The organism is Rhodococcus sp. S3, from assembly GCF_058211795.1.
On the sequence record NZ_CM177074.1, the window covers coordinates 57,672 to 170,363 of the forward strand.

At 68.6% G+C, this 112,692-nt stretch carries 109 protein-coding genes (2 of these 109 running past the window's edge); 47 read left to right on the forward strand and 62 right to left on the reverse strand.

What is annotated here, in order from left to right; translation table 11 throughout:
* The 6 genes from AC0LPE_RS00275 to AC0LPE_RS00300 form a co-directional block, all read right to left on the reverse strand.
* Positions 1–574, reverse strand: the start of a protein-coding gene (locus tag AC0LPE_RS00275) for a glycosyltransferase 87 family protein (protein WP_490605392.1). It extends 686 nt beyond the left edge of the window; the window shows 574 of its 1,260 coding nt (coding positions 1–574); it begins with the start codon at positions 572–574; its stop codon lies off the left edge, out of view.
* Positions 575–641: 67 nt separating this feature from the next.
* On the reverse strand, positions 642–1,358 hold the full coding sequence (locus AC0LPE_RS00280) for an SOS response-associated peptidase (protein WP_016691117.1): 717 nt from the start codon (positions 1,356–1,358) through the stop codon (positions 642–644).
* A gap of 72 nt (positions 1,359–1,430) precedes the next feature.
* Entirely contained in the window at positions 1,431–2,153 is a 723-nt protein-coding gene (locus AC0LPE_RS00285; protein ID WP_085468680.1) for an ABC transporter ATP-binding protein, read from the reverse strand.
* Positions 2,129–3,016, reverse strand: coding sequence for an ABC transporter permease (locus AC0LPE_RS00290; protein WP_085468681.1), 888 nt, complete (start codon positions 3,014–3,016; stop codon positions 2,129–2,131). Before AC0LPE_RS00290 ends, AC0LPE_RS00285 begins: the two co-directional genes overlap by 25 nt.
* A 29-nt stretch (positions 3,017–3,045) precedes the next feature.
* Positions 3,046–4,395, reverse strand: a complete 1,350-nt coding sequence (locus AC0LPE_RS00295; RefSeq protein WP_490605393.1) for an LLM class flavin-dependent oxidoreductase — start codon at positions 4,393–4,395, stop codon at positions 3,046–3,048.
* A 21-nt stretch (positions 4,396–4,416) separates the two neighbouring features.
* The gene (locus AC0LPE_RS00300; RefSeq protein WP_490605394.1) at positions 4,417–5,472 is read right to left on the reverse strand and encodes an ABC transporter substrate-binding protein; all 1,056 of its coding nucleotides are present in this window, start codon (positions 5,470–5,472) and stop codon (positions 4,417–4,419) included.
* Positions 5,473–5,693: 221 nt separating this feature from the next.
* Between AC0LPE_RS00300 and AC0LPE_RS00305 the strand changes: the two genes are divergently transcribed.
* From AC0LPE_RS00305 to AC0LPE_RS00325, 5 genes are all read left to right on the forward strand, one after another.
* Positions 5,694–7,115, forward strand: coding sequence for a wax ester/triacylglycerol synthase domain-containing protein (locus AC0LPE_RS00305; protein ID WP_490605395.1), 1,422 nt, complete (start codon positions 5,694–5,696; stop codon positions 7,113–7,115).
* A gap of 110 nt (positions 7,116–7,225) precedes the next feature.
* Entirely contained in the window at positions 7,226–7,972 is a 747-nt protein-coding gene (locus AC0LPE_RS00310) for a Clp protease N-terminal domain-containing protein (protein ID WP_490605396.1), read from the forward strand.
* 86 nt (positions 7,973–8,058) lie between these two features.
* The gene (locus AC0LPE_RS00315; RefSeq protein ID WP_490605397.1) at positions 8,059–8,715 is read left to right on the forward strand and encodes a superoxide dismutase family protein; all 657 of its coding nucleotides are present in this window, start codon (positions 8,059–8,061) and stop codon (positions 8,713–8,715) included.
* A 136-nt stretch (positions 8,716–8,851) separates the two neighbouring features.
* Positions 8,852–10,333 (forward strand): carboxylesterase/lipase family protein, encoded by a 1,482-nt coding sequence (locus AC0LPE_RS00320; RefSeq protein WP_490605398.1) that lies wholly within the window; start codon positions 8,852–8,854, stop codon positions 10,331–10,333.
* A gap of 97 nt (positions 10,334–10,430) precedes the next feature.
* Positions 10,431–12,548: a catalase gene (locus AC0LPE_RS00325; RefSeq protein WP_490605399.1), complete on the forward strand. Its 2,118-nt coding sequence runs from the start codon at positions 10,431–10,433 to the stop codon at positions 12,546–12,548.
* A 123-nt stretch (positions 12,549–12,671) separates the two neighbouring features.
* Here AC0LPE_RS00325 and AC0LPE_RS00330 read toward each other — a convergent pair whose 3' ends face one another.
* From AC0LPE_RS00330 to AC0LPE_RS00350, 5 genes are all read right to left on the reverse strand, one after another.
* Positions 12,672–13,061: a YbaB/EbfC family nucleoid-associated protein gene (locus tag AC0LPE_RS00330; RefSeq protein ID WP_490605400.1), complete on the reverse strand. Its 390-nt coding sequence runs from the start codon at positions 13,059–13,061 to the stop codon at positions 12,672–12,674.
* Positions 12,985–13,674, reverse strand: a complete 690-nt coding sequence (locus AC0LPE_RS00335) for a hypothetical protein (protein ID WP_231781327.1) — start codon at positions 13,672–13,674, stop codon at positions 12,985–12,987. Before AC0LPE_RS00335 ends, AC0LPE_RS00330 begins: the two co-directional genes overlap by 77 nt.
* A 131-nt stretch (positions 13,675–13,805) precedes the next feature.
* The gene (locus AC0LPE_RS00340; protein WP_490605401.1) at positions 13,806–16,169 is read right to left on the reverse strand and encodes a WXG100 family type VII secretion target; all 2,364 of its coding nucleotides are present in this window, start codon (positions 16,167–16,169) and stop codon (positions 13,806–13,808) included.
* Positions 16,170–16,487: a hypothetical protein gene (locus AC0LPE_RS00345; RefSeq protein WP_490605402.1), complete on the reverse strand. Its 318-nt coding sequence runs from the start codon at positions 16,485–16,487 to the stop codon at positions 16,170–16,172.
* 94 nt (positions 16,488–16,581) lie between these two features.
* Positions 16,582–17,610 (reverse strand): FAD-dependent monooxygenase, encoded by a 1,029-nt coding sequence (locus AC0LPE_RS00350; RefSeq protein ID WP_490605403.1) that lies wholly within the window; start codon positions 17,608–17,610, stop codon positions 16,582–16,584.
* Positions 17,611–17,669: 59 nt separating this feature from the next.
* Between AC0LPE_RS00350 and AC0LPE_RS00355 the strand changes: the two genes are divergently transcribed.
* The 3 genes from AC0LPE_RS00355 (at position 17,670) to AC0LPE_RS00365 (ending at position 24,580) form a co-directional block, all read left to right on the forward strand.
* Positions 17,670–18,239, forward strand: coding sequence for a TetR/AcrR family transcriptional regulator (locus AC0LPE_RS00355; protein ID WP_443209143.1), 570 nt, complete (start codon positions 17,670–17,672; stop codon positions 18,237–18,239).
* 301 nt (positions 18,240–18,540) lie between these two features.
* Positions 18,541–23,136 (forward strand): glutamate synthase large subunit, encoded by a 4,596-nt coding sequence (gltB, locus tag AC0LPE_RS00360; RefSeq protein ID WP_490605404.1) that lies wholly within the window; start codon positions 18,541–18,543, stop codon positions 23,134–23,136.
* The gene (locus AC0LPE_RS00365; RefSeq protein WP_490605405.1) at positions 23,129–24,580 is read left to right on the forward strand and encodes a glutamate synthase subunit beta; all 1,452 of its coding nucleotides are present in this window, start codon (positions 23,129–23,131) and stop codon (positions 24,578–24,580) included. The genes gltB and AC0LPE_RS00365 overlap by 8 nt, the downstream gene beginning before the upstream one ends.
* Before the next feature lie 129 nt (positions 24,581–24,709).
* Here AC0LPE_RS00365 and AC0LPE_RS00370 read toward each other — a convergent pair whose 3' ends face one another.
* Positions 24,710–25,192: a DoxX family protein gene (locus AC0LPE_RS00370; RefSeq protein ID WP_490606397.1), complete on the reverse strand. Its 483-nt coding sequence runs from the start codon at positions 25,190–25,192 to the stop codon at positions 24,710–24,712.
* Positions 25,193–25,330: 138 nt separating this feature from the next.
* Here AC0LPE_RS00370 and AC0LPE_RS00375 point away from each other — a divergent pair, with 138 nt between their 5' ends.
* Positions 25,331–26,101 carry a YncE family protein gene (locus AC0LPE_RS00375; RefSeq protein ID WP_253249958.1) on the forward strand — a complete coding sequence of 257 codons (771 nt, stop codon included), beginning with the start codon at positions 25,331–25,333 and terminating at the stop codon, positions 26,099–26,101.
* 137 nt (positions 26,102–26,238) lie between these two features.
* Positions 26,239–27,144, forward strand: coding sequence for a cutinase family protein (locus AC0LPE_RS00380; protein ID WP_490605406.1), 906 nt, complete (start codon positions 26,239–26,241; stop codon positions 27,142–27,144).
* A gap of 3 nt (positions 27,145–27,147) precedes the next feature.
* Here AC0LPE_RS00380 and AC0LPE_RS00385 read toward each other — a convergent pair whose 3' ends face one another.
* Entirely contained in the window at positions 27,148–28,059 is a 912-nt protein-coding gene (locus AC0LPE_RS00385) for an SDR family NAD(P)-dependent oxidoreductase (protein WP_490605407.1), read from the reverse strand.
* A 36-nt stretch (positions 28,060–28,095) separates the two neighbouring features.
* The gene (locus tag AC0LPE_RS00390) at positions 28,096–28,737 is read right to left on the reverse strand and encodes an MSMEG_1061 family FMN-dependent PPOX-type flavoprotein (protein ID WP_088896868.1); all 642 of its coding nucleotides are present in this window, start codon (positions 28,735–28,737) and stop codon (positions 28,096–28,098) included.
* Between the two features lie 168 nt (positions 28,738–28,905).
* Here AC0LPE_RS00390 and AC0LPE_RS00395 point away from each other — a divergent pair, with 168 nt between their 5' ends.
* Positions 28,906–29,388: a nuclear transport factor 2 family protein gene (locus AC0LPE_RS00395; RefSeq protein ID WP_088896867.1), complete on the forward strand. Its 483-nt coding sequence runs from the start codon at positions 28,906–28,908 to the stop codon at positions 29,386–29,388.
* 54 nt (positions 29,389–29,442) lie between these two features.
* On the opposite strand, the gene AC0LPE_RS00400 is transcribed toward AC0LPE_RS00395, so the two are convergent.
* The 3 genes from AC0LPE_RS00400 to AC0LPE_RS00410 all read right to left on the reverse strand — a co-directional run bounded on the left by AC0LPE_RS00400 (position 29,443) and on the right by AC0LPE_RS00410 (position 35,638).
* Positions 29,443–30,042, reverse strand: coding sequence for a histidine phosphatase family protein (locus AC0LPE_RS00400; protein WP_160876572.1), 600 nt, complete (start codon positions 30,040–30,042; stop codon positions 29,443–29,445).
* Between the two features lie 44 nt (positions 30,043–30,086).
* Positions 30,087–33,419, reverse strand: coding sequence for a bifunctional lysylphosphatidylglycerol synthetase/lysine--tRNA ligase LysX (gene lysX / locus AC0LPE_RS00405; protein ID WP_490605408.1), 3,333 nt, complete (start codon positions 33,417–33,419; stop codon positions 30,087–30,089).
* A gap of 104 nt (positions 33,420–33,523) precedes the next feature.
* Positions 33,524–35,638 (reverse strand): MMPL family transporter, encoded by a 2,115-nt coding sequence (locus AC0LPE_RS00410; RefSeq protein ID WP_490605409.1) that lies wholly within the window; start codon positions 35,636–35,638, stop codon positions 33,524–33,526.
* Between the two features lie 46 nt (positions 35,639–35,684).
* Between AC0LPE_RS00410 and AC0LPE_RS00415 the strand changes: the two genes are divergently transcribed.
* Together AC0LPE_RS00415 and AC0LPE_RS00420 are read left to right on the forward strand one after the other, a co-directional pair.
* On the forward strand, positions 35,685–36,185 hold the full coding sequence (locus AC0LPE_RS00415; protein WP_490605410.1) for a MarR family winged helix-turn-helix transcriptional regulator: 501 nt from the start codon (positions 35,685–35,687) through the stop codon (positions 36,183–36,185).
* 60 nt (positions 36,186–36,245) lie between these two features.
* Positions 36,246–37,022, forward strand: coding sequence for a putative protein N(5)-glutamine methyltransferase (locus AC0LPE_RS00420; RefSeq protein ID WP_490605411.1), 777 nt, complete (start codon positions 36,246–36,248; stop codon positions 37,020–37,022).
* Between the two features lie 22 nt (positions 37,023–37,044).
* Here the strand turns inward: AC0LPE_RS00420 and AC0LPE_RS00425 are convergent, their stop codons facing one another.
* The 4 genes from AC0LPE_RS00425 to AC0LPE_RS00440 all read right to left on the reverse strand — a co-directional run bounded on the left by AC0LPE_RS00425 (position 37,045) and on the right by AC0LPE_RS00440 (position 39,754).
* Complete coding sequence (locus AC0LPE_RS00425; RefSeq protein ID WP_443208865.1) at positions 37,045–37,863, reverse strand: anti-sigma factor; 819 nt, start codon at positions 37,861–37,863, stop codon at positions 37,045–37,047.
* The gene (locus AC0LPE_RS00430; RefSeq protein WP_272266340.1) at positions 37,856–38,428 is read right to left on the reverse strand and encodes a sigma-70 family RNA polymerase sigma factor; all 573 of its coding nucleotides are present in this window, start codon (positions 38,426–38,428) and stop codon (positions 37,856–37,858) included. Before AC0LPE_RS00430 ends, AC0LPE_RS00425 begins: the two co-directional genes overlap by 8 nt.
* A 77-nt stretch (positions 38,429–38,505) precedes the next feature.
* On the reverse strand, positions 38,506–39,129 hold the full coding sequence (locus AC0LPE_RS00435) for a DUF1365 family protein (protein WP_272266342.1): 624 nt from the start codon (positions 39,127–39,129) through the stop codon (positions 38,506–38,508).
* Positions 39,119–39,754, reverse strand: a complete 636-nt coding sequence (locus tag AC0LPE_RS00440; RefSeq protein ID WP_490605412.1) for an alpha/beta hydrolase family protein — start codon at positions 39,752–39,754, stop codon at positions 39,119–39,121. The genes AC0LPE_RS00435 and AC0LPE_RS00440 overlap by 11 nt, the downstream gene beginning before the upstream one ends.
* 172 nt (positions 39,755–39,926) lie before the next feature.
* On the opposite strand from AC0LPE_RS00440, the gene AC0LPE_RS00445 reads away from it, so the two are divergent.
* Entirely contained in the window at positions 39,927–40,598 is a 672-nt protein-coding gene (locus tag AC0LPE_RS00445) for a fasciclin domain-containing protein (protein ID WP_272266346.1), read from the forward strand.
* A 31-nt stretch (positions 40,599–40,629) separates the two neighbouring features.
* Positions 40,630–41,220: a lipocalin family protein gene (locus tag AC0LPE_RS00450; protein ID WP_160876584.1), complete on the forward strand. Its 591-nt coding sequence runs from the start codon at positions 40,630–40,632 to the stop codon at positions 41,218–41,220.
* A gap of 146 nt (positions 41,221–41,366) precedes the next feature.
* Here AC0LPE_RS00450 and AC0LPE_RS00455 read toward each other — a convergent pair whose 3' ends face one another.
* The 3 genes from AC0LPE_RS00455 to AC0LPE_RS00465 all read right to left on the reverse strand — a co-directional run bounded on the left by AC0LPE_RS00455 (position 41,367) and on the right by AC0LPE_RS00465 (position 45,829).
* Complete coding sequence (locus AC0LPE_RS00455) at positions 41,367–42,830, reverse strand: DUF2867 domain-containing protein (protein ID WP_160876586.1); 1,464 nt, start codon at positions 42,828–42,830, stop codon at positions 41,367–41,369.
* On the reverse strand, positions 42,827–44,191 hold the full coding sequence (locus AC0LPE_RS00460; protein WP_106200862.1) for a TIGR01777 family oxidoreductase: 1,365 nt from the start codon (positions 44,189–44,191) through the stop codon (positions 42,827–42,829). Before AC0LPE_RS00460 ends, AC0LPE_RS00455 begins: the two co-directional genes overlap by 4 nt.
* 282 nt (positions 44,192–44,473) lie before the next feature.
* A complete protein-coding gene (locus AC0LPE_RS00465) occupies positions 44,474–45,829 on the reverse strand; it encodes a cryptochrome/photolyase family protein (RefSeq protein WP_490605413.1) in 1,356 nt (451 codons plus the stop codon).
* A 28-nt stretch (positions 45,830–45,857) separates the two neighbouring features.
* On the opposite strand from AC0LPE_RS00465, the gene AC0LPE_RS00470 reads away from it, so the two are divergent.
* On the forward strand, positions 45,858–46,079 hold the full coding sequence (locus tag AC0LPE_RS00470) for an RNA-binding S4 domain-containing protein (protein WP_064064212.1): 222 nt from the start codon (positions 45,858–45,860) through the stop codon (positions 46,077–46,079).
* A gap of 24 nt (positions 46,080–46,103) precedes the next feature.
* On the opposite strand, the gene rraA is transcribed toward AC0LPE_RS00470, so the two are convergent.
* From rraA to AC0LPE_RS00485, 3 genes are read right to left on the reverse strand one after another with little or no spacing between them, the layout of a single operon-like run.
* Complete coding sequence (gene rraA, locus AC0LPE_RS00475) at positions 46,104–46,592, reverse strand: ribonuclease E activity regulator RraA (protein WP_016934073.1); 489 nt, start codon at positions 46,590–46,592, stop codon at positions 46,104–46,106.
* Positions 46,593–46,639: 47 nt separating this feature from the next.
* Complete coding sequence (locus AC0LPE_RS00480; RefSeq protein WP_026003270.1) at positions 46,640–47,023, reverse strand: DUF5313 family protein; 384 nt, start codon at positions 47,021–47,023, stop codon at positions 46,640–46,642.
* A gap of 18 nt (positions 47,024–47,041) precedes the next feature.
* Positions 47,042–48,886, reverse strand: a complete 1,845-nt coding sequence (locus tag AC0LPE_RS00485) for an AMP-dependent synthetase/ligase (protein ID WP_490605414.1) — start codon at positions 48,884–48,886, stop codon at positions 47,042–47,044.
* 66 nt (positions 48,887–48,952) lie between these two features.
* Between AC0LPE_RS00485 and AC0LPE_RS00490 the strand changes: the two genes are divergently transcribed.
* Together AC0LPE_RS00490 and AC0LPE_RS00495 are read left to right on the forward strand one after the other, a co-directional pair.
* A complete protein-coding gene (locus AC0LPE_RS00490) occupies positions 48,953–49,336 on the forward strand; it encodes an ArsR/SmtB family transcription factor (RefSeq protein WP_016695037.1) in 384 nt (127 codons plus the stop codon).
* Positions 49,333–49,959, forward strand: a complete 627-nt coding sequence (locus AC0LPE_RS00495; protein ID WP_016695040.1) for an SRPBCC family protein — start codon at positions 49,333–49,335, stop codon at positions 49,957–49,959. The genes AC0LPE_RS00490 and AC0LPE_RS00495 overlap by 4 nt, the downstream gene beginning before the upstream one ends.
* A 34-nt stretch (positions 49,960–49,993) precedes the next feature.
* Here AC0LPE_RS00495 and AC0LPE_RS00500 read toward each other — a convergent pair whose 3' ends face one another.
* The 3 genes from AC0LPE_RS00500 to AC0LPE_RS00510 form a co-directional block, all read right to left on the reverse strand.
* Positions 49,994–50,416, reverse strand: a complete 423-nt coding sequence (locus tag AC0LPE_RS00500; protein ID WP_490605415.1) for an MBL fold metallo-hydrolase — start codon at positions 50,414–50,416, stop codon at positions 49,994–49,996.
* On the reverse strand, positions 50,299–51,138 hold the full coding sequence (locus AC0LPE_RS00505) for an MBL fold metallo-hydrolase (protein WP_490605416.1): 840 nt from the start codon (positions 51,136–51,138) through the stop codon (positions 50,299–50,301). The genes AC0LPE_RS00500 and AC0LPE_RS00505 overlap by 118 nt, the downstream gene beginning before the upstream one ends.
* Before the next feature lie 199 nt (positions 51,139–51,337).
* The gene (locus tag AC0LPE_RS00510) at positions 51,338–52,735 is read right to left on the reverse strand and encodes an adenylate/guanylate cyclase domain-containing protein (RefSeq protein WP_490605417.1); all 1,398 of its coding nucleotides are present in this window, start codon (positions 52,733–52,735) and stop codon (positions 51,338–51,340) included.
* A 133-nt stretch (positions 52,736–52,868) separates the two neighbouring features.
* Here AC0LPE_RS00510 and AC0LPE_RS00515 point away from each other — a divergent pair, with 133 nt between their 5' ends.
* A complete protein-coding gene (locus AC0LPE_RS00515) occupies positions 52,869–53,600 on the forward strand; it encodes a GAF and ANTAR domain-containing protein (protein WP_490605418.1) in 732 nt (243 codons plus the stop codon).
* Between the two features lie 66 nt (positions 53,601–53,666).
* Complete coding sequence (locus tag AC0LPE_RS00520; protein WP_490605419.1) at positions 53,667–55,220, forward strand: succinic semialdehyde dehydrogenase; 1,554 nt, start codon at positions 53,667–53,669, stop codon at positions 55,218–55,220.
* Here the strand turns inward: AC0LPE_RS00520 and AC0LPE_RS00525 are convergent.
* Both AC0LPE_RS00525 and AC0LPE_RS00530 read right to left on the reverse strand, forming a co-directional pair.
* Positions 55,189–56,754, reverse strand: coding sequence for an MDR family MFS transporter (locus AC0LPE_RS00525; RefSeq protein WP_490605420.1), 1,566 nt, complete (start codon positions 56,752–56,754; stop codon positions 55,189–55,191). The two genes, AC0LPE_RS00520 and AC0LPE_RS00525, sit on opposite strands and share 32 nt — an antisense overlap.
* Entirely contained in the window at positions 56,751–57,401 is a 651-nt protein-coding gene (locus AC0LPE_RS00530; protein ID WP_490605421.1) for a TetR/AcrR family transcriptional regulator, read from the reverse strand. The genes AC0LPE_RS00525 and AC0LPE_RS00530 overlap by 4 nt, the downstream gene beginning before the upstream one ends.
* Positions 57,402–57,508: 107 nt before the next feature.
* Between AC0LPE_RS00530 and AC0LPE_RS00535 the strand changes: the two genes are divergently transcribed.
* Together AC0LPE_RS00535 and AC0LPE_RS00540 are read left to right on the forward strand one after the other, a co-directional pair.
* Positions 57,509–58,828: an alpha/beta hydrolase gene (locus AC0LPE_RS00535; protein WP_490605422.1), complete on the forward strand. Its 1,320-nt coding sequence runs from the start codon at positions 57,509–57,511 to the stop codon at positions 58,826–58,828.
* Between the two features lie 20 nt (positions 58,829–58,848).
* Positions 58,849–61,335 carry a bifunctional lysylphosphatidylglycerol flippase/synthetase MprF gene (locus AC0LPE_RS00540; protein ID WP_490606398.1) on the forward strand — a complete coding sequence of 829 codons (2,487 nt, stop codon included), beginning with the start codon at positions 58,849–58,851 and terminating at the stop codon, positions 61,333–61,335.
* Positions 61,336–61,342: 7 nt separating this feature from the next.
* Here the strand turns inward: AC0LPE_RS00540 and AC0LPE_RS00545 are convergent, their stop codons facing one another.
* Positions 61,343–62,764 (reverse strand): DHA2 family efflux MFS transporter permease subunit, encoded by a 1,422-nt coding sequence (locus tag AC0LPE_RS00545; RefSeq protein WP_490605423.1) that lies wholly within the window; start codon positions 62,762–62,764, stop codon positions 61,343–61,345.
* A complete protein-coding gene (locus AC0LPE_RS00550; protein WP_016695392.1) occupies positions 62,761–63,534 on the reverse strand; it encodes a DUF427 domain-containing protein in 774 nt (257 codons plus the stop codon). Before AC0LPE_RS00550 ends, AC0LPE_RS00545 begins: the two co-directional genes overlap by 4 nt.
* A gap of 177 nt (positions 63,535–63,711) precedes the next feature.
* On the opposite strand from AC0LPE_RS00550, the gene AC0LPE_RS00555 reads away from it, so the two are divergent.
* From AC0LPE_RS00555 to AC0LPE_RS00585, 7 genes are all read left to right on the forward strand, one after another.
* Positions 63,712–63,843 carry a hypothetical protein gene (locus tag AC0LPE_RS00555; RefSeq protein WP_257785283.1) on the forward strand — a complete coding sequence of 44 codons (132 nt, stop codon included), beginning with the start codon at positions 63,712–63,714 and terminating at the stop codon, positions 63,841–63,843.
* Positions 63,840–65,459: a phytoene desaturase family protein gene (gene crtI / locus AC0LPE_RS00560; RefSeq protein WP_490605424.1), complete on the forward strand. Its 1,620-nt coding sequence runs from the start codon at positions 63,840–63,842 to the stop codon at positions 65,457–65,459. The genes AC0LPE_RS00555 and crtI overlap by 4 nt, the downstream gene beginning before the upstream one ends.
* Positions 65,452–66,420: a phytoene/squalene synthase family protein gene (locus AC0LPE_RS00565; RefSeq protein WP_490605425.1), complete on the forward strand. Its 969-nt coding sequence runs from the start codon at positions 65,452–65,454 to the stop codon at positions 66,418–66,420. Before crtI ends, AC0LPE_RS00565 begins: the two co-directional genes overlap by 8 nt.
* Before the next feature lie 52 nt (positions 66,421–66,472).
* A complete protein-coding gene (gene idi / locus AC0LPE_RS00570) occupies positions 66,473–67,057 on the forward strand; it encodes an isopentenyl-diphosphate Delta-isomerase (protein ID WP_016695396.1) in 585 nt (194 codons plus the stop codon).
* 66 nt (positions 67,058–67,123) lie between these two features.
* Positions 67,124–67,876, forward strand: coding sequence for an ABC transporter permease (locus tag AC0LPE_RS00575; protein WP_145690291.1), 753 nt, complete (start codon positions 67,124–67,126; stop codon positions 67,874–67,876).
* Positions 67,877–67,947: 71 nt separating this feature from the next.
* Positions 67,948–71,130, forward strand: a complete 3,183-nt coding sequence (locus AC0LPE_RS00580) for an acetyl-CoA carboxylase family protein (protein WP_490605426.1) — start codon at positions 67,948–67,950, stop codon at positions 71,128–71,130.
* A 19-nt stretch (positions 71,131–71,149) separates the two neighbouring features.
* Positions 71,150–71,788: a UdgX family uracil-DNA binding protein gene (locus AC0LPE_RS00585; protein WP_016695399.1), complete on the forward strand. Its 639-nt coding sequence runs from the start codon at positions 71,150–71,152 to the stop codon at positions 71,786–71,788.
* Between the two features lie 104 nt (positions 71,789–71,892).
* Here the strand turns inward: AC0LPE_RS00585 and AC0LPE_RS00590 are convergent, their stop codons facing one another.
* Genes AC0LPE_RS00590 through AC0LPE_RS00610 form a run of 5 tightly spaced genes read right to left on the reverse strand, consistent with a single transcriptional unit; the run spans position 71,893 to position 75,286 of the window.
* Positions 71,893–72,831 carry a copper resistance D family protein gene (locus AC0LPE_RS00590; RefSeq protein WP_088896856.1) on the reverse strand — a complete coding sequence of 313 codons (939 nt, stop codon included), beginning with the start codon at positions 72,829–72,831 and terminating at the stop codon, positions 71,893–71,895.
* A gap of 5 nt (positions 72,832–72,836) precedes the next feature.
* A complete protein-coding gene (locus AC0LPE_RS00595; protein WP_016695401.1) occupies positions 72,837–73,370 on the reverse strand; it encodes a copper resistance CopC family protein in 534 nt (177 codons plus the stop codon).
* Positions 73,367–74,041 (reverse strand): YcnI family copper-binding membrane protein, encoded by a 675-nt coding sequence (locus tag AC0LPE_RS00600; RefSeq protein ID WP_490605427.1) that lies wholly within the window; start codon positions 74,039–74,041, stop codon positions 73,367–73,369. Before AC0LPE_RS00600 ends, AC0LPE_RS00595 begins: the two co-directional genes overlap by 4 nt.
* A 34-nt stretch (positions 74,042–74,075) precedes the next feature.
* On the reverse strand, positions 74,076–74,567 hold the full coding sequence (locus AC0LPE_RS00605) for a hypothetical protein (protein ID WP_024102630.1): 492 nt from the start codon (positions 74,565–74,567) through the stop codon (positions 74,076–74,078).
* 35 nt (positions 74,568–74,602) lie between these two features.
* Positions 74,603–75,286, reverse strand: coding sequence for a DUF6474 family protein (locus AC0LPE_RS00610; RefSeq protein ID WP_490605428.1), 684 nt, complete (start codon positions 75,284–75,286; stop codon positions 74,603–74,605).
* A gap of 149 nt (positions 75,287–75,435) precedes the next feature.
* Here AC0LPE_RS00610 and AC0LPE_RS00615 point away from each other — a divergent pair, with 149 nt between their 5' ends.
* The gene (locus tag AC0LPE_RS00615; protein WP_145690777.1) at positions 75,436–77,013 is read left to right on the forward strand and encodes a TM0106 family RecB-like putative nuclease; all 1,578 of its coding nucleotides are present in this window, start codon (positions 75,436–75,438) and stop codon (positions 77,011–77,013) included.
* 61 nt (positions 77,014–77,074) lie between these two features.
* Here AC0LPE_RS00615 and AC0LPE_RS00620 read toward each other — a convergent pair whose 3' ends face one another.
* From AC0LPE_RS00620 to AC0LPE_RS00655, 8 genes are all read right to left on the reverse strand, one after another.
* Entirely contained in the window at positions 77,075–77,926 is an 852-nt protein-coding gene (locus AC0LPE_RS00620) for a methylamine utilization protein (protein WP_490605429.1), read from the reverse strand.
* A gap of 60 nt (positions 77,927–77,986) precedes the next feature.
* Positions 77,987–78,310 (reverse strand): cupredoxin domain-containing protein, encoded by a 324-nt coding sequence (locus tag AC0LPE_RS00625; protein ID WP_088896849.1) that lies wholly within the window; start codon positions 78,308–78,310, stop codon positions 77,987–77,989.
* Positions 78,307–78,648 carry a cupredoxin domain-containing protein gene (locus AC0LPE_RS00630; protein ID WP_145690282.1) on the reverse strand — a complete coding sequence of 114 codons (342 nt, stop codon included), beginning with the start codon at positions 78,646–78,648 and terminating at the stop codon, positions 78,307–78,309. The genes AC0LPE_RS00625 and AC0LPE_RS00630 overlap by 4 nt, the downstream gene beginning before the upstream one ends.
* Positions 78,649–78,658: 10 nt before the next feature.
* Positions 78,659–80,251: a multicopper oxidase family protein gene (locus AC0LPE_RS00635; protein ID WP_059382061.1), complete on the reverse strand. Its 1,593-nt coding sequence runs from the start codon at positions 80,249–80,251 to the stop codon at positions 78,659–78,661.
* Positions 80,248–81,555, reverse strand: a complete 1,308-nt coding sequence (locus AC0LPE_RS00640) for a hypothetical protein (RefSeq protein ID WP_145690281.1) — start codon at positions 81,553–81,555, stop codon at positions 80,248–80,250. Before AC0LPE_RS00640 ends, AC0LPE_RS00635 begins: the two co-directional genes overlap by 4 nt.
* On the reverse strand, positions 81,552–82,220 hold the full coding sequence (locus tag AC0LPE_RS00645) for a methylamine dehydrogenase light chain (RefSeq protein ID WP_059382063.1): 669 nt from the start codon (positions 82,218–82,220) through the stop codon (positions 81,552–81,554). Before AC0LPE_RS00645 ends, AC0LPE_RS00640 begins: the two co-directional genes overlap by 4 nt.
* Positions 82,221–82,322: 102 nt before the next feature.
* Complete coding sequence (locus AC0LPE_RS00650; RefSeq protein ID WP_016694597.1) at positions 82,323–82,937, reverse strand: redoxin domain-containing protein; 615 nt, start codon at positions 82,935–82,937, stop codon at positions 82,323–82,325.
* Between the two features lie 21 nt (positions 82,938–82,958).
* Positions 82,959–83,540: a MauE/DoxX family redox-associated membrane protein gene (locus AC0LPE_RS00655; RefSeq protein WP_229566746.1), complete on the reverse strand. Its 582-nt coding sequence runs from the start codon at positions 83,538–83,540 to the stop codon at positions 82,959–82,961.
* Between the two features lie 354 nt (positions 83,541–83,894).
* On the opposite strand from AC0LPE_RS00655, the gene AC0LPE_RS00660 reads away from it, so the two are divergent.
* Complete coding sequence (locus tag AC0LPE_RS00660) at positions 83,895–85,409, forward strand: APC family permease (protein ID WP_490605430.1); 1,515 nt, start codon at positions 83,895–83,897, stop codon at positions 85,407–85,409.
* Positions 85,406–86,164: an IclR family transcriptional regulator gene (locus AC0LPE_RS00665; RefSeq protein ID WP_160876618.1), complete on the forward strand. Its 759-nt coding sequence runs from the start codon at positions 85,406–85,408 to the stop codon at positions 86,162–86,164. The genes AC0LPE_RS00660 and AC0LPE_RS00665 overlap by 4 nt, the downstream gene beginning before the upstream one ends.
* Here the strand turns inward: AC0LPE_RS00665 and AC0LPE_RS00670 are convergent.
* The 7 genes from AC0LPE_RS00670 to AC0LPE_RS00700 all read right to left on the reverse strand — a co-directional run bounded on the left by AC0LPE_RS00670 (position 86,148) and on the right by AC0LPE_RS00700 (position 92,005).
* The gene (locus tag AC0LPE_RS00670) at positions 86,148–86,957 is read right to left on the reverse strand and encodes an alpha/beta hydrolase (protein WP_423659565.1); all 810 of its coding nucleotides are present in this window, start codon (positions 86,955–86,957) and stop codon (positions 86,148–86,150) included. The genes AC0LPE_RS00665 and AC0LPE_RS00670 overlap by 17 nt on opposite strands.
* Positions 86,958–87,043: 86 nt before the next feature.
* Positions 87,044–87,811, reverse strand: coding sequence for an SDR family NAD(P)-dependent oxidoreductase (locus AC0LPE_RS00675; protein WP_006553390.1), 768 nt, complete (start codon positions 87,809–87,811; stop codon positions 87,044–87,046).
* Between the two features lie 130 nt (positions 87,812–87,941).
* Positions 87,942–89,189 carry an MFS transporter gene (locus AC0LPE_RS00680; RefSeq protein WP_016694591.1) on the reverse strand — a complete coding sequence of 416 codons (1,248 nt, stop codon included), beginning with the start codon at positions 89,187–89,189 and terminating at the stop codon, positions 87,942–87,944.
* Positions 89,186–89,689 carry a MarR family winged helix-turn-helix transcriptional regulator gene (locus AC0LPE_RS00685; RefSeq protein WP_202400174.1) on the reverse strand — a complete coding sequence of 168 codons (504 nt, stop codon included), beginning with the start codon at positions 89,687–89,689 and terminating at the stop codon, positions 89,186–89,188. The genes AC0LPE_RS00680 and AC0LPE_RS00685 overlap by 4 nt, the downstream gene beginning before the upstream one ends.
* A 78-nt stretch (positions 89,690–89,767) precedes the next feature.
* A complete protein-coding gene (locus tag AC0LPE_RS00690; RefSeq protein ID WP_160876622.1) occupies positions 89,768–90,466 on the reverse strand; it encodes a TMEM165/GDT1 family protein in 699 nt (232 codons plus the stop codon).
* A gap of 264 nt (positions 90,467–90,730) precedes the next feature.
* Positions 90,731–91,150, reverse strand: coding sequence for a peptidase (locus AC0LPE_RS00695; RefSeq protein ID WP_490605431.1), 420 nt, complete (start codon positions 91,148–91,150; stop codon positions 90,731–90,733).
* A gap of 231 nt (positions 91,151–91,381) precedes the next feature.
* Entirely contained in the window at positions 91,382–92,005 is a 624-nt protein-coding gene (locus AC0LPE_RS00700) for a superoxide dismutase (RefSeq protein WP_006553395.1), read from the reverse strand.
* Positions 92,006–92,302: 297 nt separating this feature from the next.
* Between AC0LPE_RS00700 and AC0LPE_RS00705 the strand changes: the two genes are divergently transcribed.
* The 3 genes from AC0LPE_RS00705 (at position 92,303) to AC0LPE_RS00715 (ending at position 94,823) form a co-directional block, all read left to right on the forward strand.
* Positions 92,303–93,397 (forward strand): acyltransferase family protein, encoded by a 1,095-nt coding sequence (locus AC0LPE_RS00705; RefSeq protein ID WP_490606399.1) that lies wholly within the window; start codon positions 92,303–92,305, stop codon positions 93,395–93,397.
* 9 nt (positions 93,398–93,406) lie between these two features.
* A complete protein-coding gene (gene msrA, locus AC0LPE_RS00710; RefSeq protein WP_006553397.1) occupies positions 93,407–94,075 on the forward strand; it encodes a peptide-methionine (S)-S-oxide reductase MsrA in 669 nt (222 codons plus the stop codon).
* Positions 94,076–94,232: 157 nt separating this feature from the next.
* Positions 94,233–94,823, forward strand: coding sequence for an Rv1733c family protein (locus AC0LPE_RS00715; RefSeq protein WP_229566753.1), 591 nt, complete (start codon positions 94,233–94,235; stop codon positions 94,821–94,823).
* Between the two features lie 15 nt (positions 94,824–94,838).
* Here the strand turns inward: AC0LPE_RS00715 and AC0LPE_RS00720 are convergent, their stop codons facing one another.
* Entirely contained in the window at positions 94,839–95,774 is a 936-nt protein-coding gene (locus AC0LPE_RS00720) for a TIGR03560 family F420-dependent LLM class oxidoreductase (protein ID WP_160876624.1), read from the reverse strand.
* A gap of 258 nt (positions 95,775–96,032) precedes the next feature.
* Between AC0LPE_RS00720 and AC0LPE_RS00725 the strand changes: the two genes are divergently transcribed.
* The 4 genes from AC0LPE_RS00725 (at position 96,033) to AC0LPE_RS00740 (ending at position 99,167) form a co-directional block, all read left to right on the forward strand.
* Entirely contained in the window at positions 96,033–96,359 is a 327-nt protein-coding gene (locus AC0LPE_RS00725) for a rhodanese-like domain-containing protein (RefSeq protein WP_490606400.1), read from the forward strand.
* Positions 96,359–97,417 (forward strand): DUF4328 domain-containing protein, encoded by a 1,059-nt coding sequence (locus tag AC0LPE_RS00730; RefSeq protein ID WP_088896840.1) that lies wholly within the window; start codon positions 96,359–96,361, stop codon positions 97,415–97,417. Before AC0LPE_RS00725 ends, AC0LPE_RS00730 begins: the two co-directional genes overlap by 1 nt.
* Positions 97,414–98,187 carry a glycerophosphodiester phosphodiesterase gene (locus AC0LPE_RS00735; RefSeq protein ID WP_088896839.1) on the forward strand — a complete coding sequence of 258 codons (774 nt, stop codon included), beginning with the start codon at positions 97,414–97,416 and terminating at the stop codon, positions 98,185–98,187. Before AC0LPE_RS00730 ends, AC0LPE_RS00735 begins: the two co-directional genes overlap by 4 nt.
* A 62-nt stretch (positions 98,188–98,249) precedes the next feature.
* Positions 98,250–99,167, forward strand: a complete 918-nt coding sequence (locus tag AC0LPE_RS00740) for a DUF5926 family protein (protein ID WP_088896838.1) — start codon at positions 98,250–98,252, stop codon at positions 99,165–99,167.
* A gap of 84 nt (positions 99,168–99,251) precedes the next feature.
* Here AC0LPE_RS00740 and AC0LPE_RS00745 read toward each other — a convergent pair whose 3' ends face one another.
* The 3 genes from AC0LPE_RS00745 to AC0LPE_RS00755 all read right to left on the reverse strand — a co-directional run bounded on the left by AC0LPE_RS00745 (position 99,252) and on the right by AC0LPE_RS00755 (position 102,158).
* Positions 99,252–99,797, reverse strand: coding sequence for a ferritin (locus tag AC0LPE_RS00745; RefSeq protein ID WP_229568520.1), 546 nt, complete (start codon positions 99,795–99,797; stop codon positions 99,252–99,254).
* Positions 99,798–99,937: 140 nt separating this feature from the next.
* Positions 99,938–101,149, reverse strand: a complete 1,212-nt coding sequence (locus AC0LPE_RS00750; protein ID WP_253249953.1) for an LCP family glycopolymer transferase — start codon at positions 101,147–101,149, stop codon at positions 99,938–99,940.
* Positions 101,150–101,351: 202 nt separating this feature from the next.
* Positions 101,352–102,158 carry a CPBP family intramembrane glutamic endopeptidase gene (locus AC0LPE_RS00755; protein WP_088896836.1) on the reverse strand — a complete coding sequence of 269 codons (807 nt, stop codon included), beginning with the start codon at positions 102,156–102,158 and terminating at the stop codon, positions 101,352–101,354.
* A gap of 195 nt (positions 102,159–102,353) precedes the next feature.
* Between AC0LPE_RS00755 and AC0LPE_RS00760 the strand changes: the two genes are divergently transcribed.
* Positions 102,354–103,655 (forward strand): MFS transporter, encoded by a 1,302-nt coding sequence (locus AC0LPE_RS00760; RefSeq protein WP_026061061.1) that lies wholly within the window; start codon positions 102,354–102,356, stop codon positions 103,653–103,655.
* Between the two features lie 32 nt (positions 103,656–103,687).
* Here the strand turns inward: AC0LPE_RS00760 and AC0LPE_RS00765 are convergent, their stop codons facing one another.
* Positions 103,688–104,455: a DUF2470 domain-containing protein gene (locus AC0LPE_RS00765; RefSeq protein WP_016691823.1), complete on the reverse strand. Its 768-nt coding sequence runs from the start codon at positions 104,453–104,455 to the stop codon at positions 103,688–103,690.
* A gap of 108 nt (positions 104,456–104,563) precedes the next feature.
* On the opposite strand from AC0LPE_RS00765, the gene AC0LPE_RS00770 reads away from it, so the two are divergent.
* From AC0LPE_RS00770 to AC0LPE_RS00785, 4 genes are all read left to right on the forward strand, one after another.
* On the forward strand, positions 104,564–105,226 hold the full coding sequence (locus AC0LPE_RS00770; RefSeq protein WP_160876664.1) for a hypothetical protein: 663 nt from the start codon (positions 104,564–104,566) through the stop codon (positions 105,224–105,226).
* 74 nt (positions 105,227–105,300) lie between these two features.
* The gene (gene pheA / locus AC0LPE_RS00775) at positions 105,301–106,227 is read left to right on the forward strand and encodes a prephenate dehydratase (protein ID WP_016691825.1); all 927 of its coding nucleotides are present in this window, start codon (positions 105,301–105,303) and stop codon (positions 106,225–106,227) included.
* A 2-nt stretch (positions 106,228–106,229) separates the two neighbouring features.
* A complete protein-coding gene (locus AC0LPE_RS00780; RefSeq protein ID WP_490605432.1) occupies positions 106,230–106,892 on the forward strand; it encodes a histidine phosphatase family protein in 663 nt (220 codons plus the stop codon).
* Between the two features lie 114 nt (positions 106,893–107,006).
* Positions 107,007–107,642, forward strand: a complete 636-nt coding sequence (locus AC0LPE_RS00785) for a TetR/AcrR family transcriptional regulator (protein ID WP_006553412.1) — start codon at positions 107,007–107,009, stop codon at positions 107,640–107,642.
* Between the two features lie 26 nt (positions 107,643–107,668).
* On the opposite strand, the gene AC0LPE_RS00790 is transcribed toward AC0LPE_RS00785, so the two are convergent.
* Positions 107,669–108,244, reverse strand: a complete 576-nt coding sequence (locus tag AC0LPE_RS00790; protein WP_016691827.1) for a dihydrofolate reductase family protein — start codon at positions 108,242–108,244, stop codon at positions 107,669–107,671.
* Between the two features lie 70 nt (positions 108,245–108,314).
* On the opposite strand from AC0LPE_RS00790, the gene AC0LPE_RS00795 reads away from it, so the two are divergent.
* Positions 108,315–108,890 (forward strand): TetR/AcrR family transcriptional regulator, encoded by a 576-nt coding sequence (locus AC0LPE_RS00795; protein WP_490605433.1) that lies wholly within the window; start codon positions 108,315–108,317, stop codon positions 108,888–108,890.
* A 61-nt stretch (positions 108,891–108,951) separates the two neighbouring features.
* On the opposite strand, the gene AC0LPE_RS00800 is transcribed toward AC0LPE_RS00795, so the two are convergent.
* Complete coding sequence (locus AC0LPE_RS00800) at positions 108,952–109,731, reverse strand: enoyl-CoA hydratase (RefSeq protein WP_490605434.1); 780 nt, start codon at positions 109,729–109,731, stop codon at positions 108,952–108,954.
* Between the two features lie 10 nt (positions 109,732–109,741).
* The gene (locus AC0LPE_RS00805) at positions 109,742–110,719 is read right to left on the reverse strand and encodes an NADPH:quinone oxidoreductase family protein (RefSeq protein ID WP_490605435.1); all 978 of its coding nucleotides are present in this window, start codon (positions 110,717–110,719) and stop codon (positions 109,742–109,744) included.
* A 172-nt stretch (positions 110,720–110,891) separates the two neighbouring features.
* Here AC0LPE_RS00805 and AC0LPE_RS00810 point away from each other — a divergent pair, with 172 nt between their 5' ends.
* Both AC0LPE_RS00810 and AC0LPE_RS00815 read left to right on the forward strand, forming a co-directional pair.
* Complete coding sequence (locus AC0LPE_RS00810) at positions 110,892–112,085, forward strand: thiolase family protein (protein WP_490605436.1); 1,194 nt, start codon at positions 110,892–110,894, stop codon at positions 112,083–112,085.
* A 55-nt stretch (positions 112,086–112,140) separates the two neighbouring features.
* A protein-coding gene (locus tag AC0LPE_RS00815; protein WP_016691832.1) for a 3-hydroxyacyl-CoA dehydrogenase crosses the window boundary here: on the forward strand, positions 112,141–112,692 show its 5' portion. The gene runs 210 nt beyond the window's last position; the window shows 552 of its 762 coding nt (coding positions 1–552); it begins with the start codon at positions 112,141–112,143; its stop codon lies beyond the right edge, outside the window.

Genomic DNA, 112,692 nt, shown 5'->3' on the forward strand with positions numbered 1-112,692 from the left:
GCTTCACGGCGGCGGCCAGTCCGATCAGCATTCCGCGCGGCCACTTCGGGGTCTTCACCAGGACGTCGAGGGCGACGAGCGCCATCAGGACGAGGTTGATCTGCCCGAACGAGATGGTCTCACGCACGGGTTCGAGCAACAGCGCTCCGGCGACCGCGACCGCCGTGACGATCCACGCCGTCCGCGCCTCGAAGTCCGGACGGAGCCGGTCCAGCACGACCCGCAGGGTGACGACGAGCGCGGCGACCGAAACGAGGGTGAAGACGATCTTGCCGAACGTCACGGGGATCAGCGCCAGGGGAGCGAAGAGCATCGCCGACAGCGGCGGGTAGGTGAACGGCAACGCGAAGTCGTCGGTCACCGGAGGCATCTGCCCGTAGATGTCGGCCCCGTCGAGCAGGACCCGGGCGCCCATCCGGTAGACGAGGAAGTCGATGAGTTCGCTCCGGACGAGGATCGCGACGAGCACACCCACGGAGACGAGCGACGCGATCACCGCGACGGCGGTACCGCGATGTCCGGTGAGGAACGGAGGCGTCGTCGAACCGATCGGAGTCTGCCGTGATTGTCGCACCCAGCAACTTTAGTCAATTCCGATAATCGTTCCGGTCCGACGTGGGGAACGCCATACGGTCGGAATGTCACGAATCGACAGGTCGCAGCAGGTCGGGATTGTTGTTCCGAGGCGAATTGACCGCGGTGCTCACCTCGTACGGTTCGAGGGTCGGTTCGGGAATCGAATTCAGCAGGGCGTCGACGTCGTCGCGGTCGTTCAGCTCGGGATCGAGCCACGGATCGACAAAGGTGTCGGGCAGGATCACCGGCGACCGTTCGTGGATGTGCCCGGCGGCGTCGGTCGCGGGACGGGTGAGCACGGTGCACGTCCACAACCAGCGGTCGGGATGGTCCTCCGGCAACTCCGGGTCCGGCCACAGCTCGTAGAGCCCGGCCATGGAGATCGGTCCGTCCGCGTGCAGGAAGAACGGGATCTTCTTCCCGTCCTCGCCCTTCATCCACTCGTAGTACCCGTCGGCCGGCAGCACGCACCGACGCTTCGCCGCGGCCGCCTTGAAGGCGGGTTTCTGGGTGATGGTCTCGGAGCGGGCGTTGATCATCCGTGACCCGATCTTCGGGTCCTTCGCCCAGAACGGCACGAGTCCCCATTTGATCTGCGAGGACACGATCCGGATCGGTTCGGCGTCCGGTTCCTCGCGCGGCGCTCGCTCGAGCACGACGTTCACGCGCTGGGTGGGCGCGATGTTGTACGACGGGGGCAGTTCCTCACCCACGGCCTCGACGGCGTCGTAGGCCGCAAGCAGATCCCCGCGGGTACTGGTGCTGGCATAGCGTCCACACACGATGCATCTCCCGTCGGCGACTCCGGAGCGACGATTCGATTCTCTCTCATCGGTCGCTCCGGAGCGGATTGCTCAGACGGAGACCTCGACTCCCAGTGCCTCGAGCAGGGTGCGGCGGTACTCCGCGATCTCGACGACATGATCGGCCCGCGGGTGGGGCAGGTCGATGGTCAGTTCGACGGCGAACGAGCCGTGGTCGAGCACGAGCACGCGGTCGGCGAGAGCGATGGCCTCGTCCACGTCATGGGTGACGAGCAGCACGGCGGGCCGGTGCTTGGCGCACAGTTCCTGCAGCAGTCCGTGCATCCTGATCTTCGTCAGTGCGTCGAGGGCACCGAACGGCTCGTCGGCGAGCAGCAGTTCGGGTTCGCGCACGAGCGACCGCGCCAGCGACACCCGTTGCTGCTCACCACCGGACAGCTCGGTGGGCCATGCCTTCTCGCGTCCGGCGAGCCCGACCTCCGCCAGGGCGGTGCGGCCGCGCTCGGCGGCGTCGTCACCGTCGAGACCGAGGATCACGTTGTCGAGCACCCGAGCCCAGGGCAGCAGCCGTGAGTCCTGGAAGACCACCGCCCGCTTCTGCGGCACCTCGAGGGTGCCCGAGCCGGGCACGCCGTGGTCGAGTTCGGCCAGGGCGCGCAACAGGGTGCTCTTGCCCGAGCCGCTGCGGCCGAGCAGTGCCACGAACTCGCCGGGGGCGATCTCGAGGTCGATGTTGTTCAGCACCGCCCGGCCGTCGAAGCCGCGGCTGAGGCCCCGGGTGCGTACGGTCAGTTGCCGATCGTCCTGCGCCATGCCAGCGCCTTCCTCTCTGCCGCACGGACCAGCAGGTCGCTGCCGAATCCGAGGATCGCGTAGACCACCAGTCCGACGATGATGATCTCGGTCATGCCGTAGTTGCGGGCCTGGTACATCAGGTAGCCGATGCCGCTCGAGGCGTTGACCTGTTCGACGACCACCAGGGCCAGCCATGCGATGGTCACCGACAGGCGCAGGCCGGTGAAGAAACCGGGCAGCGCCCCCGGCAGGGCGATGCGCCGGACGAACCGGGCGCGGGACAGATCCAGCGTCTCGGCCAGTTCGACGTAGCGGGCGTCGATGCCGCGCAGCGCCGAATAGGTGTTGATGTAGACCGGGACGAACACCGACAGGGCGATGAGCAGGATCTTCATCTCCTCGCCGATGCCGAACCACAGGATCGCCAGCGGCATCAACGCCAGGGTGGGGATGGAGCGCTTGATCTGCACAGGGCCGTCGATCAGTGCCTCACCGATGCGCGACAGGCCGGCGGCCAGTGCGAGCACCAGTCCGAGGACGACACCGATGACCCCGCCGATCAGGGCGCGCTGGACGGAGGTCCACAGGTTCGACTGCAGTCGTCCGTCGCCGATCAGTTCCCATGCGGTGGTGACGACCGTCCACGGCGCCGAGAGGGTCTTCGGATCGAGCACCCCGGTGGCCGAGGTGACGATCCATGCCACCAGCAGCAGCGCCGGGCCGATCGCCAGGCCGAACTTGATCGGCTTGCCCGGGGCGAGGCGGCTGCGGGTCGTGCGCGGCGACAGGTCGGCCGTCGCGCCGGGATCGGGTTTCTGGTCGGTGTCGGCGTCACCGGCCAGGCCACTGCCGAAACGCCGGGGTTCGACGGAGACGCTCATGGCTCCAGTCCTTTCGTCGGTTCGGTCGGTCAGACGCCGGCGGCAGCGAGCTCGCGTGCGTACTGGCTCTCCGGACGCGGCAGACCGTAGTGGTCGCGCAGCGTGGTGCCGGTGTACTCGGTCCGGAACAGGCCGCGCTCCTGCAGGATCGGCACTACCTGGGAAGCGAACGCCTCGAGACCCTGCGGGTACTGCGGCGGCATGATGTTGAAGCCGTCCGCGGCACCGTTGGTGAACCACTCCTCGATGATGTCGGCGATCTGCACCGGCGTGCCCGCGACGACGTTGTGGCCGCGTGCGCCGGCGAGCTTGTGCAGCAGCTGACGCAGGGTCGGCTGTTCGCGCTCGACGATCTTCGCGAAGACCAGGCGGCGGCTGTTGTCGTTGTCGGTGATGTCGCCTGCGCCGGCGAACAACTCGACCGGCACCTTCTCGTCCAGCTCGAGTCGGGACACGTCGATGCGGCCCATCTTCTGGAGCTGCCCGAGGCCGTATTCGACGATGGTCAGCTCGTTGAACTCGCGCTGCAGTTCCTTCGCCTCGGCCTCGGTCGCACCGATGAACGGGCTCAGGCCGGGAAGGATCTTCACGTGATCGGGGTTGCGCCCGAATGCCGCTGCGCGGGTCTTGATGTCGGTGTAGAAGGCCTGGGCGTCCTCGATGCGCTGGTGCGCGGTGAAGATCGCCTCGGCGTAGGTCGACGCGAAATCGCGCCCGTCGTTGGAGGAGCCGGCCTGCACGAGCACCGGTCGTCCCTGCGGGGAGCGGGCCGAACCGAACGGGCCGCGCACCTTGACGTAGTCACCCTCGACGTCGATGCGGTGGATCTTGTCCGGGTCGGCGTAGACGCCGGCGGCCTTGTCGAGGACGAGTGCGTCGTCCTCCCACGAATCCCACAGCTTGATCGCGGCGTCGACGAATTCGCGTGCCCGGGCGTACCGCTCGTGCACGTCGGGGTGTTCGGTGTACCCGAAGTTCGCCGCTGCGGCGTCGGTCGCGGTGGTGACGATGTTCCAGGCGGCGCGGCCACCGGAGATGTGGTCGAGCGAGGAGAACAACCGGGCGAGGTTGTAGGGCTCGTAATAGGTGGTCGACGCGGTGGCGATCAGCCCGAGATGCGTGGTGACCGTGGCCATCGCGACCAGCGTGGTGATCGGTTCGAGGCCGTAGTCCGGACGGTACTTCACCTCGGTGCGCAGGGCCGGACCGTCCGCGAAGAAGACCGCGTCGAGCTTCGCGCTCTCCGCGAGGCGGGCGAGCTCCTGGAAGTAGGTGACGTCGTAGAGACGCTCGGGCACGCTGCCGGAGTGGCGCCACGAGGCCTCGTGGTGGCCGGTCGGGTAGATGAAGGCGTTGAGGTTGAGCTGGCGGTTCGTCATGTCGGATTTCCCCTCGGAAGGTCAGCTGCGGGTGTGGGAGGCGCCGGTCTCGGCGACCGCTTCGGTGACGACCTCGTCGAAGCGCAGGTCGAAGGCGTCGGCGGCGTCGACGGGCTTGGGCAGTTCACCGGCGGCATCGATCACGTCGATGGTGTGCTGCTGGGTCGCGATGAGCTCCTCGTCGAGGTGCGGGAAGGTGGTGATCCCGGAGGTGTCGAGGATGCGCTCGCCGTCCTCGGCCGTCAGGCCCTGGCTCTTCACGAAGTAGGTGTCGATGTACGCGTCGCGGTTGTTGTTGGCCCAGTCGACGGACGTGATGTACGCGGTGACGTAGGCGCGGACCGCTGCGGCGGTCGCCGGGTCGGACAGGGCCTTCTTGCTCGAGTAGAGGTACGAGATGCCTTCGCTGAGGTCCTCGATCTCGGGGCGCGGCAGCGACGTCGCGCCCGGGGTCTGCATGTAGCGGGAGAAGACCGGTTCGCTCATCGGGGCAGCGTCGATCTGGTTGGAGCGCAGTGCGTCCGGGAAGTCCGGCAGCGACATCGACACGAGCTCGACGTCGTCGACCGACAGGCCGGCCTTGTCGAGGCCGCGGAGCACGAAGGCCTGTTGCGAGGTGCCCTCGGCGTAGCCGATGCGCTTGCCCTTCAGGTCCGCGAGCGTCGTGATGTCCGAAGCGTTCGGGGCGATGCCCATGTTGAGGCTGTTGTTCGTCTGCATGGCCGCGACGACCTGCACGTCGTCACCGGCGACCAGCGACTGGACGGTCATGATCTCGCCGGCCCACGCGACGTCGACCGCGTCGGCGCGGAAGGCCTCGAGGATCGCGGGTGCGCCCTGGAAGGTCGCGAACTCGTGCTCGAACGGCAGCGCGTCGAGCTGTCCGGAGCCGGTGAGGAGGGACAGCTGCCGCTCACCCTGGTCGGCGATGACGAGCTTGGTGCCCGCCGGGATCTCGATGGGCAGCGCACTGTCGGAAGCGAGGCCGTCGTCCGAGGAACCGGAGCTACATGCCGCGACCGCGGTCAGAAGGAGCGCGATGATGGCCGTCGATCCGGCACGACGTAGACGGGGCATGACTTCCTCACGGTTCTGGCTACAGGGGAGCGAACTTCGACGGCGTCGAAGTCGTCACCGATCCTGTGCGATCCGTCGGCGGGGGACCAGGGTTTGCGTCAGCGTGAGCGAAAGGTCCTCGATCCGGCCCATCGGTGCTGTTCGCGGGCCGATATCGCCGGTATCCGCACATCGCGGCGGTTACCGTGCGAGGGAGAACCGGAGGCGGGGAGGTGGTGCGCATGGGTGCGGACGGTCGGCACATGTCGCAGCCGGATCTGATGTCCTGGCGGATGGAGAAGGACCCGGTCCTGCGGTCCACGATCGTCGCGGTGGCGCTGCTCGACCGGTCACCCGACCAGGAGCGTTTCGTCCGGATGATGGAGCGCGGAACACGTGCGGTGCCGAGCTTCCGTCGCAAGCTCGTCGAATCCCCGCTCGGGCGGACCCCACCGCGATGGGTGGACGACCCCGACTTCGATCTGTCCTGGCATCTGCGGCGCATCGCGCTCCCGCATCCCGGGGGACTGGACGCCGTGCTCCCGCTCGTGCGCGCCGCGGTGATGTCGGCCTTCGACAAGGACCGTCCCCTCTGGGAGGCGACGATCGTCGACGGCCTCGACGACGGTCGCGCCGCGATCGTTCTCAAGGTGCACCACTCGCTCACCGACGGCATCGGTGGCATCCAGATCGCGAACGAGATGGTCGACTTCGAGCGCGACGGTACCGACCGCGGGCCGCTGCCCGAGGATCCGCCGACCTCGGCTCCGGCATCGGATCTCGCCGATTCCATGGGCTGGTACCTCTCGACGGCCGGCGAGATGGTGGGGAGGGGTGTGCCGTGGCTCGTGCGTTCCGGATTGAGGTCGGTGACGAATCCGGTCGCGGCGCTGCGCAGCGTGGTGGACACGGCCCGTTCGACGGCCCGGTTCGTGCAGCCGGTGTTCACGACGCTGTCCCCGGTGATGGTCGGCCGCAGCACGGTTCGGGAGGTCGCGGCCCTCGATCTGCCGCTCGACGCTCTGCGGCGGGCCGGACGGGCAGCGGACTCCTCGCTCAACGATGCCTTCCTGGCCGGAATCCTGCTGGGGCTGAGGCACTACCATTCCCGGCACGGGGCGCAGGTCGCCGAACTGAGGACGACGCTGCCGATCAGTCTCCGGCGTGAGGGCGACGCGATCGGAGGCAATCGGATCACCCTGGCGCGGTTCGCTCTTCCCCTCGATGTCGCCGATCCGGTCGCGTCGATGCACCGGGTGGACCGGATCGTCCGGTCGTGGCGGGACGAACCGGCCGTGCCGCTCTCGTCCGCCATCGCGGGTGTGCTGAACGTGCTCCCGGCCGGTGTGCTGGGTGGGATCCTCGAGCACATCGACTTTCTCGCGTCGAACGTCCCGGGTTCGCCGATCCCGCTGTACATGGCCGGGGCGGAGGTGCTGAGGTACTACCCGTTCGCTCCCACCGTCGGCTCGGCCGTCAACATCACGCTGATGTCGCACACGAACCACTGCTGCATCGGAATCAACGCCGACTCCGCCGCCGTCCCCGACCTGCCCGTCCTCGTCGAGTCGCTGGTGAAGGGCTTCGGTGACGTGCTCGCAGTGGGAGGCGAGGGCACGCGCATCGAGACCACGCTGTCCGCTACGACGACCTCGCACGCCTGATCGGTCGATGGAATCGCGCACCGGGGTGCCGGGCGGTGTTGCTCGGCGGGAACGCTCATGATCGTCAACTCATGGTTGACGGGTTCCATGCGTCAACTTAGAGTTGACGCATGGAACCCATTCGTCCTTCCCATCCCATCCGGCTCGACGACCTCATCGACGCGATCAAGAAGGTCCACGACGATCCGCTCGAGCAACTGTCCGATGCCGTCGTCGCGGCCGACCACCTCGGTGAGGTCGCCGATCACCTGATCGGGCACTTCGTCGACCAGGCCCGACGGTCCGGCAGGTCGTGGTCCGAGATCGGCCGGAGCATGGGCGTGTCCAAGCAGGCCGCGCAGAAACGGTTCGTGTCGAAGAGCGACAACGACCTCGACCCCGAGCAGGGGTTCTCGCGATTCACACCGCGCGCGCAGAACACCGTGATGGCGTCGATGAACGAAGCGCGTGCCACGGGTAGCCCCGAGATCACGCCCGTCCATCTGATCCTCGGTCTGCTCGTCGACACCGAGTCGCTCGCCGCGCGCGCACTCGCGGCCCAGGATGTCGACTTCGCGGCGCTGCGTTCCGCCGCGGTGGCGACGCTCCCCGAACCGTCGAGCGACGTCCCCGAACTCATCCCGTACGACGCGGGCGCCCGCAAGGCCCTCGAACTGACCTTCCGCGAAGCCCTGCGCCTCGGGCACAACTACATCGGCACCGAACACATCCTCCTCGCGCTCCTCGAACTCGAGAACGGCGACGGTGTGCTCTCGACGGCCGGCGTGAGCAGGAGCGCCGTGGAGAAGAAGGTCGCGGAGGATCTCGCCGCGATCGTCGAGGCACAGAAGGCCGAGGACGGCGAGGCCGGGACGTAGCACCGGGCAGGACCTGCGCGCCCCCGGCGCGGGCACGTTCCCTGCGACCAGGTTCGCCGACGGCCCCCTCGGGGTATGTCGAAGTCATGAACACACGCCACGCATGTCTCGTCGCGGGCTTCTCCGTCGCCACGCTCGTGGCCGCCGGGTGCAGCAGCGACGACTCGTCCACCGACACCGAGACCACCGTCGAGACCCCACCCACTTCGCTCACGACCACCACCACCGACTCCATGCCCACGCCGCTGCCCGGGATGAGCGGCGACGCCTTCGGTCTCCCGAACGAGGGAGGCGACGACGACAACGCCTTCACCTACGACGAAGCGGCCGTGCCGGTCGGCGCGACCTTCGACGTCGAATCCGAGGAGGAGGACGGCCGGACCACCGTCACTCTCAGGGTGATGGGTCTGCAACCCGATCGGGATTTCGGGGCGCACGTCCACACGCAGCCGTGCGGGCCGAACCCGTCCGATTCGGGACCGCACTACCAGAACCAGGTCGACCCGGCGGCGAGCCCCGACTCGCCGTCCACCGATCCCGCCTACGCCAATCCGCAGAACGAGATCTGGCTCGACATCACCACCGACGCGCAGGGCAATGCCGAGGCGTCCACGACCGTCGACTGGGAGTTCCGCGAGGGCGAGGCCAACTCGGTGGTGCTCCACGCTCAGCACACCATGACCGCACCGGGTGAGGCCGGGCAGGCCGGCGACCGGCTCGCCTGCATCGACGAGGACTTCTGACCCGAACGACGCAGTGACGACCCGACGGTCCGGTGGGTGACGACAACCCGCCGGACCGTTCTCGTGCCGCGAATCGGGTTCGAGCGAACGTCTTCCGTGCCATGCTGACGCCGGAACCGGTGAAGGAGGAGCGTGGATGGAACCCGTCGTCGACACCACCGGCGGCCGAGTACGCGGTACGACCGTCGGCGGCACCGCCGTCTTCAAGGGCGTCCCGTACGCCGCCGCACCTTTCGGTGAGATGAGATTCGCGGCGCCCGCACCTGTTCCCCGATGGGACGGCGTGCGTCCCGCGACCGAGTTCGGTCCCACCGCCCCGAAGGCGCCGTACGCCCCGCCGATCGACCGGCTCCTGCACGAACCGTCGATCCCGGGCGAGGACGTCCTCGGCCTCAACGTGTGGAGTCCCGATCTCTCGGGCTCGCTGCCCGTGATCGTGTGGATCCACGGTGGCGCGTTCGTGCACGGCAGCAGCGCGGTGGCGCTGTACGACGGTGCGAACTTCGCGCGCGACGGTGTTGTCTTCGTCAGCATCAACTACCGGCTCGGCGCAGAGGGATTCGCGCTCCTCGACGACGCGCCGGCGAACCGCGGTCTCCTCGATCAGGTCGCCGCGCTCGAATGGGTCCGCGACAACATCGCGGCCTTCGGCGGCGATCCGGACCGCGTGACGATCGCCGGTGAATCCGCAGGGGCGATGAGTGTGGTCTCGCTGCTGGCGATGCCCGCCGCGCGCGGGCTGTTCCGTCGCGCGATCGCCCAGAGCGGCGCCGGACATTCGGTGATGTCGGCCGGCACCGCGCGGACGGTCGCCGGTGCGCTGGGCGACATGCTCGGCGTCGCCCCGACCCGCGCGGCGTTCGCCGGGATCGATCCGAAGGTGCTCGTCGACGCGCAGGAACGTCTCACGGCCCGGAGCCGCGGTGAGCGCGACCCGGCGACCTGGGGTGAGATCGCCACCGATTCGATGGCCTTCGAACCGTGCGTGGACGGGACCGTGCTCCCGGGCCGGCCGATCGATCTCGTGGGGAAGGGCGCGGGATCCGACGTCGATGTGCTCATCGGCCACAACGACGACGAGATGACGTTGTTCTTCGTGCCCTTCGGGGTCGACGGACTGCTCGACGAGGCCGCTGCGCGCGGACTCGTCGCCGCCTACGGACTCACCGATCCGGAGGCGTTCGACGCCTACCGTCGCGCTCGGCCCGATGCTCGTCCCGGCGATACGGCCATGCACATCGTGCGCGACTGGATGTACCGCATCCCGGTGCTCCGGGTCGCGGAGGCGCGGGCCGCACACGGCGCCGAAACCCATGTCTACCGGTTCGATTGGAAGTCGCCGCTGTTCGACGGCCGGCTCGGCGCGACCCACGCACTCGACATCGGTTTCGTGTTCGACAATCTCCGTCTCCCTCAGGCCGCGGCCCTCGCGGGTTCCGCACCTCCTCAGGAGCTGGCGACGCGGATGCACCGGGCATGGGTGGATTTCGCGACCACGGGTTCGCCAGGATGGCCGCCGTACGGGGACGAACGCACCGAGATGCTCTTCGGCGACACGTGCGGGACCGTCGACGACCACGAAGCCGATCTGCGGACGCTGTGGGACGGAATTCGCTGACCGAGTTTGATCTCGGTCGTCCCGGGTAGTCGTGGGAAAGACGTGTCCAGCCCCGGATATCCACTCGACAGACGACAGCACACGAATCGGAGTTCCCATGCCCGCCGACACCCCGAAGATCCCCGGTGTTCCTTCGTCCACCGTGCCGCCCGTGGAGGAACCCACGACGCCCACGACTCCGCCCGAGCCCAAGCCCGACCAGGCCGAGCCCGAGGTCAGGACGGCCACCGGCACTCCCGCGGATCTGCCGCGCGGTCGTGCCCAGCAGGGGGAGTACCTGACGACGGCTCAGGGTGCGCGGCTGACGGATACCGACCACTCCCTCAAGGCGGGCCGGCGTGGTCCGATCCTGTTGCAGGATCATCACTTCCGCGAGAAGATCACCCACTTCGACCACGAACGCATCCCGGAGCGCGTGGTGCACGCCCGCGGCGCCGGTGCCCACGGCGTCTTCCGCGCGACGGGCGCCGCCAGCTCGATCACGCGTGCCCAGTTCCTCCAGAAGGACGTGGAGACACCGGTGTTCGTGCGGTTCTCGACGGTGCTCGGCTCCCGTGGCTCGGCCGACACGGTGCGCGACACTCGTGGCTTCGCGACGAAGTTCTACACCGAGGAAGGCACTTTCGACCTCGTCGGCAACAACATCCCGGTGTTCTTCATCCAGGACGCCATCAAGTTCCCGGACGTCGTCCACGCGGCCAAACCGCACCCGGATCGCGAGATCCCGCAGGCACAGAGCGCTCACGACACGTTCTGGGATTTCGTCTCGCTCCACACCGAGGCCACGGCGCACACGATGTGGAACATGTCCGACCGCGGCATCCCGCGCTCCTACCGCATGATGGAGGGCTTCGGCGTCCACACCTTCCGTGTGGTCAACGCCGAGGGTGATACCGCGCTGGTGAAGTTCCACTGGAAGCCGCGGCTCGGCGTGCATTCGCTGGTGTGGGAGGAAGCCCAGCTCATCAACGGCTTCGATCCCGACTTCCACCGCCGCGACCTCGCCGACGCGATCGAGGCCGGTGCCTACCCCGAGTGGGATCTCGGTGTGCAGGTCTTCCCGGACACCCCGGAGCAGACCTTCGAGGGCATCGACCTGCTCGATCCCACCAAGATCGTCCCCGAGGAACTGGCGCCCGTGCAGATCATCGGCACGATGGTCCTCAACGCCAACCCCACCAACTTCTTCGCCGAGACCGAGCAGGTCGCCTTCCACCCGGGCCACCTCGTCCCCGGCATCGACGTCACCGACGACCCGCTGCTGCAGGGCCGTCTGTTCTCCTACCTCGACACCCAGCTGACGCGACTCGGCGGACCGAACTTCGGGCAGATCCCGATCAACCGTCCGCACGCTCCCGTCAACGACATGTTCCGTGACGGCTTCCATCAGCACGCCGTTCACACGGGTGTCGCTCCGTACAAGCCGAACTCGCTCGACGCGGGATGCCCGTTCATGGCCGGTGTCACCGAGGGTGCCTTCGTCGACCTGCCGGTGGAGGTGCCGGCGGCGAAGAAGGAGCGTGAGGTCTCCCGGTCGTTCGACGATCACTACACGCAGGTCCGCCAGTTCTACCTGAGCCTGTCGGAGATCGAACAGGACCACGTGGCCTACGCCTACACCTTCGAGCTGGGCAAGTGCTACGAGCAGTCCATCAAGGAACGGCAGCTGCAGATCCTGGCGAACATCGACACCGGGCTGTGCGAGAAGGTGGCCGCCGGTCTCGGTCTGCCCGCTCCGAAGCCGACCGTCGAGGTCTCCGATCTCCCGCAGAGCCCCGCGCTGGCGCAGGTCGGCAAGACGTGGCCTGTGCAGGGTCGTCTGATCGGCATCGTCGCCGACGACACCACCGATGTCGACCAGGTGCTCGCGGCCGTGCAGGCCGTGGACGCGGCAGATTGCGTCCCGCTGGTCGTCGCCCCCCACGGCGGGATGCTCGGCGGAGTCGTGCCGATCTCGCGCACCTTCCTCACGGCCCGCTCGATCGAGTTCGACGCCGTGATCATGGCGACGACCGTCCCCGACACGCGGGTCCGGATCCTCGTCGACGAGATGTTCCGGCACCACAAGGCACTGGCCGCGTGGGGCGCCGGTGCGGCGGCACTGGAAGAGTTGAAGGCACCGGGTGTCGAGATCGTGGACGGACCCGAAACGGCCGTCGCGCAGGTGCTGGAGCTGCTGGGTACACACCGCGTGTGGGATCGAGACGCCGTGTGACAGACCTCACCTGAGCTCGTCTTCCGAAGTTCGGGTGCCCCAAGTTATTCTTTCGTTACCTCTGGCCGCAGCTGATTCTTATCGCTGCGGCCAGTTGTTATTTACGGGCCGTTCACCTCGAGGTCAGCGCTGCCCGATCCCAGAGACGATGCGCCGGATACGCGGGTCGTCGGCCAACTCGACGCGCGCGTAGCGGGCCTGCTCGTCGGCGTCCGCGGATGCGAGGTCGTGGGCGGCGGTAATGCGAGTCGCGAGCACGTCCGGCGACCAGTTGTACGCCTCGGGCGGGATCTCGAGGGCGACGATGCGGCCGGTCGGGGTGACGCTGATACGGATGTCGTGGACCGATCCGTTGCCTACTATCCGTTCGATCGTGTCCTGCACGCGCCTGACGGTGACAGAGAGTTCTTCCGGATACGTCAACATGGTTCCTTTCTCACCAGCCCGGGTAGGCGGGGAGAGTTTCGGGTGGGGTGGGGGAGATGATGAGCTCGGACCCTCTGTCCGGCACATCGGGTTCGATACTGCGACCCCACTCCTCGCAGCGATGCATCGTCTCGCCGAGGTCGGAGCCGAAGGTGACTGTCAGTCCCGTTCCGGTGAACAGATCTTCCGTTGGGGCAGACCATCGATGCTCAGAGGTGGGGAGCGCCGACAAGTATTGTGTTTCCGGCGCGGGGCGCGGTGGTTCGTGCCGTTGCATCCATTTTTCGTGGCGGTGCGCTTCGGTTGTCGGGCCGAATTCCACAAACTCTTCACGGCCGGAGAAAACCTTGATCCGATAGTCCTCATCGCGTACTCGTGTGGCCAAATTCGATTCTTGACTGCAGATGGTCGCTTTGAATCCCTCGTGTATGTCGTTGATTTCGAGGATATGTGCGCGGATGGTGCCAGCGAGAGATGTCTGCAGTGTTGTACTGATCCCGATTGCGTAGTGTGGATCGAGCGCCTCGGCGAAGCCCGGGTATGTGACATCGATTCCTGCGTAGTAGGCGATAATCTTCGATTCCTGTGCTGCGCGAATCAACCTGCCGCGTTCATCGAACAGGTCGACGTCGGGTTCTGCGGACCACACGAACGTGGTATTTCGGACCTGTTCGGGCGGCTGATATTCGGTGGAGGTCAACTGGGTAGCTCCCTCCGTATCCACTCGAGGTGATTCGGGCGATGCACATGCCGCTGCGAGAACCACAGTCAGCAGCATGATGTAGAGGGGCGGAGGTCCGGTTCGTTCAGTTGGGTCGAATCGATTCTTGGTCACGAGTAGTTCCACCGTTCACCGCCGGACGGGACGACATTGTTGGTCAGTACGTCTCGGAATCCTTGTTCGCCATTGCGTTGGTCTGCATAGACGATATTTCGAAGGTCGCCTGCTCCCGAGTTCGAAATGCGCAAGTACTCGGTTTGAGCCGAACTTTCGATCCCGGCTTCGTGGAGTAGATCGGGGACTTGATCGCTCAACAAACGTCCTTCCATGAGATCGCGGGGAACGAGAGAGCCGTCGGTCAACCAGCCTGGCGACACTTGTGCTGTGTCGATGGCTCCCGAATCCACCAGCGAGCTGAGCATGTTGTATCTCCGAGTATTCTCGGCACCTGTCTCGGTCAGATACATTTCGGAATCGAACCCCTCGACCCCCGACGGATGCCCCACGTATTGCCCTTCAGCATCGACGATTTCGGATTGCAGCAGAACCCCTGTCGAGTACACGAGCGGACCCGTGACCACGCCACCCGGCAACGCCGTCACCGCACCGGTGACGAGGGTTTGGGCCACGGCATACGCGTCTGCTCTGGACTGGTTCCGGTTGTCGATCGCAGCCTGCTCGACCAGCTTCTCGTTCTCGTAGGTACTGCTCAAACCGACCTCGACGAGGCTTTGCAACCGGCCCGAATACGTTCCGTAGCTGTACTTGTTCACACCGTCGAGTTGTTCGAGAGCGAACCGGCGGTCGAAATCGGTGGCCTGCGCGATTGCTGCACCGTTGAGAAGGGCACCTGCCGCGGGGTCGGTGTTCATGAGGGTGAATACGCGCGTCGCCGGGACCGGGCCGAGTTCACCGAAGCCGCTGGTGGCGGTGGCGTCGTCGACGGAACCGACCATGTCGCCGACGAACGGTGACAGGGCGGTCGCGAAGGAACGGACAGCAACAGGATTGACGTCACCTATGGTCAGGTCGGTTTCTTCCCGGAAGGCACCCGGCATATGGAGGAAACGGTTGAAGTTGTTGTCGGAGTTCCACTCCGATTCCGGCGCAGACAACACCTCGGCCAAGCCGAATGCTGCCTCGCCCGCACGTTCGGCTCGGATTACTGCTGCGGGGTCACCCGGGTCGGCGGGCAACGCGTCGGCAGCGATCCACTCCGTCAGGCCGGCCAGAGTTGCTCCGTCGTCGGCCCATTCGCGGGTGAGCAGCGGAACGAGCACCTCGTCCCTACTGAAGTCCGCAGGGCTGCCGTCGACGTCGGTGCCGGTGAGCAGGTGATACGACGTGTCGGTGTTCCGGGTGGCGACGTCGAGGAATGTGCTTGCCATGTGGTCGTAATAGGAAGGGTCGGGGGTGGGGACGATGTGGGGATCGGCATAGGTGGGGATGCCCGCCATGTATCCGGCGACCCGGCTCATCTCGATACCCATCTCGGTGCCGGGTCGATACTGCGGGTTGGCATCGCCGAGTATCGCGCCGAGTCGATCCAGCCGGTCCAGTGGTTCACGGGGATGCTCGGCGTTCGGGTCGGGCTCGTAGCCGTATCGAATGGTGTCCCTGATGTCCTGCGGCACCGACTCCCACGACCCGCCGTATTCGGGATTCGACAGAATGAGCAGACCGTTACCGAGACCGTCGGCCCAGCGCGCCGCGTCGGGCTTGCCTTCGGCTTCCCATGTCTTGTACGTCTCGTGCAGGTTCGCCAGTTCGTCCTCGTCGAGGCTGTTGTAGAAGGCGTCGAGGTACTCGATGCTCGCACCCGACGGTAGCGACAGGGTGCGTCCGATGCGTTCGAGATCGGTATCGCGTGCAGCCCCGGATGCTAGGAGCGCAGCGTCGGCAGCACCGTCCGGAGCATCGATGGAATGTGTGTTCTGGGAACGGAATTCCCCGCCGAACGTGGAGAGTCGGATGCTGACCTGCTCGAGTCGGGCGGCGGCGTCTCGATCCAGTTCGTCGAATGTGCGCACCGCCGATTTCAGTTGGACCTCGAAGTTCATGGCGGTGTCGTCGAGACCCGCTTGCACGACGAGGTCGGTCTGCGCGTCGCCCGTGTGGGTTCGGGGTGCCTCGACCCGCGCGTCGTCGTGGACGGTGAAGCCGGCTGCAACCGCATTGTCGACGATTCCGACGACGGTGGCGCGGGCGGGAGTGAGCGTGTTCGCAGCGTCGCGGAGGGCGTCGACCTGCTCGCTGACAGCGCGGCTGATGCCTTGGCTGGCCACCCGGTCACTCCACGCACGTGCCGCGGCGGCCGCCCCGCTTTCACCGTCCCATCCACCGAATGTGGCGTCCACATCCCGGTCGACGCGGTGGGTCGACTCCCGGAATGTGTTGTTTGCGGACTCGACCGCGTCGGCAGCCGTGGTGAGCGCAGCCGGATCGAGCGAGCGGATCGCGGAAGGAGACCACATCTACAGGGACTTTCCTTCGAAGTCGGATCCGACGGCCGCGAGTTGGCGGCCGAATTCCTCCTCGGCCACCTCGTAGTTCCGTGCGGCCGCTTCGGTGGCCTCGGCCATGCGTCGCAGGCAGTTGGCCATAGCGCGGTAGGCGGTGTCGAGTGGTGCTCCCGCGCGTCCGGCGACACCACCGACCGCTGAGGATGGCATCGCGCCCGCTACCGACTCGAGCGCCGCGGACGGTTCCAACGCGTAGATGGTCTCGGCTTCTCCCTCCAGGGCATGGGCCAGGCTCTTCAACGAGTCCGGGTCGACCTTCAGCGCTGACATCAGCTCACCAACTCCTGTCCGGCAGACGTTCCATCAGGGTTGGACGCAGCAGCGTGACGATCGGTTCCCTCGACCGGGTGATTATCGGAACGTTTCAGGCGATGCGGCCGAATGCTGTGATGGAGGAGTCGCGGAGAGATGCCAGCCGGGACGCGGTCGCGATCCTGGCGACCGCCCGTGACGCGGGCACGAGGAGCTGGGTGCGGCGTCGACGGGCACGGTCGTAGCGCTGCAGAGCGACCGGTACCGGATGCTCGGACAACAGCGTCGCGAGTGTCGTGGCGTCGACGATTGCTTCGCATGCGCCGCGGCCGAGGTTGGGTGCCATCGCATGCGCCGCGTCGCCGATCAGTGCGGTGTTGCCGCGGACGTACGACGGGAGGCGGGGGGATTCGTACAGGTCGTGGTACATGACGTCGTCGGGGTCGAGGCGGCCGAGGATGTCGCGTACGCCGGGGTGCCAGTCGTGGAAGCGGCCGTAAAGGTCGTCGAGGGTGCCGCCGGTGCCTTCGGTGGTGCGGACGGCGGCGAACCAGTTGGTGAGGTCGCCGTCGCGGTCGGTGATTCCGAAGAGCGCGCCGGGACCCCAGGTTTCTCCATGGTTCGTGGTGGAGCCGCCGACCCAGCCGCGCCACGCTCCGTACCCGGTGTGCACTGGCCGGTAGGCCGGACCGAACACCTCGTCGCGTACTGCACTGCCGATTCCGTCCGCGCCGATCATCACGTCGTATCCGGCGAGGGCCGTGAGCGGTGGCGCGGGGGCGTCGAACTTCACGATGTGGTCGGGGAGGCCGGACAGCAGGATGTCGAGGAGGGCGGGCCGGGAAACCATGACCGGTGCCCGGCGAAGGTCCCCGACGTGGGCGAGCACCACACCGTCCCAGCGTCTGAGCGTCGCGGAGCGCTGTGTCACGCCGAGTTGTTCCACCCGTCCGCCGACGCCGGCAACTTCGAGTCCGGCCAGGGCAGGAGGCCACATCCCGAGCGCGGTGCCGGTGCGCGGAGGCTCCGGAGATCGTTCGAACACGTCGATGTGCCATCCGTGGCGGAGGAGGGTGTTCGCGGCGGTGAGCCCTCCGATTCCGCCGCCGAGGATCGCTGCACTGCCTGGCTTCACGGTCATGTCATGACGGTACTACGTATGTAGTGGACAGTCACTACCCCTGTAGTGATCCTCGTAGAATGCCTCTCGTGACCGACAAACGCGCCACCGTCCTCGACGCCGCAATCGAACTCGTGGGGACCGAAGGATTGCGCGCCCTCACCCACCGCCGCGTGGATGCCATCGCCGGTGTGCCGGCCGGCTCCACGTCGAACTACTTCCGCACCCGCCAGGCTCTCGTCGAAGGGGTGCTCGACAGGCTCCTCGAGCGGGACCGGGTCCAGCTCGCCGCGATCGGCGCCGCGTTGCCGGGCGACGCGCGTGAGCTCGAAGACCTGATGCACGGATATGTGATGTTCGTGACGGGGGACGACCTCGTGCGAACCCGCGCACGCTTTGCGATGTTCGTCGAGGCGATGGCGACGCCGGAACTGCGTGCCGGGGTCGAGACCCGCCGCAGCGAACTGCGCGGATGGATCGGAACCGTGCTCGCGGGCCTCGGCGTCGACGATTCCGCCACCGCCGCGCGGGTTCTCATCGACTACCTGGACGGACTGATCCTGCATCGCTGCACCTCGCACGACGACGGACCGGACCCGCGCGACGGCGTGTCCCGAATGGTGCAGATGTTGCTACCCACAGCCGGGTGACGCCCGCGATTCCGGTGCGTTACGGCTGCGTTTCCGCAGGTGGGCGGGAGAATAGGGCAGGCTTGCTTGCATTACCCCCTGCCACCTGGCATATCGTTCATTTCGAAGACGGTGGGACCACGACGTCCCACCGGTCGCCGGGTCCACGCTCGTGCTGCCGAAAAAGGCACCCGCACCGTCGCGGATGAGCGGATACTGGCGATGTCGAAGGTATCGGGCACCCGGCCGATACCCGTCTACGGCAGTAGATGGCCATCAGCGCTGCTGGTCGTCGGTGCTATCGCATCAACGAAGGCTAGGTATGACTCATCTCCCCGGGCCTCGAGGGCTCTACCACCCGGCGAACGAGCACGACTCCTGTGGCGTCGCGTTCGTCGTCGACATGCACGGTCGTCGCAGTCGCGACATCGTGGAGAAGGCGATCACCGCCCTGGTGAATCTCGAACACCGCGGTGCAGCGGGAGCGGAACAGAACACCGGCGACGGCGCCGGCATCCTGATCCAGGTCCCCGACGCCTACTTCCGTGAGGTCGTCGACTTCGATCTTCCCGCCGAAGGCGCATACGCGACCGGTATCGCGTTCCTGCCCAAGGACACCGCCAAGGCCGACGCCGCGGCCGCCGAGGTCGACCGCATCGTCGCCGAAGAGGGCCTCGAGGTCCTCGGCTGGCGCGAGGTGCCGATCGACGAGTCCGAGCTGGGTTCCATGGCCAAGGACGCCATGCCCACCTTCCGGCAGATCTTCGTCGCCTCCGGCGCCCGCGCGCTCACCGGCCTCGAGCTCGAGCGCCGCGCGTACGTCGTGCGCAAGCGCACCGAGCACGAGCTCGGCCACCACGGCGCGGGCGAGGACGGTCCCGGCAGCGAGACCGTCTACTTCCCCAGCCTGTCGGCGTCGACCTTCGTCTACAAGGGCATGCTCACCACGCCCCAGATGAAGGGCTTCTACCGCGACCTGCAGGACGAGCGCGTCGTCTCGGCCCTCGGCCTCGTGCACTCGCGGTTCTCCACCAACACGTTCCCGTCGTGGCCGCTCGCGCATCCCTTCCGTCGCGTCGCGCACAACGGCGAGATCAACACCGTCACGGGCAACGCCAACTGGATGCGCGCCCGTGAGGCACTCATCGACACCGAGGTCTTCGGCGGTCGCGACAAGCTCGAGAAGATCTTCCCGGTCTGCACGCCGGGCGCGTCCGACACCGCGCGTTTCGACGAGGTGCTCGAACTGCTGCACCTCGGTGGCCGCAGCCTGCCGCACGCCGTGCTCATGATGATCCCCGAGGCGTGGGAGCGCCACGACTCGATGGATCCGGCCCGTCGCGCGTTCTACGAGTACCACGCGGCCCTCATGGAGCCGTGGGACGGACCGGCCTCGGTGTGCTTCACCGACGGCACCGTCATCGGCGCCGTGCTCGACCGCAACGGCCTGCGCCCCTCGCGTGCCTGGGTCACCGACGACGGCCTCGTCGTCATGGCCTCCGAGGTGGGTGTGCTCGACATCCCCACCGAGAAGATCGTCAGCAAGCGCCGCCTGCAGCCGGGCCGCATGTTCCTCGTCGACACGGCCAAGGGCCGCATCGTCGAGGACGAGGAGATCAAGCGCGAGCTCGCCGCCGAGCATCCCTACGAGGAATGGGTCGCCAACGGCGTCACCCGTCTCGAGGACCTGCCGGAGAGCAAGTACACCTACATGTCGCACGAGCGTGTCGTGCTGCGGCAGCAGGTCTTCGGCTACACCCGCGAAGAGGTCGACCTCCTCGTCAAGCCGATGGCGGCCTCCGGTGCCGAGGCACTCGGCTCGATGGGCACCGACACGCCGATCGCCGTGCTGTCGTCGCGTCCGCGTCAGCTCTTCGACTTCTTCTCGCAGCTGTTCGCCCAGGTCACCAACCCGCCGCTCGACGCGATCCGCGAGGAGATCGTCACCAGCATGGGCGGCATGCTCGGCCCCGAGGGCGACCTGCTGAACCCGACCGAGGCGTCGTGCCGGCAGATCCTCATCGGTGCGCCGGTCATCGACAACGACGACCTGCAGAAGCTCATCCACGTCAACGACGAGAAGCAGTTCCCCGGCTTCAACAGCGTCATCATCCGCGGCCTGTACCCGGTCGCGGAGGGCGGTGAGGGTCTGCGTCGCGCGCTCGCCTCGATCCGCGAGCAGGTCTCGCAGGCCATCGAGAAGGGCGCACGCCTGATCGTGCTGTCCGACCGCGAGTCCGACGAGAAGCTGGCGCCGATCCCGTCGCTGCTGCTCACCTCCGCAGTGCACCACCACCTCGTCCGTGAGAAGACCCGCACCAAGGTCGGTCTGCTCGTCGAGGCCGGCGACGCCCGCGAGGTCCACCACATCGCCGCCCTGTGCGGTTTCGGTGCGGCCGTGGTCAACCCGTACATGGCGTTCGAGAGCATCGACGAGCTGCTGCAGAACGGCGACCTGCCCGAGGGCATGACCCTCGACAAGGCCATCGCCAACTACATCAAGGCGGCCTCGAAGGGCGTGCTCAAGGTGATGTCCAAGATGGGCATCTCCACGCTCGCCTCCTACACCGGCGCGCAGCTGTTCCAGGTCATCGGCCTGTCGCAGGAACTCGTCGACGAGTACTTCACCGGTCTGCAGTCGCAGCTCGGCGGCGTCGGTCTCGACGAGATCGCCGCGGACGTCGCGGCCCGTCACCGCACGGCCTTCCTCGACCGCCAGTCCGAGCGCGCGCACCGCGAACTCGAGGTGGGCGGCGAGTACCAGTGGCGTCGCGAGGGCGAGTACCACCTGTTCAACCCGGACACGGTGTTCAAGCTCCAGCACGCGACCCGCACCGGCCAGTACTCGATCTTCAAGGAGTACACGAAGCTCGTCGACGACCAGTCGGAGCGACTCGCGTCGCTGCGCGGTCTGTTCGAGTTCAAGAAGGGCGTGCGCCCGCCGGTGCCGATCGACGAGGTCGAGCCGGCGAGCGAGATCGTCAAGCGCTTCTCGACCGGCGCGATGAGCTACGGCTCCATCTCGGCCGAGGCGCACGAGACCCTCGCGATCGCGATGAACCGTCTCGGTGGCCGCTCGAACTCCGGTGAGGGCGGCGAGCACCCGAGCCGTTTCACCCCGGACGAGAACGGCGACTGGCGGCGCTCGGCGATCAAGCAGGTCGCCTCGGGTCGCTTCGGTGTGACCGCGCACTACCTGAGCAACTGCACCGACATCCAGATCAAGATGGCGCAGGGCGCGAAGCCCGGTGAGGGCGGCCAGCTGCCGCCGCACAAGGTGTACCCGTGGGTCGCCGAGGTCCGTGGTTCGACGCCGGGCGTCGGCCTGATCTCGCCGCCGCCGCACCACGACATCTACTCGATCGAGGATCTCGCGCAGCTGATCCACGACCTCAAGAACGCCAACCCGAAGGCCCGCATCCACGTGAAGCTGGTCTCCGAGCTCGGCGTCGGCACGGTCGCCGCGGGTGTGTCGAAGGCACACGCCGACGTCGTGCTCATCTCGGGCCACGACGGTGGCACCGGTGCGTCGCCGCTGACCTCCCTCAAGCACGCGGGTGCTCCCTGGGAGATCGGTCTCGCCGAGACCCAGCAGACGCTCATGCTCAACGGTCTGCGCGACCGCATCGTCGTGCAGGTCGACGGCCAGATGAAGACCGGCCGCGACGTCGTCGTCGCCGCTCTCCTCGGCGCCGAGGAGTACGGTTTCGCGACCGCGCCGCTCGTGGTCTCGGGCTGCATCATGATGCGCGTGTGCCACCTCGACACCTGCCCCGTGGGTGTCGCGACGCAGAACCCGGTGCTGCGCAAGCGGTTCACCGGCAAGCCGGAGTTCGTCGAGAACTTCATGCTGTACATCGCCGAAGAGGTGCGCGAGTACCTCGCCGAGCTCGGTTTCCGCAGCCTCGACGAGGCCATCGGCCAGGTGGACGTCCTCGACACCCGCAAGGCCGTCGAGCACTACCGCGCGTCGAAGCTCGACCTGTCGCCGCTGCTCGAGAAGGTCACCTCCCCGATCTACGGGGAGCAGGACATGCACTGCACCAAGGAGCAGTACCACGCCCTGGACAAGGCACTCGACAACGAGCTGATCGCGAAGGCGCAGCCCGCTCTCGAGTCGGGTACGCCGGTCTCGTTCGACACCCCGATCACCAACGTCAACCGCACCGTCGGCACGATGCTCGGCCACGAGCTCACCAAGAAGTACGGTGCGGAAGGGTTGCCGGACAACACGATCGACATCACCTTCACGGGTTCGGCCGGCAACAGCTTCGGTGCGTTCGTCCCGCGCGGCATCACGATGCGGCTCCATGGCGACGCGAACGACTTCGTCGGCAAGGGCCTGTCGGGTGGTCGCATCATCGTGCGCCCGCCGCACAATGCGGCCGAGGGCTTCGTACCCGAGGACAACATCATCGCCGGCAACGTCATCCTGTTCGGTGCCACCGGCGGCGAGGCCCTCATCCGCGGCATCGCGGGTGAACGCTTCGCGGTCCGCAACTCCGGAGCCACGGCCGTCGTCGAAGGCGTCGGCGACCACGGCTGCGAGTACATGACGGGTGGCAAGGTCGTCATCCTCGGCAAGACCGGCCGCAACTTCGGTGCGGGCATGTCCGGTGGCGTCGCGTTCGTGTACAACCCGGACAAGGACTTCGAGAACAACCTGAACACCGAGCTCGTCGACCTCGAGGATCTCGAGGGCGAGGACTTCGCGTGGCTCAAGGGCGCCGTCGAACGGCATCGTGACGAAACGGGCTCCGAGGTCGCAGCCCGCATCCTGGCCGACTGGTCACAACAGGTCAGCCACTTCGCGAAGGTCATGCCTCGCGATTACAAGAAGGTACTCATGGCTATCAAGGACGCCACCATCCGTGGTGCGAACGTGGACGAGGCGATCATGGAGGCTGCTCGTGGCTGATCCCACCGGTTTCCTCAAGCACGGTTCCCGCGAGACCCCGGTCCGCCGGCCCGTCCCGCTGCGACTCCTCGACTGGAAGGAGGTCTACGAGCCGTTCCCGCTCGACACCCTCCAGACCCAGGCCAGCCGTTGCATGGATTGCGGTATCCCCTTCTGCCACAACGGTTGCCCGCTCGGGAATCTCATCCCCGAGTGGAACGACCTCGCCTACAAGGGCAAGTGGGAGGACGGGATCGAGCGTCTCCACGCCACGAACAACTTCCCCGAGTTCACCGGCCGGCTCTGCCCGGCGCCCTGCGAGGCGTCGTGCGTGCTCGGCATCAACCAGGACCCGGTGACCATCAAGCAGGTCGAGGTCGAGCTGGTCGAGAAGGCCTTCGACGACGGCCGCGTCAAGCCGGTTCCGCCGTCGAAGCTCACCGGCCGCAAGGTCGCGGTCGTCGGCTCCGGACCCGCGGGTCTCGCTGCGGCACAGCAGCTCACGCGTGCCGGTCACTCCGTGACGGTGTTCGAGCGGGCCGACCGCATCGGTGGTCTGCTCCGATACGGCATCCCCGAGTTCAAGATGGAGAAGCGCTTCATCGACCGCCGTCTCGCGCAGATGGAGGCCGAGGGCACCGTCTTCAAGCCGGGCGTGAACGTGGGTGTCGACATCACCGCCGACGAGCTGCGCGAGCAGTTCGACGCCGTGGTGCTCGCCGGTGGCGCGACCGTCGCCCGAGACCTGCAGATCCCCGGACGCGAGCTCGAGGGCATCCACCAGGCGATGGAATTCCTGCCGATCGCCAACCGCGTGCAGCTCGGCGACCTGCCGGCCCCGACCATCACGGCCGAGGGTAAGAAGGTCGTCATCATCGGCGGTGGCGACACCGGCGCAGACTGCCTGGGCACCTCGCACCGTCAGGGTGCGGCGAGCGTCCACCAGTTCGAGATCATGCCGCGGCCGCCGGAGCAGCGCGCCGAGTCCACCCCGTGGCCGACCTACCCCCTCATGTACCGCGTCTCGTCGGCGCACGAGGAGGGCGGCGAGCGCGTCTTCTCCGTCAACACCGAGGAATTCGTCGGTAAGGACGGCAAGGTCACCGCGCTCAAGGCACACGAGGTACAGATGGTCGACGGTCGCTTCGAGAAGGTCGAAGGCAGCGACTTCGAACTCGAGGCCGATCTGGTGCTGCTCGCCATGGGCTTCACCGGTGCCGAGAAGCCCGGTCTGCTCACCGATCTCGGTGTCGACTTCGACCAGCGCGGCAACGTCGCCCGCTCGTCGGAGTGGGCCACCAACGTCGACGGTGTCTTCGTCGCCGGCGACATGGGTCGCGGACAGTCGCTCATCGTCTGGGCGATCGCCGAGGGTCGCGCGTGCGCCGCTGCGGTGGATCGCTTCCTCGAGGGCGAGACGGCACTGCCGGCGCCGATCGCGACCACCACGATGCCGCAGCGCTGAGCGCGGAAATCTATCGGCGTCCGAGTGGCGCCGGAGAGTTGAGCGCTCCAGCGTCGCAGCGCTGAACGAGGTACGACCGCTGGGCCGCACACCGGAAGGTGTGCGGCCCAGCGGTGTTCGTGGGTGAGGTCAGGCGTCGACGAGTGACGCGGGATCGGTGTCGGATGCGGTGGCCGGCGCCGGTTCGGGTGTGGCCACCTCGCGCCGCCGCGCGAGGAGGCGGTCGACGGTCCACGATCCGGAGCCGACGAAGATCAGGACGAACATCGCCCAGCAGAACAGCGCGGCGGATTCACCGTCGTTCTGGATGGGCAGTGCGCCGTCGGCCTGATGGCCCCAGAAGTAGGCGTACGCCATCGATCCGGAGCCGAGGAAGGCCGCGAGCCGGGTACCGAGACCGAGGATCAGGGCGGTGCCGCACACGACCTGGATGATCGCGCCCCACCAGCCGGGCCATGCGCCGAGTTGTGCGGTGGCTCCGCCGTAGGGTTCCGTCGGCCACGCCCACAGGCTCGTGGTGCCGTGGCACAAGAACAGGAAACCGACGACGATGCGGAAGGCGGCGACGGCGTGGTCGCCGAAACGGTCCGGCCAGTGGCGCACTGAGTTCATCACGTGCGGAAGTAAAGCATGCCTACCCTTACATACAGGGTGCTTGGTCATCGTTCCGCGGTTCAACAGCAACCGCCGGACGCGCTGCGCTGTGATATTTCCGTGTCGCCGGGCGTCGCACCCGTTATGGTTCTGCGCATGACGGCTACGAGACGGGCACTGGCGATGGTCGTGATGGGTGCGGGTGCCGTCGTGGCCGCCGTCGCGGCGGCTCCCGCCGCGGCCGCGGATCCTGCGGACGCGTGCATCCGCAACGGTGGTGGGCTCGTGACGGTCGACGGCGCCGAGCCCGTCCCACCGGTTTTCGGATTCGACGGTCCCCGCCTGCTCGGACTCCAGGGCGGTGTCGGCAACGCGTGCATCACCAACGTGGGTCCCGGCGCCGTGACGGTCACGCATCCCGAGGGACGTGTCCCGGGACGCACCGAGGTGTCCACCGCGCTCGTGGAGATGCGGGTCGACGGCGGGCTCGGCAACGTCGCCGTCACCAACGTCGGTACCGGTGCGGTCACGGTGCACCGGACGGAGGTCACGCCCGAGCCCGTTGCGGCGCCCGCCCAGGCTCCGCTCCCCGGGATGCCGGAGCTGATCCTCGACGCGGGAACCGACGGCGTCTTCGTCACGAACGTCGGTACGGGCGGTGTCACGGTCGTCGACCGTGCCGTCGCGCCGGCGGAGCTTCCGGCCCCGCCACCGCCTCCCCCGGGTGCGGTCGTCACCGATCCGTTCAGCGGAAACATCTATGTCACAAACCTCTTCGGGCCCGACATCGTCGTCGCGGAACCCGCCTCGACCGCCGAAGGGAGCGCGGTCGAGCGACCGGTTCCGGGAACGGCGGTCGACTACGGGACGGGCAACGTCTTCGTGACGAACATCGGCGGGGGACAGGTGACCGTCGTCCGCGGCTGATCCGCCGGCCCCGTCGTTCCCCGACAACGTTCCGGACTCGGATGTATCACATCCGGTTCACGAATATGTCATCCTTCTACTCGATACTGCCGGGGAGGGACGCGGCACCAGGACAGTAGCGGGGCGGGGACATGGCTATGAGAAGAGTGTGGGCGGCAACGGTGGCCGCAGTGGCGGCATGTGCAGCAGTATTCGTCGCAATTCCTGCGGCGCAAGCGAATCCGCCCGGATGTCCGACCTTGAACGTGGTCGCTGTGCCCGGAACGTGGGAGACCTCGAACACCCCCGACCCCGGCCGCGGGAACGGCATGCTCGCCCAGGTCACGTCCAATCTTCCCGCCGGGGCGCGTGTCGACTACGTCGCGTATCCCGCCACCGCCTTCCCGTGGGAGGGCGACGTGTACGCGGCCTCCCGCAACCGCGCCGTCGACAACGCGCGCGGCATCATCGCGGCCACCGCCGAGCGGTGCCCCCTCACGAACTTCGCCCTCGTCGGTTACAGCCAGGGTGCCGATGCCGCAGGCGATCTCGCTGCCGAGATCGGCACCGGGCTGGGAGTGATCGGTCCGCACCGCCTCGTCGCGGTGGGGCTGCTGTCCGATCCGCGGCGCTCCGAACTCGACCCGTTCGTCGGTCCGCCCGTCGCCGGCACCGGTGCGGGAGGTGCCCGCGCGGGAGGCTTCGGATTCGTAACGCCCAACGTGCGCACCATCTGCGCGGTGGGCGACCTCTATTGCTCGACGCCGCCGGAGGACTTCGTCACGCGACTGGCCGGCTTCCTCGCCATCTCGGCGGGCAGCCCGTTCGAGCAGCTCGAGAACTACCGCGACGAGGCGACCGCGCTCTACAACGACATCATGACCGCCGGGGGCATCCCGATGCTGCAGCTGCAGCTCACGCCCGAGGCGAACGAGCTGCGCGAGCAGAAGATCCGCACCTTCTACGAGTCGCAGATCCACCAGGACTACTCGAACTACGTGGTCGACGGTCGCGGAACGACGGCCACGCGGTGGCTGCACGACTGGATCTCCTCGAAGGCCTGACCATCAATCGATGTCGAATCGTGCGCCCACACGCATGACACGGGGCGCGAAACGCATCAGCCACTTGCGGACCTTCGCGCCCGGAGCGACCGTCACCACAGGCTTGTTGTGACGGACCGCCGCGACGATCTCCCTGGCCACCTTCTCCGGCGCGATGTGCAGGCGCCGGTACATCGCGAGGGTGCGGGTACGTCGCGCCGCTCGAAGTTCCTTGTTCGGCGCGACGTACTCCGTCGCCCGGGTGAGGTTGGTGTCCACCAGATCGGGACACACCACCGTCACGCCGATCCCGTGTTCGAGCAGTTCGGCGCGCAGGCACTCCGACAGCATGAACACCCCGGCCTTGCTCGTCGTGTAGGCGGCGAGATTGCGTTGCGGCATGTACGCCGCCGCCGACGAGACGTTGACGATCTGCCCGCCCGTGCCGGCCTCGATCATCTGCTCGGTGAAGGCGCGGCAGCCGTAGACCACTCCCCAGAAGTTCACGTCCATCACGTTCTCGAAGACGCTCTGCGGGGTGTCGGCGAAGGCACCGATGACCCCGATGCCCGCATTGTTGACGAGCACGTCGGCGACACCGTGCCGCTCGCGGACGGTCTGCGCGAACTCCCGGACCTGCTGTTCGTCGGAGACGTCGAGTTCGTAGGCGTGAGCGGCGCCGCCGAAGACGGCCTCGGAACCTCCGGCGCCGGGAGCCGGAACGTTCACGAGCGCCACCGTCTCGCGGGCGCTGTCGAGATCCTTGTCCGCGACGACGACGATGGCGCCTTCGGCGGCGAAGGCGACCGCCGACGCCCGGCCGATCCCGCTACCGCCGCCGGTGACGACGACGAGGGCGCCGGTCAGGTCGCGCAGACGGCTGCGTAGTGCAGCGCCGGCGCGCCAGCGGCGTATCTGAGCGATCCGAGAGGGCACCCCACCATCGTGACGCACTCGCCGCGTGTGGTCCGGTCAGTACAGGAACTCGCGGTAGAGCTCGCGCTTGCCCGGCTCGGCGTCGGCCGGGATCTCGATCGAGTGGAGTTCGGCGTGCATGTCGCGCATCGACGGGACCGCCGCGCGGTCGGGATAGGTCGACGGATCCCACAGTTTGGCGCGCAGCAACGCCCGCGCGCAGTGCAGGAAGACCTCGTCGATCTGCACGATCACAGCGAGCTGCGCCGGCTTGTTCTGCAGCGACAGCTTCTCGAGCAGGTCGGGGTCGGTCGACAGGGTGGCGCGGCCGTTGATCCGCAGCACCTCCTCGTCGCCGGGGACGAAGAACAGCAGCCCGACGTGAGGATTCTCGAGGATGTTCCGGTACGAGTCGGCGCGGCGGTTGCCGGGCCGGTCGGGCAGCGCGATCGTGTGGTCGTCGAGGACGAGCACCGCCGACTCGATGTCGCCACGCGGCGAGCAGTCGCAGTTGCCGACGGCGTCGGCGGTGGCGATCGTGAAGAACCGCGCCAGCGACAAGAAATGCCTGATGAGCGGGGTCAGGTGTGGTCGTGCCTTGTCGACGATCGCCGGGTGCGGAATGCCCAGGACGGCCTCGAGCTCGCCCTGTGTCCGTATCCCGCCCTGTACGAGCTCGTCGATCCTGTCCGCATCCATCCGGTGCACCTCCGGCGGTGACCGTACCAATCCTGCGCGGGAAGATCACGTCGGCGCCTGGGTCGTCCCCTGGTCAGGGCCGCGCTTCCGGTCACCGGGACGGCCCGGGAGGCAGGGCTCCGGATCCCGGTAGAACGAGTGGCGACGCCCCCGTCCGGAAGGATCGAGATGACCGACTCCGCCCTGCTGGCCTCCCTCCTCGAACGCGTGCAGCTCCTCGAGGACAAGGCTGCGATCCACGAGGTCCTCACGGCCTATGGCCCGGCCGTCGACGCCGGTGACGCCGAGGCGGTGGGGGAACTGTGGGCCGAGGACGCCATCTACGACGTCGACATCCGCCTGATGGAGGGTCGCGACGCCATCATGAAGATGGTGCGCACCCGGCCACACCAGGACTACATCGAGGAGGGCTGTGGTCACCTGCTCGACCCGGTGCACATCCGGGTCGACGGCGACACCGCCGTCGCGACCTGTCACTCCCTGCTGCTGCGCCGCAACACCGATTCGGATTCGTTCCGGGTGTGGCGGGTGAGCGCCAATCGTTTCGAACTCGCCCGGATCGACGGCAGCTGGAAGATTGTGCGCCGCACGTCGCGGTTGCTCGACGGCAGCACCGCCGCCCGCGATCTCCTCGCGAGCGCACGGCGCTGAACCCACGACTCGCGGGTGGGCGCTGGGGGCTCACCCGCGGCCGGCTGCCGGGGTTCAGACGCGCAGGGTGTCGCGCACGTGCCCGGTCTCGTTGATCGACGCGACGCGGCGCGCGCCGCTGCGTGAGACGAGGATGCGCGTCACCGACGCGTACTCGATGGGGAACATCAACGGCCGGGGCAGCTCGAGCAGGTGCTGCAGCACGATGTTCACGACCCCGCCGTGGACGAACAGCGCCACGGTCTCGGCGTGGTCGCACGTGTCCACCACGTGGTCGATCCCTTGCAGTACCCGCGTGCGGAAGGCGTCCCCGTCCACGAAATCGGGCAGGTGACCTGCCAGGATGCGCTTGTAGGCGGCCGGTGCGACGTCCTTCGCGGCGTCGATCGTGAAGTAGTGGTCGTGGCCGTAGTCGTACTCGGCGATGTCCTCCATCTTCTCCACGTCGAGCCCGCGTCGTTCCGCGACCGGCTCGGCCGTCTGCAGGGCCCGCAACTGCGGGCTCGAGAACAGGCGGGTGATGTTGTACGGGGACAGTGCGTCCGGCAACCGCGACGCCTGGAGACGACCGGTCTCCGTGAGCGGCGGGTCGGCGACCCCGGTCTCGGCGCGGGCGTTGTTCGGCTCGGCGTGGCGGATCAGGAGTAGCTGCACGACCTCACGATGCCAGGTGGAGCGGTTTCACGTGAAACCACCCGTCAGGAGCGTCGCGGCTTCGTGAACGGGAACGCCAGCGACTCGCGGATGCTGCCTCCGAGCACGAGCATCACGATCCGGTCGACACCCATGCCGAGGCCGCCGGTGGGAGGCATCGCGTATTCGAGGGCTTCGAGGAACTCCTCGTCGAGTTCCATCGCCTCCTCGTCACCGCCCGCGGCGAGCAGCGACTGCTCGGTGAGGCGGGCACGCTGGTCGAGGGGATCGGTGAGCTCGCTGTAGGCGGTCCCCAGCTCGACACCCCAGGCCACCAGGTCCCACTTCGCCGCGACCCCCGGCTTGCGGGGGTGCGGCCGGGTCAGCGGCGACACCGAGGTCGGGAAGTCGGTGTAGAAGGTGGGGAACTCCGTCTTCGATTCGACGAGGTGCTCGTACATCTCCTGCGCGGTGGCGCCGGCGTCCCAGGCCGGGTTGTAGGGGATCTCGTGTTCGTCGCACAGGCGCCGCAGGACGTCGACGGGGGTCTGCGCGTCGACGAACGTCCCGAGCGCCTCGGAGATCGCGTCGTGGAAGGTCTTGACGGGCCACTCGCCGGAGATGTCGATCTCGACCGGGGTGCCGTCGGGTCCGGGCCGCAGGATGATCTCGCGTCCGTGTGCCGCGCGGGCTGCTGCCTGGATCAACTCGCGTGCGACGACCCGCATCTTCTCGTAGTCGCTGTGTGCCTCGTACGCCTCGAGGATCGTGAACTCCGGGTTGTGCTTGAAATCCGCACCCTCGTTGCGGAACACCCGGCCGATCTCGAAGACCTTCGCCATGCCCGCGACGCACAACCGTTTCAGGTACAACTCGGGTGCGATCCGCAGGTACAGATCGGCGTCGTAGGCGTTGATGTGCGTGATGAACGGTGCGGCGTTCGCGCCGCCGTGCACCGACTGCAGGATCGGGGTCTCCACCTCGAGATAGCCGCGGGCCTGCAGTTCGTCGCGCAGCGACCGCACCACCGCGCTGCGCGCCGCGAGGTGGTCGCGTGCGCCGCGGTCGATCGCGAGATGCAGATAGCGTTGCCGCACGCGGGCTTCCGGGTCGACGAGGCCGTGAAATTTGTCGGGCAGCGGGTGCAGACACTTGCCGTCGATGCGCCATGAATCGGCGAGCACCGAGATCTCGCCGGTGCGGCTGCGCCCCGTCTCGCCGGACACCTCGACGAGGTCGCCCAGGTCGAACAGGAAGCGTTGTCCGGCAACCCGTTGTCGGTCGACGAGGATCTGGATGTCGCCCGACCAGTCGCGCAGCACCGCGAACAGCACACCGCCGAAGTTGCGGATGCGCAGTAGGCGTCCCGCCACGGTCACCGGGGTGCCGGACTTCGCGGTCCGGGTCTCGGCGGCCGTGTGGGTCGGGGGATGCGCGACCGGATAGGGATCGACACCGTGCTCGACGATCCGCTGCAGGGTGTTCATCCGCACCTGGACCTGCTCGGGGCGGCGACGTCCGTGCGCGACGGCCGGCGTGCCGTCGGTGAGTTCGGCGCCGGGTGCGCTGCCGTCGTCGTGCAGTTCCGCCGCGACCACCTGATCCTCGGGGAACGCCGAGTGTGTTCCCGTGTGCTGCTGGGTGTTCCGGCGACCGAAGGTGGGGAGGGTGAGGAAGCCCTCGGCGATCGCCGACGCGAGCGCGACGCGCGGGATGAGCCGGTTGTCGCGGAAACACAGGAAGCGGGGTACCCATTCGGGGTGGTACTTGACGTTGGACCGGTACAGCGCCTCGAGCTGCCACCACCGTGAGAAGAACAGCAGGATCGACCGCCACAACCGCAGGATCGGACCGGCTCCGATCCGTGCGCCCTCCTCGAAGACCGACCGGAAGACCGCGAAGTTCAGCGAGATCCGCTCGACGTCGAATTCGGCGCCGCGTGAGGCGAGTTCGGAGACCATGAGTTCGACGACGCCGTTGGGGGCCTGCGGGTCGCGGCGCATGAGGTCGAGCGACACCCCGTCCGATCCCCACGGCACGAGCGAGAGCATCGCGACGACCTTGCCGTCCGCGACCGCTTCGACGAGCAGACAGTCGCCGTCGAGCGGGTCACCGAGCCGGCCGAGGGCCATCGAGAAACCGCGCTCGTTCTCGGTGTCGCGCCAGGCCTCGGCGCGCTGGATCGCTGCCGACAGTTCGATGGGCGACAGTTCGCGGTGACGCATGATCCGCGCGGTCACACCGTGTTTGCGGGCGCGGTTGACGGCCTGCCGCACCGGTCGCATGTCGCGTCCGGCGAGACTGAAGTCGCGGGTGAGCAGGACTGCCTCGTCGCCGAGTTGCAGCGCGTTCAGCCCCGCCCGGTGGTAGGCCGTCGCGCCGTCCTCGCTCGCCCCCATCACCGCGGGGGTCCAGCCGTAGGCGCGGGCGAGGTCGAGCCATTCGTCGATGGCGTGCGGCCACGCCTCGGGGTTGCCGACCGGATCACCGCTCGCGAGGCACACCCCGAGTTCGACGCGATAGGTCACCGCGGCCTTGCCGCTGGGGGCGAACACGACGGCCTTGTCGCGGCGCGTCGCGAAGTAGCCGAGCGAATCGTCGCTGTGGGCGAGCAGGCCGCGGATGGCGGATTCGTCACTGCCGGTGAGCGCGTTGCTCGCTCGCTGCGAGCGGAACAGCACCACGACGGCCGCGAGCACGGCGAGCGCACCGAGCAGACCGAGGACCGTGTTGACCAGCCCGTTCGGGCGGCCACCGAATTGGTCGTTGTCGATGAACGTCAGTGCGGTGACGCGGTTGAGCGCCCACAGGAACCGGTCGGGAGGGGGCAGGGTGCCGGGGAACAGCTCCACCAGACCCCAGCCGATCAGCGTCCCGACGACCAGGCCACCCACGAGCACACCGAGTGCGGCCCAGACGTTTCCGCGACGCACGCGCGTGTAGAACTCGGGATAGGACAGCAGCAGGAGCGCGACGATCAGCAGGTGGACGACCAACGCGACGAGGTGGTTCGGGTCGCGCTCGACGATGCTCATCACGAGATTGGTGATGGTGAATCCGCCGAGGTAGATCGTGAGGATCCACCACGCGATGCGCTTGCGGCCGGCGACGGCACCGGCGAGCAGGCCGAGCACGAGAGCGAACGACAGGCTCGTGTCGGGAGCGTCGAAGTAGTACTCGTCGAGATATTCGCGCGGGGCATGGATCCAGTAGCGCAAGGTGGGCGAGAGCGACCACAGCGCGACCACGACCGCGTAGACGCCCAGGATCAGGCCGAGGATGTGCGGTACGGCGGACAGACGTCCACCGATGCGGTCGGTCAGCGACGGCCGTGAGGGCGGTCGGGCGTCCTCCACCGGACGCGGGCGCTCGACAGGAGCGGCGGAATCCGCAGACATGGAATAGAACGGTAACGGGCAAACGCGGCAGCCGTGGGACGAACGGCCGCGGGACCGGGTCACATTCCCGGTCCCGCGGCCGTTCTCATCCGCTCATGAGCCTGTCAGGAGCGCGGCGCTCCCGCAGTCGCGACGTCCTCGGTGGCATCGGGCTCGGACGGTTCGGTCCGCGCCAGCTTGCTCGGCCACCAGATCTTCTTCCCGATGTCGATCGTCAGGGCCGGTACCACCAGCGACCGCACGAGCAGTGCGTCGAGCAGGACACCGAAGGCGACGATGAACGCGATCTGCGCCAGGAACAGCAGCGGAATCACGGCCAGCGCGGAGAAGGTGGCAGCGAGAACGATTCCTGCGGAGGTGATGACGCCGCCGGTCACGGTCAGGGCCCGCAGCGTTCCGTCGCGGGTGCCGACTCTCTTCGTCTCCTCCCGGACGCGGGTCATGAGGAAGATGTTGTAGTCGATGCCCAGCGCCACGAGGAAGACGAAGCCGAACAGCGGCACCACCGGGTCGGCACCGGGGAAGTCGAACAGGTGGTTGAACACGAGCGAGGAGACGCCGAGGGTCGCCGCGAACGAGACGATCACGGTGAGCATCAGCAGGATCGGCGCGACGATCGCCCGCAGCAGTGCGATGAGCACCAGCAGGACCACGATCGTGACCACCGGGATGATGACGGTGCGGTCGCGGGTCGCGGTGTCCTTCGTGTCGAGGTCGACGGCCGTGGGTCCGCCGACGAGTGCCTCCGCGTCGGGCACGGAGCCCACCGCCTCGCGGATGCGCTCGACGGTCTGCTCGGCGGCGAGGGAGTCGGCGGGATCCGACAGGGTCGCCTGCACCGCGACGAGTCCGTCGACCACACGCGGTGCGCCGTCGGGGCCGGGGACGGGCTGGACGGTCGTCACGCCCTCGACGCTCTCGGTGGCGCTGACGACACCCTCGAGCGCGCCTTCGCGGGCGACGACGATGCTGGGCGAACCGGTGCCGGCGTCGAAGTGTTCACCGAGCACTTCCTGGCCGGACTTCGAATCGGTCTGCAGGAGGAACAGATCCGACGAGGCCACACCGCTCGCCTTGAACTGCGGGGCGAACAGTGCGAACGCGACGAGCACGAGGCTGCACACGATCCAGATGGGGCGCGGCTTCGATCCGACGAAGCCGGCGACGCGGCCCCAGAACTTGTGGGAGCTCTGTAGATCGCTGCGATCGGTGTCCGGCTCGAAGCGGGGCCGACTGGGCCAGAACGCGGCGCGACCGAGCAGGACGAGAGCGGCGGGCAGGAAGGTGAGCGACGCCAGGAAGGACGTCGCGATGCCGATGGCGGCCACCGGGCCGAGGCCGCGGTTGGAGTTCAGGTCCGACAGCAGCAGGCACAGCACACCGAGGATCACCGTGCCGGCCGATGCCGCGATCGGTTCGATCGCACCACGCAGCGCGGCACGCATCGCCGCGTACTTGTTCTGTTCGATGCGCAGTTCTTCCCGGAACCGGGAGACCAGCAGCAGGGCGTAGTCGGTGGCGGCGCCGAAGACCAGGATGAACATGATGCCCTGGCTCTGGCCGTTGAGGGCGATGGCTCCGGCATCGGCGAGCAGATAGACGATCAGGCTGGCCAGCGCGAGAGCGAACACCGCCGAGATGATGACGACGAACGGCAGGATCGGGCTGCGGTAGACCACGATGAGGATGACGAGGACGACTCCGCCCGCGACGAGCAGGAGCAGTCCGTCGATGCCGGCGAAGGCCGACGACAGGTCGGCGGCCTGCCCGGCGGGGCCGGTGACGTAGACGGTCAGGCCGTCCGGTGCGCCTTCGAGGGCAGTCCGGAGTTCCTCGACGGCCTCCTGGACCTCCCCGGAGGCGTCGAGCGGCACGATCATCTGCGCCGCGTCACCGTCCTCCGACGGGATCGGCGGCGGTCCGGCGGATTCGGTGGCCAGGAAGGCGAGGTCCTCGTCGGTGATCCCGCCGTCGCGTTCGGCGACGACGATCGCGGGGATGAATTCGCTCTCGTTGAACTGTGCGTACAGCTCGTCGGCGCGGGTGGATTCGGCGGATGCCGGGAGGAAGGTGCTCGCGTCGTTGGAGGCGACCTCGCTGAGCTTGCCTGCGAACGGACCGCCGCCACCGGCGGCCACGAGCCACGCGATGAGCAACAGGGCGGGTAGGAGCCACCGCCATCGGCTGGTTCTGCGTGGGGGCTCGGTAGCAGTGCTCAAGATTCCTCCTGGCGTGAACGAATGTGTCGGAACTAGATTATTCAGCGTGCTGAACGATGGGGGTGGAGACGACCTCGACGAGTGGCCCACCGGACGTCTGCTGTCCACCGCGGCGCGGCTCGTCGAGCAGGTCTGGGAGCAGTCGCTGCGACGACGAGGACTCACCCATGCGGGGGTGATCGCACTGCACGCGGTGGCCCACGCCCCGCTGTCGCAACGGGAGATGGCGCGCGCATGCCGGGTGACCGACCAGACCATGAGCCGGACCGTCGACCATCTCGTCCGCGGCGGTTTCGTCACGCGCGCGGTCGATCCGGAGGACGAACGGAGGATGCGGGTGGAGATCACGCCGTCGGGCGTGGACGCCTACCGGCGCGTGATCGAACTCGAACGCGACGACGAGCCCGGCGGTGATTCGCCGGTCGCGGTGTCGGACCCGGCTACCCTGCGCCGGCTCCTGCTCGAAATCGTTCGTTCGCACAGCACTCCTCGTGACAGCCCCGGGAGTACCCACGATCGGGAGAGTCCACCCCTCGGCGGGATGTGAGCTGCCAGCCTCTCCGGAAAACGAGAAGATCCGTCCGGAGCGCGCGCGGTAGGGTGCCGCATGGTCTCCGCCCCCCGGACCCACGCCGACGTCGTCTCCGCACTGCGAGCAGCCGGGTGCGTGTTCGCCGAGGAGGAGGCGCAGCTGCTCGTCGAAGCCGCTCCCACACCCTCGGATCTGGAGCGGCTCATCGCGCGGCGGGTCGGCGGTGAACCCCTCGAACACGTACTGGGGCAGGTCTTCTTCCACGGCAGGCGCATCGCGGTGGGAGAGGGGGTGTTCGTCCCTCGCCGACGCACCGAGTATCTGGTGGACTGCGCGATCGAACTCGCGCGGCCCGGTGCCGTGATCGTCGACATGTGTTGCGGGTGCGGTGCCGTCGGTGCCGCGCTCGCCACCGCCGTCGAGGACTGCGAGGTCTACGCGGCCGACATCGATCCCGTCGCCACCGCGTGTGCCCGCCTGAACCTGCCGCCCCATCGGGTGTTCGACGGCGATCTGTTCGACGCCCTGCCGGGCACGCTGCGCGGTCGCGTCGACGTGCTCGTTGCCAACGCGCCCTATGTGCCGTCGGGGTCGATCGGGTCGATGCCGCGAGAGGCGCGCTGCAGCGAACCGCGACACGCACTGGACGGCGGACCCGACGGACTGGACGTCCATCGCCGGCTCGTCGCCGATGCGGGCCGGTGGCTCACCGACGGTGGATCGCTGCTCGTCGAGTCGGCCGCATCGCAGGCGCCCGTCGTGCGCGACCTCATGACCCGGGCCGGACTCGACGCCGACACGCGGGGTTCCGAGGAGGCCGACGCGACGGTCGTCATCGGCACCCGCCGATGACGTGCTCGCTGCCGCGAACATGTCAGTCGAGCGGCAGTTGGGCGAAGATCGCGGTCGGCTGGGTCGACCCGCCCGTCGGCTCGACGCTGAAGGCGAGCGCGGTGGCACCCGAGATGTCCTCGAGCACCGCGGTCGTCGACGGCGCGACGTCGTCGGGCGTCATCGTGCCCGCAGGCTCCATGCCCTCGGGACCGACCAGCCACATCTGGTAGACGCTGCCCTCGGCCGGCGGGGCGACGTTGTTCATCACCAGCACGCCCGCGTCCTCCTCCTTGGAGAACACCACGGTCGCGGTGCCGCCACCGTCGAGCTCGCCCGACGAGGTCCGTACGTCCTCGGCGGCGAAGACCCGCTCGCTCGTGCCCGGCTCGGACGTGGTCTGCCACTGACCGGCCACCACGACGCCGCCGATCGCGACGATTACGGCCGCTGCCGCGGCGAGCAGGAAGTTCCGCCGCCGGGCCTGCCGGCGCTCGTCGAGGGAGACGGGTGCGGGCAGGTGATCGTCCTCCACCCGAGGTGCCTCGGTCGTCTCCGGCTCACCGGCTTCTTCCGTGTGCGTCTTCTCGGCGGGCGTCTCCGCGGTGAGTTCGGCGTGGACCAGATCGAGCAGTCGCACCCGGAGTTCGGGCGGCGGCTCGGTCGCGGTACCGGCCGACATCGCTGCGAGGGTCTCGTGGACCTCGCGGACCTCGGCGTCGAACCGTTCGGACACCTCCGGGTCTGCTTCCGCGAGCCGCTCGGCGATCTTCCGACGCTCGTCGGGTGTGACGGCATCCAATGCGAAGACGGGTGCCATGTCGAGCAGGTCGCGCGAGGAATCGTTCGCCTCGTCAGCCATCCACAGTCACCCCCAGACAATTCTTCAGTCGTTTCAGGCCGTCCCGGATGCGCGACTTGACCGTCGGCAACGGGGACGAAAGTTCTTCTGCCACTTCGGTGTATGTAAAGCCTCTGTAGTAGGCGAGCTCGACCGAGCGTCGCTGCAGTTCGGTGAGAGAACCCAGACACTCGTTCACCCGGCGGCGGTCGTCGCGCTGCGCGACCTCCTCGCTGACCGAGTCGAAGGCCGCGTCGACGTTCGTCGAACCGTAGTGCGACTCGCGGTCGGCTCCGGACTGCTCGCTGCGGACCCGGTCGACGGCGCGCCGATGGGCGAGCGTGATGATCCACGACAGAGCGGAACCCTGGCGCGGGTCGTACTTGTCGGCCGACCTCCACACCTGGAGGTAGACCTCCTGGGTGGTCTCCTCGCTGTAGCCGGGATCCCGCAGGACCCGGAGCACCATGCCGAAGACTCGGGAACGCGTCGCGTCGTACAGTTCGGCGAACGCCGTGGGGTCTTGCCGGGCCACCCGCCCGAGCAGTTCGCCGAGGGTATCGGTGTGGCCTCCGACGCCGGTCATCGGCTCAGTCCGCTCATCGGGGGAAAGCCTAGCCGGGACATTCCCTCCACTCAAGGCAACCGTGTCGACCACGAGCGTCACCCCATCCACATCCGAGCACGCAGGACCGTCGCGAGATCGACCGGCAGTCGTTCGCCGCTGACGGTCGCGGTGAACACCGGGACGCCGGGCCGCCGCAGGGCGACCGAGACCGCGAACATGTCTCCGGCCCGGGTGATGATGTCGATCTCGTCCGAGCGCAGCGTGTAGCAGTGCCGTCCGTTCCGGCGCGTATGGATCTCCGCGACCACGCACGCGAGCGAGTCGCTCGGATCGTGGCACCAGAACAGGTTCAGCGGATCCGATCCGAGACCGAGGCGCCGGATGTTCAGCAGCGCTGTGATCCGCCCGCCCGGAACCCGCATCCCGTCGGCCACGAGCTGGTCCTCGACCCGGCCGCGGAAGGTGTCGGAATCGCTCGCGACGAAGTGGTCCCACGGCTCGAATCGCATCAGCGTGCGCAGCCACCAGGGCGAGGGCGTCGACTCGTCGACGTCCATGACCCAGCTGAAGCCGCGGTACTCGAGCGAGGGGCGCTCGGCCGAGCCCTGCGCGTGGCGGACGAAGGTCCGGTAGATCGCCGGCACGACCGCCTCCCGGCCACCCGGGAACTCGACGTCGTCGCCGATCATCGCGACTGCGCGGGGAAGGTCAGGATGCATGGTCGTCTCCGGGGCACGTGGTCGGTTTCCCCGACAGTGTGCACGTGAGGAAATCGGCTGTGGTGTCGGCCCACCAGCGCGGGTCGGTGAGGAGGAAGTGCCCGGCTCCGGGCAGGGGACGCCAGCGCGTGTTCACGCCCCGGTCTCCCGCCGCCATCGTCTGGCTCTGCGCCATCCGCGGGTCGGTCCGGGTGTCCTCCGTACCGTGCGCGACCAGCAGGTGCCGGCCCGCCGGGATCAGGTCGGCGTCGTCGGCCGGCCACCACGGTGCCAGAGCGACGAGCGACTCGACCCCGTGCTGGGCCGCGAGATGCGCGATCGCCCGCGCACCCATCGCGTGCCCGACCAACCCGAGCCGGACGTCCCCACGACGCCGGGTCACCGATTCGATCGCTCGCAGACCGTCGCGGACCGGGCTCATGTGGTCGTCGTTCCACCCGCAGTACCGGTAGTCGACGAGGTCGACCGCGATGTCGTACCTGCTCAGCCGCAGGCGCAGGGCATCGGTGAACAGACGCATGCGCAGCTGCGACAGATGCCACGCACGCGGCGGTGTGGTGCCGACCGGACGCCCACCGGGCAGCACGAGTACGTGAGCCGGTCGGAGATCCTCGACATTGTCCATGACCTGCATTCGGAGCCGACCGCGATACGGATGGGTCGAACACCGGATACCGATCCGAAAAAAATTCTTTCGATCCGACCCATCCGCACCGCCCCGGGGATCGAATGCTCAGTGACACACCTGGTCGACGTGGCCGCTTCTCCGGTCACGGCATACGAAGGGAACCACGATCATGAACATCACTGCGCGCAAGAGCCTGGCCGCCGTCGGAATCGGTGCGATGTCCCTCCTGGGTGTCGCTGCATGTTCCGACGATTCGGGAAGCGACACGAACGAGACCACGATGGAGGAAACCGTCGAGGAGACCATCGTCGAGGAAACCACCACTGCTGCAACGGGAACCGCTGCTCCGGCCTCCGGCCCCGTCGGCCCGGGCTGCGCCGACTACGTCGCCGCGAACCCGACCGGCCCGTCGTCCGTCGAGGAACTCGCGAACCAGCCCGTCGCCGAGGCCGCCGGAAATGTGCCGATCCTGACCACTCTCACGCAGGCCCTGTCCGGCCAGCTCAACCCCGACGTCAACCTGGTCGAGACGCTCAACGGTGGCGAGTTCACCGTCTTCGCGCCGGTCGACGACGCGTTCGCCGCCCTGCCGCCGGAGACCGTCCAGACGCTGCAGACGGATTCGGCTCTGCTCACCGACATTCTCACCTACCACGTGGTTCCCGGTGAGCTGACCACCGCCGACATCGCCGGCACACAGACCACCGTCCAGGGCGGCACCGTCGAGGTCGCCGGTGAGGGTGACATGTGGACCGTCAACGACGCCAACGTCATCTGCGGTGGCATCGAGACCGAGAACGCCACCGTGTACCTGATCGACGGTGTCCTCCAGCCCCAGTAATCACCACCCGGTCGACGGAAAGGTAGAAGACATGCGTTGGTCCCGACACGGCGTTCGGGGGCTTGCGGCGGCGATCGGCGCCGCCGCAGGCGCGCTCCTGTTCGCCACGCCCGCCGCCGCAGCGCCGCTCACCCCGGTTCCCCAGCTCGACGTGAACCGGTATGTGGGGCAGTGGTATCAGCTCGCCGCCAATCCGGCTCCCTACAACATCGACTGCGCTCGCGACACGACGGCGTTCTACACGCTGCTCGACGAACGTAACGTGCGCGTGGAGAACTCGTGCACCACGTTCACCGGTGATCGTCGCGGGATCATCGGGAACGCCCGTGTGAACGACACTGCCGCACTGCACGTGTCGTTCCCGGGGGTGCCGTTCCAGGATTCGCTCGACGGACCGAGCAACTACATCGTCACGTACCTCGCGGACGATTACTCGTGGGCATTCGTCGGTGACCCGACGCGCATCTCCGGATTCGTGCTGTCGCGTTCACCCGTCGTCGGTGACGACGCGTGGCGCGAGATCCGGAACGTCGTCGAGGCGAGCGGGTACAACTCGTGCCTGATGCTCACCTCGCCCACCACCGAGGGACTGCAGGACATCAAACCGCTCTGCACCGTGTAACTCTCGGGGCGACCGGGGTGGTGTGCGGATCCCGAGGAAGATCCGCACACCACCCCGATTCGCTGTCTCTGCACTATCCGCTCACGAATTCGCCATCCGCTACGGCAAATTGCTGCGGCGGATGGCGAAGAACGTAGCGGATCACTCTAGCGGCCGGCGGTGCCTGCGATGTTCTCGAGCATTCCCCGGAAGATGATGCCGTGGAAGGGAACCAGCACGTACCAGTAGAGACGGCCGGCGACTCCACGTGGGAAGAAGATCGCCCGCTGGTGCACACGCGACCGGCCCGACTCCAGCGGTTCGACCCGCCACTCGAGCCACGCCCCACCGGGTGCCCGCATCTCCGCGCGCAGACGCAGCAGCGTCGGGCGTTCGATCAGTTCGACGCGCCAGAAGTCCAGGGCATCGCCGGTGTGCAGGGTCTTCGGGTCGCGGCGACCCCGGTCGAGACCGACGCCGCCGACGAAGCGGTCGAGCCAGCCCCGGATGGTCCACGCCAACGGGAAGGAGTACCACCCGTTCTCGCCACCGATGCTCTCGACGACGGCGAACACCTTCTCCGGAGACGAATCCGACTCGAGCGACCGTTCGTCGGTGAAGACGACCTCACCGGCCCAGTCCGGGTCGGACGGAAGCGGATCGGCGGGTGCGCCGACCGGGGACGCGTTCGTCCACGTCGTCTCGACCTCTCCCCGTTCGATACGGCCGAGGGCGAGCCGGACGGCGTCGCGGTAGCCGGTGAGGCCGGATTCCGGTGGGGGGATGATCGAGTCGATGTCGTGGTTGCGCATCACCGCGTCGGTCGACAGCGATTCGAGGAGCGCGCGACCGAGGGGCGGAGGGATCGGTGTGACCAGACCGATCCACAGGCCGGCGAGCTTCGGGGTGAGGACGGGCAGGACGAGGATCCGGCGTTTCGTCAGACCGGCGACCTCCGAGTACTGCTGCATCATCTCGCCGTACCGCAGCACGTCGGGCCCACCGATGTCGTAGGTGCCGCTGCCGGAGAGGGGTGCATCGGCGGCGGCGAGCAGATAGTGCAGGACGTCGCGCACCGCGATGGGCTGGATCCGGTTGTTCACCCAGCGCGGGGTCGTCATGACGGGGAGCCGGTTGCTCAGATGCCGGATCATCTCGAACGACGCCGAACCCGAACCGATCACGACGCCGGCCTGCAACACGAGCGTCGGCACACCGGAATCCATGAGGATGCGTCCGACCTGGGCACGTGAATACAGGTGCGGTGAGAGATCACCCGACTCCGGGTGCAGCCCACCGAGGTACACGATGCGGGAGACGCCGTTGTCGCGTGCCGCGTCGGCGACGTTCTGCGCCGCTCGCTTCTCCGCGTCGACGAACTCGTCGCGGCCACCCATCGAATGCACCAGGTAGTACACGACGTCGATGTCGCGGCACGCCTCGCGCAGCGATTCGGCGTCGTCGAGGTCGCCGCGGACGATCTCGACGTCGCCGGCCCACGGCACGTCGCGCAGTTTGTCGGGGCTGCGCGCGAGCACCCGTACCCGGTAACCCGCCTCGAGCAGGCGCGGAGCGAGCCGGCCACCGATGTAGCCGGTCGCTCCGGTGACCAGGACACGCTTTCCGCTCACGGCTCCTCCAGGATGTGGCCGAGTTGGTGGCGCAGCGACGCTTCGAGATCGGGACGCCGGAACCGGTGCCCGACGTCGATCAGCGCCTTCGGGACGACGAACTGATCGGCCTGGGCGACCTCCCGCGCACCCTCGTCGCCGAGCAACAGACGGGGGCCGAAACCGGGGACGGGCAGCAGCGCGGGACGGTGCAGCACCGACGCCAGGACCCGGGTGTACTCCTCGTTGCGCACCGGTTGCGGTGCAACGGCGTTCACCGGTCCGGCCAGCCCGGGATCGGTGAGGGCGCGGTGGTACACCTCGAGGAGATCGTCGATGTCGATCCAGGAGAACCACTGCCGGCCGTCGCCGAGCCGGCCTCCGAGACCGCTCGCGAACAGCGGTCGCATCAACTGCAGCGTTCCACCACGGGGTGTCTGGACGATGCCGGTGCGTACGTGCACGACCCGCAGGCCCTTCTTCTCCGCGGGATGCGTCGCGGCCTCCCAGTCGGCGACGACGTCGGCGAGGAAACCCGTTCCATGCGATGCGTTCTCGTCGAGTGGCGTGTCTCCCCGGTCGTAGCCGTAGAGACCGATCGCGGATGCGGAGACGAAGGTCGCGGGACCGTTGGGTGTCCTCGCGGCGAGTTCGGCGAGTCGGCGTGTCGGTTCGATGCGGCTGTCGCGGATCGCGGCCTTGTGGGAGTCGGTGAACCGTCCCGCGATCGACTCGCCCGCGAGATGGACGACGGCGTCGACGCCTTCGAGCAGATCGGGCGCCGGATCCTGCGGGTCCCAGCGACGTTCGTCGGACCGTCGCGGTTCCCGGCGCACCAGGCGGACGACCTGGTAGCCACCCGTGGACAGGAAGGCTGTCAGGGCGGTGCCCACGAGCCCGCTCGATCCGGTCACCGCGACCGTCGCGGGCCGGATGCCCTGCGCGTGCGACCAGCGGTGGCTCGCGAGATCGTCGGCGAGCTGGCGGTGCCGGTAGCGGAAGGTCTGGGTGAGGAAACGACCCGGTACCGGTGTGTCGACGCGATCGGTGACGCGGGTGCGGAATTCGTCGACGACGTCGAAGCGGTGTTCGTGGCGCCACGAGCCGATGACGGTGGCGGGGCGCGACCACAGGCCGTCGTGTGAGAGTTCGTCGACGAAACGTGCTGGTGGATCGTAATCGTCGGGTCTGTGCCGGGAGATCCAGCGCAGTCCGCCGGGGAGACCGAGGACGGCGGTGCCGGATTCGAGGGAGTCGGCCTCGGCGACGACGCTCATCGGTTGCCAGGGCGGGATCAGACGGAGGATGGCGCCGGGACGGGAGTGCCAGTCGAACACTTCGTCACGCGGTGCGTCGACGACGCTCGAGAATTCGATGCCCATGCCCTACCTCCGTTTGCAGAGTGCTCACCCGGTGGTCACGGCGCCGGAGCGCCCGGTGGTGACGGCGCCGGAGCGAACTCCGGCGCCGTATCCACTCAAGCAGGAAGGACGCTGATCAGGAAGGTGTATGCATCGACGAGCGGGGTGTGGATGGCCATGAAAGCTGCCTCGACGAGAGCGCGCACTGCGGTGTCCTTTCGTTGGGTGTACGGCGAACACGTTGTCCGTCCAGAAGTTGTTCGGAGCACCGCCACGACCGGATGGGTCGTTTCGCCGTCTTTTTCATCGGGCCGAGCGAATCCGCTCGTATCTGTCCAGAGCGGCGCGACGTTCGTGTGCGTGATCGACGACCGGTTCCGGATATCCGTCCGGAGGGCCGTCGGGCAGGCTGTGCACACGAGCGCCGTCGATGCTCCGCAGTTCGGGTACCCACCTGCGCACGTATTCACCCGTCGGATCGAACTTCTCACCCTGCCGGGTCGGATTGAACACCCGGAAGTAGGGAGCGGCGTCGGTGCCGCTGCCCGCCGTCCACTGCCAATTGTGTTGGTTGGACGCCAGATCGCCGTCCACCAGATGCTTCATGAAATGCCGGGCCCCGCGCCACCACGGCAGGTGCAGGTCCTTCGTCAGGAACGACGCGACGATCATCCGCACCCGGTTGTGCATGACACCCTCGGCGAGGAGCTGCCGCATCCCGGCGTCCACGATCGGGAATCCCGTCCGGCCCTCGCACCACGCGGCGAACAGGGCGTCGGCGTCGGGCCCGGAATCGTAGGTGATGGCGTCGAAGTCGCTGTTGTAGTTGGTCCGGGCGGTCTCGGGCCGCTGGAACAGGACGTCGGCGTAGAAGTCCCGCCACGCCAGTTCGCTGCGGAAGGTGACGGCCCCGTCGTCCGACCGGTTCCTCATGTCGTGCAGCAGGGTCCGCGGATGGATGCAGCCGAACTTCAGATAGGGGGACAGGCCGCTCGTGCCGTCGAAGGCCGGCCGGTCGCGGTCGGTGGCGTACCGCTCGAGACCGTCGTCGAGGAATTCGCGCCACCGTTCCAGCGCGGCGGCTTCTCCGGCGGGAGGTGCGGGTTCGTCACCGGCCTCGGGAATCGGCACGCGTGCGGAGCAGCCGCTCGGGTCCACCCACTCGGCGGTGTCCGGGCCGGTCGCCGCGGGGGAGTGCCATCCGTGGTCGTTCCAGGCGCGGCGGAAGGCCGAGAAGACCTTGTATGCAGTGCCGTCGGGTTTCGTCACGCGGCCCGGCGTGACGGCGTAGGGGGAACCGGTGGCCACCAACGGGACGTCGCCGAGCGCCTCGGCGACCGCCCGGTCGCGTCGCGTGCCGTAGGGGCCGTGATCGGAGCTGATGTGGACCGCGGTGGCATCGAACTCGGCGGCGACCTGCGGCACCAGTGTCACCGGGTCTCCCTCGACGACGAGCAGGCGCCCGCCGAGATCCCGGTCGAGTGCTCGCAGGCAACCTGTGAGGAAGTCGCGACGACGCGCCCCGGAGGGCCGGAGCAGTGCGTCGTCGAGGACGAACAGAGCGAGGACCTCGTCGGCGGCCTCGGTGGCGGTGAGCAGAGTGGGCAGATCGTTCAGCCGGAGATCACGACGGAACCAGATGATGCTGGGGCGGGCCATGGATCCAGTGTCGGGGACAATGGGTGCCATGTCCGACGCATTCGATGTACCGATCCGTGACGAGTCGATCCGGCTCGGTCAGTTCCTCAAGCTCGCGAGCCTCATCGAATCGGGTGCAGAAGCCAAGGAAGTGATCGCCGACGGCCTCGTGTCGGTCAACGGTGAGGTGGAGGAGCGTCGCGGCCGTCAGCTGAAGGTGGGCGACGTGGTGGAGATCGCCGGTGCGAGCGCGCGGGTCGCGCACGAATGATGTGGTGACCCGCGCGCCCGGCGATCAGTTCTCGGCGCGGACGACGACGCCGTCGGAGTCGCTGTAGACGATCTCGCCGGGGTTGAACGTCACGCCGCCGATCTCGACGGGCACGTTCTTCTCGCCCGAACCGGTCTGGGTGCTCTTGCGCGGGTTGGTGCCGAGGGCCTTGATACCGATGTCGAGTGTGCGCAGGATCGCGGAGTCGCGGACCGCGCCGTTGACGATGACTCCGGCCCAGCCGTTGTCGACACCGCGACCGGCGATGATGTCGCCGACGAGCGCGGTGTGGATGCTGCCGCCGCCGTCGACGACGAGCACGCCGCCGTTGCCCGGCTCGGAAAGGGTCTGCTTGACGAGCAGGTTGTCCTGGAAGCAGCGGATGGTGGTGATGGGGCCGACGAACTCGGTGCGGCCGCCGAACTGGATGAACTGCGTGTCGCAGCTGCGGATGTCCGGGCCGATCTCGTCGGCGAGGTCTGCAGTGGCTGTGAAGGCAGTGGCGTCACTCATGGTGTGAGGATAGGCGGACGCGGTGCCCCGTACGGTGGGAGGCCCGGTCAGGACGCGCGACCGAAACGACGCTCGTAGTCCTCTCGTTCGCGGTCGGCGCGTGCGCGTGCCTTCGCGCTGAGCAGCTCCGGGTCGAGGCCGTGCTGCTGGAGCCGGTGCCGTTGCCAGATGGGCATCAACGCCACCGAGAAGTACGTCCACGGCAGCAGCAGCAACAGCATCATCGAGATCGGGATCCACACCGGTCCCGGGATCAGCAGGAACAGCAGGAGCAAGGGGATCGCCGGAAGATTCCATCGCAGCAGGTACCGGCGTGATCCGCCGGGGCCCAGGATGTCGTCGCGTACCCACTCCCGCATCTCGGGCGGTAGCGTGCGACCGAACATGTAGCCGATCCGCCGCGGGAAATTCGGTCGTGCACTACTCATCATGAGATCCAGGATAGGCCGTCACCTCTCGTACAGGCCGGTCAGCCTGTCCGCGAAGTTGTCGACGACGACCTTCCGGCGCAGCTTCATACTCGGCGTCAGATCGCCCGACTCGACCGACAGTTCGCGTTCGATGATCGTGAACTTCTTGATCTGCTCCCACCGGTTGAGCTGCAGGTTCAGCTCGTCGATGTACCCGGAGATCAGCCCGTGGGTCTTCTCGTGCCGCGCGATCTCCTCGAACGAACCGCCCGCATCGTTCCTGTTCGCCCACTCACCGACGGACTCCGGATCCAGGGCCACGAGCGCCACGCAGTAGGGCTTGCCCTCGCCGTAGACGACGATCTCCGAGGCGTAGGGGCACATGCCCTTGAACGTCGCTGCCAGCGACGACGGCGCGACGTACTTGCCCTGCGACGTCTTGAACATGTCCTTCTTGCGGTCGGTGATGCGCAGGTAGCCCTCGTCGTCGAGGCTGCCGATGTCGCCGGTGCGGAACCACCCGTCGTCGGAGAGCGACTCCGCGGTCGCGTCGGGCCGGTTGTGGTAGCCGGTCATCACACCGGGGCCCCGGACGAGCACCTCGCCGTCCTCTGCGATGCGGACCTCCGTGCCGGGGACGGGCCAGCCCACCGTGCCGATGCGGTTGGCGTAGGGACGGTTGACGAACGTCGCGGCCGAGGTCTCGGTGAGACCGTAACCTTCGAGGACGGGGATGCCGACGGCGTCGAACCATTCGCCGACGTCCGGGTTGAGTGCCGCCGAACCGGAGATGAAGAACCGCAGGTGACCACCGAAGCGTTCGCGGATGGTGGAGAAGACCAGCTTGTCGGCGAGGCCGTGCTGCAGCTTGTCGAGCAGTCCGGGCGACCTGCCGGCCTGCTTCGCCTTCGAGACCTTCCGGCCCACGCCCACGGCCCAGTCGAAGATCTTCTTCTTGGCGCCGCCTTCCTCCTCCATCATTCCCTCGACGCGCGCGTGGGCCTTCTCGAAGATGCGAGGGGCCGCACCCATGAAGGTCGGGCGGACGACCGCGAGGTTCTCGACGATCTTGTCGACGCGCCCGTCCACCGCGGTGGGGAAGCCGATCTGCAGGGGGAGGGTGAGCAGCACCTTGCCGAAGACGTGCGACAGCGGCAGCCACAGATACTGCAGGTCGTCGGAGGTGAGCATGTGCAGAGCGTCGATGGCGGCGGCCTCGTAGGTCCACGCCGAGTGCGGCAGGCGCACTCCCTTGGGCTTGCCGGTGGTGCCCGAGGTGTAGATGAGGGTGGCCAGGTGCTCGGCCCTGATGCTGTGGATCCGGTTCAGCACTGCTCCGGAGTCCTCGGCGAGCAGGCCGCGGCCCAGCTCGGCGAGTTCGTCGAAGCCGATCACCCAGTCGCCGTCGCCGGGGCCGTCGAGAACGACGACCTTCATGACCTCGGGGAGATCCCCACGGTGACCGACGAGCTTCTCCACCTGCGCTGCGTCCTCGGCGATGACGATCCGGCTGCCGGAATCGGCGACGATGAACGCGACATCCGTGGCGTGGGTTGTGGGGTAGACGGTGGTCGTCGCCGCGCCCGCGCACATGACGGCGAGATCGGAGAGCACCCATTCGTACCGGGTGGACGAGGCGAGGGCCACGCGGTCCTCGGATTCGATGCCCAGGGAGATCAGGCCGGCCGCGAGCAGCCGCACCCGGTCTCCGGTCTGTTCCCAGGTGACCGACGTCCATCCGTCGGCCCCGTCGGGGAAGCGGAAGGCCTCCTCGTCGGGTGTGGCGGCCACTCGATCGATCAACAGGCGGGCGACCGAGGGGGCCCGTTTGTCGATGACCGCTCGGTCGACCTTTTCCTCGGAGACGCGCGTCGTTGTCGTCATACTCGAAGTCTAGGTAGCGGAACCGTCCTTCTGGCGAATATAAGTAGGAACTTATATAGTGGGGCCATGCACGGGTTCGAGGTCCTCGCAGATCCGGTTCGCCGCCGCATTCTCGAACTGCTCGCGGGCGGTCCACAGGCGGCCGGCGAGATCGTCGCGGCGATCGGCCGGGAGTTCTCGATCTCCCAGCCGGCGGTCTCGCAACATCTCAAGATCCTGCGCGACCAGCGGTTCGCCGTCGTCCACAAGGACGGCACCCGCCGCTACTACGAACTCGATCCCGCGGTCCTCGTCGAGCTCGAGGACTGGCTCGCGGGTCTGCATCCCCCGGTCTTCGCGGCTCTGGACGCGCTGGAGACCGAGATCGCGCGCGGCAAGCGTGAGCGGCGGAGCCGCGACGCCGTCCCGCCCGCGCTCCCTGCTTCCGACGAGAGAAGGAAATCCTCATGAAGAACGTGATCACGAGCAACGAGACGAGTCGCCGCACGGTCGGTCGTCGCACCGTCGAGGGCCACGAGGCCAAGGTCGTCACGATCTCGCGCAGCTACCGCACGAGCGCCGAGGACCTGTGGGAGGCGTGCACCGACCCCCGGCGCATCCCCCGCTGGTTCCTGCCCGTCGAGGGCGACCTCGAGGTCGGTGGCCGGTACCAACTCCAGGGCAACGCCGGTGGCGAGGTCCTCACCTGCGAACCGCCCCGGACGTTCACGGCCACCTGGGAATTCGCGGGTCAGGTGAGTTGGATCGAGGTGTCGGTCCTGCCCGAACCGGGAGACCGTGCGCGCCTGGAACTGACACACATCGCCCGTCCCGACGAGCACTGGGAGCAGTACGGACCCGGCGCGGTCGGTATCGGTTGGGATCAGGCCCTTCTCGGACTCGGCCTGCACATCGAATCGGGAGAGGCGGTGGATCCGAAGGAATTCGAGACGTGGTCGATGTCCGAGGAAGGTCTGCAGTTCGTCCGCGACAGCAGCGCGGCCTGGTGCGAGGCCGACATCGCCGCGGGCGAGGACCCCGAACAGGCACGCGCCGCCGCCGAGCGGACGAGTGCGTTCTACACGGGCGGATAGAACGGACTCAGGCTGCGTCTCCGACGCACGTGGGTCAGGCGGGGGCTCCGACGCCGACCACGTCGAGGTCGTGGCCGATGACCAGGCGCCCGTCGAATCCGGCGCCGCATCCTTCCCAAGTGGAATCGGGGCGATTGCCCGGGACCATGTGCGAGAGCACCAAGGTTCCCACGCCGGCTTCCTGGGCGATCGGACCGAGATCCTCAATGAGGGTGTGGGATTGGATGAGGTGCTGGTAGAGCCCTTCCTGAGCATCCGTGCGGGGTTCGGGGAACAACGATTCCGGCCAGGCGGGGTCGATCACCTCATGCACCAGAACGTCCGCTCCCCGTGCGAGTTTCACGAGATTGGGGGTGGGGCCGGTGTCCCCGGAGAAGACGATCGACCCGTCGTCGCTGTCGAAACGGTAGGCGAGAGCGGGAAAGACGGGAGCGTGGTCGACCAGGATCGCGGACACCCGGACGCGGTCGTCCTCGAAGAAGGTGAACGGTTCCATGTCCGGCAGGGATTACCGTTCGGATCGGCGAGATACTGCGCCGGTACCGGAACGTCGAAGGCCTCCCACAAGGCGTCGGGGGCGGGCTTACGGTTGTCGAACAGGCGGTCGTTGAAGTCGGTGGCGAACGCCTGCACGAGCAGGTCGGTCATCTCCCGGGTGCCCGGTGTGGGATTGCCCGGTGCCACGGGTTCCGGTGCGGGGCCCTCCCCGAACAGGGGTGGAAGTACTCCGCGATTGCCCGGGCCGTAGACGGGGATCTTCTCCACGTGCTGCAGTCCGTTGTAGATCCCCTCGGTGAGGATGTTGTTGAGGTCGACAACGTGATCGGAATGGAGATGCGTCAGGAAGATGCCGCCCAGCGCGTCGAGGGGGCCGTCGAGGTCGGTGGCGAAGTTGGGTCCGAGTTCCGCCCCGCGTAGGCGTCGCATGACACCGTGACCGGCGTCGACGAGGTAGTACCGGTCTCCGACCACGACGGCGGAGGAGATGCCTTCGCGTTCGCTCCCGGGCCAGTAGGGAGGACCACCCGAGGTGCCGAGCAGGACCAGGCGTGTCCGTTGCCCTCGATACGGCTCCGGCGCGACCCGGCGATCGGGTGTCGGAGCCGCAACAGCGGTGTCGGCACCGGGACTGCATGCGGTGGCCGCCACGGCCGTCGCGCCGACGGCGAAACTGGCCAACAACTTTCGCCGGGATACCCCGGCCGTGTGCAGCCGTCCCAGAACATCACACATGTGCACGCTCCCCTCCGGCCGCGTTGCCGCGAACCGTTCCGCGATCGAATGTGACGCAGACCATATGGGTGGGGTGTGTGGGTGTCGATCCGGTGAGCGCGGTCGGGCCGAACGGTCCTCGATGTTCGTGCTCAGCAGGCCGTGTTCAGTCGTCCGAGCGACGCCGCTGCCGGGCGTTCACGTGTGCGGCAGCCGAACGCAGCACCTGCGGCGTGCGTCGCGCCGCCCGGAGAACGGCGCGGTCGAAGGGGTTGAGCGAGACCCGCTTCCGCGGTGCCTGCAGGGACGGGCGGCCGGCCAGCTCACGCACGTGGCTCGAGACGAGCACCTCGCCGGGACGGGCCGCCGCGCCGATGCGCGCCCCCACGTGCACCGTCAGGCCGGTGACGTCCGTCCCGGTCGGCTCGACGGTGCCGGCGTGCACCCCGGCGCGCACCTCGAACCCGAGGCGGCGGGCCTCCGCGACGATCCGCGCCGCGCACTGCACGGCCGCCACGGGCCCGTCGAACAGGCTGAAGGTGCCGTCCCCGACGGTGCTCACCAGCTGCCCGCCCGCTTCGGTCACGGCGAACCGCACGTCGCGTTCGTGACGTGCGAGCAGTGCCCGGTAGGAGGTGTCGCCGATGCGTGCGAGGAGCTTGGTCGACCCGACGATGTCGGTGAACAGGGTCGCCGCGAAGCGCCGGCCGGCGTCGACGGGTGGGACGGACCCGCGGACGAGTTCCTCGACCATCGTCTGGACCTGCGACCACGCTTCGCCGAGCGCGGCGCCACGCGGTGACGGCCGGGTGATCACGAGCTCTCCGTGAGGCACCAGATCGGCCAGATGTCTCGCCGGACCCACCGGTATCGAACCCCCGGCGACCAGCACCACCTTCGTCGGGCACTGCACCGAGCCGAGGGCGTGCGAATAGTCGATCCGCAGGCTCGCCTCGAGGTGCGCGCTCATCGTGCTCGGCGACGCGGAGCACCGCTCGAGCATGGCCATCAACCGGCGGTTGTAGGGACTGTCGACGTGGCCGTCGGTCAACGGAACCGTGCGTCCCTCACCCCAGTGCCGGACGGCGTCGCGCCACAGCTCGACGAACTCGGCGATCTCGGCCTCCGTCCACCCGTGCGGTGGCCGGTCGTGGTCGAGCAGCGGTTCGCAGTACGGCGCGATCAGCATCAACGCATTGACCCGTTCGGGGGAGGTCGCCGCGACGAGCACTTGGGGGCCGCACGTGCTGTGGATCCCGACAAGGGTGGCGTGCCGGATCTGCTCGGCGTTCATGACGGCGAGGACGTCCTCGGCCTGCTGTTCGATCGTGGGCACGTGGTCGACGGGATCGGAGAGCCCGAAACCGCGGCGCTGGAAGTAGACGGCGCGCGAATAGGTGGCGAGTCGTTCGAAGAGCGAGTGCATGTACGGATCGGTCCACAACAGGTCCAGATGCATCTGGACCTCGAAGAACCACACGACGTCGGTCGGGCCCGTTCCGACCACCCCGTAGGCCAGATTGTGACCGTCGCGGGGCAGATACCGGGTCACCGGCGGATCCATCAGTCCAGACTATCGGGGTAAAAACTGAAGAGGCCGTGTTCCGACGAGGAGTGCGGCGGTGTAGAACTCGCGGAATCGGGCAATCCGGTCTCGAATCCGCGGGCGACGAGTTCTGTGGAGAAGGGATGAAACGATGACACGTTCGTCGGAAGCGGGTGATATCGGACGCCGTATGGCGCAGCTCGCGCGCGGTTTCTACCACCCCACCGATCTCGACGAGACCCTGCGCGGCGTGACGGCGGCCGCGGTCGAACTGGTGGAGGGGGCCGATTGCGCCGACATCCTCATCGTGACCGGCCGCAAGCAGTTCCGTTCCCTCGCCGCGACCTCGGAACTCGCCGAACACCTCGACGACGTCCAGGAGCAGTTCGGTGAGGGTCCGTGCGTCGATGCGAGCTTCCAGTACCTGGTGGTGCGCTCGGAAGATCTTCGATCGGAGACGCGCTGGCCGCGTTTCGCGAAGGCCGCGGTGGATGCGGGTGTACTCAGCACGTTGTCGTTCCAGTTGTATCTCGAGCAGGAGAGCATGGGTGCGCTGAACATGTTCTCCTTCGAGGCCGATGCGTTCGATCCGCTCGCGGAGGCGACCGCCGAGGTCCTGGCCGCCCACGCGGCGATGGCGATGAGTGCGGCGCGCAGCCAGGGACAGTTCGCCTCCGCCCTGGCGACCCGCGACATCATCGGACAGGCCAAGGGCATGATCATGGAACGTTTCGGCATCGACGCCGTCGCGGCCTTCGAACTTCTGCGCAGGCTCTCGCAGGACAGCAACGTCCCCCTCGCCGAGGTAGCCCAGGGAATCGTCCGGGCAGGGCCCGAGCGGCACGACGATCGGGAGACCGGACTCGACTCCTCGTCTGTGTGACAGCGCACATCCCACCCGGGTAGGTTTGGTGAAACCGCAAGTACTACTCACCGGTAGGGGTGCATCATGCCAGCTCCGAGCGCTGCGACCTTCCAGCGTCTTGCCGACCTCATCGCGATCCCCGACGCCGCCGAGCGGACCACCCGCCCCGTCGTCGAGGCGTTCACCGGATGGGAACTGGCCAGCGTGCCGGTCGGCACGGCCGAGGACACGAAGGCCGCGATCGACCGGGCCCGCACCGCGCAGGTGGCGTGGGCGAAGCTGCCCGTGGAGAAGCGTGCCGCGATCATGCACCGCTACCGCGAACTCGTGCTCTCCCGGCGCGAGCAGCTCATGGACATGGCGCAGGCCGAGACCGGCAAGTCCCGCGTCTCTGCGCAGGAGGAGGTGCTCGACATCTCGATGACCGCGCGGTTCTACGCGCGCGTCGCACCGAAGCTGCTGCGTCCCCGCAAGGCCACGGGCATGTTGCCGGGCCTGACGAAGACCACCGTCCTGCACCATCCCAAGGGTGTCGTCGGCGTGATCGCGCCGTGGAACTACCCGATGACGCTGGCGGTCTCGGATGCGATCCCCGCCCTGCTCGCCGGTAACAGTGTGGTGCTCAAGCCCGACAGTCAGACGCCCTACTGCGCGCTCGCCGTCGTCGAACTCCTCTACGAGGCCGGTGTTCCCCGCGACATCTTCGCCGTGGTCACCGGTCCCGGCACCGTGGTGGGCACCGCGATCGTCGAGAACACCGATTACCTGATGTTCACGGGTTCGTCGGAGACGGGACGTCTGCTCGCCGAGCAGGCCGGCCGGCGCCTCATCGGGTTCTCCGCCGAACTCGGCGGCAAGAACCCCATGATCGTCACCTCCGGGGTGAACCTGCGCGAGGTCACGAACGCCGCGGTGCGGGCCTGCTTCTCGAACTCCGGGCAGCTGTGCATCTCGATCGAGCGGATCTACGTCGAGAAGTCGATCGCCCCCGAGTTCATCCGGATGTTCGGGGCGCGGGTGCGCGAGATGTCGCTCGGTCCCGACTACGACTTCGGCACCGAGATGGGCTGCCTCATCAGCGAGAGCCAGGTCGAGACGGTGACCCGGCACATCGAGGACGCCGTCGCCAAGGGCGCGACCGTCGTTGCGGGCGGCAAGGCCCGGCCCGATCTCGGCCCGCTGTTCTTCGAACCCACCGTGCTCACCGACGTGCCCGAGGACGCCGAGTGCTACCGGAACGAGACGTTCGGCCCGGTGGTGTCGATCTATCCGGTGGAGAACGTCGAGGAGGCGATCCGCGAGGCCAACGACACCGAGTACGGACTCAACGCGTCGGTGTGGGGCGCGACGAAGGCGCAGGGTGAGGCCATTGCCGCGCGGGTGCGTGCCGGCACGGTGAACGTCGACGAGGGATACGCTCCGGCGTGGGGCAGCACCGACGCGCCGATGGGCGGTATGGGCATCTCCGGCATGGGACGCCGCCACGGCGCGGAGGGCCTGTACAAGTACACCGAGGCGCAGACGATCGCGACGACGCGCCTGCTCAATCTCGACGGCCCGCGCGGACTTCCGCGGCGGGTGTGGGCGAAGATGCTCGCCCCCTTCGTCAAGTCGATGCAGTGGCTGCCGGGTCGTTAGGGGCCGGATCGTTCTTCCGCACGATGGTGGTCGCGAGGGGCTTCTCGACGACGAGGCACAGCAGGACCCCCGCGACCACCACGAGTGGCGCGATGTACAGGTAGATCGGCACGAGCGCGTCGTTGTACGCCTCGAGAACCGGTTGCCGGAGCGCGTCGGGTAGTGCCCGGACCGCGCCGGGGGTCAGCGAATCCGGATTGTCGATGCCGGTTCCCGACAGTCCACCGGCCAGGCGCGCGGCGAAGACACTGCCGACGACGGCGGAACCGAGGGTCGCGCCGATCTGCCGGAAGTAGTTGTTGCCCGCCGTCGCGGCGCCGACCTCCTCGACGGGGAAGGAATTCTGCACGACCAGCACGAGAAGCTGCATGGACGTGCCGAATCCGATGCCGAGCACGGCGAACCAGCAGCCCAGCACCCAGATCGGGGTGTCCGTGCCGAGGGTCGACAGGAGCACCGGACCGGCCGTGACGAAGACCGACCCGATGATCGGGATCCTTTTGTAGCGGCCGGTTCTCGTGACGTACCGTCCCGCGAGCGTCGACGTCAGGAACAACGTCCCCATCATGGGGAGCATCAGCAGACCGGCGGCGGTGGCGCTCACGCCCGCGACCATCTGGAGGTAGGTGGGCATGTAGGCGGCCACGCCGAACAGTGCGACGCTCATGACGAATCCGGCTGAGGTGACGAGATCGAAGTTGCGGTCGCGGAACAGGTGCAGGCCGATTACGGGTTCGGCGGCACGTCGTTCCACCGCGACGAACAGCACCACACCGGCCGCCGTAGCGGCGATCAGCACGATCACGACCGGCGACGACCACGGATAGCGTGAACCGCCCCAGGTCGCGACGAGCACGAGAAGCGTCGTGACGATGGACAGCACGGCCGTGCCGAGCACGTCGATCCGCCGGCCCGAACCGGAGACGCGGGGCAGGCGCAGGAAGACCAGCGCCGCGACGACGGCGACAGCACCGAGCGGCACGTTCATCCAGAACACCCACCGCCAGCCGGGACCCTCGGTGAACCATCCGCCGAGCAACGGACCGGCCACCGACGACAGGGCGAAGACGCTGCTCATGATGCCGAGATACTTCCCGCGCTGACGAGCGGGGATCACATCGGCGATCGTGGCCTGCGACAGCACCATCAGGCCGCCGCCACCGGCGCCCTGGACGGCCCGGCCGACGATGAGCCACGTGATGTCCCCGGCGCGAGCGCCGATCGTCGATCCGACGACGAAGATCGTCAACGCGGTGAGCAGGAGCGGTTTTCGTCCGAAGAGATCCCCGAGTTTGCCGTAGGCGGGCATCGTGATCGTCGACGCGAGGATGTAGGCGGTGATGACCCAGAGCATCCGGTCCACGCCGTGGAGTTCGCCGACGATGGTCGGCAGTGCGGGATTCAGGACGGTCTGGTTGAGCGACGCGGCCAGCATGGCGAGCATGAGGCCGGCGAAGACCAAGGTGACCCGCGGGGCGCTCTGTTCCGGTGCCGGCGTGGCTCTTTCGATCTCGTCTCGGAGTGGGTCGGTCACGGTCGCGTGACCTCCCGGAACAACAGGCAGGTGCGACGCAGGACCGAGTCGGCGTCGGCCTCCGTCTTCCCGGGGGCGGTGAGCAGCGGGCGCAACGCGGAGCGCATGAGGGCACCGGCGACGGTGACGATCATGGCGGCGGTGTCGTGCACGGTGTTCCCGGGCGTCGGTCCGCCGTCCGCGAGACGGGCGGTGACGAGCTCGGCGACAACGGCCTCGACGTCGTCGATGTGCTGGAAGCGTCTGCGCGCGAGTTCGGGATGGCGGTCCATGAGCGCGATGTACTCGTCGTAGCCGATCTCGCGTCGGCTCGCTGCCGTGCGGAAGACCGCGAGGAGCAGGAAGGCGACCTTCTCGACGAGATCGTCGCCCGGTGCGAAGTCGAAACCGTCGGCGATGGCGTCGTCGATGACGGGGGAGGACAGGCCGAGCACGGCGTCCTCCTTCGACCGGAAGTAGTTGAAGAAGGTGCGTGGAGAAACCTCCGCTTGTTCTGCGATGGTCTCGACGGTGATGTCGGACAGGCGGGTGTGGCGTGCTGCGGCTTCGGCGGCGGCCAGGTGGATCGCCGTCCACGTGCGCACGCGTTTGCGTTCGCGGTGGGAGAGCGTCATGGTGCGGACGTCGTCCGCCGCAGCTGCAGTCATGAAGTTTTACCGTAGCGCAAATTCTCGCAATCGTAAATTATGTTCTTTAGTATGAGAGTGGCATTCTCTCATCGGTTCTTCCTGCAGGGTCGCGCATACTGATCGCCATGTCCGCGACCGGGATGGCGAACGGGGTGCTGGGGATACCGCTGACCACCCCGACGGCGACCGTGGTGTTCGCGATCCTCGCCGTCATCGGGCTGATCGTGTTGCTCGTCCGCCGCTACCGGGCGTGGTTCGTACGGGGAGTGCCCGTCGCCGTGACGGTCGCCCTCGGCCTGACGGCAGTGGCCGCCCTCCTGGTCGAGAAGGTCTGGAAGCCGTTCCCGGATCGTCTGCCGTGGGCGGTGTACGGATGGGTGGCAGTGGCCCTGCTCGCCGTCTCGCTGCTGATCGGACGATGGTTCGTGCGACGTCGCGACCGGGCCCGCCCACTCGTCGCGACGGCACTCGTGGTGTCGGCGGTACTCGTCGTGATCTCCGCCGCGGGCCGGATCGACGCGGTCTACGACGCCTATCCCACCGTTCGGGCTGTTCTCGGAATCAGCGACTACCGGACCGTCCCCTTCGACGACCCCTCTCTCCGAGCATCGCGGACCGTGCCGGTGGAGGACTGGTCGGCGCCGGACGACCTGCCTGCGACCGGGGCGGTCACCTCTGTGACGATTCCCGGAACGGTCTCCGGATTCCGGGCGCGGGAAGCCCGCGTCTATCTCCCGCCGGCCTACTTGTCGGCTCCACGACCGGAACTGCCGGTGCTGGTACTGCTCGCCGGACAGCCCGGCAGTCCGGAGGACTGGCTCGTGGGCGGACATCTCCCGTCCACCATGGACGCCTATGCCGCGCAGCATCACGGCCTGGCGCCGGTCGTCGTGCTCGCGGACGGCACCGGAGGCCAGTTCGACAACCCCTTGTGCGTCGACTCGCATCTCGGCAACGTGGCGACCTATCTGGCCGTCGACGTTCCGGCGTGGGTACGGGACGACCTGCAGGTCGACGACGACCCACGGGCACTGGCCGTGGGCGGACTCTCGTACGGCGGAACGTGCGCACTGCAACTCGCGACCACCCGGCCGGACGTCTACCCGACCTTCCTGGACATGTCGGGGCAGGCCGAGCCGACCATCGGTGACCGGGCGTCGACGATCCGGGACGTGCTCGGTGGTGATGCGGAAGCATTCGCGCGCAACAATCCTGCCGACCTGCTCGCACGCAATCGGTATCCCGATTCCGCCGGTGCTTTCGTGGTGGGACTCGACGATTCCGAATACCGTGCCGGGGTGGAACAACTCGCTTCGGCGGCTCGGAGCGCGGGGATGGACGTCCACCTCACCGAACTGCCGGGCACACACAGCTTCGCCCTGTGGTCCGCAGGGCTCGAGAAGGAGTTGCCATGGCTCGCACAACGACTCGGGCTCGGCAACTGATGCGCCGCACAGGGGCGGGGATGCTGATGTCCCGCACAGGGGCGGCGGTGCTCCGGGCGCCCGTCTCGTGCGGACTGCTCGTGCTGATCTGGCTCCTGGCGGTCGTCACCGGTTCTGTGAGGAGCGGGCCGTCGCACGCAACGGCATCCGAGATGTCGCTCGGGATCCCGAATATCACCGACGGCCACCTGTGGACACTGTGGACTTCAGGGTTGTTCGCCTCCGGTCCCGGTGAGTATGTGCTCGGAAGCATTGCGATCCTCGCCGTCGCGGTGCCGGTCGAACGTCGCATCGGCAGTCGCAGGTTCATGCTCGCCGCGCTCGTCTCACAGGGCCTGGGTGCGGCACTCGCATTGCTCGTGGCTCAGGTCGCCTCCCTGGTGCCGAACCTGTGGGGCAGGGAGCTGCACACCCACCTCACCGAGGACCCGCTGGCGTGGGTGCTCGGCGTCCTGCTCGCCTCCACCACCGCGATGGGCACTCTGTGGCGTCGCCGCATCCGGACACTCCTGCTGGTGTTCCTGGTGACCGCAGCCTTGTTCGCCGGACACCTGCAGGACGTGAACAGGGTGACCGTCGCGCTGGCCGGGTTGCTCGCCGGCCCGCTCCTGTTCGGACGCGGTGTGCGCCGTCCTGTGCTCGGCGGCACCATCCGGGAACGCCGCACGCTCGTCGCGCTCGTGGTCGCAGCGAGCGTGCTCGGCCCGATCTTCGCGGCGCTCTCCCCGCACTCGATCGGACCGCTGTCCGCGCTACGCGAGCTGTTCGAGCAGGTTCCCTACACCCCGCGAGAACTCGTCGAGGTGTGTGCCGATCCCGCGCTGCACGACGAGTGCAGGAAAGGGCAACAGGCCCTTCGACTCTCCGGTGCAGGTCCGCTCGTCGCGAATCTCATGCCGTCGATACTGCTGCTGATCGGTGCCGAAGGGCTGCGTCGAGGGCGGCGGGCAGCATGGTTCCTCTCGGTCGGAGGACACATCGTGCTGATCGTCGTGGCCGCCGCGAGCACGATCGTCCGCGTGACCGAACAGGACGAGACCCGCTCCCTGCTGTACGGAATCCACCGGCACAGCTCCGTATCCATGGAACTCGCGCCACTCCTCGCGCTGGTCTCCGTGCTCGCCCTGTTGCTGCTGACCCGCACCCTCTTCGATGTCCGTGCACCGCGGGGAACCTATCGCCGGGTCTGGGCCGGAACCGCGTCCGCCGCCGGCATCGCGCTCGTGACGTACGTGGTGGTGGGCACGCTGGTGGCGGACGGGTTCGATCGTGATCCCGGCATCGGCACCTTGCTCCGCGACGCACCGCGCCGGCTCCTTCCGCCGGTCTACCTCCAGCTCTTCGAGCCTCCCGTGATGCCCCTCGACACCGCCGCCACCCTGTTGTTCGAGTGGATCGGCGTGATCGTCTGGATCGCCTTCTGCGTGCTCCTGTGGCGCAGCTTCCTCGTGCCCCCTGCCGGGGTCGACCTCGGCGACGAGCAAAGGGTGCGAGAACTCCTGCACGACCCGGGCGGCGGATCGATGTCGTGGATGACCACCTGGGCGGGGAATCGGTACTGGTTCGGCGCCGACGGCAGGCACGCCGTGGCGTATCGGGTCCACTCGGGTGTCGCCCTGACGGCGACGGATCCGATCGGTGAGCGTGCCTCGATGACCGAGGCGATCGACGAGTTCGCGGCGTACTGCCTCGGCAACGGATGGACACCCTGCCTGTACTCGGTGGGCGAGGAGACGGCGGCGATCGCCCGGGACCACGGTTGGACCTGTCTGCAGGTGGGTGAGGAGACCGTCGTCGATCTCGCGGACCTCGCCTTCAAGGGCAAGAAGTTCCAGGACGTCCGCACCGCGCTCAACCGTGCTGCCAAGGACGGGATCGAAGCGAGATGGACGACCTTCGCCGCCGCGCCACTGTCGGTGACCGAGCAGATCGTCGACATCTCCGAGGAATGGGTGGCCGACAAGGGACTGCCCGAGATGGGGTTCACGCTCGGAGGACTCGCCGAACTGCGCGATCCCGAAGTCCGGTTGCTGCTCGCGGTCGACGCGAACGACCACGTCCATGCGATCACGTCGTGGATGCCCGTCCACCGGGACGGGAAGGTGGTCGGGCTGACGCTGGACTTCATGCGACGACGTTCGGACGGATTCCGGCCGGCCATGGAATTCCTCATCGCGTCCGCGGCACGGTCCGCCGCCGACGAGGGCCTCGAATTCCTGAGCTTGTCGGGGGCACCCCTCGCGAGTGTGGACAGTGGGTCCGGACTCGACCGAGGAGCCCTCGACGCCCTGCTCGATCTGCTCGGCCGCACGCTCGAACCGGTATACGGATTCCGCTCGCTGCTGGCGTTCAAGGCGAAGTTCCAACCCCGTTACCGCCCGCTGTACATGGTGTTCCCGGACCCGGCGGCGCTGCCGACCATCGGGATCGCGGTCGGTCGTGCCTATCTTCCCCACATGTCCCTGGAGGAAGGCGGACGCCTGGTCACGCACCTGTTGCGCCGATGACGGTTGCTCACGCACCCATTGCGCTGGTGACGGTGGAACTCTCCCGGAAACGGGAGACCGCCACCAGTCCCACCAGGAGGAAGACCACCGGGAGCAGCACCGCATTGCCCATCGCGGCACCGAAGCCGAGCGTCCCCTCACCCATCTGCATCACCGCGCCGAGGGCGGCCGCACCGAGTACCGCACCGACCTGCCGGGCGGTGTTGTACACACCCGAACCTGCGCCTACGAGGTCACCGGGCAGGTCGCGCAACGCGATCGTCGAGTTCGGGGCCCAGCACAACGAGTTCGCGAAACCGAGCAGCACGATCGGGATCAGGAGCCAGCCGACGGTGGCCTCGAGATGCATCGCCACACCGAACGACAGCATCGCCGCGATCATCGCGGAGAAACCGATCCGGGAGATCCGGCCCGGCGCGACCCGGTCGGTGACCCGTCCGATCAAGGGCGCCATGATCACCGAGATCACGCCCATCGGTACCAGCATCAGACCTGCGACCTGCGCGGACAGTCCCTGACCCACCTGCAGGTAGAGCATGATCGGCAGGTTCACGGCGTAGACCGTGAAACCCAGCGTCGCCACGGCGGTCACTCCGAGGGTGAAGTTGCGGCGGGTGAACAACCCGAGCGGGGCCAGCGCCTCGGTGCCGCGGGCCGTCGCGGTCCGCTGCAGGCGCACGAACATCCCGAACGCCACGATCCCGATACCGAGGACGACCCACACCCACACGGTCCAGCCGAGATCGGGACCCTGCTGCAGGGAGAAGATCACGCCTGTGACCGCGACCAGCGAGACGACGGCGCTCAGCACGTCGATGCGACGCGCCCCGGTCGGCAATCTCGGCACGTACCGCGCGACCATCACCAGAGAGATCAGGCCCAGCGGGATGTAGACGAAGAAGACCCACCGCCACCCGCCGGTACCGACGAGCACCCCACCGAGGACGGGACCGAACAGACCCGCCGAACTGGCCACCGCGCTCCACACGCCGGTGGCGGCACCGCGCCGGTCGTGCGCGAAGATCCGGTGGATGATGCTCAACGGTTGCGGGTTGATCAGCGACCCGCCGAGCCCCTGCACCGCACGCAGCGCGATCAGCCACTCGATCGTCGGAGCCATCGAGCACGCAAAGGCCGCGGCCGTGAAGATCGCCATGCCCACCAGGTAGACGTTGCGCTGACCGAAGCGGTCACCGAGACGACCGGTGACCAGCAGCGGCACCGCGAAGGTCAGCAGATAGGCCGCCGACACCCACACCACCTGATTGATGCTCGCGTCCAGATCCTCGCGGATGCGCGGCAGCGACACCGCGACGAGCGACTGGTCGAGCAGGGTGATGAACAGCCCCACGCACAGGGCCGCCAGCGCACGCCAGGCCCGCGGCTCGGGGATCGGGGCAGCGCTGCGTCCCGCAGCCGACGCACTCACTCCTCGACCGTGATCTCCGCGGCGTCGTCGTAGAAGCACACGTATCCCTCGATGTACTCCATGCCGGGGAACGGCTCGGGATACGACCATGCGACGTTCTCGGCCGGCGGCGTGCCGGAGAACGACCAGTACCGGGCGACGCCCTTGTAGGGGCAGCTCGTCCGCCACTCGGATTCCTCGAGCACCGAGAAGTCGACGTCCTCGGGCGGCAGGTAGTAGCGGGTCGGGAGGCCGGTCTCGAACACGAGCACGGGGTTGCGGGTCTCGGCGACCACGACGTCGCCGATGGCCACCCGCACGTGCCGGGAGCTGCGCAGGGCGTCGACGCGGTGATAGGGGTCGCGCGGATGGGTGAACACTTCGGTCTCCTCCTCGAACCACCGTTCGCCCTCGTCGACGTCGTCGCCCGGACCGGTCTCGCCCCACCGGAACCACTGGAAGACGAGACGGTCGTCGAGCCCGTCGACGTCGAGCTGGCAGACCGGTGAATAGGCCCGATGGTCGCCGACGACGATGTCGTACCACTGCCACACGTCCTGCCGGGAGCGGCTCGGCGACAGGGACGCCGAGATCAGGTCGAGCCGGACGTCCTCGCGGGGGAAGGCATAGAACGGGACGGGCTTGCCGGGCGCCCACACCAGCACCGCTCGGGTGCTGTCGACGACCGTCCGGCCGAACCACTCACCTCTGATCCTGCGATCGACGGGTTCGTAGAGGTAGTCGTCGGTCTCCGACGGCCGTCGGAGCACAGCGGTCTTGCGGGCAGCCATACCTCGACCGTATCGCGCCCGTCCAGGGACGGGACGAATCCTCGGACCCGACCCATCCGCTCGACGACCGGCTCCGAATACGGGGAGAGACGGCGTGAGGGCCGTCACCCGAACCGACCGACACGATCCACTACGCACGCCCACGCGGCTCGAGCAACGACCAGAGGAAGACCGAGCATGCCCAACTACGAAGCCCGGCAGAACGAGAATCGGCACCCGCACCCATCCGTAGGTTTCCTCCAGCTGTTCATGGAAGCGCGCACGCGCACGGAGCAGACGACCCCCCGCGCGCAGGGAGGCAAGGCGTGAGGTCCGTCGGCGGCCCCGTCGAGTCCGTCGTCGTGGTGGGCGCGGGCCTCGCGGGACTGTCCGCGGCGCTCCACCTCACCGGCGCCGGCAAGCGCGTCACCGTCCTCGAACGCGAGGACACGGTCGGTGGTCGCGTCGGTACGTACCCGGTGTTCGAGGACGGGCGGCACCTCTACGACATCGACAACGGTGCCAGCGTGCTGACGATGCCGAACCTCATCGCCGACGCGCTCGCGGCCGTCGGGGAATCCTTCGGCTCGACCACCCCGGCACTCGACCTCACCCCGCTCGCCCCCGGCTACCACGCGCGCTTCGCCGACGGCACCGCCCTGAACGTGTACTCCGATCCGGACGAGATGACCGCTGAGATCGCGCGCGTGTGCGGTCCCGACGAGGCCGGCGGGTACCGGCGGCTGCGCCGCTGGCTCGCGTCGATCTTCGACGCCGAGTTCGACCGCTACATCGACTCCAACTTCGATTCGCCGCTCGACCTCGTGTCGACACCCGCGGCACTGCGCGACACCGCCAACCTCGTCCGGCTCGGCGGCTTCGGCCGACTCGGATCGCGCGTGGGGTCGTTCATCAAGGACGAGCGGCTCCGGCGCATCTTCACCTTCCAGGCCCTGTACGCGGGCACAGCGCCGTCGACGGCCCTGGCGGTCTACGGCGCCATCGCCCACATGGACACCTCGCTCGGCGTCTACTTCCCGAAGGGCGGTATGTCCGCCATCGCCGCCGCGATGGTCGATGCGCTCGTCCGGGGTGGCGGCACCGTGCACACCGGGGTCGAGGTGTCGGAACTCCGCGTCGACGGGGGCCGCGCGAGGAGCGTGCGTTCTGCGGACGGCCGGGAGTTCGCCGCCGACGCCGTCGTCCTCACCGTGGACCTGCCGGTGGTCGACGATCTGCTGCTGCGTGCCGGGGTTCCGCCACGCCGGCGCGCCCGCAGCGCCACCGTCGCGTCGCCTTCGGCCGTCGTCTTCCACGGCACGGTGCCCACCGACGTGACGCAGGCCTGGCCGGAGTCCCACCACACCATCGATTTCGGTGCCGAGTGGGAGGAGACCTTCGCGCGGATCACCGCGCCGCGCGGCCGCGGCCGGTTGATGGCCGATCCGTCCCTGCTCATCACGCGACCCGCCGTGACCGATCCGTCCCTGCGGGTCGTGCGGGACGGTGTGGAGTGCGAACCGGTCTCGGTGCTGGCGCCGTGCCCGAATCTTGCTGCCGCACCCCTCGATTGGGGGCGCCTCGGCAAGCCGTACATGCGGGAGATCCAGCAGGTCCTCGAGCAGCGCGGCTACCGGGGACTCGCGAGTTCCATGCGGGTCGACCACATCGACACCCCGCAGACCTGGGCCGACAAGGGCATGCTCGACGGCAGCCCCTTCTCGGCGGCGCACCTGTTCCGGCAGACCGGGCCCTTCCGCCGCCCGAACCTCGTGCACGGCGTCGACAATGTCGTCCTCGCCGGGTCGGGTACCACGCCGGGTGTCGGCGTCCCGACCGTGCTCATCTCCGGACGTCTTGCCGCAGAACGTATCTCCGGTGGTGCGACTGCCGGGCCCACGACGATGTCGATTCCGATGGAAGCAGGTGCGGTTGCTCATGGGTGAACTCGACGGGATCGATCCCGATCTGCACGAGGCGTATCAGCTGTGCCGTGAGCTCAATCGGCGTCACGGCAAGACCTACTTCCTCGCGACCCGCATCTTCCCGGCGTCCAAACGGGCCGGGGTGCACGCCCTCTACGGTTTCGCGCGGATGGTCGACGACATCGTCGACGTGAAACCGGTCGACGCGGCGCCGGTTCTCGACGCGCTCGAACGCCGTCTGTCCGACGCGCTCGGGGGCAGGCCGCCGACCTACGACGAATTCGGTCTCGTGCTGCGGGCCCTCGTCGACACCACGCAGCGGTACGACATCCCGCACGAGTACTACTACGCCTTCCTGCGATCGATGCGGATGGACATCCCCGGCACCGAACTGTTCCGCTCGCGGTACCGCACGATGGACGAACTGTCGGAGTACATGTACGGCTCGGCCGCCGTCATCGGGCTGCAGATGCTGCCCATCCTCGGGATCGAGGGCGCACGCGAACGGGCCGAGGCCCCCGCCGCCGCACTCGGTGAGGCCTTCCAGCTCACCAACTTCATCCGCGACATGGGTGAGGACCTCGACCGCGACCGCATCTACCTGCCCACCGGCATCCTCGCCGCCTTCGACGTGGACGAGGACCTGCTGTGGCACTGCCGCCGGACCGGGCAGCGCGACGTGCGGCTCGAGCGCGCCCTCGCGCACCTGATCGCGCACACCCGTTCGATCTACCGTGTGGCCGAACCGGGCATCGACCTGCTCGACCCCAAGGTGCGTCCCGCGATGCGGACCGCCTTCGTCCTCTACGGCGACATCCTGCGGGCGGTGGAGGAGAGCGGATACCGGGTACTCCACCAGCGCGCACGCGTGTCGCGGCGCCGGCGCCTGTCGGTGGCGGCACCACGGCTGGCCTCGGCCGGTTGGACCACGCTGCGTTCACGGTCGAGACTGGGGACGCCCACCGCGCCGCTCGACCGGTGAGGCCCGCCCGGCCGAGCCGGCATTCGGACACGAATACAGAACAGGACAACACATGGAACAAGTCGTGCTGCTCGACGACGCAGGTCGCGCGGTCGGGATCGAACCGAAGGCCACGGTGCACACCACCGACACCCCGCTGCACCTCGCCTTCTCGTCGTACGTCTTCGACCCCCACGGCAACGTTCTGCTCACCCGGCGCGCCCTGGACAAGTCGACCTTCCCCGGTGTCCTGACGAACAGCTGCTGCGGTCATCCGGCGCCGGACGAGCCGCTCACCGAGGCCGTGCGCCGCCGGCTGCGTCAGGAACTCGGGCTCGACGTGCACGACATCGAGGTGGTCCTGCCGTCCTTCCGCTACCGCGCGGTGATGGACAACGGGATAGTCGAGAACGAGATCTGCCCCGTCTTCCGCGTGCTCTACGACGGGCCCGCGCCGGTCCCCGAGCCGTCGGAGGTGCACGACACCGAATGGGTCGACTGGACGGAATTCGCCGAGGACGTCGTCGAGGGACGCCGTGAAGTCTCGGTGTGGTGCCGTGAGCAGGTCGAGCAGCTCCGCACGCTCGGTCCCGACCCGCTGCGCTGGCCGGTGGCGTCTGCCGCGGATCTGCCGCACGCCGCGCCCGAACGCCGATAGGTCCGCACCCTTCTCTCGGGTCCGATCAGGGCCTCACGCCGGCCCAGGGCCGTTAACGTCGACCCTGTGATCGACCCGACCGTCCTGATCCGCACGATCGTCGGCGTCCTCGCCCTCGCCGCGATCTCGACGGCGGTGCTGTGGGCGTTCCGGGTCCCGCACCGATTCGCGCCGGTCGGTGCCATCGCCCGCGGTGCGGTCCAGCTCGCGCTCATCAGCGTCGTGCTCTCCGGCGTCATCACCGACGCCCGATGGGTCGCGGTGGTGCTCGTCGTGATGTTCACCGTCGCGTGGTGGACGGCCTGCCGGCGGATCGGGAACGCGGCCGTCGTGCGCGGGGCGACGGCCGCCGCGATGTCGACCGGTGTACTCGTCGCGGCGGGCATCGTCTTCGCGACCGGCGCGGTGGAGGCCACCCCGCGCTACGCGCTCGCGCTCGGCGGCATCATCATCGGCAACACCATGACGGTCGCGACCCTCGCCGGTCGCCGCTTCCACGAAACCGTCGACGACCACTGGCCCGAGGTGGAGGGATGGCTCGCGCTCGGCGCGACCATGCGGCAGGCGACCCTCTCACCCGCGCGCTTCGCCGTCCACGCGGCGATGATCCCGTCGACCGACCAGACGAGGACGACCGGCCTGGTGACCCTGCCCGGCGCGTTCGTCGGCGCGATCTTCGGCGGATTGTCGCCGGTGGAGGCCGGACGTTTCCAGGTGGTCGTGCTCGCCGCGATCATGGCGACGGCCTCGATCACGTCCGTGCTGATGGCGCTCGGCCTCGGTCGCGCCCTACGTCACCGCCCCGTCGTCGTCGTGTGAGACGGCGGTCTGCGGTGCGGGCGCCATCGGAGTAGGAGTGGATACAACCGCTGCCGAGGGAAGGATCGTCGATGCTGCTCGTAGCCAACCGGGGTGAGATCGCGTTGCGTGTCGTCCGCACGGCCGGGGAGCTCGGACTCGATACCGTCGCCGTCCACGCCACGGACGACGCCGACGCTCCGCACGTCCGCGCCGCCACGCGAGCCGAGGCCCTGCCGGGGTCCGGTCCCTCGGCCTATCTCGACCCCGACGCGATCGTCGGTGTCGCCCGGGCGACGGGATGCACGCTCGTGCATCCCGGTTACGGATTCCTCAGCGAGAACGCCGCCTTCGCACAGGCCTGCGCGGACGCCGGGCTCACCTTCGTCGGGCCGTCCCCGGAAGCATTGCGCATCCTCGGCGACAAGCGGGCCGCCCGCTCGGTGGCGGAGGAACTCGGCATCCCGGTGACCGCCGCCGTCGAGGCGACGGATCCGGAGTCCGTGCGGGCCTTCCTGCGCGACCGTCCGGGCGGGATCGTCGTCAAGGCACTGGCAGGTGGTGGCGGTCGCGGCATGCGCGTGGTCCGCGATGCCGCCGATCTCGACGAGGCGCTCCGGCTCGCCGCTGCCGAAGCGCACGCCGCCTTCGACGACGACCGGCTGTACGCCGAGGCGCTCGTCGAGCGTGCCCGGCACGTCGAGGTGCAGGTCGTGGCTGCCGAATCGGGGTCGGGTACCCGCGCGGTGGCGTCGGGCGATCGCGACTGCAGCGTGCAACGTCGGCACCAGAAGCTCGTGGAGATCGCACCCGCGCCCGATCTGCCCCACGCCCTGCGGGAGGCGCTGCACGGCGCGGCGGTCCGGCTGATCGGGCACGTCGGGTGCCACGGACTGTCCACCGTCGAATTCCTCGTCCACGACGACGGTTTCGTGTTTCTCGAGGTCAACCCCCGGATCCAGGTGGAACACACCGTCACCGAGGAGGTGACGGGCGTCGACCTCGTGGCGACCCAGATCGCGATCGCTCGCGGGGCGGGATTCGACGAACTCGGTCTCCCGGAAGGAATCACCTTCGACGGCAGCGGGATAGGCGGACGTCCTGCGGCGGCGCAGGGCATCGCGGTGCAGGTGCGCGTCAACGCCGAGATGCCGCGCGCCGACGGCATCGCCCTGCCCGCCGCCGGGACGCTCACCGCGTTCACACCACCCACCGGACCGGGCATCCGCGTCGACACCCACGGCCGGCCCGGCCTCGAGGTGACCGGACGTTACGACTCGCTGCTCGCCAAGGTCGTCGCGTACGTGCGCTCCGGCGACCGCGCGGCGGTCCTGCGCAAGGCGTCGACTGCACTCGGCGAGTTCGTCGTCGACGGTGTGGACACCAACCGCGACCTTCTGCAGAAGATCCTGGACGACAAGGAGTTCCGATCCGGAAGTATCCACACCACGTGGTTGGGGGAGCGGCTCGCGGATTTCGTCGACACCACCACGGCCGCGCCGGTGGAGTACACGGATCTGCGCGCCGACGAACACGCGGTGCGCGCCGAGATGGTCGGCACGGTCGTGGAGATCGCCCGCGCAGGCGACACCGTTCCGGCGGGTGCGCCGCTCGCCGTTCTCGACGCGATGAAGATGCAGCACGAGATCCGGGCACCCGGCAGTGCCGTGGTCGAACGTGTGCTCGTCGAGCCGGGCCGCACCGTCGACCCGGGCACGGTGCTCGCGGTGGTCCGCCTGTTCGACGCGGAGACCGCGACGGACGACATCGCCGCCGTCGACCTCGACGCCGACCGCGCCGACCTCGACGAGATCCGTCGCAGACACGAGATCACCACCGACGCGGCGCGACCCGAGGTCGTGGCGAAGCGGCACGGGCGGGGCCGACGCACGGCACGCGAGAACATCGCCGACCTCGTCGACGACGGCAGCTTCGTCGAATACGGACCGCTCGTCCTCGCCGCGCAGCGCGGCCGCCGCAGCGAGGAGGACCTGATCGCGAACACCCCCGCGGACGGGCTCGTCGGCGGCACCGCCCGGATCGGTGGGGCCGAGGTGGTCGTGATGTCCTACGACTACACCGTCCTCGCGGGCACCCAGGGCCGCAACAACCACCGCAAGACCGATCGGCTGCTCGAACTCGCCGCCCGGCGGCGGGTGCCGCTCGTGCTGTTCGCCGAGGGTGGCGGCGGGCGACCCGGGGACGTCGACGCCGGTTCCGGTGCGGGACTCGACCTGCCCACCTTCCGCTCGATGGCGTCACTGCGCGGACGCGTGCCCACCGTCGCGGTCGTCTCCGGCCGCTGCTTCGCGGGCAACGCCGCGCTCGCCGGGGTGTGCGACGTGCTCATCGCGACCCCCGACGCCACTATCGGCATGGGCGGTCCCGCGATGATCGAGGGCGGAGGGCTCGGGGTGCACCGCCCCGAGGACATCGGACCGATCGACGTGCAACGCCGCAACGGGGTCGTGCACGTCGCGGCGCGCGACGAGGCGCACGCCGTGGACGTCGCCCGGCGATATCTCGCCTACTTCACCGCGCCGCACGAGGACCGGCAGGCACCCGACCCGCGTCTCGCGCGACATGTGGTGCCGGAGAACCGTCTCCGCGCCTACGACGTGCGATCGGCGATCGACGCGATCGCCGACGTCGGATCGGTGCTCGAACTGCGCCCGGACTACGGCGTCGGCATCGTCACCGCCCTGATGCGCGTCGAGGGCGCCGCCTACGGTGTGCTCGCCAACAGCAGTGCCCACCTCGGCGGGGCGATCGATGCCGAGGCCGCCGACAAGGCCGCGGATTTCCTGGAGATGTGCGAATCGCACCGGCTGCCCGTGGTGAGTCTGTGCGACACACCGGGATTCATGGTCGGACCGGAATCGGAGAAGGACGCCACCGTGCGCCGCTTCGGACGCTTCTTCGTCGCCGGCGCACGCCTGACCGTCCCGTTCGGCATGATCATCCTCCGCAAGGGTTACGGCCTCGGCGCGATGGCGATGGCGGGCGGGTCCTTCCACGCACCCGAATTCACCGTCGCGTGGCCGACGGGGGAGATCGGCGGAATGGGACTCGAGGGAGCCGTGCGTCTCGGATTCCGCAAGGAACTCGACGCCGCGGAGACACCCCGGGAGCGCGAGGAGCTGTTCGACCGGCTCGTCGCCCTCGCCTACCAGCAGGGCAAGGCCCTGCAGGCGGCGACGAGCTTCGAACTCGACGACGTCATCGACCCCGCCGACAGCCGCGCCTGGATCGCGCGACTGGTGCAACCGCGGTGAAGCCGGGTATGCGACAGCCATGGTGACCTATCCCGGCGCGCAGGAGTACGTACCCGACAGCCGCGACCTCGCCGAACTCGCCGCCGCGTCCGCGGGATGCCGGGGATGCGATCTCTACAAGGCCGCCGAGCGGACGGTCTTCGGCGCAGGGGTGCGCGACGCGCGCATGCTGTTCGTCGGCGAACAACCGGGCAACGAGGAGGACCTCGCGGGAGAACCGTTCGTCGGGCCCGCGGGGCACCTGTTCGACAAGGCCCTCGAACGCGCGGGCATCGATCGCGGCACGGTGTACGTGACCAACGCCGTCAAGCATTTCCGCTTCGACCGGTCCGCCAACGGCCGCAGACGGATCCACAAGAAACCGTCGGGTGGGCAGGTCGCGGCGTGCCGCCCGTGGCTCGAGGCCGAGCTCGATGCCGTCCGCCCCGACGTGGTGGTGTGCCTCGGAGCCACCGCCGCGCAGTCGCTGCTCGGCAAGGACTTCAAGCTCACACAACACCGCGGTGAGGTCCTGCATCTGCCCGAGGAGCTGTGCGGGTCGTGCGATCCGGCGGTGGTCGTCACCGTGCACCCGTCGGCGGTGCTGCGGGCGAAATCGCAGCGCGACGACATGTTCCGCTCGTTCGTGCAGGACCTGGAACGCGCGGCAAGCCTGTGACGACTCGGCCGTCGTCGGCTTGTGACGGCTCGGCCGTCGTCGGCTTGTGACGGCTCGGCCGTCGTCGGCTTGTGACGGCTCGGCCGTCGTCGGCTTGTGACGGCTCAGCCGGTGGTCGCGAGCCCCGCTGCGAGCCCGAGCGCCACCGACATCGCGCACACCTCGAGGACGGCGTTGCGCAGCGACTCCTCCTCCGGCAGGCGGTGCGTCGAGGCTGCCGGGAGCCAGTTGCGCCGCCAGTTCCACGCGAGCCCGAGCAGGGCGCACAGCACGATCGCCTTCGCGAGCACGACGCGTCCGTAGCCGGTGCCCAGTAGCGCAGAGACCGAGCCGAGCCGTACCGCCGCGTCGACCACGCCCGTGATCACCAACGCCACCACGCACCGCACGGCCAGCTGCGAGTAGCGCGGTAGCAGTTCCGCCCACGCTCCGCGGCCCCGCACGGTGACGGCCAGCGCCACGAGCACCCCGAACCACACCGCGGCCGCGAGCACGTGCACGGCGTTGAACAGCGACCCGAGCGGTTGTTGCGCCATGTGGCCGGTGACCGGGCGGGCAATCAACGCGAGCGCCGCGGCGACGAGCACCGGCAGGGTGGACCACGACGCCGACCGGCGGTACGCCACCGCGGCGACGACGACGATCGCGGCGATGCACACCCACGCCGACGCATCCACGCGGCCCGTGGTGGTGGCCAGGAACTGCCCGAACCGCCCCACGTCCACATCTGTGGCGGGAACGTCGGCGGCGGTGGACGCGGCCCAGGCGAGGTCGATGCTCGCGAGCGCGAGCCAGACACCGCCGAGCGCGGCGATCGTGCGCCACAGCGTGTCGGAGGAGACCGCGGGACGGCGTTGCCGCTGCACCATGACCGCCAGGACCGCGAGTCCGAGCACGGTCGAGCCGACACACAGCCCGATCGCCCGCACCGAACTCGACGGGGCGGGCAGGGCGAGGGAACCGGCCACGGCGATGCCCGCGACGGTTCCGAAGGCAACGCCGGCAGCGGCCACGACGAGCCACTGCCGGCGTTCCGGGATCATGCGGGTCAGGCCTTCGGCTTGCGCAGCGCGAAGGCGAGACCTGCGGCGACCACGACGACACCTGCGACGACGAACCACCACACGGCCGGTCCGCTGCTGTCGCTCTCGCCCGACTCCGCGCCGGTCTCGCCGGTCGCGGTGTCACCGGATGCCGCCTCGCCGGGCGTGCCGGTTCCCTCCTGGGTGAGCGTGAAGGTGCGGGTTCCGCTGACGGGATGTCCGTCGGCGGAGGTCACCCGGTAGGCGATCGTGTACTCGCCCACGGGGCCGAGGCCGTCGAGTTCGACGGCTGCGGTCGCACCCTCGATGATCGGGTCGCTCTTCGACCACAGGTTGCCGTCCGGCCCGACGACGGTCAGGGCCGCGAACTGCTCCTGCAGGTTCTCGTTGAACGTCACGGTCACCCGATCGGGTGCCTCGGCGATCTGCTCGCCGTCCTCGGGCGAGCTCGACAGCACCACCGAGTGGGCGGACGCGGAGCCGACGGACAGGGTCAGAGCCGCGATCACCGCGGTGAGGAGAACGAGGATGCGCTTCATGCCCGCCGCCCCCGGACCACGGCGCCGAGGCCGAGTGCGGCACCGAGCGCGCCGAGCACCAGGCCGATACCGCCGAGCCAGCGCGCGGTGCTGTCGGTGGTGGTGCCCTCCGACGCCGCGGCGGTCTCACCGGTGTCGGTGACGTGCGCGTCGCCGCTGCCGCCGTGCCCGTCTCCGCTGCTCGCGGCGAGGGTCAGGCTGGGGGCGGGACGCTCGGGCTCCTCGTCGCCGGTCGCGATCTCGTCCCACGCCACGACCTCGCCGTCGCTGTAGGTCTGGATCGCGGGGAAGGTGACCTCGTCCTCGTCGGGCAGCGGCCCGACGGACAGGACGAACTGCTGGAACTGGCCCGGCCCGACCTGCACGTCCGGCTCGGCGGTCCACGTCACGGAGGTCGCGAGCTGCGACTCGGGATCCTTCTCGACGGTCGCCGTCCAGCCGGGCAACGGCTCGGTGCGCGCCGAGCGCAGGCCCGGAAGCTCGACGGTGACGGCCGTCGTGCCGGCGGTCTCGGACTCGGTGGGGACCCGGAAGGTCAGGACGGTGTAGCCGCCCTGCTCGGCCCCGGGTGCGACGACGGTGACGTGGGCGGAGGCGATGCCGGCGCCCGCGACCATCAGCGCAGCGGTTGCTGTCGCGCCCACGAGGGCGCGACGGGAGAACTCGAACATGTATGGGTCTTTCTCGTGGTTGGAGGATCGATCGTCACAGCGCAGCCGTGGCGAGCGGTGGTCCTCTCCGCGAGATGGCCGGGGGTGCACGTCCCCACACGAGCCGGTCGGTCGACGAGGTGGGAGCGAGCACGGCGGGTGCGGCGACCCGGGGGCCGCGCAGCAGCACGACCCGCAGCGCGGTGCCGCACGCCGCGTATACGTGGGCCGCAGCGGTGAGCAGCACCGCACATACGGCGACGGCGAGCATGTGGGCGCCCAGCATGGACACCGACAGGTGTTCGTGGCCGGGCACCAGCACGGTGAGCGCGACGTGCGTGGCAGCCTGCCCACCGGCGAGGAGCACGAGCGGTGACAGCGACGGCTGGTGCGCGCCGAGGATCCCGACGATCGCCGCGACCGCGACCAGCAGTACCGCGACCGGTCCCGTCGGCACACCACCGCCGGCGGCGCCGTGGGCGGCCACCGCCAGCACCGCGGTGGCGATGCCCGCGGTGGTGCCGAGAACGGTCGGGTACCTGGTCACTGTCGGTCGTGCTCGTTCCTGATGTGCAGGCCGTATCAGCGCACGCCGAGGCGCGCGAGCAGATCCGCTTCGATGCCGTCGAGTTCCGACGAGATCGCCGCGTGCGCCGACTTCCGGCGCGCGGCCGGCATCTGCTCGGCCGTCTGCACGGCGGCGGTCAGATCGGTGAGGCGCTCGCGGGTCGCGGTGGCGAACTTCTGCGTCTCCGCGTCCTTGGGGTTGCGCTGCTCGACCTTCGCGAGCGACTGTTCCGCACCTGCGATGCGGGCACTGAGCCGGGCACCGTGACCGGTGAACGAACCCAGTTCCTCGATCGGCACGCCGAGCTGCTGCGCGCGACGCGAGTCGAGCTGACCGCGCAGCGCCGTCACGGCCTGGTAGACGATCGGGACGAGCACCGGCGCGAGCAGACGCGCGACGCCGAGATAGCGGCGCACCTTCGCCGCGGTGAGTCCCTGGTTCTCGGCGGCCTTCTTCTGTGCCTTGAGGGTCGCGAGCTGTTCCTTCTCGACCTTGGCCTGCGACCTCACGAGTTCCTGGTCGAGCTTGACCTGCGACTTCGCGAGCTTCTTGTCGATCTTCGCCTGGGTCTTCGCTGCCCGCCGGTCGTTCTCGAGCCGATTCTTCGCGACCAGCCTGGCCTCGAGCTTCGCCTTGGTCCTCAGCGCCTTCGCTTCCGCCCTGCGAGTCGCGCGACGCTTCCGTGTGAACAACCCCATCGAACAGCACCCTCCATTCGGTACGACACGACGCTCCGGCGCCCCGCGTCAGCCTAACGTGACGGTGCTGCTGCGAGCCGTCGCCTGTGCAGGGAATACCCTGGAATGTCGTGGACGCAACCGGAGAACTACCGCGGCCCGAACGCGGAGTGTCACAGCGCACAGCCGTCTCCCTCGAGGCCGCTGCGCTGACGAGGTGCCGCCACCGGGTCTATCTCGACGCCACCTTCCCCGACGAACTCGCAGGTGCACCCGAGAATCCGGGTGCGCGGCAACGCCAGGAGGCGGCGGCTGCGCATCGCGAGGCGATCCGCCAGACGCTGTTCGACGCCGACCCGGACGGGTGGGTGCTCGTCGCCCCGGAAGGGCCGATGTCGCAGCGCGCCGAGCGCACCCTCGACGCGTGCCGCGCGGGAGCCGACCGCATCTGGGGTGCGGTGCTGCCGAGCGAACCCGACACCGGACGCCGCGGCCGCTCGGAGATCCTGCTGCGCGATGCCGAACGCGGCGGCTACATCCCGGTGATCGTCGTCAACCACAAGGTCACCGATCCCGGACGCGGCGCGCTCACCACCGACCTGTTCGCGTGGGCACCCGCCGTCGACGAGACCCGCAAGGTGCGCAGTCAGGTGCGCGACCAGATGCGCCTCGCGCACCTGTACCGGATGCTCGAACGTCACGGACTCGCGAGCCCTGCGAAGGTCGCCGGCGCGATCGGATACGGCGGCGACTGCATCCTCGTGCACGATCTCGACCAGATCCTCGACGACTACGACGCCCGCCTGGCGGACCGACTCGAGATCGCGCGGGGTCTCACTCCGACGGCGCCGTCGCAGATCGGCGAGTGCAAGACCTGCCCGTGGTGGGACCGCTGCCGCGCCGAACTCACCGTCACCCGGGACGTGTCGCTCGTCGCGCCGGGGCAACGCGCCGCCGTGCTGCGCGAACTCGAGGTGCACACCATCGACGGCCTCGCCCGGTGGGAGGGTGAGGAACCCGAGGCGTGGCCGCAGGGTTCGTTCGAGGACGCGATCGTCACGGCGCGGGCGTGGATCGCCGGTGCGCCGCTCGTGCGTCGCTACCGGCACGTGCACGTCCACCGCGCCGACGTCGAGGTCGACATCGACATGGAGAGCTACCACGAGCACGGCGCTTATCTGTGGGGCACGCTGCTCAATTCGGGATCGTCCTCCGAGTACATCCCGTTCGCGACGTGGGATCCTGTGCCGACCGACGACGAGGCGCGCTCGTTCGCCGAGTTCTGGCGCTGGCTGTCGGATCAGCGGCGCGCGGCCGAACGTCGCGGGAAGACCTTTGCGGCCTATTGTTATTCGCGGTCGGCGGAGGACAAGTGGTTGCTGTCGTCGGCGCGGCGGTTCCACGGATTCCCGGGTGTGCCGGAGTTCGCGGAGGTCAAGGCGTTCATCGGTTCGAACGAGTGGGTCGACATCTTCCAGGCCGTCACCGACCAGTTCGTGTGTCCGAATGGCAAGGGGCTCAAGAAGATCGCACCGATCGCGGGGCATCACTGGCGCGACGCCGAGGCCGGGGGTGAGGCGTCGATGAGCTGGTACCGCGAGGCCGTGGGTATGGCGGGCGAGCCCGATCCGGCGCAGCGTGTGCGGTTGCTCGAGTACAACGAGGACGACGTGATCGCCACGAAGGTCCTGCGCGAGTGGATGAGCGATCGCGCGGTGCTCGACATCCCGTTCGTCGAGGACCTGTAGCGCAGAGCATGCCACGTGCGTGGTTCCGGCGGCCTCGGCCACCGGAACCACGCACGGGAGATCAGACCAGTACGGCAAGAGCGAAGGCCGCCAGGGCGATGAGGACACCGCCGGTGAGGGTCTGGACGCGACGGTCGATGACGCACATCGCCGACAGGAAGCCGGGCATCGAACCACCGCGGCGGGTGTGCAGGATGGCCAGCACGCTCGGCATGCAGCGACCGAGGCTGACGGTCGCGAACATCGCGGCGCCGAGCACCGGCGAACCGGAGGCGATCACGCCGAGGACCAGCAGGTAGTACGCGCTGGACCGGATGAAGATCATGAAGCCGGGGCCGATGAGCGCGCCGAACAGCAGCGACACCTTCCACGGCGCCATCGTGCGCCGCAGATGGCGGGGGAGCTGCTGACGCCGCATGGGCGTCGGCAGGGTGATCATGCCCAGCTCGTGCAGGCCGTAGCCGAGTGCGATCACGCCCCAGGCCGCGAGCATCCACGCCCACGGCACCGAGCCGGTCACGAGCGCACCGAGTGCACCGAAGAGTGCGCCGGTGGGAACGCCCGTCGCGAGCGATCCCAGGGCGTGCCAGCCGAGGCGGCGCACCGGGGTCGACGACCCGCGGCGTCCCGGCTGCTTCGGTGCGGCGACCACGCCGGCCACCGACATGCCGCAGGTCGACCAGTTGGCGGCCAGTGCCGTCACCGCACCGGTCGCGATCACCGCGGCGGTCATGGCCGTCGGGGTCGAGGGAGCCGCGACGAGACCGGCGGCGGCGCCGACCACCGCGGCACCGGCGATCAGGCCGCCGCGGGTCTTCTTCGCGACGGCGTTCTCGAGCGTCGGGCGTATCTCCGGTACGTCGACTCCGAGGGGTGGGTGAGCCAGGGGCTCACGCACGAGTGTTTCCGTCATTGGGATGCTCCTTTGCTGTGGTGCTCTAGGGTGCGATCGGACGGCGGACGGCGTTGTCCGTCACCCGGTCACGGTGACGGTTCCGGTCATGTACCGGTGGACCGAGCAGTGGTACTCGTAGACGCCCGGCGTCGTGAAGGTGTGCTCGAAGCTCCCCTCGGGGGTGATGCCGCTGTCGAACTCGCCCTCCGATCCGACGTGATGCAGGACCCCGCCGTCGTCGAACGTCCACCGGACGGTGCCGCCCACCGGTACGGTCACGTCCACCGGTGCGAAGTGCACGTCGCGCACGACGATCTCCGCGTCCGGACCGGCGGGGGAGCCCGCACACGAGGTCGCGGCCAGCATCGCGAACGCGGCCACGCCCCACCGGATCCGCCTCATTCGACGATGATCGTGCCGACCATCGCGGGGTGCGGCGTGCAGTGGTAGGTGAACGTGCCGGCCTCGTCGAAGGTGTACTCGTAGGTGCCCTCGGTGAGCAGTTCGCTCTTCAGGTCACCTTCGAGCGGTCCGTCACCGGCCACGTCGTGCGGCAGGCCCGAGTCGTCGAAGTGCCACTGCACGGTCTGGCCCTTCTCGATGGTGACCGAGGCCGGGCTGTACGACATGTTGGAGACCTCGATGACGACGGCGGGTTCGTCGGCGTCCGCACTGCCGCATCCGGTCAGCAGTCCCATCGCGAGTGTCGTGCCCGCGATCGCGGAAAGAAACTTCTTCATGATCTCGTCCTCACCGGATGTACCGCAGATTCGCGGTCATTCCTGCCTCGAAGTGATAGGCGTTGTGGCAGTGGAACATCCACTCGCCCGGATTGTCCGCGTCGAACTCGATGGCGAGTTCGGTCCCCGGAAGCACGTTGACGGTGTCGCGTCGCAGACCGCCGTAACTCGGTACGGCGAAGGTGTGGCCGTGGGTGTGCATGGGATGCCACATCGGCGACGAGTTGACCATCGTGATCCGGATCCGTTCACCCTCCTTCATCACCAGTCGGCCGGCGTCGGGGCCGGCCATGCCCCACACGTAGCGGTCGCCGGCCTGGATCAGCTCGACACGGTAGTCACGGTCGACGTCCCGCTTCTCGAGCAGCACCGATTCGGCGGGCCGCAGTTCGCTCTCGGGTACCAGTCGCCCGTTCAGCTCCGGGATGTTTCCTCCCACATCGGGGTTCGACATCGGAACTGCGTCGTGGGACCGCAGCACGGTCGACGCGTAGCCGTCGCGACCCTCGACCTTCGCCACGATCGGCCACGCACCGGAGCGGACCGTGACGAGCACGTCCACCCGCTGCGCCATGCCGAGGATCACGGTGTCGGCGGTCGTCGGCTGCACGTCGAAACCGTCCACGGCGACGACGGTCAGTTCGTGGCCGGCCACGGCGAAGCGGTAGGGCGTCTCCGCGGCGGCGTTGATGATCCGCAGTCGCAACCGTTGTCCCGCAGCGGCTTCCACCATGGCGGGATCGTTCGGCGGGCGCCCGTTGATCAGGTGCAGCGGGTACGCGATGTGCTGGGTCATGCCGCCGAGCGGGACGGAGTCCCCGTGGCCCGCCGACGTGATCTGCTGCGCCACCGAGGCATCGGCGTCCGAGTACTCGGCCGGCCCCGAGCCGTGCCCGGCGTGACCGTGCCCGGCGACCTGCGGGTTGAGCGCGGCCAGGACCGCGTCGGGGGTGGTGCCCAGACCGTCGACCCAATCGTCGAGCACGAGCACCGCGTCGGCGTCCGCGCCGGTCGCGTCGTTCGGGTCCTCGATGATCATGGCCCCGAACAGGCCGCGGTCGGCCTGCAGTCCGCTGTGCGAGTGGTACCAGTAGGTGCCCGGATCGGGTGCGACGAAGTCGTACTCGAACCGGCCACCGTCGGCGCCGATCGGTTCCTGCGTGACCGGAGCCGCACCGTCCATGTCGTTGCGGATCCGGATGCCGTGCCAGTGCAGCGTGGTCTCCTGCGGAAGCCCGTTGTCCACCGACACCCGCACACGGTCGCCCTTCGACAACCGCAGCTCGGGTGCGACGGCGGCCCCGCCGTAGGTCCACGTGTTCACGATCCGCCCACCGAGGTCCACGGCGCCCACACCCGCAGCGAGCGCGAAGGCGGCCGTCGCCCCCGAGGTGGTGCGGGCCGCCTCGGCCGCGGCCACCTCGGGGTCGGTGGGACGGATGTAGTCGAGCTCGGCGGCCGCCGCCTGCTGCCCGGACGTACCGGAGCTGCAGGCGGCGGCACCGAACCCGAGGGCGCCGAGCCCCACCGCCCCGGCACCGAGGGTGCCCAGGCGGAGGAAGCGTCGGCGGTCGAGCACGAGCCCGGTACCGGGTCGTGTCATCGGATCACCTGCGGGGTCAGGAGGGAACGGATGTCGTCGACGGTGCCGGTGACCTCGGCAGCACTGACCTCGGCGCCGTCGCTCGCCGAGACACCGACGATGCGCTGGGCCGACTCGCCGTCGACCTCGGGGCCCGAACCGACCACGTACAGGATCGATCCGTCGACGGAGAAGGCCATGGACGCGATGTCCGTCAGCCCCAGCGCCTCGAGATCGAGGGTGCGGATCGGTGTGAGGCCGGCGGCGTCGAACAACTCGACCTTGACGATGTCGCCGCCGCGCGCCGAGTGCGGATGGATCTCGCTGTCGGTGTACTCGATCGCGATCCGGTCGCCGGTGTTGTTGATGGCGTTCTCCGCGAAGCGGCCACCGTCCTGACCCGCGTTCCCGATGGGAGCGACGGGATCCTCCGGCAGACCGTTCGAGAAGTCGAAGACGAAGACGTCGCCGGTCGCGCCGACGAGCAGCGCCTTCTTCGCGTCCGCGGCCCAGGTCACCTTGCGGTTGCTGACGAAGTCGTCGGGCAGCACCTTCGTGCGCGCCGTCTCCGTGGGGACACCGGCATCGTCGATGGAGATCTGGATCAGCTCGCGGGTGTCCTCGCACACGCTGTAGAGCTCGTGGTCGACGAGCCAGGTGAACGGCCCGCACCCGATGATCTGCAGCGCGCCGCTCTCCTCGCCGGCCTCGAGATCGACGACGCGGACGCCGTACAGGCCGTCGTCCCACGTCACGAAGTACTTCCCGTCCGAGGTGACGGCACTGGAGCCGGGGCGCGAGTGCGCGCGGGCGTAGTCGGGCAGTTCGATCTCGTCCGGCTCGAGCAGGTCGCCCGAGTAGGTGGTGACGGTGAAGTCGGCCTGGCCGCGCGAACCGCGGGGCCGCCACACCTCGGCGGCGAGAACCGCCGGGTCCGAGGAACTCTCGCCCACGAAGCCGTGGATGACGGGATCCCAGATGCCGGGGCCCACGACGATGCGGCTGCCCGCGACGCCGGTGACCGGGTCGAGGACGTTCACACCGATCTCGAGCCCGCCCGGAGTCCGGAGGACCGCGAGCAGGTCGTTCTCGCTCGCGGGCTGGATCTCCGAGACGTGCACGGGTTCCGGGATGGTGTCGCCGATCTCCTGGTCGTCGTGGCCGAGGGAGATGCCCTCACCGGGAGTGGTGTAGGGGACGGTCGGGTAGCTGACCTCGCCCGCCGCAGCGGACGAGGCGCTGTCGTCGTCGCTCGAGCACGCCGCGAGGGACAGTGCGAGAGCGAGCGGGACGGTCGCGGCGACCGCCCGTTGGGTGCGCTTCATGATCCGGCGCCCACCTTCGGTCGTGCGGCAGGACGGGTCTGGCAGTCCTCACCGATGATCGGTGCCATCGTGCAGGTGTACGACTGGGATTCGTCGGACACGCACCAGATGATCTCCTGGTCGAAGCTGCCCGAGACCGGGTTGTACATGATGGCCTGCATGTCGGGCTCACCGCAGAAGGCGTTCGAGCACGACGGTGCACCACAGCAGTCGTAGTAGGCGATCAGGTAGGTCTTACCGGTGTCGGGATGCGTGCAGCACCCCACCCAGAACTCCGCTCCGGGACGGCTTCCCGGTGCACAGGTGGTGACGCCGCCGCCGTTGCAGGCCGCGCACGAGGTGCCGTCCATGTTGCACCAGCGCCAGTACTCGCACTCGGCGGGATCCTTGCCGTCGTAGACCGGCACGAACGGTTCGGGTTCGGCGGGGGCGGGGGCCGGCGGCTCCTGCGCCAGGGCCGTGCGGGTGACGGGCAGCGAACTGATCAGTGCCACACCGGAGACACCCATCGTCCACCGGCCGATCTTGCTGATCACCGAACGGCGGGAGACCCGCTCGGACATCTTGCGTCCGGTGCGGCCGATGAAGGATCCACCGCGGCCGGCCATCCATTCGGCCTGTTCCTTGACGGTGGCTTCGTCCACCGGATATCGGTTCTCGTGCATCTCCGGTTCACCGGATGAGGGTCTGAGGTCCAACGACGTACTCCGATCTCGAGAAGGGGATGAGATTCCGCCCGTACCGACGGCGCGGTCGGCGCTCGCAGATCACAGACCGGCTGCGGCGCGAGTCTTGGCTGCCTCGTGCAGGTGCTGCAGCGACGGCGTACCGGATTCGAGTGCGTTGAGGAGGGATTCGACCTGCGCCATGTGGTTGCACAGGCCCTTGGCCTGGATCTTGCCGTGCTCGTCGAGGATCACGCCGTACGGAGTGGTGCCCACCTGGTAGGCGATGCCCACATCGCGGGCGTCGACGTAGCTGAGCTCGGCTCCGATACCCGAACCGGCGAGGAAGTTCTGGTGCTCCTCGGGCGTGCCGTCCGAGATGATGACGACGTCGAGGTCCTTCTCCGCCTTCGCCATCGCCTTGACGCCGGGCAGCAGGCTCTTGCAGGTCGAGCACGACGGCGCGGTGAACAGCAGCAGCTGCGCCCTGTCGCGGTGGCCGCCGACACCGATCTCGCGGCCGAGGTGGTCCTTCAGGCCGCGGAAGCTCGGACCGACCTGGGCGATCTTCGGGCCGGTGTCCATCATCCGGGCGCCGAGGGGGCCGAGACGCACCTGCACGCGCCCGATCTCGCGGGCGAGGGCGAGCAGCATGAGGAACAGCGCCGCGACGGCGACGGCCAGCACGATGACCGCGATCAGCAGGAAGGTGTTCACAGATTTCTCCGTTCGGATTTGTCAGTACCGCGAGAGGGTCGAGGCGGCACGGAGTTCGATCGAGGCCTTCGTCAGGTGGTCGTCGACCGGGCGCCGACCCGGATGCACGATCGACCGCAACTGTGCCGCGGTGACGACCACGACCAGCACCAGCGCGGCGAGCGCGACCGCGAGGAGGTGCTCGGCGAGCGACGGTGCGCCGGCGGGAACGAGGGCCAGGGCTGCGGAGACGAGCACGAACGCGCCGGCCCGAACCGCATGGAACCACCCGATCCGCGGGACATCGTGGGAACCGAATGCGAAACAGCCGCAGTCGAGGTCACGACGGCCTCGGAGGAGGTTGATCGTCAGGCCGCCGAAGAAGCACAGGAACAGCAGCGCGGCGCCTGCGGCCGCCCACCGTCCGGCGATGCCCGTGACGAGCGCGGCACCGAGGACGATCTCGGCCCACGGCAGCGCGAACGACACCGCGTCCTCGAGCGGCGCGGGCAGCAGCTTGTACCCGCGGACCGTGCGCAGCAGACCCTGGCGGTCCCGGGTCTTGGGGATGCCGGCGAGCAACAGCGTGCCTCCGACGATCGATGCGATCAGCACCCACAGCATGTGTGCGACCACTCCTTCCGTTTCGCTGCGGGACCTTCTCGAGGTCCCGGCGGATCCCTCGCAGGTGGGGATGGACACATCGTGCTGTGGTCTCGAGTCGGGCATGCGACGCCGGAGAAACGAACGGGGACACCTCGAACGAGAACGCGAGCCGCGGAAATCCGTGGGACCGAGCCTCGGCGACGTGGGCTTTTGCGTTCGCGCGACTCCATGGGGAAGGCGGCGGCGTGATGTACCTCGCAGCGCCGCCGCGAGCGGATTCCCACTTGGACGGCACGTCGTGTTCGCGCAGGTAATGCAGCTGTAACAGAACGGGGTTAGCGTCCGGACGAAATCAGTGAAAGGACCACGGTCGTGACGTCAGCACTCCGGGCGGCGATCGACCGCGCGCAGGACGCGGAACCCACCGGGGCTCACGTGCGCTCACCCCTGCACGCGCTCGGCCGCCGGCAGTTGTCCCAGCTCGATCTGATCGGACAGTCGCTGTCGACGATCGCCCCCGCCACCGGCATGGTGTTCATCGCCCTGTGGATGACCGTGAGCGCTCCGGGACTCGGCGGCGTGCTCACCATCGCCGCGACGACCGGCGTCGTCGTGCTGGTCGCATGGTGCATCACACAGTTCACTCGACGCCTGGCCGCAGCGGGATCGCTCTACAGCTTCGTCTTCCAGGGACTCGGCACGCGCGCGGCCCTCGTGACGGGCACGGCACTCATCGTCGGATATCTCGGCATCTCGATCTCCGTGCTCGCCCAGGGAGCACGCACCGTACTGGACATCGGCGAGCTTGCCGGACTGCATCTTCCGGGGACGGGACCGTGGCTGGTGACGACGGCGGTGCTCGGCGGGGTCGTCGCCCTGATCGCGATTCGCGGGGTGCGGTTCGCGACCCGCGCGATCCTGCTCGTCGAAACGTGTTCGCTGGTACTGATCGTCGCGACGATGCTGGTCGCGCCGACGGGTGGCTCGACGACGAGCGAACTGCCGGTCTCACCGCTGAGTCTGCTGCCCTTCCTGGCGCTGATGACCGTCCTGTCCATGGCCGGTTTCGAGAGCGCGGCGTTCTTCGGACCCGAGGCCCGTCGGCCGCTCGTCACCGTGAGCCGGACGGTGCTGATCACCCCTCTCGTCGTCGGGGCGCTGTTCGTCTTCGCGGCCGTCGCCTCGCTGACCGGACGCGGATCGCTCATCATCGGAGCGTATTTCGACGGTGTCGACTCCGGCGCGTCGTGGGCGGTCGTGCTCGCCGTGAAGACGGGCATGGCGTGCTCGTGGTTCGCGTCGACGCTCGGCTGCGCCCAGGCAGGCTCGAGGCTCCTGTACTCGATGGGTGTCGAACGGGTACTGCCGTCCGCCCTCGCCCGCGTGCACGGCACCCTGCGCACCCCCTATCTCGCGGTGGCGGCGTTCGTCGCAGTGAGTGTCGTGGGTGCCGTCCTGTACACCCTGGCGGCGGACGCGGATTCGTCCGTCTTCGACGGGGTCGTCGAGGTCGCGCTGGTCGCGGCGTACACGCTGGTCGCGGTGGCGTCGCTGCGGTTCCTGCACCGCATCGGTGAGGACACCACCTGGACGCGGGTCGCGGCGGTGTTCGTCGCGTTGCTCGGCGGCGGTCTGCTGGTGGGAACGGCCGTCGACGGGGTCACGCACTCGCTGCTCGTCGTGCCGGTGGCGCTCGTCGCGCTCCTGGTGTCGGGACCGGTCTGGCACGCGGTGCTGCGCCGGCTCCGCCCGCAGAGTCTCGCGACGGTCGGAGCCTTCGACACCGTCGAGACCACCGATCTGCTGCCGGGGGCGGGGACACTGGTCCTCGACGAGCACGGTCGGCCGCAGATCGTCACGGGGGGCACACAGGAGGAGCGGATGTGACCGCGCACGTGCCGATCCGGTCCTCCGAGACACCTTTCGGAGGACGACAACCCCATGCCGTGCAGAAGGCGCTGGGGATGCTCGAGGCCGTCGCACAGCTCGGTCCCGGCACCACCGCCAAGGAGATCGCGGCGTTCGCCGGAGTGCCTCCCGCCACCGCCTACCGGATGCTGAACCTGCTCGTCGCAGACGGCTATCTCGTGCGCGTCCCCGACCTGTCGGGTTTCGCGCTCGGTCGTCGTACCGCCGAACTCGCCCAGGCCGCAGCGGAATCCACTCCGTCCGAATCGCTCCACGATGTGATGGAGGATCTGCGGGGGTGCACGCGTTTCGGGCTGCACGTCGCGTCCTTCGCCGGGAGCCGGCTCCGGTTCGTCGACCAGGATCCGGACCACGAGATCGTCGCCATCACCACGCTGTCGAAGTCGTTGCACGCCAATGCCATCGGCAAGCTGATGCTGGCACACGTGCCGGGGGCGGCCCCGGACGCCGAGTTGCGCCGGCTCACCGAGTTCACGATGTGCGACCGCGAGTCGCTGGCGCGGGAGCTGCGCGAGATCGTCTCGTTCGGTTACGCGCGGGAATGCCAGGAGACGCGGCTGGGCCGGGCGGCGCTGGCCGTCCCGATCCGCGACTCGTCGTCCTTCGTCGTCGGCGGCCTGTACCTGCACGGATCGGCCGCGAAGGTGCAGCCGGATCCCGATCTGGTGAGATTCCTCGTCGACGGCTCCGCGAGGCTCACAGGCCTGCTCTGAGCCGGATCAGGGCGTCCACCACGGGCGCGCCGAACATCGGCGGATCGTTGTGTTCGAGACCGTCGAGCTCGACCCGCTCGTGCAACTGCCGGGCGGCATCGGCGACCGCCGTGCTCTGGGCGGGCGGGACGATGCTGTCGGCGGTGCCGTAGACGACCGTGATCGGCACGCCGATGCGGCCGACGAGTTCGGCGACGGGGAACTCGTCCTTCAGCACTGCGGCGGGGACGAACGGATAGTGGTGCCGGGCCACGGCGGCGAGGTCGGTGAACGGCGAGCGCAGCAGCATCCCGGCGGGTGGTTCGTCGACGGCGAGCGCGGTGACCACGGCGCAGCCGAGGCTCTCCCCGAAGTACAGCAACCGGGCGGGGTCGACGTCGTCGCGTGCACGGAGATGCCCGAGGGCCGCGCGGGCGTCGGCGGCGAGACCCTCCTCGGTGGGGGTGCCGGGATTACCGCCGTACCCGCGGTAGTCGAACAGGAGCGTCGAGAAACCCGCCGCGGCGAGGTCGGCGGCGGTGTCGACGCGGCCGAGGCGGTTGCCGCCGTTACCGGGAGCGAGGAGAACCGTGAAGCCGGCTCCGGGACCGTCGGGGGCGCGACCGGGCACGAACCAGGCGTCGAGCTCGAGACCGTCGTCGGTGGTGAGCACGACGTCCTCGGCGCCGGGCAGGACGGTCGCAGCGGACGGGGGAGTGGAGCTGTCGGGCAAATAGATCAGGCGTCGTTGCAACGCCCAGCCGGCGACGCCGACGAGCGCGACGACGAGCACCACGGCGAGAACGATCCGCATGGGTCCGGTCTAACGCACGTGCGCGTTCCCGGCAGCCGGAACTGCCGGAAACGCGCACGGAAGAGGCGGGATTACCGGAGGAAGGGTTACCGCGGCGCCATGCGCAGCGCGCCGTCCATGCGGATGGTCTCGCCGTTGAGGTAGTCGTGCTCGACGATCATCTGCGCGAGCTGCGCGTACTCGGCGGGCTGGGCGAGCCGCGACGGGAACGGCACACCGGCCTCGAGGCCCTTGCGGTACTCCTCGGTGACACCGGCGAGCATCGGGGTGTCGACGATGCCGGGGGCGATGGTGTTGACGCGGATGCCGAACTGCGCGAGGTCGCGTGCGGCGGGGACGGTCATGCCGTGCACGCCACCCTTCGACGCGGAGTACGCGATCTGGCCGATCTGGCCTTCGAACGCCGCCACCGAGGCGGTGTTGATGACGACGCCGCGCTGACCCGACTCGTCGACCGTCTCGGTCTTGGAGATCGCGTCGGCCGCGAGGCGCATGACGTTGAAGGTGCCGAGCAGGTTGACGGTGATGACCGTGCGGAACAGCTCGAGGTCGTGCGGGCCGTTCTTCGACAGGATGCGGCCGGCCCAGCCGACACCGGCGCAGTTGACGACGATGCGCAGCGGAACACCGGACTCGACGATGCGGTCGACGGCGGCCTGCACCTCGTCGCCGCTGGTCACATCGGTGGCGAGGAGCGTGACACCCGCGGGTGCGGCATCGCCGACGCGGTCGATGGACTGCTGCAGGTCGAGGCCGAAGACGGTGGCTCCGGCGTCGGCGAGGCGGCGTGCGGTTGCGGCGCCGAGACCGGATGCGGCACCGGTCACCAGTGCGGCGGATCCCTGAATCTCCACTGTTCGTATCTCCTGTCCCGAGCCGAGGGCTGCGTGAACCCGACGGGTTCGGGCTCGTTGGCACCGAGTCCGACTCCGTCGGGTTCTCTCACAGAGCCCTACGGCGTGTGAGTGTCGTTCGTCACGAACCCTAACCGGTCACGGCCGCGGGTTCCGCGGGGGTCGCGGTCCGGCGGCGCAGTGCGACGACTCCCATCGCCGCGGCGACGAGACACGCGACGGCACCGAGCAGCAGTCCGGCCCGGCCACCCCACTGCTCGCAGACCCATCCGGCGATGGGACCGCCGATGGCCGTGGAGCCGAGGAAGGCGACCGACCACAGGGCCATCACCCGTCCGCGCATCGTCGGCGCGGAGGCGAGCTGCAGCGAACTGTTGGTCGTGGACGTGAACGTCACGCTCAGTGCGCCCACGATCACCATGAGCACGATGAGCGTGGTCAGGTTCGGGGCCGCGGCGGCGATCGCCATGGCGATGCCGAACGCGAGGGAGGTGAGGATCAGCGGCCGGGTTCCGGTGCGACCCCACGTGGCGACGGCGAGTCCACCCACGACCGATCCGGCGCCCATCGCGGCGGTGAGGAAGCCGTAGGCTCCGGCACCGGCAGCGAAGGTGTGGTCGGCCAGGACCGGCAGGACCACCTGGAACTCGAAGGCCAGACACCCGACGAGCGCCATCATCAGCAGCGGGACGGCCAGGTCGGACGTGCTGCGGACGTAGGCGAAGCCCTCGCGCAGCTGTCCCTTGGCGCGGGCGGCGGCGGGGGAGCGCTGGAGCCGGGAGACGTCGAGTCGCAGCAGCGAGGTGACGACGGCGACGAAGCTCGCGGCGTTGAGCAGGAAGCACACGCCGAGTCCGCCCGCGGCGATGACCAGACCGGCGACCGCCGGGCCGATCATGCGCGAGCACGACGCGAGGACCGACTGCAGGCTCACGGCGTTGCGCAGATCCTCCGGACCGACGAGTTCGAGCATGAACGACTGTCGGGCGGGGTTCTCGAAACACTGGTTGAGGCCGAGCGCGACCGCCAGGACGTAGACGTGCCACAGGGCGACGGTGTCGGTGACGACGAGCAAACCGAGGATCAGGGCCTGCACACCCATGAGGGTCTGCAATCCGATCATGAGCCGGCGCTTGTCGGAGCGGTCGGCGACCACGCCGCCGTAGGGGCCGAGCAACAACATCGGCACGGTCTGCAGCGCGAGCACGACGCCGATGGCGGTCGGGGAGCCGGTGAGCTGCAGGACCAGCCACGACTGCGCGACCGTCTGCATCCACGTGCCGATGAGCGAGACGGCCTGGCCGCTGATGTAGAGGCGGAAGTTGGGGCCGCGCAGAGCGGCGAAGGTCTGTCCTCTGATGTCGGCGAGCACTGTCACGGGCGACCCCCCTCGGTGGAGGGACGCGGTGAATCGGCGACGCGCTGCGAGAGTGCCTCGAGGGCGGGCAGTGCGTCGTGCAGAGCTTCGAGGTGCCGGTCGCTCAGCTCGGTGAGGTGACGGGCGAACAGGGCGGTGCGGCGATCGCGCAGTTCCGCCGACAGTGCGGCACCGGCAGCAGTGATGTGGACGCGGACGACGCGCTTGTCGTCGGCGTCGGGGGACCGGGTGAGCAACCCGGCGTCTTCGAGTTTGCCCACCATGCGCGAACACATGGTGGGGTTGAGCCCTTCGATCTCCGCGAGGTCGCGGACTCCGATCGTCTCGTGGCGGGCGACGGTCGTGAGGAGGGTCGACTGCGAACGCGTCAGCCCTTCCTCCGAGGCGAACATGCCCATGCGGCGGGAGATCCGTCCGATCGCGATACGCAGACGATGGACGTCTTCCGCGTCGAACGGAGGAGTTTCGGATCGAGGGGCGCTGTCCGTGAGTTCAGACATGGAACCACCTCCGAATTTATTTGCCTATCGGCAAGCATACTCCTGTCCGGAGCGGAAAGACACTGTTCGGAACGGTGATCAGGGACGCATGAGCGCCGGAGCCTCGTCCTCGGTGACCCGGCGGGCACGCCGGCGGACGACCACCATCGCGGCGACGGACAGCAGCAGGGCCACCGCGCCGGCGATCGGTCCCACGGCACCGGTCTCCGGGAACATGCCGTCGCCGAGCATCCACACCCCGAAGCCGAAGAACAGGGCGGCGGCGCCGTAGCGGATGGCGTTGTCGGGAAGGTGCCGGCCGAGCACGGCACCGATGACGATGGCCAGTGCGTCGGCGGCGACCATGCCGACGGTGGACCCGATCCACACCCCGGCCCAGTTGTTGTCGGTCGCGAGCGTGATGGTCGCGAGCATCGTCTTGTCGCCGAGTTCGGCGAGGAAGAACGCCGAGGTCACGGCGAGGAAGGCGGAGCGCGCGACGCGTCCGGCCTTGGACTGCTCGTCGTCGTCGAGGGAGTCGCCGCGCAGCGTCCACGCGCCGAAGATCAGGAAGGCGATGCCGCCGACGATGGAGATGGCGGTCGCGGGGATCGCGACACCCAGATAGTGCCCGACGGCCACCGACACGAGGTGGACCGCGGTGGTCGCGAACAGGATCCCCGACAGGACGACCCACCAGCGATAGCGCAGGGCGAAGGTCATCGCCATGAGCTGGGACTTGTCGCCGAGTTCGGCGACGAAGACGACTGCGAAGGACAGGACGAGAGCGGACCACATATGCGTTTCCTCCTTCCGTATGGAGGAAACGGGGCTTCCTCCGGTCGCCGGACGCACGGTGCGACCAGCGGCCGAAGGTCTCGCCCACCGGAGGATGATCCGGTCCGCGGGGCCGGGCGTTGCAGTTCTCGGGCGCCGCCAGTATGTCGACCCTGCGATTGGGGGCTACTCCCCTTCGTCGACGACAACGTTAGCCCGGCGAACCGATTTCTGTAAAGGCAATGCTAACTTTCGGAGAACCGAACTCTCATTGTCAGGGCGCCCTCACGACGCGAGCAGCATGGCCAGAATCGCGGTGTCGGGATCGTTGCCCGGATCCACTCCCACCTTGCTGACCAGCGCCGTCACCGTGCCGTCCGGTTCGGCCTCGACCCACGCCGCGCGATGCTCGAGTCCGAGATGCGGGATCCCGGGCTGCACGGCACGCTCGCCGAGCACCGGACCTTCGGCGACCACGAGACCCACGGTTCCGGGTGCGGGGTCGTCGGGCAGTTCTTCCTTGACCCCGAACACCGTCGAGGTGGGCAGCAGTCCCGGCAGCGACGCGATCCGCACCGTCATCGCCAGCACCTGGGCCCATTCACGGGTGGTCGCGGGCCATCTGCCCGAGACGACGAAACCTCGAAGCGACCCGTCGGACTGGAATGCGGACAGCTCGATGCGGCTGTGTTCCTCGGCGTTCATCCCACTCCTCCCTCTCGGTCGGTAAGGGGAGAATGCCCGTTTTCTCCGTTGGCACACAAGAGGTGTCGAGTGCCAGCACTTCCGCTCCACCTTTTGCTATCCGCCTCAGCAATTGCTGCGGCGAATGGCGATTTCTGTAGCGGAGGGGGAAGACCAGGCCCCGGAGACGACGAAGGGCGCCGGTCTCCCGGCGCCCTCGCTGTCGGTCTCGCGACCTGTGACCGATCCGTACTAGACGATCAGGCCCGAGGTGGCGGTGCGAGCGCGCTCGAAGCGAGCCTGCACGTCCGCCCAGTTGACGATGTTCCAGAAGGCCTTGACGTAGTCGGCCTTGACGTTCTGGTACTGCAGGTAGAAGGCGTGCTCCCACATGTCGAGCATGAGCAGCGGGGTCAGGCCGATCGGGATGTTGCCCTGCTGGTCGTACAGCTGGACGATGATCAGACGCTGTCCGATCGAATCCCACGCGAGGATCGACCAGCCGGAGCCCTGGATGGAGTTCGCGTTCGCGGAGAAGTGATCGCGGAACTTGTCGAACGAGCCGAAGGCGTCGTCGATCGCGGCAGCGAGCTCACCCTCGGGCTTGTCGCCACCCTCGGGGGAGAGGTTGTTCCAGAAGACGGAGTGGTTGGTGTGACCACCCAGGTGGAAGGCGAGGTCCTTCTCGAGCTTGGTCGCCTGGGCCGCCATGGTGCCGTTCTCGCGAGCCTCGGCCAGCTTCTCGAGAGCGGTGTTCGCACCGGCGACGTAGGTGGCGTGGTGCTTCGAGTGGTGCAGCTCCATGATCTTCGCCGAGATGTGCGGCTCGAGCGCTGCGTAGTCGTAGGGCAAGTCCGGAAGTGTGTATTCAGCCACGAAGGGTCCCTTCTTCACCGGGCCGTTCGGCCCGTGCAGTTATTCCGTACCTTTTCGGGTTTCCACCCAAGTCCATAACTACACCGTCCGCAACATTCGCCGTAATGCGGACACGATCGGACCCCGACTGTGTCGGAGAGCACCCGAAACCGCCCACGCGTCCGGAAAATAGCTCTCACCAGCGCAAACAGCCGGATAGCGGGACCATCGGCAACGGCTGCGTGAACGGGACCTTAACATTGGCGCGTGTTTCGGCCCTTCCTGAACGAACCGACACGCGGGGCCGATGCACCGCGTGTGGATCTGCCGGGCGTCGATGTCGTCCGGTTCGTCGCGGTCGCGGCCGTGCTCTACTCCCACATCGCCTTCTACCTGATCGACGACCTCGGGACGGGCTGGTGGGGCATCGACCTCACCTACGAGGTGCTCGTCAAGGGCGCCGGTCTCAACCAGCACCTGTCGTCCGTCGGGGTGACGGCGTTCATGATGCTCACGGGCATGCTCGTCACCCGGTCCGCGATCCGCCAGGACCGACGGAAGTTCCTCATCGCCCGGGCCGCGCGGCTCCTGCCGGCCTTCTGGGTGGCGATCCTCGCCGCGGTCGTGCTCGTGTGGCTCGGCATCAACGGCACCTTCAGCGGCCACACCACGGTGTCGGTCTCCGAGGCGTTCCTGTCCTTCTTCCTCGGTGCGTTCTTCCTGAAACCGCAGGTGATCGTGCTCGGCGTGGTGTGGACGCTCGCCGCGCAGATCTCGTTCTATCTGTGGTGCGTGGCGGGACGGTCGCTGCTACGGACGGCGCCGGTGGCGGTGCCGATGCTCGGCGCCGTGCTGTGCATGCTGGTGCTCCTCTACAACCTGTACGTGCCCGAGCCGTACACGGTGCCGTTCCTGTCGAAGATCGCGTCGACGCTGCCGACCCTGTTCCTCGGGCAGATCGTGTACTTCGGCTGGGCCGGCCTGATCTCGCTGCGCGCCCTGCTGGCGGCGATGTTCGCGCAGATCGCGGTGATCGTGATGGCCACGGACATCAACGTCTACTGGTCGGGCAGCCGCTATCTGTGGACAGTGTCGGTGGTCTTCGCGGCGGTCGTGCTGGTCGCGCGGTACGACGGGCGCTTCGCGCGCTCGACCGTCGTCTCCTGGGTCGCGACCCGCAGCTACTGCATCTACCTGACCCACACTCTCGTGATGTACCGGATCTACGAGAACACCGTCGGTCTCGTCGGCGCGACCGCGGCGATCGTGCTGCTGCTGATCGGCTGTGGTCTCGTCGCCGAGGTGCTGTACCGCAGCGTCGAGGTTCCGGCTGCGCACTGGATCAAGAGCCGCTGGCTGGCGCCGAAGCAGGTCGCTTCCGACGAACGGACTGCCGCTCCGACCCGCGCGTAGCATCGGGTCATGTCCTGGTTCGACGAGATCCTCGCCCGTGCAGGTTCGAAGTCGCAGATGGTGACGCGCGAGGACGCGCTCCCCGGTCGCGCCGAACCGCTGCCCGTTCCCGAGACCCACTACGTCAACGGCAACCGCATCGTTCCCCCCTTCCCCGAGGGTCTGCAGGCCGCAGTCGTCGGCATGGGCTGCTTCTGGGGCGCCGAGAAGGAGTTCTGGCAGCTCGACGGCGTCTACTCGACCGCGGTCGGCTATTCCGGCGGCTACACACCCAACCCCACCTACGAGGAGGTGTGCTCCGGCCGGACCGGGCACACCGAGGTGGTGCTCGTCGTCTTCGACCCGAAGGTGATCGGCTACGAGCACATCCTGCAGCAGTTCTGGGAGAACCACGACCCCACCCAGGGCATGCGGCAGGGCAACGACCACGGGACCCAGTACCGCTCGGCGATCTACACCCACGACGAGACGCAGATCGAGGTCGCCGAGGCCACGGCCGAAGCGTTCGGCAAGCGCCTGGCCGACGCCGGATACGGGCAGATCACCACGGAGATCGCGCCGCTGACACAGTTCTACTACGCCGAGGACTACCACCAGCAGTACCTCGCGAAGAACCCCAACGGTTACTGCCCCGTCCACGCCACCGGCGTGAGCTGCCCGGTGGGCCTCGGCGCCTGAGAATACGTCCGGCCCGAAGGGTCCGACGGTGTCGCACACCACATCTCCGCTCGCAGTGCGAGTGTGAGATGCGTTGGCGTTCCTTGAACTTCCCCGAAAGCGGACGCATGCTGGAAAAAGGGATCATTCCAGAGGGGGAAAGGGACGGCTTGCCGACATGACGACCAGGGCGGGGTATCTGCGGCGCACACGGCGAAGTCTGCGCAGGCGGGATCCGCTCGTGCGTCGCACCGACAGGCTCGAAGCGCGCTGCTTCACCCTCATGATCGCCGTGATGGCGCTCCTGATCCCCGTCGCGGTGTGGGTGTCCGCCATCATGTGGAGCTCCCAGCTCGAACTCTCCGAGAAGCAGAACGCCGAACGCGTCAGCGTCACGGCCGTCCTCGACGCCGACGCCCTGAGCGACTCCTCCGGATGGGGCGAGACCGTGAAGATCGCCTCGGCGCCCGCGACCTGGGGTTGGGGCGACGAGACGCGTCACGCCCTCGTCCAGGTCGACAGTCTCGCGACCGCCGGCAGCGAGGTGCCGGTCTGGGTCGACGCGACCACCGGCGAATACACGCAGGCCCCGCTGACCACCTCCGCCGCGAAGTTCACCGCCGTGCTGTCCGGGGTGTCGCTGTGGACGTTCTCGTCCGCCGCCGCGGGCGGCCTGTTCGCCCTCGCGCACTGGCGTCTCGAGGTGCGGCGCAGCCGCGAGTGGAGCCGGGACATCGAAGCGTTCCTCGGCTCCACCAGCAGCCACTGACCCGCTGGGCGCGCGTCAGAGATCCGCGACGGCGGGCATGACCTCGTTCGCCACCAGTTCGAGGTGCTCGAGATCGGCGAGATCGAGGACCTGCAGGTAGATACGCTGCGTCCCGGCCTCGGCGAAGGTGCGGATCTTCTCGATCAACTCCTGCGGCGTGCCCGCGAGTCCGTTCTCCCGCAGCTCGTCGACCTCACGGCCGATCCGTGCCGCGCGACGCGCGATCTCGTCCTCGTCCCGACCGCAGCACAGCACGAGTGCGTTCGAGTAGGTCAGTTCCTCGGGGTCACGTCCGGCATCCCGGCAGGCCGAGCGCACACGCTCGAACAGGACCTTCGTCTCGCCCAGCGACTTGAACGGCACGTTGAACTCGTCGGCGTAGCGCGCCGCCAGTGCCGGTGTGCGCTTCTTGCCGGCGCCGCCCATGACGATCGGCGGGTGGGGACGCTGGTGGGGCTTCGGCAAGGCGGGGGAGTTCTCGATCCGCACGTGCTCGCCCTCGTACGAGAAGGTCTCGCCCTCGGGGGTGTCCCACAGGCCGGTGATGACCGCGAGGGACTCCTCGAAGCGGTCGAACCGCTCCTTCAGTGTGGGGAAGGGGATGCCGTAGGCGAGGTGCTCCTCCTCGAACCAGCCGGCTCCGAAGCCGAAGTCGACGCGTCCGCCGCTCATGGCGTCGACCTGCGCGACGGAGATCGCGAGCGGGCCGGGGTAGCGGAAGGTCGCCGAGGTGACGAGCGTGCCGAGGCGGATCGTCGAGGTGTCGCGGGCGAGACCGGCCAGGGTGATCCATGCGTCCGTCGGACCGGGCAGACCCTCGGCGTTCATGGCCAGGTAGTGGTCGGAGCGGAAGAACGCGCCGTAGCCGAGTCGTTCCGCGGTCTGCGCGACGGCGAGGAGGTCGTCGTAGGTGGCGCCCTGCTGGGGTTCGGTGAAGATGCGTAATTCCATGACCCGATCATTTCAGCGCCGGAACCGGCACGGGGCATCGGCGGGCGCCTGTCCACTGTGAGATGTCTCGAGTGTGATTCCCCATGCGTGGATAGACCTGTTGATGAACCTGTGGAAACTGTGGATAACTCCAGCGGATGGGGTTGATGGGGAGTGTTGTGGAGGACCCACCGGCCCCACCTGTGGAACAGGATCGGTACGACCACACCCACATCCGTTCACGCCGCGTGCCACTATTGAGACGTGAGCTTTTCCGACGTGCCCACCGTGTCGGTCGTCCTGGTACCCGAACTCGGCGACGAGGTCGTCCTCCTCGACGTCCGCGAGGACGACGAATGGGAACTCGGACACGCCCCCGGCGCGCTGCACATTCCGCTCGCCGACGTGCCCGCCCGCATCGAGGAACTCGACCCCGACGCCGAGATCTACGTGATCTGCAGGCAGGGCGGCCGCTCCCTCGGAGCGGTCGAGTACCTGGCTCGCATCGGGTACGAGACCTTCCAGGTCGCCGGCGGCATGGTGGCGTGGCAGAAGCACGGACTCCCGCTCGTCTCCGAGCGCGACGAACCGGCAAAGATCTATTGATGTCGGCCTATCAGATCTGTGTGCGCTGTGAGAATCGCTGGCCCGTGACCTATCAGCCGCGGCAGTGGTGCCCGGCCTGCCGCGGTGTGCTGCTCTCACCCGTCGCCCCCGACGGGTCGGTTCCTCCGTCGCGCCGCAACTTCCGCTGGGTCGCGCGACCTGCGGGTGGCCCTCCGACGACCGAACCGGCGTCGCCTTCGCGTGGGCGTCCGTCGGCCGAGACCCCGTCCTATCGCGAGATGCCCCGCTGGGGACTGCTCGATCCGCTCCCGGACGAGGACGTCGAACCCGATCGCGCCGAGACCGCCGCCGACCTCGCGCCGACGCTGCTCGTCGGCACCGCCGTCGTCTTCGGTCTCGCGGCCCTCGCCGAGGCCGTCCGGTACGGAGTGTTGCTGTACAACCGCACCCGTCTCGTCGACCCGCTCGTGCTCGCGGTGTCGGATGCCGCGGTATGGGCGACCCAGGTGGTCGGGCCGGTCGTGGCGCTGGCCGCGGCGGTCGCATCCGGGCTGCGGCTGATCGACCTGCGCCGGCGCATCTACGCCGAGCGTGGTCTCGCCGAGTCACGGTCGCCGCTGTCCATCCTCGCGGGACTCGTCGTTCCGGGCCTCAACCTCGCGATGCCCGGTGTCTTCCTCGCCGAGATCGCCGACCGCGACCCGCGCCTGCTCCGCGCGATCCGCACCTGGTGGGTGTTGTGGGTGGTCAACGGCGTGCTCGTCGTGGTGCTGCTCGCGTGGCGTCAGCGCGACACCCTGCAGGCCCGCGCCGACGGTGTCCTGCTCACCGCCGTCCTCGCGGCGCTCGGCGCGGTCGTCGCGCTGTCGACCCTGCACGTCCTGCGCCTGTTCGACGACACCGACCTGTGGGGACGGCCGCTGCGCCGTCACCGGTTCACCCACGCGACCGGCCCGGCCTCGTCACCGATCGCGCCCATCGTCCCCGCCGCCGTGCGCGAACAGGAACAGGCTCGCCAGGACCGGGACGACGTTCCGGACGAGCAGGCCGGAGAACGAGCGGACGACGAGGAGCGCGCCGAGGCGGTGGCGCCGTGACGCGCAGCGCGCATCCTCGGGTCGTCGCGCATCGCGGTGCGTCCGCCGCGCTCCCCGAACACACGATCGGCGCCTACGAACTCGCATTGAAGGAAGGCGCCGACGGCGTCGAGTGCGACGTGCGGCTCACCCGCGACGGTCATCTGGTGTGCGTGCACGACCGCACGATCGACCGCACCTCGAACGGCACCGGGGTCGTCAGCGAGATGACCCTCGACGAGCTCGCGCAGTACGACTACGGGCGGCCCGGCGAGCCTGCCGACCTGCTCACGCTGCGGCAGCTACTCGAACTCGTCATGGACTTCACGAGCGTGCCGGTGAAGGTCTTCGTCGAGACCAAGCATCCCGTCCGCTACGGCGGTCTCGTGGAGAGCAAACTGCTCGCCGAACTGGCCCGCTTCGGTCTCGCGACCCCGGCCTCCGCCGATTTCTCCCGGGTGGTGGTGATGTCGTTCGCGGCCGGGGCCGTCTGGCGCATCCGCCGGGCCGCACCGCTGCTGCCCACCGTGCTGCTGGGGGAGACCTCGCGTTACCTGCGCGGCAGCGCCGCCACCACCGTCGGCGCGACGGCCGTCGGCCCGTCGATCGCGACGCTGCGCGAGCACCGCGATCTCGTCGACCGGGCCGCGCTGTCGGGGCGGGCCACCTACTGCTGGACCGTCGACGACCCCGCCGACGTCGAGCTGTGCCGCGAGCTGGGCGTCGAGTGGGTCGCCACCAACCATCCCGGGCGCACCAAGCTGCAGCTCGACTCCGCCTTCGATCGGTGAGCACCCCCACCCGGTCCCGCGACCGCGACATCGCGACACCGGTCGCCGTGTAGTTTGACGCCGTGGCCAAGAAGAGCAAGAGAAACAGCGGACCCAAGCCCGGCAGCAATCGCGCCGCGAAGCTCGAGCAGCGCCGACTCGAGCGGGAAGCGGCGGCCGCCGCGACGTCCCGGCCCTTCGAAGGCCTCGCCTTCGAATGCGATCTCGTGGCACTTCGCGAGTTCGTGCCGTCGGCCCTCGCAGAGCTGCCCGCCGCTGCGGACGGCCGTCGCGTCGTGGGTGCGACCATCCTCCCCGGCGGGGTCGCGGCCCTGGTCCGCGAGGAGAACGGTGCGCCGGTCGCGTACGTCGGCCTGCAGCTCGCCGCCGGCTTCGGGCCGGACCCGGCGGGTGAACTGGCCGCGGCCCTGCACTGGGCGCACACGGCCGAGCCGGGCTCGTCGCTGCAGGTCGCGAGCGGCGACGACGACACCCCGCCGCTGGCGGAGCTGATCGACCCGGCAGCCGTGCCGGCGATCACCGTCCACAACGATTTCGACTGGTGGATCCCGGCCGGTGTCGAACCGAGCGCCGAGATCGCGCACACCGTCAAGCACGCGAACGAAGCCGTGCTGCCGTCGGCGCGTCTCGAGGGCGACGGTCTGCGCGGCGCGTGGTGGGTCGATCCGGGCGAGAAGGCGCACCTGCGCTGGGTGCGACCCGAGGACGAGGACGCGCTGATGGCGGCGTTGTCGCGCGTGCACGCGGCGGGCGGCCTGCACCTCGGTGAGGGATCGCGGTTCGCCGGTTCGTTCCGCACCCACGGTCTGCTGGTGCCGGTCTTCGACCTCGACCGCGAGAAGCACCCCGACGAGTGGGTCGCCCCGACCATCGAGTTCGGGCAGCGTCTCGACGAGGCCCTCGCCGTGGACGAACCGCTCACCGCCGCCGAGCGCCGGTCGCGCGACGGCCTGCGCAGCCGCCAGGTCACCCTGCGCTGACGCGCTCACGACAGCACGAAGGCCACCTCCTGCAGGAGGTGGCCTTCGTCGTTCCGGGTGGGCTGTCCCCGGATGGAGGAACGATCAGATGGCGCCGCCGGCGGCGAGCGGGGCGTTGCCGCGCGGCTCGCGCACCTTCGAGTTGAGCTCGCGGGCCACGAAGTCCTCGAGGTTGAAGAGGTTGGAACCGGCGCGGTCGGCCACGGTCAGCAGGGTCGTCATCGTCGCGACCTCCTCGACCTGCTCCTGCAGGAACCACTGCATGAACTGCTCGCCGAGGTAGTCGCCCTCGTCGCGCGCGGTGCGGGCGAGCTCGACGATCTGGTCGGTGACCTTCTTCTCCTGGGCGAGGGCCAGCGCGATCGGCTCGCGGGCATCCTCGAACATCGACTGCACCGCGTCGACGCCGGTGAGGTCGACGGCCATATCGCGGTCCAGGAAGTACTGGACGATCATCATGGCGTGGTTGCGCTCCTCGACGGCCTGCGCGTAGAAGTGCTTCGCCAGCTGCGGGAGATCGGTGTTGTCGTAGAAGACCGCGATGGCGATGTACTGATGCGACGCCGTGAACTCGTGGCGGATCTGGTCGTGCAGCAGCGTGTGGAACTTGGTCTTGGTCATATCGCCCATCGTCGTCATGATCACGACGTTAGTGCAGGTCAACGCGTTTTTCATCCAAGTGTTGGCTACCCTTCCGCAAGGCAGCATCGGCTACCCTACGGAAAATTCGGACAGCCTTCCCCAAGATCGACAGCGATTCGCGGCGTCCGTCAGGGGGCCGGAGCGAGCAGTTCCGGCGGGATCGGGTCGCCCTCCGAGATGGCCCCGAAGAACGGTACGGCGCGCTCACGATCCCACAGCAGGACGTTACCGATGCCGTAGACGTCCTCGAATCCGCCCACCGGAACGGTCGTGGTGACCGTCTCGCCGCGCATCGCCCACGCGAGTCGCGCGAGGTTCCACAGATGGTCGCCGTCGTCGACCCGCAGCGACCCGGCCGCACCCGACATCAGCGACCACGCCCGGAAGGGGTTCAGGAAGGTGCCGGGGCTCGTGGCCTTGCTCAGCAACGCCGACAGGAACAGGCGCTGATTGTTCATCCGGTCCAGGTCGGCGAGCGGAGTGGCGCGCGTGCGCACGAAGCCCAGGGCCTGCGCTCCGTTGAGCTCCTGACATCCGGGTTCGAGCCTGAGTCCGGCGAGCGGGTCGTCGATCGGATAGGGCACGCAGATGTCGACCCCGCCGACCGCGTCGACGATCGACGCGAACCCGCCGAAACCGATCTCGGCGTAGTGGTCGATATGCACGCCTGTGGCGCCCTCGACCGTCTGCACGAGCAGTTGCGGCCCGCCCAGTGCGAACGACGCGTTGAGTTTGTCCTGGCCGAAGCCCGGGACGCTCACGTAGGAGTCGCGGGGCAGGGAGACCATCGTCGTGGCACCGCCACCGGGCGGGATGTGGACGAGCAGGACGGTGTCGGTGCGGTCGGCGCCGACCTCCCCGCCGGTCGCGAGTTCCTGCTCCTGCTCGGGGGTGAGTCCCACCCGGCTGTCGGAGCCGACGAGCAACCAGTTCGTGCCGGGGGTGTCGCCGACGCGCCCGTCGTAGTCGGCGAGCGCATCGACGCGCGCGAGCTTGCCGTCGAGGTAGATCATGCTCGCACCCATCGCGACGACGAGCACGACCAGGACGATCGCGAGTCGCCGCAGGATGCGCCGGGCACCGAGCGGACGTCGCGGTGCCGGCCGTGAAGGCGGTGCTGCGGGACGTCGCGGGGGTCCGGGCGGCGGTGTGTTCCCGCGCGGCGGGCGACGGTTCGGGGCGGGTTCGGCGAACCGTTCGGGTCGCTGCGTCGGTGCCCAGTCGCGTCGTTGCTGCGGAAGCGGTTGCTGCCGGTCCTGCCTCGGAGCAGGCCGGTAGTTCGGCGCGGGCGCCTGCGACCACGCCTGCGGTGACTGCGGCCGTCCGTCGCGCCGCAGCACCTGGGTGCCCTCGGGGGACGGCGGGGGAGCGCCCCGGCGCTGTGACGGAGGCGGTCCGGCGGGTCGTTGTGGCGGTACCCCGCGCTGCGGGTTCGGCGGTACAGCCCGCCGGGGAGGAGGGCCCTGCGGGAGAGGTCCCTGCGGAGGCCGCGGCCGGTTCCGAGGGTCGCGAGGGTCGCCGTTCACCCGGACAACTCTACGTTCAGGGCAGCCAGGAGACGTGGCCCCTCAGTGCTTGGTAGCCCACGAAGGCGATGGTGTCGATGAGCGCGTGGGCGATCACGAGCGGCCACAACCGGCCGCTTCGTTGCCAGTAGCGCCCGAAGACCAGGCCCATGACGACGTTGCCGAACCCGCCGCCGATGCCCTGGTAGAGGTGGTAGCTGCCGCGCAGCAGGGCGGAGGCGAGCAACGACGAATTCTCCGACCAGCCGAGCTGCCGCAGACGGGTGAGGAGATAGGCGACGACCAGGATCTCCTCCGCCCCGGAGTTGGCGATCGCCCACAGCACCTCGGTGGGCAGTCGCCACCAGTAGTCCTCGAGCAGGCTCGGCGCGACCGTCAGGTTCAGGCCGGCGGCCCGCGCCACCAGGTACAGCGCCAGTCCGGGGAGTCCGATCAGGGCGGCCAGTCCCACCCCGGGCAGCACGTCCCGGCGCAGGCCGGGTCGGGCGAGGCCCGCGAGTCGCGGTCCGACACCGCTGCGCCAGAGCAGGTACAGGCCGAGGGCACCCCAGGCGAGCAGGCGCACGATGCCGAGGAGTTGGCGAGCGAGATCGATGAACCCCTGCGACGAGCGTGGCGTGTTCAGGGCGACGGTCTGATCCGACAGCGGTTCCGGTGCCAGTGCCGCCTCGGCCAGCGACAGGATCGACGAGATCCCGCTCAGGCCGAAGGTGACGAGCAGGACGATGGTGATCTCGATCCACAGCGCGCGACGCTCGGTGGGGTCGAGGGGCGGCTCGGGATTGCGGGATGCGGGCCGCAGCCAGTCGCGGAGGGTCGTCACCGGAGCGATTGTGCCGGACCGTGGGCGTTCGGGTCCTCCGCCGCGGGGAGGCGATCCACCGGTTGTCGGTGATGTGTCCAATTTGACAGCGGTCCTTGTGACCCATCACACTTCAACACGCCCGACCGATCGATCGCTCGGGTGCGGATAGGGGCCTGTGGGCCGAGGGGAAGTCTGCGACCCGGAAGTAGGGACATGAACATCGAAACACCTGAGAAGAATCCAGCTGCAACAACTTCGGTGACTCTCGCATCGAAGAAGAAGTCTCTTCTCGCCAGCTCCGTGGGCAACATCCTCGAGTGGTACGAGTGGAGCGCCTACGCGGTGTTCGCTCCGTTCATCGCCGCGGCGATGTTCAACAGCGACAATCCGGTCTCGGCGCTGCTGTCCACGCTCGCGGTCTTCGCCGTCGGATTCCTGATGCGACCGCTCGGCGGCATCGTGTTCGGCCGTATCGCCGACAAGCGCGGCCGTAAGTTCGTGCTCGTCACGACCATGCTCATGATGGCCGGCGGCAGCCTCGTCATCGGGCTCATGCCCACCTACTCGTCGATCGGCGTGTGGGCGTCGGTGCTCCTGCTGTTCGCCCGCGTGGTGCAGGGCTTCGCGCACGGTGGCGAGTCGGCGACCGCCTACTCGTACGTCAGCGAGATCGCGCCGCCGCATCGTCGCGGCATGTGGGGCAGCGTCGCCTTCGTCGCGATCTTCGGTGGTTCCGTGCTGGCGTACACGATCGGCGGAGCGGTCACCTCGACGCTCTCCGAGAGCGCCGTGGGCGAGTGGGGATGGCGCGTGCCGTTCCTCCTCGGCTTCTTCCTGGCACTGTTCGCTCTCTACCTGCGACGCAGCATGGAGGAGAGCGAGGTCTTCGACCAGCAGGAGACCCGGGTCGACGAACCGCGCATTCCGCGCAAGGTGGTCGTGCGCGCGATCCTGCTGATGATCGGCATGACCTCGGGTGTCACGGCAGCGCACTACACGTGGACCTCGTACGTTTCGACGTACGCGATCACGCAGAAGGGCATGGACGCCGACACCGCCTACTGGATGCTCGTCATCGCCCAGGTCATCGCTCTGGTCTCGCTGCCCTTCTGGGGTCGGCTCTCCGACCGGATCGGCCGGCGCCCGATGCTCGGTGGGTTCGCGGTCCTCATGTTCGCGCTGCAGATCCCGTTGACGTCGATGATCACGTCGGCCGGGTGGACGCTGCTCGTGTCGACCACCCTCGCCCTGCTCATCGTGTCGATCCCGGGTGCGATCCTGTCGTGCACCCTCTCGGAGAGCTTCCCGACCCGCCTGCGTACCCAGGCCATCGGGTTCGCGTACTCCTTCTCGGTGGCGGTCTTCGGCGGCACCGCGCCCTACCTGAACCAGCTGCTGACCAGTTGGGACATCGGCTGGATCTTCGGGGTCTACATCATGGCGCTGTGCGTCGCGACGGGCGTCGCCGCGTTGATCATGAAGGAGACGAAGGGTATCGACCTGCAGAAGGTCTGATCGTTCGGATGATCCCTGCCGCCGCGTACCGCTCAGGTGCGCGGCGGCAGTCCGTTGCGGAAGGGGCAGCCGACGAGCAGGCGCAGTGCGCGACCCAGAGCGGCGGGATCGTCGACCGGTTCGTGGAAGGGGATCCGCACGTCGTGGTCGTCGCCTTCGGACTCGACGCGCAGGCGCAGCCCGTAGCGGTCGAGGCCGAGGGGACGGATCCGTCCGCCGCGATGCGCGGGCGGGATGCGTCGCGCGATCTGCCGCACGATGTCGGCGTGGTCCTGTTCGAGGTGCTGGAGCCACTCGGTCTCGAGTGCGGCGAACGGGTCGGGTGCGGCGTCGAGGACGTCGGTGACGTCGACCGCCTCGGCCCCGGTGGTGTCGGCGGCGACGACGGAGTCGAGCGTCAGGCACAGCAGTTCGGAGCGGTGTCCGACGTCGAGGAGTTCGGGGTGCGGGAGGATCTCCGCGATCTCGGCGGCGAGCCGGCGCGGATGCTCCACGGGACGCAGGGTGCCGCTGAGCCAGATGAGCGACCGCACCGGATTGCGCAGGGCGATCGGGGAGTGGTCGGTGAGCTCGAGCATCGCGGGGATGCCTGCGCTGCCGGCCTGCCAGGCGAGTGCGACGGGGAGGCTGTCCTCGGCGACGACCACCGCGACCTGCCCGTCGTCGAGCAGATGGTGGACCGAGGTGGGGAGCGGGTCGCAGCCGTCGATCGCGAGCTGCGTCGTGTCGGCACGGATGAGGGCGGTGCGTACGCGTTCGGCCGTGGTCGGCGCGGGGATGACGGATGTGGTGGTCTGCATGCCAACCCTCCTTCTCGATGTAGGTGAGGCAAACCTAAGTGATTGTGATCGCGGTCGCAAGTGGTCCGTCGGTAGCCTGGATCGGTGCCGATCCCACTTCCCCTCGGAATGCCGCCGTCCCGCGACGAGCCCCGCGGACTGCTCGACGCCCTGCTCACGCACCGGCACGACAGCCTCACCGACGCCCTCGCCGCGACCGGCCGCATGCTCGCCCCGCCCGTCGTCCCGGCCGCTGCCGTCACCGGATCGCCGACCCGCGAGCTCGTCGTCGAACTCGACGCCTCGGCCGAACTGCCCTCGCCCGCCGGGTGGCGTCCGGTCCGGTACCAGGTCGACTGCGCGGCCGAGGAGCTCGAGGACGTCCTCGCGATCACCGCGCCGGCACCCCTGGTGGTCTATCCGCACGTGCCCGACGCCGCGCTCGCCGACGCCGCTCGCGCGCTCACCGAGGCCGGTCACATCCCCGGCCTGACCGCAGGTCGCGGTGCCGACGCCGTCGCCGACTTCCTCTCCGTCCTCGCGCACGCCGACACCGGATACGCCGCCCGCGCGACCGGCACCGACGACGTCGTCGCGCTGCTCGCCGCCACCGTCGCGGCGCTGAGCGGTTTCGACGTCCGGGACGCCCTCGCGACTCCCGACGTGACCCGCCTCCGGCGGCTCGTGCCTGAGGCCGCTGCGGCGGTGCGGGAGATCCTGCTGGTCGTCGAGGTCGACGACACCGACACCGTCGTCCGGGAACTCGGGGCGCTCGACCTCACCACCGACTGACACGCGTCCGCCGCTCGGATGCGGTTCACGCAGAGTCCGCCTTCCGGTCACGACCGATGCGTAACCTCGTACACGTGCCACGTATCGCCTATTTCGGACCGTCGGGAACGTTCACCGAGATGGCCCTCGACCGCTTCGAGAGCCTCGGTGCGCTCGACGTGCTCGGCGACGGGTCAGCCGACGTCGAGCGCGTCTCGGCCGCCAGCCCGCCCGCTGCCCTGCAACTCCTGCGCGACGGGAAGGTCGACGGTGCCGTCGTCCCCATCGAGAGCTCCGTCGAGGGTTCGGTGCCGCCCACCATGGACGCACTGGCTCTCGGGCCGCGCCTGCAGATCGTGTCGGAGGTCGAACTCGACATCGCGTTCACGGTGGTCACCCGCGAAGGGATCACCCGCGATCGGGTCCGCACAATCGGCGCCTATCCGGTGGCGGCGGCGCAGGTGCGGCGCTGGATCGAGGACCACCTGCCCGACGCCGAGGTCGTGACCGCGGCCTCCAATGCGGGAGCCGCCGAGGACGTCGCGTCCGGCAAGGTCGACGCGGCGGTGTCCACGGCGCTCGCCGGGGAGCGGCTCGGCCTGTCCGTCCTCGCCGACAAGGTCGCCGACTTCGAGGGCGCCCGCACCCGCTTCGTGCTCATCACGCAGCCGCGGCCGGTACCGAAGCGCACCGGTGTCGACCGCACCTCGGTGGTGCTTCAGCTCCCCAACGAGCCCGGCTCGCTGGTGCGTGCCATCACCGAGTTCTCCACGCGCGGAATCGATTTGTCGCGCATCGAGTCCCGGCCGACACGCAGGGAATACGGCACCTACTTCTTCCACTTGGACTGTGTGGGTCACATCGACGACGCGCTGGTCGCCGAGGCGCTGCAGGGACTGCACCGCTTCGCGCAGGTGCGCTTCCTCGGATCGTGGCCCGCTGTGTCCGAACACGGTGTCCCACCCGTGTCGGACGACGAGGATGCGCGGTGGCTCGACCGGCTGCGGCGCGGAGAGGACTGACGGTGAGCGGCAGATTGATCCTGGCCCGGCACGGCCAGACGGTGGCGAACGTCGCCCGGAGGCTCGACACGAAACTCCCCGGGGCGGAGCTCACCGAGCTCGGTGTCGAACAGGCCCGCACGCTCGGGAAGAACCTCGTCGAGCGGACGCCGTCGCTGCTCGTCGCATCGCAGGCACTCCGCGCTCAGCAGACGGCCGAGCACGCGGCACCGGCAGTGTCGCTCGAGGCGGTCGTCCGCGAGGGCGTGCACGAAGTGCAGGTCGGCGAACTCGAGGACCGCAGCGACGAGGAGTCGCACAAGTTGTTCATGAAGGTCTACGAGGAATGGCACAACGGCGACCTGCGGGCCCGGGTCCCGGGCGGTGAGTCGGCGCTCGACGTGCTCGACCGGTATCTGCCCGTCCTCGACTCGCTGCGCAGCGACTATCTCGATACCGGTTCGGGCGACGTCGTGGTCGTCAGTCACGGTGCCGCCATCCGCCTCGTCGCCGCCTATCTCGGGAAGGTGCCGTCCGGCTTCGCCATCACCAACCACCTGGCCAACACCGAGACGGTCGAGTTGGTGCCGGTGGCCGGTGGTGGCTGGGAGTGCGCGCGCTGGGGAACCTTCCTCGCGCCCTTCCACGACACGGCGCGCGGTGGTGCCGACGACCCGATGGGGTGATGCCGACGACCCGATGGGGTGATACCGCCCACCTTCCGATCCTTCGAGCGCAAAACATACGGGTATCCTCGGGGCGTCCGTATGAAGTAGCGATCGGTAGGTAGGTGCGGTTTCATGGGTGCTTCGAGCGACGGGGCCGACACCCTCACCAACGGTGAGGCGATCCCGGACTGGCGCATCCTCGAGCCGATGCAGCTCAGTCCCATCCTCACCGCCGCCCTCGACGCGTTCTACGAGACCGGCTTCCACGGCACCTCGGTGCGGGAGATCGCGCGCCGCGTCGGCGTCACCGTCCCGGCGCTCTACTACCACCACGAGAACAAGGAAGGGCTGCTCATCGCCCTTCTCGAGCTCTCGACCAGCGACGTGCTCTCCCGGGCTCACGCCGCCGCCGAGGACGCCGACGGCGACCCGGTGCGCAGGCTGTCGAACGTCATCGAGGCGATCGTGCTGCGCATGACCCTGCGGGCCCGCCTCGCCGCGCTCGAGGGTGAGGCCCGCTACCTGAGCCCCGAGAACCGCCAGCGCTACCGCGCGGTGCGCAAGGGCGTCGAGCAGCTGGTGCGCCAGATCGTCGAGGAGGGCGTCGCCGCGGGCGTGTTCGACGTGGACGATCCCGCCGAGACCACCCGTGCCCTGCTCGGCATGTGCCAGTCGATCCCGCGCTGGTACCACGCCGAGGGCACGCTCAGCCCCGAGGCCGTCGCGCAGAAGTACGTGGGCATCGCTCTCAAGACCGTCGGGGTCTGACGGCCGGATTCGGTGTCGATCGAAGTTCAGCGGCGGTCGAACCAGGTGACCTGCGTGCCGTTGCTGAACTCCTCGCGCGCGGTGACGTCGAATCGCGTGGGGACGAAGTTGCCCGACAGTGCCGGGATGCCGTCGCCCGCGATCACCGGATAGCTCTTGAAGATCAGCCGGTCGATCTCGTCGACCAGCTGCCCTGCGATGTTGCCGCCACCGCAGAGCCAGATGTCGAGCCCCTCTTCCGCCTTCAGCTTTCGGACCAGCTCGACCGGGTCGGTGTCGACGATCCGGACCTGCGGATCGTCGACCGGCGCGAGAGTGCGGGACACGACGTACTGCTGCATGTGGCTGTACGGGCTCGTGAGTCCCAGCGAGAGACCGGGTTCGTAGGCACCGCGCCCCATGATCACCGTGTCCCATTCCTTGTTCGGCGTGTCGACCGGCATACCGATCTGTTCGCGGAGCGCGGTGGGAACGGCTTCGGGATATCTCGCGCTCATCGCCGCGGTCATGTCGTCGCAGATCGGATAGAAGTCGTACTCCCCGTTCGGGCCGGCGATGTAGCCGTCGAGGGTCACTGCCACGTAGTAGACGAGCTTTCGCATCTTCGACCACCATTCGTAGTACTATGATTGAAGTGGTTTGAACGTAGTACTACACATGGAGTGGTGTCAAGTGGTTCGCACGAATCCGGAACGGCGACAGGCCTTGTTGGATGCCTCGATCGAGGTGCTGGCGCGCGACGGTGCGCGAGGGCTGACCTTCCGCGCGGTGGACAAGGAGGCCGGGGTCCCGACGGGGACGGCGTCGAACTATTTCGCCAACCGCGACGACCTGCTCGTCCAGGTGGGGCACCGCTACTACGAGCGGCTCCTGCCCGCCGACGAGGTCATGGCACAGTCGCAGGCGCCGCAGACCCGCGAATCCATGATCGAACTGATGACGGAGGTCGTCGACCGGCTCATCCGGTTCCGCGCCGGCTACCTCGCGCTCCTCGAACTACGCCTCGAAGCCACCCGGCGACCCGAACTGCAGGCCCTGCTCACCGAGCGGGTGCGCGCCGACCTGGATTTCAACATCGCCAACTACCGGCACTCCGGTCTGCCGGGCGGCGAGGACGCCGTCGTGCTGCTCTATCTCTCATTGAACTGGCTGGTGCTCGACCGGATCACCCTCCCCGGGATCGTCGACGAGGACCGTGTCGCCGAACTGGTGCGGGCGGCCGTCGAACGCGTGATCCCCCACGCCTGAAACGACTTCGGTGGATCCGACCCCGCTCAGCGGGGCCGGATCCACCGACATCGTCGACGGCTCAGCGACGGAAGTTCGCGGTGCGCTTCTCCTGGAAGGCCGTCACACCCTCGGTGAAGTCGGCGCTGCCGAGCAGGACGAGCTGCCCTTCGCGCTCGCGGGCGAAGGCGTGGTCGAGTTCGGTGAGCGTCGCGTCGTTGATCGCGTTCTTCGTCGAGGCGAAGGCGGTCGACGGGCCGTCGGCGAGTCGCTGCACGAGAGTCTCCACGGCACCGTCGAAGTCGTCGTCCGCGTAGACGTCCGCGATGAGACCGGAGGCCAGGGCCTCACCGGCCGGAAGTCGCTCGGCCAGCAGGGCCATCTTCAGCGCCCGTGCACGACCGATCGACGCGGCGACGAGCGCGGACGCACCGCCGTCCGGCATCAGACCGACCCGGGTGAAGGCCAGCAGGAAGTATCCCGACTCCTTCGCGACGGTGAGATCGCATGCGAGAGCGAGCGATACGCCGACGCCCGCGGCCGCGCCGTTGACCGCTCCGACGACCGGCCGGGGGAACGCCCGGATCGCGGCCACCGCGCGGTTGGCGGCGTCGATCGTGTCGGCGGAGGGCGGTGCGCTCAGGTCACGTCCGGAGAGGTCGGCGCCCGAACAGAACGCGCGACCGACGCCGGTGAGCACCGCGACCCGCACGGAGGCGTCGTCGGCGTACTTCTCGAAGGCGTCGGCGATCGCGTCGAGCGTCTCGGTCTTCACGGCGTTCATCCGCGTGGGACGGTTCAGGGTGACGCGCAGGACGCCGTCGTCGACGGTCGTGTCGACACCGGGCAGGTCGTCGGTCATGGCTGTTCTCCTAGGGTCGGGACGTCAGGTCGAGCGCGACCTTGCCGGTTGCGGAACGGTTCTCGAGCGAACGCAGTGCCGCCGGAGCCTCGTCGAGGGGATGGAGGGTGGGCTCGGGAACGACGAGCGTCCCGTCGCGCAGCAGCGGTTCGAGTGCGGCCCACTGCCGCGCCGGGTAGCCGGGGTCGGTACGGAGATACTCGCCCCACCCGGCGCCGACGACCGAGATGTTCTTGAGCAGAAGGCGATTGACCTTCACGGTGGGGATGCTGCCGCCGGTGAACCCGAGGACGACCGCACGCCCACCCGGAGCGAGGCTGCGCAGGCTGTCGGTGAAGCGGTCGCCGCCCACGGGATCGAGCACGATGTCCGCCCCGCGCCCACCGGTCAATTCGAGGACACGGTCCTTGAACCCCTCGGCGAGGACGGTGTGGGTCGCGCGGTTGGCCTTGGCCACCGCGGCCTTCTCCTCGGTGCTCACCACCGCGATCGTCTCGAGGCCGAGCGCCGCCGCGACCTGCAGTGACGCCACTCCGAGACCACCCGCCGCGCCGTGGACGAGGACGGTCTCGCCGGCCCGGTACCGGGCGCGCTCGTCGAGCGCGAAGTGTGCGGTGAAGTAGTTCATGAGCATCCCGGCGCCCGCGGTCAGGGACACGCTGTCGGGCAGCGGGAAGACCAGTTCGCGCGGCAGTGCGACGGTCTGCTGCCACGATCCGTCGATGGACAGCACGGCGACGCGCTGTCCGGCGGTGAGGCCGCTGCCCTCGGGTGCGCTGCGGACGATGCCTGCTCCTTCGGCGCCGAGTACGCACGGCAGCGGCCGGACCATCTGGTAGCCGCCGGTCGTCTGCAGCAGGTCGGGAAAGGACACGCCGGAGGCGTGCAGGTCGACGAGGACGAGCGAATCGCCCGCCTCGGGTTCGGGGATGTCGGTCACGCGGACGGCGTCGGGGCCGGCGTGTTCGGTCAATTGCGCTGCGCGCACGGGCGTCTCCTCGACTCGGGTCGTGATCCATCACTATCAGAGTCGCTTAGCGTGCGCTAGCTCTCAGAGACCATTGACCGAGCGTTAAGTCCGTGGTAGAGCTTTTAGCGATCGATAAGTACGCCGCTGGGAACGTCTCCGGCCCGCACGCTGCACTTTCGAAAGGATCGTCATGACCAACGCTGTCATCGTCGACGTCGTCCGTACCGCTGTCGGTAAGGGCAAGCCGGGTGGCGCCCTGTCCGGCACCCACCCCGTCGAACTCCTCGCTCACGTCCTGCGCTCGCTCGTCGAGCGCAACGGCATCGACCCCGCGCAGGTCGACGACGTGATCGGCGGCTGCGTCGCCCAGGTCGGCGAGCAGTCCCTCAACATCTCGCGCACCGCGCTCCTCGCCGCCGGCTTCCCCGAGTCGGTGCCCGCGACCACCATCGACCGCCAGTGCGGGTCGAGCCAGCAGGCCGCGCACTTCGCCGCGCAGGGCGTCATCGCCGGTGCCTACGACCTGGTCATCGCGTGTGGTGTCGAGTCGATGAGCCGCATCCCGATGGGCACCGCCACCCTCGGCAAGGACACCCACGGCCCGAGCGTGCGTGCCCGCTACCCCGAGGGCCTGGTCAACCAGGGCATCTCCGCCGAGCTCATCGCCGCGAAGTGGAAGTTCGACCGCGACGCCCTCGACGCCTACTCCGCGCAGTCGCACCAGCGTGCCGCTGCCGCCTACGAGGCCGGATACTTCGACAAGGAGATCGTCCCGATCACCGTCGAGAACGCCGCGGGCGAACAGGTGCAGCACACCGTCGACGAGACGCTGCGCGCCTCCACCACCGCCGAGGGTCTCGCCGGCCTCAAGCCCTCCTTCTACACCGAGGAGTACGCGGCCCGCTTCCCCGAGGCGCAGTGGGTCATCACCCCCGGCAACTCGTCGCCGCTCACCGACGGCGCGTCGGCCGCGCTCATCATGAGCGAGGAGATGGCGAACAAGCTGGGCCTGACCCCGCGCGCCCGCTTCCACTCGTTCTCCGTCGCCGGCGACGACCCGGTCTTCATGCTCACCGCCCCGATCCCGGCCACGCAGAAGGTGCTTGCCCGCGCGGGTCTGGGCATCGACGACATCGACGCCTACGAGGTCAACGAGGCGTTCGCGCCCGTGCCGCTCGCCTGGGCCCACGAACTCGGTGCCGACCCGGCCAAGCTCAACCCGTGGGGTGGCGCGATCGCGCTCGGCCATGCGCTCGGGTCGTCGGGTACCCGCCTGCTGTCGACCCTCGTCAACCACCTCGAGGCCACCGGCGGTCGCTACGGCCTGCAGACCATGTGCGAGGGCGCGGGCATGGCCAACGCCACGATCATCGAACGTCTCTGACGTCGACGACGTACCGAAAAGCTCCGAACCACAACCACTCTCGAAAGGGTAATCAATGATCGTCAACGACAGCGTCGCCGTCGTCACCGGTGGTGCCTCCGGCCTCGGTCTCGCCACCGTCAAGGCCCTCCTGAACGACGGCGCGCAGATCGTCATCATCGATCTGCCGTCGTCCAACGGTGAGACCATCGCCAAGGAGCTCGGCGACCGCGTCCGCTTCGTCGCCGCCGACGTCACCGACGAGGCCGCCGTCACCGAGGCCCTCGACGTCGCCGAGTCGCTCGGACCCGTGCGTGTCGCGGTGAACTGCGCCGGCATCGGCAACGCGATCAAGACCGTCAGCAAGAAGGGCGCCTTCCCGCTCGACGCGTTCAAGAAGGTCGTCGACGTCAACCTCTTCGGCACGTTCAACGTCATCCGTCTCGCCGCCGAGCGCATCGCCAAGACCGAGCCGATCGACGGCGAGCGCGGCGTCATCATCAACACCGCCTCCGTCGCCGCCTTCGACGGCCAGATCGGCCAGGCCGCCTACTCGGCGTCCAAGGGTGGCGTCGTCGGCATGACCCTGCCGATCGCTCGCGACCTCGCGTCGCTGCTCATCCGCGTC

Excerpts from the sequence above, each read along its gene's own strand:
- AC0LPE_RS00285 (WP_085468680.1), bottom strand. The coding sequence starts at position 2,153 with ATGGCGCAGGACGATCGGCAACTGACCGTACGCACCCGGGGCCTCAGC.
- AC0LPE_RS00290 (WP_085468681.1), bottom strand. The coding sequence starts at position 3,016 with ATGAGCGTCTCCGTCGAACCCCGGCGTTTCGGCAGTGGCCTGGCCGGT.
- AC0LPE_RS00295 (WP_490605393.1), bottom strand. The coding sequence starts at position 4,395 with ATGACGAACCGCCAGCTCAACCTCAACGCCTTCATCTACCCGACCGGC.
- AC0LPE_RS00300 (WP_490605394.1), bottom strand. The coding sequence starts at position 5,472 with ATGCCCCGTCTACGTCGTGCCGGATCGACGGCCATCATCGCGCTCCTT.
- AC0LPE_RS00305 (WP_490605395.1), top strand. The coding sequence starts at position 5,694 with ATGGGTGCGGACGGTCGGCACATGTCGCAGCCGGATCTGATGTCCTGG.
- AC0LPE_RS00310 (WP_490605396.1), top strand. The coding sequence starts at position 7,226 with ATGGAACCCATTCGTCCTTCCCATCCCATCCGGCTCGACGACCTCATC.
- AC0LPE_RS00315 (WP_490605397.1), top strand. The coding sequence starts at position 8,059 with ATGAACACACGCCACGCATGTCTCGTCGCGGGCTTCTCCGTCGCCACG.
- AC0LPE_RS00320 (WP_490605398.1), top strand. The coding sequence starts at position 8,852 with ATGGAACCCGTCGTCGACACCACCGGCGGCCGAGTACGCGGTACGACC.
- AC0LPE_RS00325 (WP_490605399.1), top strand. The coding sequence starts at position 10,431 with ATGCCCGCCGACACCCCGAAGATCCCCGGTGTTCCTTCGTCCACCGTG.
- AC0LPE_RS00330 (WP_490605400.1), bottom strand. The coding sequence starts at position 13,061 with ATGTGCCGGACAGAGGGTCCGAGCTCATCATCTCCCCCACCCCACCCG.
- AC0LPE_RS00340 (WP_490605401.1), bottom strand. The coding sequence starts at position 16,169 with ATGTGGTCTCCTTCCGCGATCCGCTCGCTCGATCCGGCTGCGCTCACC.
- AC0LPE_RS00345 (WP_490605402.1), bottom strand. The coding sequence starts at position 16,487 with ATGTCAGCGCTGAAGGTCGACCCGGACTCGTTGAAGAGCCTGGCCCAT.
- AC0LPE_RS00350 (WP_490605403.1), bottom strand. The coding sequence starts at position 17,610 with ATGACCGTGAAGCCAGGCAGTGCAGCGATCCTCGGCGGCGGAATCGGA.
- AC0LPE_RS00355 (WP_443209143.1), top strand. The coding sequence starts at position 17,670 with ATGCCTCTCGTGACCGACAAACGCGCCACCGTCCTCGACGCCGCAATC.
- gltB (WP_490605404.1), top strand. The coding sequence starts at position 18,541 with ATGACTCATCTCCCCGGGCCTCGAGGGCTCTACCACCCGGCGAACGAG.
- AC0LPE_RS00370 (WP_490606397.1), bottom strand. The coding sequence starts at position 25,192 with ATGAACTCAGTGCGCCACTGGCCGGACCGTTTCGGCGACCACGCCGTC.
- AC0LPE_RS00375 (WP_253249958.1), top strand. The coding sequence starts at position 25,331 with ATGACGGCTACGAGACGGGCACTGGCGATGGTCGTGATGGGTGCGGGT.
- AC0LPE_RS00380 (WP_490605406.1), top strand. The coding sequence starts at position 26,239 with ATGAGAAGAGTGTGGGCGGCAACGGTGGCCGCAGTGGCGGCATGTGCA.
- AC0LPE_RS00390 (WP_088896868.1), bottom strand. The coding sequence starts at position 28,737 with ATGGATGCGGACAGGATCGACGAGCTCGTACAGGGCGGGATACGGACA.
- AC0LPE_RS00395 (WP_088896867.1), top strand. The coding sequence starts at position 28,906 with ATGACCGACTCCGCCCTGCTGGCCTCCCTCCTCGAACGCGTGCAGCTC.
- lysX (WP_490605408.1), bottom strand. The coding sequence starts at position 33,419 with ATGTCTGCGGATTCCGCCGCTCCTGTCGAGCGCCCGCGTCCGGTGGAG.
- AC0LPE_RS00420 (WP_490605411.1), top strand. The coding sequence starts at position 36,246 with ATGGTCTCCGCCCCCCGGACCCACGCCGACGTCGTCTCCGCACTGCGA.
- AC0LPE_RS00425 (WP_443208865.1), bottom strand. The coding sequence starts at position 37,863 with ATGGCTGACGAGGCGAACGATTCCTCGCGCGACCTGCTCGACATGGCA.
- AC0LPE_RS00430 (WP_272266340.1), bottom strand. The coding sequence starts at position 38,428 with ATGACCGGCGTCGGAGGCCACACCGATACCCTCGGCGAACTGCTCGGG.
- AC0LPE_RS00435 (WP_272266342.1), bottom strand. The coding sequence starts at position 39,129 with ATGCATCCTGACCTTCCCCGCGCAGTCGCGATGATCGGCGACGACGTC.
- AC0LPE_RS00440 (WP_490605412.1), bottom strand. The coding sequence starts at position 39,754 with ATGGACAATGTCGAGGATCTCCGACCGGCTCACGTACTCGTGCTGCCC.
- AC0LPE_RS00445 (WP_272266346.1), top strand. The coding sequence starts at position 39,927 with ATGAACATCACTGCGCGCAAGAGCCTGGCCGCCGTCGGAATCGGTGCG.
- AC0LPE_RS00450 (WP_160876584.1), top strand. The coding sequence starts at position 40,630 with ATGCGTTGGTCCCGACACGGCGTTCGGGGGCTTGCGGCGGCGATCGGC.
- AC0LPE_RS00460 (WP_106200862.1), bottom strand. The coding sequence starts at position 44,191 with ATGGGCATCGAATTCTCGAGCGTCGTCGACGCACCGCGTGACGAAGTG.
- AC0LPE_RS00465 (WP_490605413.1), bottom strand. The coding sequence starts at position 45,829 with ATGGCCCGCCCCAGCATCATCTGGTTCCGTCGTGATCTCCGGCTGAAC.
- AC0LPE_RS00470 (WP_064064212.1), top strand. The coding sequence starts at position 45,858 with ATGTCCGACGCATTCGATGTACCGATCCGTGACGAGTCGATCCGGCTC.
- rraA (WP_016934073.1), bottom strand. The coding sequence starts at position 46,592 with ATGAGTGACGCCACTGCCTTCACAGCCACTGCAGACCTCGCCGACGAG.
- AC0LPE_RS00480 (WP_026003270.1), bottom strand. The coding sequence starts at position 47,023 with ATGATGAGTAGTGCACGACCGAATTTCCCGCGGCGGATCGGCTACATG.
- AC0LPE_RS00485 (WP_490605414.1), bottom strand. The coding sequence starts at position 48,886 with ATGACGACAACGACGCGCGTCTCCGAGGAAAAGGTCGACCGAGCGGTC.
- AC0LPE_RS00490 (WP_016695037.1), top strand. The coding sequence starts at position 48,953 with ATGCACGGGTTCGAGGTCCTCGCAGATCCGGTTCGCCGCCGCATTCTC.
- AC0LPE_RS00495 (WP_016695040.1), top strand. The coding sequence starts at position 49,333 with ATGAAGAACGTGATCACGAGCAACGAGACGAGTCGCCGCACGGTCGGT.
- AC0LPE_RS00510 (WP_490605417.1), bottom strand. The coding sequence starts at position 52,735 with ATGGATCCGCCGGTGACCCGGTATCTGCCCCGCGACGGTCACAATCTG.
- AC0LPE_RS00515 (WP_490605418.1), top strand. The coding sequence starts at position 52,869 with ATGACACGTTCGTCGGAAGCGGGTGATATCGGACGCCGTATGGCGCAG.
- AC0LPE_RS00520 (WP_490605419.1), top strand. The coding sequence starts at position 53,667 with ATGCCAGCTCCGAGCGCTGCGACCTTCCAGCGTCTTGCCGACCTCATC.
- AC0LPE_RS00530 (WP_490605421.1), bottom strand. The coding sequence starts at position 57,401 with ATGACTGCAGCTGCGGCGGACGACGTCCGCACCATGACGCTCTCCCAC.
- AC0LPE_RS00535 (WP_490605422.1), top strand. The coding sequence starts at position 57,509 with ATGTCCGCGACCGGGATGGCGAACGGGGTGCTGGGGATACCGCTGACC.
- AC0LPE_RS00540 (WP_490606398.1), top strand. The coding sequence starts at position 58,849 with ATGCTGATGTCCCGCACAGGGGCGGCGGTGCTCCGGGCGCCCGTCTCG.
- AC0LPE_RS00550 (WP_016695392.1), bottom strand. The coding sequence starts at position 63,534 with ATGGCTGCCCGCAAGACCGCTGTGCTCCGACGGCCGTCGGAGACCGAC.
- AC0LPE_RS00555 (WP_257785283.1), top strand. The coding sequence starts at position 63,712 with ATGCCCAACTACGAAGCCCGGCAGAACGAGAATCGGCACCCGCACCCA.
- AC0LPE_RS00565 (WP_490605425.1), top strand. The coding sequence starts at position 65,452 with ATGGGTGAACTCGACGGGATCGATCCCGATCTGCACGAGGCGTATCAG.
- idi (WP_016695396.1), top strand. The coding sequence starts at position 66,473 with ATGGAACAAGTCGTGCTGCTCGACGACGCAGGTCGCGCGGTCGGGATC.
- AC0LPE_RS00580 (WP_490605426.1), top strand. The coding sequence starts at position 67,948 with ATGCTGCTCGTAGCCAACCGGGGTGAGATCGCGTTGCGTGTCGTCCGC.
- AC0LPE_RS00585 (WP_016695399.1), top strand. The coding sequence starts at position 71,150 with ATGGTGACCTATCCCGGCGCGCAGGAGTACGTACCCGACAGCCGCGAC.
- AC0LPE_RS00590 (WP_088896856.1), bottom strand. The coding sequence starts at position 72,831 with ATGATCCCGGAACGCCGGCAGTGGCTCGTCGTGGCCGCTGCCGGCGTT.
- AC0LPE_RS00595 (WP_016695401.1), bottom strand. The coding sequence starts at position 73,370 with ATGAAGCGCATCCTCGTTCTCCTCACCGCGGTGATCGCGGCTCTGACC.
- AC0LPE_RS00600 (WP_490605427.1), bottom strand. The coding sequence starts at position 74,041 with ATGTTCGAGTTCTCCCGTCGCGCCCTCGTGGGCGCGACAGCAACCGCT.
- AC0LPE_RS00610 (WP_490605428.1), bottom strand. The coding sequence starts at position 75,286 with ATGGGGTTGTTCACACGGAAGCGTCGCGCGACTCGCAGGGCGGAAGCG.
- AC0LPE_RS00620 (WP_490605429.1), bottom strand. The coding sequence starts at position 77,926 with ATGACGGAAACACTCGTGCGTGAGCCCCTGGCTCACCCACCCCTCGGA.
- AC0LPE_RS00625 (WP_088896849.1), bottom strand. The coding sequence starts at position 78,310 with ATGAGGCGGATCCGGTGGGGCGTGGCCGCGTTCGCGATGCTGGCCGCG.
- AC0LPE_RS00630 (WP_145690282.1), bottom strand. The coding sequence starts at position 78,648 with ATGAAGAAGTTTCTTTCCGCGATCGCGGGCACGACACTCGCGATGGGA.
- AC0LPE_RS00635 (WP_059382061.1), bottom strand. The coding sequence starts at position 80,251 with ATGACACGACCCGGTACCGGGCTCGTGCTCGACCGCCGACGCTTCCTC.
- AC0LPE_RS00640 (WP_145690281.1), bottom strand. The coding sequence starts at position 81,555 with ATGAAGCGCACCCAACGGGCGGTCGCCGCGACCGTCCCGCTCGCTCTC.
- AC0LPE_RS00645 (WP_059382063.1), bottom strand. The coding sequence starts at position 82,220 with ATGCACGAGAACCGATATCCGGTGGACGAAGCCACCGTCAAGGAACAG.
- AC0LPE_RS00655 (WP_229566746.1), bottom strand. The coding sequence starts at position 83,540 with ATGCTGTGGGTGCTGATCGCATCGATCGTCGGAGGCACGCTGTTGCTC.
- AC0LPE_RS00670 (WP_423659565.1), bottom strand. The coding sequence starts at position 86,957 with ATGCGGATCGTTCTCGCCGTGGTGCTCGTCGTCGCGCTCGTCGGCGTC.
- AC0LPE_RS00685 (WP_202400174.1), bottom strand. The coding sequence starts at position 89,689 with ATGTCTGAACTCACGGACAGCGCCCCTCGATCCGAAACTCCTCCGTTC.
- AC0LPE_RS00690 (WP_160876622.1), bottom strand. The coding sequence starts at position 90,466 with ATGTGGTCCGCTCTCGTCCTGTCCTTCGCAGTCGTCTTCGTCGCCGAA.
- AC0LPE_RS00695 (WP_490605431.1), bottom strand. The coding sequence starts at position 91,150 with ATGAACGCCGAGGAACACAGCCGCATCGAGCTGTCCGCATTCCAGTCC.
- msrA (WP_006553397.1), top strand. The coding sequence starts at position 93,407 with ATGTCCTGGTTCGACGAGATCCTCGCCCGTGCAGGTTCGAAGTCGCAG.
- AC0LPE_RS00715 (WP_229566753.1), top strand. The coding sequence starts at position 94,233 with ATGACGACCAGGGCGGGGTATCTGCGGCGCACACGGCGAAGTCTGCGC.
- AC0LPE_RS00720 (WP_160876624.1), bottom strand. The coding sequence starts at position 95,774 with ATGGAATTACGCATCTTCACCGAACCCCAGCAGGGCGCCACCTACGAC.
- AC0LPE_RS00730 (WP_088896840.1), top strand. The coding sequence starts at position 96,359 with ATGTCGGCCTATCAGATCTGTGTGCGCTGTGAGAATCGCTGGCCCGTG.
- AC0LPE_RS00745 (WP_229568520.1), bottom strand. The coding sequence starts at position 99,797 with ATGGGCGATATGACCAAGACCAAGTTCCACACGCTGCTGCACGACCAG.
- AC0LPE_RS00760 (WP_026061061.1), top strand. The coding sequence starts at position 102,354 with ATGAACATCGAAACACCTGAGAAGAATCCAGCTGCAACAACTTCGGTG.
- AC0LPE_RS00765 (WP_016691823.1), bottom strand. The coding sequence starts at position 104,455 with ATGCAGACCACCACATCCGTCATCCCCGCGCCGACCACGGCCGAACGC.
- AC0LPE_RS00770 (WP_160876664.1), top strand. The coding sequence starts at position 104,564 with ATGCCGCCGTCCCGCGACGAGCCCCGCGGACTGCTCGACGCCCTGCTC.
- AC0LPE_RS00785 (WP_006553412.1), top strand. The coding sequence starts at position 107,007 with ATGGGTGCTTCGAGCGACGGGGCCGACACCCTCACCAACGGTGAGGCG.
- AC0LPE_RS00790 (WP_016691827.1), bottom strand. The coding sequence starts at position 108,244 with ATGCGAAAGCTCGTCTACTACGTGGCAGTGACCCTCGACGGCTACATC.
- AC0LPE_RS00800 (WP_490605434.1), bottom strand. The coding sequence starts at position 109,731 with ATGACCGACGACCTGCCCGGTGTCGACACGACCGTCGACGACGGCGTC.
- AC0LPE_RS00810 (WP_490605436.1), top strand. The coding sequence starts at position 110,892 with ATGACCAACGCTGTCATCGTCGACGTCGTCCGTACCGCTGTCGGTAAG.